At 58.3% G+C, this 113,321-nt stretch carries 113 protein-coding genes and 2 tRNA genes (2 of these 115 only partly in view); 58 read left to right on the top strand and 57 right to left on the bottom strand.

Annotated elements, in window-relative coordinates:
• From INR77_RS06830 to INR77_RS06855, 6 genes are all read left to right on the top strand, one after another.
• A protein-coding gene (locus INR77_RS06830; RefSeq protein ID WP_223073140.1) for a phosphoserine transaminase crosses the window boundary here: on the top strand, nt 1-621 show its 3' portion. Its footprint begins 558 nt before the window's first position; the window shows 621 of its 1,179 coding nt (coding positions 559-1,179); its start codon lies off the left edge, out of view; the stop codon is at nt 619-621.
• A gap of 104 nt (nt 622-725) precedes the next feature.
• Nucleotides 726-2,309 (top strand): phosphoglycerate dehydrogenase, encoded by a 1,584-nt coding sequence (gene serA, locus INR77_RS06835; protein ID WP_223073141.1) that lies wholly within the window; start codon nt 726-728, stop codon nt 2,307-2,309.
• Between the two features lie 176 nt (nt 2,310-2,485).
• Complete coding sequence (locus INR77_RS06840; RefSeq protein WP_223073142.1) at nt 2,486-3,604, top strand: ATP phosphoribosyltransferase regulatory subunit; 1,119 nt, start codon at nt 2,486-2,488, stop codon at nt 3,602-3,604.
• Nucleotides 3,605-3,707: 103 nt separating this feature from the next.
• Nucleotides 3,708-5,414 carry a hypothetical protein gene (locus INR77_RS06845; protein ID WP_223073143.1) on the top strand — a complete coding sequence of 569 codons (1,707 nt, stop codon included), beginning with the start codon at nt 3,708-3,710 and terminating at the stop codon, nt 5,412-5,414.
• Between the two features lie 106 nt (nt 5,415-5,520).
• Nucleotides 5,521-6,810, top strand: coding sequence for an adenylosuccinate synthase (locus tag INR77_RS06850; protein ID WP_223073144.1), 1,290 nt, complete (start codon nt 5,521-5,523; stop codon nt 6,808-6,810).
• Nucleotides 6,811-6,904: 94 nt separating this feature from the next.
• Nucleotides 6,905-7,471, top strand: coding sequence for a murein L,D-transpeptidase family protein (locus INR77_RS06855; protein ID WP_223073145.1), 567 nt, complete (start codon nt 6,905-6,907; stop codon nt 7,469-7,471).
• Here INR77_RS06855 and INR77_RS06860 read toward each other — a convergent pair.
• Entirely contained in the window at nt 7,468-7,848 is a 381-nt protein-coding gene (locus tag INR77_RS06860) for a DUF6768 family protein (RefSeq protein WP_223073146.1), read from the bottom strand. The genes INR77_RS06855 and INR77_RS06860 overlap by 4 nt on opposite strands.
• A 13-nt stretch (nt 7,849-7,861) precedes the next feature.
• Nucleotides 7,862-8,470 (bottom strand): RNA polymerase sigma factor, encoded by a 609-nt coding sequence (locus INR77_RS06865; RefSeq protein WP_223073147.1) that lies wholly within the window; start codon nt 8,468-8,470, stop codon nt 7,862-7,864.
• A 93-nt stretch (nt 8,471-8,563) separates the two neighbouring features.
• Here INR77_RS06865 and INR77_RS06870 point away from each other — a divergent pair, with 93 nt between their 5' ends.
• A complete protein-coding gene (locus INR77_RS06870; protein ID WP_223073148.1) occupies nt 8,564-9,592 on the top strand; it encodes a MarR family transcriptional regulator in 1,029 nt (342 codons plus the stop codon).
• A gap of 97 nt (nt 9,593-9,689) precedes the next feature.
• Here INR77_RS06870 and INR77_RS06875 read toward each other — a convergent pair whose 3' ends face one another.
• The 4 genes from INR77_RS06875 to argH are packed head-to-tail and all read right to left on the bottom strand — an operon-like array spanning nt 9,690 to nt 13,426.
• Nucleotides 9,690-10,508, bottom strand: a complete 819-nt coding sequence (locus INR77_RS06875) for a bifunctional precorrin-2 dehydrogenase/sirohydrochlorin ferrochelatase (protein WP_223073149.1) — start codon at nt 10,506-10,508, stop codon at nt 9,690-9,692.
• Nucleotides 10,509-10,517: 9 nt separating this feature from the next.
• Nucleotides 10,518-11,777 (bottom strand): diaminopimelate decarboxylase, encoded by a 1,260-nt coding sequence (gene lysA, locus INR77_RS06880; RefSeq protein ID WP_223073150.1) that lies wholly within the window; start codon nt 11,775-11,777, stop codon nt 10,518-10,520.
• 15 nt (nt 11,778-11,792) lie between these two features.
• Nucleotides 11,793-12,050, bottom strand: coding sequence for a hypothetical protein (locus tag INR77_RS06885; protein WP_223073151.1), 258 nt, complete (start codon nt 12,048-12,050; stop codon nt 11,793-11,795).
• Nucleotides 12,050-13,426 (bottom strand): argininosuccinate lyase, encoded by a 1,377-nt coding sequence (gene argH / locus INR77_RS06890; RefSeq protein WP_223073443.1) that lies wholly within the window; start codon nt 13,424-13,426, stop codon nt 12,050-12,052. Before argH ends, INR77_RS06885 begins: the two co-directional genes overlap by 1 nt.
• A gap of 46 nt (nt 13,427-13,472) precedes the next feature.
• Here argH and INR77_RS06895 point away from each other — a divergent pair, with 46 nt between their 5' ends.
• Nucleotides 13,473-14,048, top strand: coding sequence for a TlpA disulfide reductase family protein (locus INR77_RS06895; protein WP_223073152.1), 576 nt, complete (start codon nt 13,473-13,475; stop codon nt 14,046-14,048).
• A gap of 120 nt (nt 14,049-14,168) precedes the next feature.
• Nucleotides 14,169-14,417 carry a hypothetical protein gene (locus tag INR77_RS06900; RefSeq protein ID WP_223073153.1) on the top strand — a complete coding sequence of 83 codons (249 nt, stop codon included), beginning with the start codon at nt 14,169-14,171 and terminating at the stop codon, nt 14,415-14,417.
• 107 nt (nt 14,418-14,524) lie between these two features.
• On the opposite strand, the gene INR77_RS06905 is transcribed toward INR77_RS06900, so the two are convergent.
• A tRNA-Val gene (locus tag INR77_RS06905) sits at nt 14,525-14,600 on the bottom strand.
• 108 nt (nt 14,601-14,708) lie between these two features.
• Complete coding sequence (locus tag INR77_RS06910; protein WP_223073154.1) at nt 14,709-16,904, bottom strand: S46 family peptidase; 2,196 nt, start codon at nt 16,902-16,904, stop codon at nt 14,709-14,711.
• A 190-nt stretch (nt 16,905-17,094) separates the two neighbouring features.
• Here INR77_RS06910 and INR77_RS06915 point away from each other — a divergent pair, with 190 nt between their 5' ends.
• A complete protein-coding gene (locus tag INR77_RS06915; RefSeq protein WP_223073155.1) occupies nt 17,095-18,222 on the top strand; it encodes an iron-containing alcohol dehydrogenase in 1,128 nt (375 codons plus the stop codon).
• Between the two features lie 3 nt (nt 18,223-18,225).
• On the opposite strand, the gene INR77_RS06920 is transcribed toward INR77_RS06915, so the two are convergent.
• Entirely contained in the window at nt 18,226-19,590 is a 1,365-nt protein-coding gene (locus INR77_RS06920; protein WP_223073156.1) for an alkaline phosphatase PhoX, read from the bottom strand.
• 202 nt (nt 19,591-19,792) lie between these two features.
• Between INR77_RS06920 and INR77_RS06925 the strand changes: the two genes are divergently transcribed.
• Nucleotides 19,793-20,149, top strand: coding sequence for a MerC domain-containing protein (locus INR77_RS06925; RefSeq protein ID WP_223073157.1), 357 nt, complete (start codon nt 19,793-19,795; stop codon nt 20,147-20,149).
• The gene (locus INR77_RS06930; protein WP_223073158.1) at nt 20,146-21,138 is read left to right on the top strand and encodes an asparaginase; all 993 of its coding nucleotides are present in this window, start codon (nt 20,146-20,148) and stop codon (nt 21,136-21,138) included. Before INR77_RS06925 ends, INR77_RS06930 begins: the two co-directional genes overlap by 4 nt.
• A gap of 110 nt (nt 21,139-21,248) precedes the next feature.
• On the opposite strand, the gene INR77_RS06935 is transcribed toward INR77_RS06930, so the two are convergent.
• The 3 genes from INR77_RS06935 to fmt form a co-directional block, all read right to left on the bottom strand.
• Nucleotides 21,249-22,358 carry a zinc-binding dehydrogenase gene (locus tag INR77_RS06935; protein ID WP_223073159.1) on the bottom strand — a complete coding sequence of 370 codons (1,110 nt, stop codon included), beginning with the start codon at nt 22,356-22,358 and terminating at the stop codon, nt 21,249-21,251.
• A 61-nt stretch (nt 22,359-22,419) separates the two neighbouring features.
• The gene (truA, locus tag INR77_RS06940) at nt 22,420-23,166 is read right to left on the bottom strand and encodes a tRNA pseudouridine(38-40) synthase TruA (RefSeq protein WP_223073160.1); all 747 of its coding nucleotides are present in this window, start codon (nt 23,164-23,166) and stop codon (nt 22,420-22,422) included.
• A complete protein-coding gene (gene fmt / locus INR77_RS06945; protein WP_223073161.1) occupies nt 23,163-24,134 on the bottom strand; it encodes a methionyl-tRNA formyltransferase in 972 nt (323 codons plus the stop codon). The genes truA and fmt overlap by 4 nt, the downstream gene beginning before the upstream one ends.
• Nucleotides 24,135-24,187: 53 nt before the next feature.
• Between fmt and recR the strand changes: the two genes are divergently transcribed.
• The 4 genes from recR (at nt 24,188) to INR77_RS06965 (ending at nt 27,832) form a co-directional block, all read left to right on the top strand.
• Entirely contained in the window at nt 24,188-24,784 is a 597-nt protein-coding gene (recR, locus tag INR77_RS06950) for a recombination mediator RecR (protein ID WP_223073444.1), read from the top strand.
• 144 nt (nt 24,785-24,928) lie between these two features.
• Nucleotides 24,929-25,501, top strand: coding sequence for a peptide deformylase (locus tag INR77_RS06955; protein ID WP_223073162.1), 573 nt, complete (start codon nt 24,929-24,931; stop codon nt 25,499-25,501).
• A gap of 223 nt (nt 25,502-25,724) precedes the next feature.
• A complete protein-coding gene (gene rmuC / locus INR77_RS06960; protein ID WP_223073163.1) occupies nt 25,725-27,182 on the top strand; it encodes a DNA recombination protein RmuC in 1,458 nt (485 codons plus the stop codon).
• The gene (locus INR77_RS06965) at nt 27,179-27,832 is read left to right on the top strand and encodes a hypothetical protein (RefSeq protein WP_223073164.1); all 654 of its coding nucleotides are present in this window, start codon (nt 27,179-27,181) and stop codon (nt 27,830-27,832) included. The genes rmuC and INR77_RS06965 overlap by 4 nt, the downstream gene beginning before the upstream one ends.
• Here the strand turns inward: INR77_RS06965 and INR77_RS06970 are convergent, their stop codons facing one another.
• From INR77_RS06970 to INR77_RS07000, 7 genes are all read right to left on the bottom strand, one after another.
• Entirely contained in the window at nt 27,833-28,648 is an 816-nt protein-coding gene (locus INR77_RS06970) for an RNA methyltransferase (RefSeq protein ID WP_223073445.1), read from the bottom strand.
• A gap of 13 nt (nt 28,649-28,661) precedes the next feature.
• Entirely contained in the window at nt 28,662-28,940 is a 279-nt protein-coding gene (locus tag INR77_RS06975) for an HPr family phosphocarrier protein (RefSeq protein ID WP_223073165.1), read from the bottom strand.
• Between the two features lie 10 nt (nt 28,941-28,950).
• The gene (locus INR77_RS06980) at nt 28,951-29,382 is read right to left on the bottom strand and encodes a PTS sugar transporter subunit IIA (RefSeq protein WP_223073446.1); all 432 of its coding nucleotides are present in this window, start codon (nt 29,380-29,382) and stop codon (nt 28,951-28,953) included.
• Nucleotides 29,383-29,489: 107 nt separating this feature from the next.
• Nucleotides 29,490-30,449, bottom strand: coding sequence for an RNase adapter RapZ (gene rapZ, locus INR77_RS06985; protein ID WP_223073166.1), 960 nt, complete (start codon nt 30,447-30,449; stop codon nt 29,490-29,492).
• Nucleotides 30,450-30,495: 46 nt separating this feature from the next.
• Complete coding sequence (locus INR77_RS06990) at nt 30,496-30,963, bottom strand: HPr kinase/phosphorylase (protein WP_255573975.1); 468 nt, start codon at nt 30,961-30,963, stop codon at nt 30,496-30,498.
• A 2-nt stretch (nt 30,964-30,965) separates the two neighbouring features.
• On the bottom strand, nt 30,966-32,600 hold the full coding sequence (locus INR77_RS06995; RefSeq protein ID WP_255573976.1) for an ATP-binding protein: 1,635 nt from the start codon (nt 32,598-32,600) through the stop codon (nt 30,966-30,968).
• Complete coding sequence (locus tag INR77_RS07000; RefSeq protein ID WP_223073449.1) at nt 32,569-33,327, bottom strand: response regulator transcription factor; 759 nt, start codon at nt 33,325-33,327, stop codon at nt 32,569-32,571. The genes INR77_RS06995 and INR77_RS07000 overlap by 32 nt, the downstream gene beginning before the upstream one ends.
• Before the next feature lie 378 nt (nt 33,328-33,705).
• On the opposite strand from INR77_RS07000, the gene INR77_RS07005 reads away from it, so the two are divergent.
• Entirely contained in the window at nt 33,706-35,403 is a 1,698-nt protein-coding gene (locus INR77_RS07005) for a phosphoenolpyruvate carboxykinase (RefSeq protein WP_255573977.1), read from the top strand.
• Nucleotides 35,404-35,479: 76 nt separating this feature from the next.
• On the opposite strand, the gene INR77_RS07010 is transcribed toward INR77_RS07005, so the two are convergent.
• Entirely contained in the window at nt 35,480-36,463 is a 984-nt protein-coding gene (locus tag INR77_RS07010) for an endonuclease/exonuclease/phosphatase family protein (protein WP_223073167.1), read from the bottom strand.
• A gap of 114 nt (nt 36,464-36,577) precedes the next feature.
• Between INR77_RS07010 and INR77_RS07015 the strand changes: the two genes are divergently transcribed.
• A complete protein-coding gene (locus tag INR77_RS07015; RefSeq protein ID WP_223073168.1) occupies nt 36,578-36,934 on the top strand; it encodes a hypothetical protein in 357 nt (118 codons plus the stop codon).
• A 39-nt stretch (nt 36,935-36,973) separates the two neighbouring features.
• A complete protein-coding gene (locus INR77_RS07020) occupies nt 36,974-37,519 on the top strand; it encodes a DUF937 domain-containing protein (RefSeq protein ID WP_223073169.1) in 546 nt (181 codons plus the stop codon).
• Nucleotides 37,520-37,598: 79 nt separating this feature from the next.
• On the opposite strand, the gene INR77_RS07025 is transcribed toward INR77_RS07020, so the two are convergent.
• The gene (locus tag INR77_RS07025) at nt 37,599-37,979 is read right to left on the bottom strand and encodes a DUF3597 family protein (RefSeq protein WP_223073170.1); all 381 of its coding nucleotides are present in this window, start codon (nt 37,977-37,979) and stop codon (nt 37,599-37,601) included.
• A 98-nt stretch (nt 37,980-38,077) separates the two neighbouring features.
• Here INR77_RS07025 and INR77_RS07030 point away from each other — a divergent pair, with 98 nt between their 5' ends.
• Entirely contained in the window at nt 38,078-38,290 is a 213-nt protein-coding gene (locus tag INR77_RS07030) for a hypothetical protein (RefSeq protein WP_223073171.1), read from the top strand.
• A gap of 22 nt (nt 38,291-38,312) precedes the next feature.
• On the opposite strand, the gene INR77_RS07035 is transcribed toward INR77_RS07030, so the two are convergent.
• Together INR77_RS07035 and INR77_RS07040 are read right to left on the bottom strand one after the other, a co-directional pair.
• Nucleotides 38,313-38,996 carry an energy transducer TonB gene (locus INR77_RS07035; protein WP_223073172.1) on the bottom strand — a complete coding sequence of 228 codons (684 nt, stop codon included), beginning with the start codon at nt 38,994-38,996 and terminating at the stop codon, nt 38,313-38,315.
• 359 nt (nt 38,997-39,355) lie between these two features.
• Nucleotides 39,356-40,012: an alpha/beta hydrolase gene (locus INR77_RS07040; RefSeq protein WP_223073173.1), complete on the bottom strand. Its 657-nt coding sequence runs from the start codon at nt 40,010-40,012 to the stop codon at nt 39,356-39,358.
• A 122-nt stretch (nt 40,013-40,134) separates the two neighbouring features.
• Here INR77_RS07040 and INR77_RS07045 point away from each other — a divergent pair, with 122 nt between their 5' ends.
• The 3 genes from INR77_RS07045 to INR77_RS07055 are packed head-to-tail and all read left to right on the top strand — an operon-like array spanning nt 40,135 to nt 42,543.
• Complete coding sequence (locus tag INR77_RS07045; RefSeq protein ID WP_223073174.1) at nt 40,135-41,124, top strand: cysteine desulfurase family protein; 990 nt, start codon at nt 40,135-40,137, stop codon at nt 41,122-41,124.
• Entirely contained in the window at nt 41,121-42,203 is a 1,083-nt protein-coding gene (locus tag INR77_RS07050; RefSeq protein ID WP_223073175.1) for a cysteine desulfurase family protein, read from the top strand. The genes INR77_RS07045 and INR77_RS07050 overlap by 4 nt, the downstream gene beginning before the upstream one ends.
• A gap of 4 nt (nt 42,204-42,207) precedes the next feature.
• Nucleotides 42,208-42,543, top strand: coding sequence for a 2Fe-2S iron-sulfur cluster-binding protein (locus INR77_RS07055; RefSeq protein ID WP_223073176.1), 336 nt, complete (start codon nt 42,208-42,210; stop codon nt 42,541-42,543).
• Nucleotides 42,544-42,605: 62 nt separating this feature from the next.
• Here INR77_RS07055 and INR77_RS07060 read toward each other — a convergent pair whose 3' ends face one another.
• Nucleotides 42,606-43,154, bottom strand: coding sequence for a type 1 glutamine amidotransferase domain-containing protein (locus INR77_RS07060; RefSeq protein WP_223073177.1), 549 nt, complete (start codon nt 43,152-43,154; stop codon nt 42,606-42,608).
• A gap of 282 nt (nt 43,155-43,436) precedes the next feature.
• Here INR77_RS07060 and INR77_RS07065 point away from each other — a divergent pair, with 282 nt between their 5' ends.
• From INR77_RS07065 to parC, 5 genes are all read left to right on the top strand, one after another.
• Nucleotides 43,437-43,544, top strand: a complete 108-nt coding sequence (locus INR77_RS07065) for an enoyl-CoA hydratase (protein WP_223073178.1) — start codon at nt 43,437-43,439, stop codon at nt 43,542-43,544.
• A 41-nt stretch (nt 43,545-43,585) separates the two neighbouring features.
• Nucleotides 43,586-43,693 (top strand): enoyl-CoA hydratase, encoded by a 108-nt coding sequence (locus INR77_RS07070; RefSeq protein WP_223073179.1) that lies wholly within the window; start codon nt 43,586-43,588, stop codon nt 43,691-43,693.
• A gap of 48 nt (nt 43,694-43,741) precedes the next feature.
• Nucleotides 43,742-43,846 (top strand): enoyl-CoA hydratase, encoded by a 105-nt coding sequence (locus INR77_RS07075; protein WP_223073180.1) that lies wholly within the window; start codon nt 43,742-43,744, stop codon nt 43,844-43,846.
• Nucleotides 43,847-44,001: 155 nt separating this feature from the next.
• Nucleotides 44,002-45,780 carry a caspase family protein gene (locus tag INR77_RS07080; protein WP_223073181.1) on the top strand — a complete coding sequence of 593 codons (1,779 nt, stop codon included), beginning with the start codon at nt 44,002-44,004 and terminating at the stop codon, nt 45,778-45,780.
• Nucleotides 45,781-45,851: 71 nt separating this feature from the next.
• Nucleotides 45,852-48,155, top strand: a complete 2,304-nt coding sequence (gene parC, locus INR77_RS07085; protein WP_223073182.1) for a DNA topoisomerase IV subunit A — start codon at nt 45,852-45,854, stop codon at nt 48,153-48,155.
• Between the two features lie 230 nt (nt 48,156-48,385).
• Here the strand turns inward: parC and INR77_RS07090 are convergent, their stop codons facing one another.
• From INR77_RS07090 to INR77_RS07115, 6 genes are all read right to left on the bottom strand, one after another.
• Nucleotides 48,386-48,925, bottom strand: coding sequence for a hypothetical protein (locus tag INR77_RS07090; protein ID WP_223073183.1), 540 nt, complete (start codon nt 48,923-48,925; stop codon nt 48,386-48,388).
• Between the two features lie 248 nt (nt 48,926-49,173).
• A complete protein-coding gene (locus INR77_RS07095) occupies nt 49,174-50,352 on the bottom strand; it encodes a CCA tRNA nucleotidyltransferase (RefSeq protein WP_223073184.1) in 1,179 nt (392 codons plus the stop codon).
• A gap of 50 nt (nt 50,353-50,402) precedes the next feature.
• Nucleotides 50,403-50,999 (bottom strand): CoA pyrophosphatase, encoded by a 597-nt coding sequence (locus INR77_RS07100; RefSeq protein ID WP_223073185.1) that lies wholly within the window; start codon nt 50,997-50,999, stop codon nt 50,403-50,405.
• A 3-nt stretch (nt 51,000-51,002) separates the two neighbouring features.
• Entirely contained in the window at nt 51,003-51,551 is a 549-nt protein-coding gene (locus tag INR77_RS07105) for a DUF1285 domain-containing protein (protein ID WP_223073186.1), read from the bottom strand.
• Between the two features lie 45 nt (nt 51,552-51,596).
• Nucleotides 51,597-52,154: a GNAT family N-acetyltransferase gene (locus tag INR77_RS07110; protein ID WP_223073187.1), complete on the bottom strand. Its 558-nt coding sequence runs from the start codon at nt 52,152-52,154 to the stop codon at nt 51,597-51,599.
• Nucleotides 52,155-52,209: 55 nt separating this feature from the next.
• Nucleotides 52,210-53,370 (bottom strand): PQQ-dependent sugar dehydrogenase, encoded by a 1,161-nt coding sequence (locus INR77_RS07115; RefSeq protein ID WP_223073451.1) that lies wholly within the window; start codon nt 53,368-53,370, stop codon nt 52,210-52,212.
• A 41-nt stretch (nt 53,371-53,411) separates the two neighbouring features.
• On the opposite strand from INR77_RS07115, the gene INR77_RS07120 reads away from it, so the two are divergent.
• The 5 genes from INR77_RS07120 to INR77_RS07140 all read left to right on the top strand — a co-directional run bounded on the left by INR77_RS07120 (nt 53,412) and on the right by INR77_RS07140 (nt 57,723).
• Nucleotides 53,412-54,005, top strand: a complete 594-nt coding sequence (locus tag INR77_RS07120; RefSeq protein ID WP_255573978.1) for a ribonuclease HII — start codon at nt 53,412-53,414, stop codon at nt 54,003-54,005.
• A 42-nt stretch (nt 54,006-54,047) separates the two neighbouring features.
• On the top strand, nt 54,048-54,971 hold the full coding sequence (locus INR77_RS07125) for a calcium/sodium antiporter (RefSeq protein ID WP_223073188.1): 924 nt from the start codon (nt 54,048-54,050) through the stop codon (nt 54,969-54,971).
• Nucleotides 54,971-55,423, top strand: a complete 453-nt coding sequence (locus tag INR77_RS07130) for a RimK/LysX family protein (protein WP_223073189.1) — start codon at nt 54,971-54,973, stop codon at nt 55,421-55,423. The genes INR77_RS07125 and INR77_RS07130 overlap by 1 nt, the downstream gene beginning before the upstream one ends.
• Nucleotides 55,420-56,325, top strand: a complete 906-nt coding sequence (gene rimK / locus INR77_RS07135; RefSeq protein ID WP_223073190.1) for a 30S ribosomal protein S6--L-glutamate ligase — start codon at nt 55,420-55,422, stop codon at nt 56,323-56,325. Before INR77_RS07130 ends, rimK begins: the two co-directional genes overlap by 4 nt.
• A 243-nt stretch (nt 56,326-56,568) precedes the next feature.
• Entirely contained in the window at nt 56,569-57,723 is a 1,155-nt protein-coding gene (locus tag INR77_RS07140; protein WP_223073191.1) for a site-specific DNA-methyltransferase, read from the top strand.
• 31 nt (nt 57,724-57,754) lie between these two features.
• On the opposite strand, the gene INR77_RS07145 is transcribed toward INR77_RS07140, so the two are convergent.
• Complete coding sequence (locus INR77_RS07145; protein WP_223073192.1) at nt 57,755-58,159, bottom strand: hypothetical protein; 405 nt, start codon at nt 58,157-58,159, stop codon at nt 57,755-57,757.
• Nucleotides 58,160-58,491: 332 nt separating this feature from the next.
• Here INR77_RS07145 and folP point away from each other — a divergent pair, with 332 nt between their 5' ends.
• Complete coding sequence (folP, locus tag INR77_RS07150) at nt 58,492-59,631, top strand: dihydropteroate synthase (protein ID WP_223073193.1); 1,140 nt, start codon at nt 58,492-58,494, stop codon at nt 59,629-59,631.
• Between the two features lie 6 nt (nt 59,632-59,637).
• On the opposite strand, the gene INR77_RS07155 is transcribed toward folP, so the two are convergent.
• Nucleotides 59,638-60,408 carry an SDR family NAD(P)-dependent oxidoreductase gene (locus INR77_RS07155; protein WP_223073194.1) on the bottom strand — a complete coding sequence of 257 codons (771 nt, stop codon included), beginning with the start codon at nt 60,406-60,408 and terminating at the stop codon, nt 59,638-59,640.
• Nucleotides 60,409-60,439: 31 nt separating this feature from the next.
• Nucleotides 60,440-61,846: a sigma-54 dependent transcriptional regulator gene (locus INR77_RS07160; RefSeq protein WP_223073453.1), complete on the bottom strand. Its 1,407-nt coding sequence runs from the start codon at nt 61,844-61,846 to the stop codon at nt 60,440-60,442.
• A gap of 429 nt (nt 61,847-62,275) precedes the next feature.
• On the opposite strand from INR77_RS07160, the gene INR77_RS07165 reads away from it, so the two are divergent.
• The 14 genes from INR77_RS07165 (at nt 62,276) to INR77_RS07230 (ending at nt 74,901) form a co-directional block, all read left to right on the top strand.
• The gene (locus INR77_RS07165; RefSeq protein ID WP_223073195.1) at nt 62,276-62,398 is read left to right on the top strand and encodes an aa3-type cytochrome c oxidase subunit IV; all 123 of its coding nucleotides are present in this window, start codon (nt 62,276-62,278) and stop codon (nt 62,396-62,398) included.
• A 12-nt stretch (nt 62,399-62,410) separates the two neighbouring features.
• Complete coding sequence (locus tag INR77_RS07170) at nt 62,411-63,535, top strand: NAD(P) transhydrogenase subunit alpha (protein ID WP_223073196.1); 1,125 nt, start codon at nt 62,411-62,413, stop codon at nt 63,533-63,535.
• 4 nt (nt 63,536-63,539) lie between these two features.
• Nucleotides 63,540-63,824, top strand: coding sequence for an NAD(P) transhydrogenase subunit alpha (locus INR77_RS07175; RefSeq protein WP_223073197.1), 285 nt, complete (start codon nt 63,540-63,542; stop codon nt 63,822-63,824).
• The gene (locus INR77_RS07180; RefSeq protein WP_370632308.1) at nt 63,824-65,281 is read left to right on the top strand and encodes an NAD(P)(+) transhydrogenase (Re/Si-specific) subunit beta; all 1,458 of its coding nucleotides are present in this window, start codon (nt 63,824-63,826) and stop codon (nt 65,279-65,281) included. The genes INR77_RS07175 and INR77_RS07180 overlap by 1 nt, the downstream gene beginning before the upstream one ends.
• 1 nt (nt 65,282) lies before the next feature.
• Nucleotides 65,283-65,648, top strand: coding sequence for a hypothetical protein (locus tag INR77_RS07185; protein WP_223073198.1), 366 nt, complete (start codon nt 65,283-65,285; stop codon nt 65,646-65,648).
• A 66-nt stretch (nt 65,649-65,714) separates the two neighbouring features.
• Nucleotides 65,715-66,920 (top strand): parallel beta-helix domain-containing protein, encoded by a 1,206-nt coding sequence (locus tag INR77_RS07190; RefSeq protein WP_223073199.1) that lies wholly within the window; start codon nt 65,715-65,717, stop codon nt 66,918-66,920.
• The gene (locus INR77_RS07195; RefSeq protein WP_223073200.1) at nt 66,917-67,993 is read left to right on the top strand and encodes an SO2930 family diheme c-type cytochrome; all 1,077 of its coding nucleotides are present in this window, start codon (nt 66,917-66,919) and stop codon (nt 67,991-67,993) included. Before INR77_RS07190 ends, INR77_RS07195 begins: the two co-directional genes overlap by 4 nt.
• A complete protein-coding gene (locus INR77_RS07200; protein WP_223073201.1) occupies nt 67,990-68,994 on the top strand; it encodes an alpha/beta fold hydrolase in 1,005 nt (334 codons plus the stop codon). The genes INR77_RS07195 and INR77_RS07200 overlap by 4 nt, the downstream gene beginning before the upstream one ends.
• Nucleotides 68,995-69,150: 156 nt before the next feature.
• Nucleotides 69,151-69,828, top strand: coding sequence for an aspartate/glutamate racemase family protein (locus INR77_RS07205; RefSeq protein WP_223073202.1), 678 nt, complete (start codon nt 69,151-69,153; stop codon nt 69,826-69,828).
• 331 nt (nt 69,829-70,159) lie between these two features.
• The gene (locus INR77_RS07210) at nt 70,160-71,365 is read left to right on the top strand and encodes a deoxyguanosinetriphosphate triphosphohydrolase (RefSeq protein ID WP_255573979.1); all 1,206 of its coding nucleotides are present in this window, start codon (nt 70,160-70,162) and stop codon (nt 71,363-71,365) included.
• Nucleotides 71,358-72,083: an NAD(P)H-binding protein gene (locus tag INR77_RS07215; RefSeq protein WP_223073203.1), complete on the top strand. Its 726-nt coding sequence runs from the start codon at nt 71,358-71,360 to the stop codon at nt 72,081-72,083. The genes INR77_RS07210 and INR77_RS07215 overlap by 8 nt, the downstream gene beginning before the upstream one ends.
• A gap of 15 nt (nt 72,084-72,098) precedes the next feature.
• Entirely contained in the window at nt 72,099-72,551 is a 453-nt protein-coding gene (locus tag INR77_RS07220) for an ABA4-like family protein (RefSeq protein ID WP_223073204.1), read from the top strand.
• A 110-nt stretch (nt 72,552-72,661) separates the two neighbouring features.
• Complete coding sequence (locus INR77_RS07225) at nt 72,662-74,224, top strand: long-chain-fatty-acid--CoA ligase (RefSeq protein ID WP_223073205.1); 1,563 nt, start codon at nt 72,662-72,664, stop codon at nt 74,222-74,224.
• 38 nt (nt 74,225-74,262) lie between these two features.
• A complete protein-coding gene (locus INR77_RS07230; protein ID WP_255573980.1) occupies nt 74,263-74,901 on the top strand; it encodes a DUF938 domain-containing protein in 639 nt (212 codons plus the stop codon).
• Nucleotides 74,902-75,003: 102 nt separating this feature from the next.
• Here INR77_RS07230 and INR77_RS07235 read toward each other — a convergent pair whose 3' ends face one another.
• The 3 genes from INR77_RS07235 to INR77_RS07240 form a co-directional block, all read right to left on the bottom strand.
• A complete protein-coding gene (locus INR77_RS07235; protein ID WP_223073207.1) occupies nt 75,004-75,153 on the bottom strand; it encodes an entericidin A/B family lipoprotein in 150 nt (49 codons plus the stop codon).
• 111 nt (nt 75,154-75,264) lie between these two features.
• On the bottom strand, nt 75,265-75,393 hold the full coding sequence (locus INR77_RS15890) for a hypothetical protein (RefSeq protein ID WP_255573981.1): 129 nt from the start codon (nt 75,391-75,393) through the stop codon (nt 75,265-75,267).
• 45 nt (nt 75,394-75,438) lie between these two features.
• A complete protein-coding gene (locus tag INR77_RS07240; RefSeq protein ID WP_223073208.1) occupies nt 75,439-76,377 on the bottom strand; it encodes a DMT family transporter in 939 nt (312 codons plus the stop codon).
• A gap of 90 nt (nt 76,378-76,467) precedes the next feature.
• Here INR77_RS07240 and INR77_RS07245 point away from each other — a divergent pair, with 90 nt between their 5' ends.
• Complete coding sequence (locus tag INR77_RS07245) at nt 76,468-76,719, top strand: hypothetical protein (protein WP_255573982.1); 252 nt, start codon at nt 76,468-76,470, stop codon at nt 76,717-76,719.
• Between the two features lie 200 nt (nt 76,720-76,919).
• Here the strand turns inward: INR77_RS07245 and INR77_RS07250 are convergent, their stop codons facing one another.
• Nucleotides 76,920-78,467: a CpaF family protein gene (locus INR77_RS07250; RefSeq protein ID WP_223073209.1), complete on the bottom strand. Its 1,548-nt coding sequence runs from the start codon at nt 78,465-78,467 to the stop codon at nt 76,920-76,922.
• A 273-nt stretch (nt 78,468-78,740) separates the two neighbouring features.
• Here INR77_RS07250 and INR77_RS07255 point away from each other — a divergent pair, with 273 nt between their 5' ends.
• Nucleotides 78,741-80,030: a lipopolysaccharide biosynthesis protein gene (locus INR77_RS07255; RefSeq protein WP_223073210.1), complete on the top strand. Its 1,290-nt coding sequence runs from the start codon at nt 78,741-78,743 to the stop codon at nt 80,028-80,030.
• On the opposite strand, the gene INR77_RS07260 is transcribed toward INR77_RS07255, so the two are convergent.
• Nucleotides 80,031-80,765 (bottom strand): class I SAM-dependent methyltransferase, encoded by a 735-nt coding sequence (locus INR77_RS07260; RefSeq protein WP_223073211.1) that lies wholly within the window; start codon nt 80,763-80,765, stop codon nt 80,031-80,033. It lies immediately after the preceding gene.
• 130 nt (nt 80,766-80,895) lie between these two features.
• Here INR77_RS07260 and INR77_RS07265 point away from each other — a divergent pair, with 130 nt between their 5' ends.
• Both INR77_RS07265 and INR77_RS07270 read left to right on the top strand, forming a co-directional pair.
• Nucleotides 80,896-82,158: a hypothetical protein gene (locus tag INR77_RS07265; protein WP_223073212.1), complete on the top strand. Its 1,263-nt coding sequence runs from the start codon at nt 80,896-80,898 to the stop codon at nt 82,156-82,158.
• Complete coding sequence (locus INR77_RS07270; RefSeq protein ID WP_223073213.1) at nt 82,158-83,198, top strand: glycosyltransferase; 1,041 nt, start codon at nt 82,158-82,160, stop codon at nt 83,196-83,198. The genes INR77_RS07265 and INR77_RS07270 overlap by 1 nt, the downstream gene beginning before the upstream one ends.
• Here INR77_RS07270 and INR77_RS07275 read toward each other — a convergent pair.
• The 3 genes from INR77_RS07275 to INR77_RS07285 are packed head-to-tail and all read right to left on the bottom strand — an operon-like array spanning nt 83,195 to nt 86,975.
• Nucleotides 83,195-84,292, bottom strand: a complete 1,098-nt coding sequence (locus INR77_RS07275; RefSeq protein WP_223073214.1) for a glycosyltransferase family 4 protein — start codon at nt 84,290-84,292, stop codon at nt 83,195-83,197. The two genes, INR77_RS07270 and INR77_RS07275, sit on opposite strands and share 4 nt — an antisense overlap.
• The gene (locus INR77_RS07280; protein ID WP_223073215.1) at nt 84,292-85,968 is read right to left on the bottom strand and encodes a hypothetical protein; all 1,677 of its coding nucleotides are present in this window, start codon (nt 85,966-85,968) and stop codon (nt 84,292-84,294) included. Before INR77_RS07280 ends, INR77_RS07275 begins: the two co-directional genes overlap by 1 nt.
• Entirely contained in the window at nt 85,965-86,975 is a 1,011-nt protein-coding gene (locus INR77_RS07285; RefSeq protein ID WP_223073216.1) for a glycosyltransferase family 2 protein, read from the bottom strand. Before INR77_RS07285 ends, INR77_RS07280 begins: the two co-directional genes overlap by 4 nt.
• Before the next feature lie 256 nt (nt 86,976-87,231).
• Here INR77_RS07285 and glmS point away from each other — a divergent pair, with 256 nt between their 5' ends.
• Both glmS and INR77_RS07295 read left to right on the top strand, forming a co-directional pair.
• Nucleotides 87,232-89,055, top strand: a complete 1,824-nt coding sequence (gene glmS / locus INR77_RS07290) for a glutamine--fructose-6-phosphate transaminase (isomerizing) (protein WP_223073217.1) — start codon at nt 87,232-87,234, stop codon at nt 89,053-89,055.
• Nucleotides 89,056-89,161: 106 nt separating this feature from the next.
• Nucleotides 89,162-91,555 carry a bifunctional diguanylate cyclase/phosphodiesterase gene (locus INR77_RS07295; protein WP_223073218.1) on the top strand — a complete coding sequence of 798 codons (2,394 nt, stop codon included), beginning with the start codon at nt 89,162-89,164 and terminating at the stop codon, nt 91,553-91,555.
• A 21-nt stretch (nt 91,556-91,576) separates the two neighbouring features.
• Here INR77_RS07295 and purQ read toward each other — a convergent pair whose 3' ends face one another.
• The 9 genes from purQ to infA all read right to left on the bottom strand — a co-directional run bounded on the left by purQ (nt 91,577) and on the right by infA (nt 98,962).
• Nucleotides 91,577-92,266 carry a phosphoribosylformylglycinamidine synthase subunit PurQ gene (gene purQ, locus INR77_RS07300; protein WP_223073219.1) on the bottom strand — a complete coding sequence of 230 codons (690 nt, stop codon included), beginning with the start codon at nt 92,264-92,266 and terminating at the stop codon, nt 91,577-91,579.
• Nucleotides 92,266-92,517 carry a phosphoribosylformylglycinamidine synthase subunit PurS gene (purS, locus tag INR77_RS07305; RefSeq protein ID WP_223073220.1) on the bottom strand — a complete coding sequence of 84 codons (252 nt, stop codon included), beginning with the start codon at nt 92,515-92,517 and terminating at the stop codon, nt 92,266-92,268. Before purS ends, purQ begins: the two co-directional genes overlap by 1 nt.
• Nucleotides 92,518-92,762: 245 nt before the next feature.
• On the bottom strand, nt 92,763-95,645 hold the full coding sequence (locus INR77_RS07310; RefSeq protein WP_255573983.1) for a pitrilysin family protein: 2,883 nt from the start codon (nt 95,643-95,645) through the stop codon (nt 92,763-92,765).
• Nucleotides 95,646-95,723: 78 nt separating this feature from the next.
• The gene (gene purC, locus INR77_RS07315; RefSeq protein ID WP_223073221.1) at nt 95,724-96,527 is read right to left on the bottom strand and encodes a phosphoribosylaminoimidazolesuccinocarboxamide synthase; all 804 of its coding nucleotides are present in this window, start codon (nt 96,525-96,527) and stop codon (nt 95,724-95,726) included.
• Between the two features lie 28 nt (nt 96,528-96,555).
• A tRNA-Phe gene (locus INR77_RS07320) sits at nt 96,556-96,630 on the bottom strand.
• A 115-nt stretch (nt 96,631-96,745) separates the two neighbouring features.
• On the bottom strand, nt 96,746-96,922 hold the full coding sequence (locus INR77_RS07325; RefSeq protein ID WP_223073222.1) for a DNA gyrase inhibitor YacG: 177 nt from the start codon (nt 96,920-96,922) through the stop codon (nt 96,746-96,748).
• Nucleotides 96,923-97,019: 97 nt separating this feature from the next.
• Nucleotides 97,020-97,973 (bottom strand): ribonuclease, encoded by a 954-nt coding sequence (locus INR77_RS07330; protein ID WP_223073223.1) that lies wholly within the window; start codon nt 97,971-97,973, stop codon nt 97,020-97,022.
• Nucleotides 97,974-98,126: 153 nt separating this feature from the next.
• Complete coding sequence (locus tag INR77_RS07335; protein WP_223073224.1) at nt 98,127-98,699, bottom strand: nucleoside triphosphate pyrophosphatase; 573 nt, start codon at nt 98,697-98,699, stop codon at nt 98,127-98,129.
• A 17-nt stretch (nt 98,700-98,716) separates the two neighbouring features.
• Complete coding sequence (gene infA, locus INR77_RS07340; RefSeq protein ID WP_007163491.1) at nt 98,717-98,962, bottom strand: translation initiation factor IF-1; 246 nt, start codon at nt 98,960-98,962, stop codon at nt 98,717-98,719.
• Nucleotides 98,963-99,200: 238 nt separating this feature from the next.
• On the opposite strand from infA, the gene INR77_RS07345 reads away from it, so the two are divergent.
• Entirely contained in the window at nt 99,201-102,041 is a 2,841-nt protein-coding gene (locus INR77_RS07345; RefSeq protein WP_223073225.1) for a hypothetical protein, read from the top strand.
• Between the two features lie 9 nt (nt 102,042-102,050).
• Here the strand turns inward: INR77_RS07345 and INR77_RS07350 are convergent, their stop codons facing one another.
• From INR77_RS07350 to INR77_RS07365, 4 genes are all read right to left on the bottom strand, one after another.
• Nucleotides 102,051-102,917: a triacylglycerol lipase gene (locus tag INR77_RS07350; RefSeq protein ID WP_255573984.1), complete on the bottom strand. Its 867-nt coding sequence runs from the start codon at nt 102,915-102,917 to the stop codon at nt 102,051-102,053.
• Nucleotides 102,917-104,566: a wax ester/triacylglycerol synthase family O-acyltransferase gene (locus INR77_RS07355; RefSeq protein ID WP_223073226.1), complete on the bottom strand. Its 1,650-nt coding sequence runs from the start codon at nt 104,564-104,566 to the stop codon at nt 102,917-102,919. Before INR77_RS07355 ends, INR77_RS07350 begins: the two co-directional genes overlap by 1 nt.
• Before the next feature lie 138 nt (nt 104,567-104,704).
• Nucleotides 104,705-105,898, bottom strand: coding sequence for an NAD(P)/FAD-dependent oxidoreductase (locus tag INR77_RS07360; protein ID WP_223073227.1), 1,194 nt, complete (start codon nt 105,896-105,898; stop codon nt 104,705-104,707).
• 138 nt (nt 105,899-106,036) lie between these two features.
• A complete protein-coding gene (locus tag INR77_RS07365; RefSeq protein WP_255573985.1) occupies nt 106,037-107,512 on the bottom strand; it encodes a heme peroxidase family protein in 1,476 nt (491 codons plus the stop codon).
• A gap of 204 nt (nt 107,513-107,716) precedes the next feature.
• On the opposite strand from INR77_RS07365, the gene uvrC reads away from it, so the two are divergent.
• Nucleotides 107,717-109,660 carry an excinuclease ABC subunit UvrC gene (gene uvrC, locus INR77_RS07370; RefSeq protein ID WP_223073228.1) on the top strand — a complete coding sequence of 648 codons (1,944 nt, stop codon included), beginning with the start codon at nt 107,717-107,719 and terminating at the stop codon, nt 109,658-109,660.
• Between the two features lie 10 nt (nt 109,661-109,670).
• The gene (locus INR77_RS07375) at nt 109,671-110,354 is read left to right on the top strand and encodes a DUF6445 family protein (RefSeq protein WP_223073229.1); all 684 of its coding nucleotides are present in this window, start codon (nt 109,671-109,673) and stop codon (nt 110,352-110,354) included.
• A gap of 10 nt (nt 110,355-110,364) precedes the next feature.
• Here the strand turns inward: INR77_RS07375 and INR77_RS07380 are convergent, their stop codons facing one another.
• Both INR77_RS07380 and INR77_RS07385 read right to left on the bottom strand, forming a co-directional pair.
• Nucleotides 110,365-111,948, bottom strand: a complete 1,584-nt coding sequence (locus INR77_RS07380) for an MFS transporter (RefSeq protein ID WP_255573988.1) — start codon at nt 111,946-111,948, stop codon at nt 110,365-110,367.
• Between the two features lie 187 nt (nt 111,949-112,135).
• Nucleotides 112,136-112,753, bottom strand: a complete 618-nt coding sequence (locus tag INR77_RS07385; protein ID WP_223073230.1) for a superoxide dismutase — start codon at nt 112,751-112,753, stop codon at nt 112,136-112,138.
• 174 nt (nt 112,754-112,927) lie between these two features.
• On the opposite strand from INR77_RS07385, the gene INR77_RS07390 reads away from it, so the two are divergent.
• A complete protein-coding gene (locus INR77_RS07390) occupies nt 112,928-113,209 on the top strand; it encodes a S24/S26 family peptidase (protein WP_255573989.1) in 282 nt (93 codons plus the stop codon).
• Nucleotides 113,210-113,214: 5 nt separating this feature from the next.
• Here INR77_RS07390 and INR77_RS07395 read toward each other — a convergent pair whose 3' ends face one another.
• Nucleotides 113,215-113,321, bottom strand: the end of a protein-coding gene (locus INR77_RS07395; RefSeq protein ID WP_223073232.1) for a carotenoid oxygenase family protein. 1,423 nt of this gene lie beyond the right edge of the window; the window shows 107 of its 1,530 coding nt (coding positions 1,424-1,530); the start codon falls outside the window, past its right edge; its stop codon occupies nt 113,215-113,217.

Here is a 113,321-nt window from a genome sequence, read left to right on the forward strand (position 1 = left end):
GATTGGGCCAAGCTCGATGCAACGACATTCTCGTGGCAGAAGATCATGGGCTCTGAGGCTCAGCACGGTATGCTTATCCTCTCGCCCAAAGCGGTTGCGCGGATCGAAAGCTATGATCCGCCATGGCCGCTACCAAAGCTTTTCCGCATGAAGAAAGGCGACAAGATCAACCGCGCGATTTTTGAAGGCGCAACGATCAACACGCCTTCGCTGCTGGCAACGGAAGATTACATCGCTGCTCTTGAATGGGCAAAGTCGATTGGCGGGCGTGCAGCGCTCTTTGAGCGCGCGACCACCAATGCGGACATCGTCAAGGACTGGATTGAGCGCACACCGTGGCTCAAGAATATGGTCGCCGATCCTGCAAAGCGCACCAATACCGGCGTGTGTATGCAGTTCACTGGCGATTGGTACGATGGCCTGTCTGCCGAAGATCAGGCAGCAGTGCCCAAGAAAATCGTATCCATGCTCGAAGAGCGCGCCGTTGGTTACGATTTCAACGGCTACCGCGATGCACCGCCATCACTTCGCATTTGGTGCGGCGGTACGGTCGAGGCAGAAGACATCAAGCGTCTCCTGCCGTGGATTGAGTGGGCCTACGAATCCGTCAAGAACGGTTGATCGGCCAGTCGTGTGCTCCTGCCAAAGCAGGAGCACACCCACCCGAATAAGCACCTTATTTGCTCGGCCCCTGTTGTTGACAGGAGCGCCCGAAGGAATTTCCCATGACGAAACCCAAAGTACTTATTTCCGATAAGATGGACCCCAATGCAGCGCGCATTTTTGAAGAGCGCGGCTGCGATGTGGATGTGATCACCGGCGAAACGCCCGAAGAATTGAAGGCGCGCATTGGCGAATATCACGGCCTTGCGATCCGTTCTTCGACCACTGTGACCAAGGAAATCCTTGATGCTGCCACCAATCTGAAAGTGATTGGCCGCGCAGGGATCGGCGTCGACAATGTCGATATTCCTTATGCGTCGAGCAAAGGCGTGGTCGTGATGAACACGCCGTTCGGCAATTCGATCACCACCGCTGAACACGCGATTGCGATGATGATGGCGCTGGCTCGCCAAATCCCTGCCGCCAACACTGGCACGCAGGCTGGCGAATGGCCCAAGAAGGACTTCATGGGTGTCGAAGTCACTGGCAAGACCTTTGGCCTCATTGGCGCTGGCAACATCGGTTCCATTGCAGCGAGCCGTGCTCAGGGTCTCAAGATGAAAGTGATCGCTTACGATCCGTTCTTGACCGAAGACCGCGCGGTTGAACTTGGCATTGAGAAGGTTGACCTCGACACACTTCTCCAGCGCGCTGATTTCGTCTCGCTGCACACGCCTCTGACCGATGAAACGCGCAATATTCTGAGCCGTGAACGCCTCGAAGGGGCGCGTCCAGGTATTCGCATCATCAACTGCGCGCGCGGCGGCCTCATCGACGAGGCGGCCCTTCGTGATTGTCTGGAAAGCGGCCATGTGGCTGGCGCGGCGCTCGACGTGTTTGCGCAAGAACCCGCGAAGGACAACGTGCTGTTCGGTGCGCCGAACTTCATTTGTACCCCGCACTTGGGGGCCAGCACTACCGAGGCTCAGGTCAACGTCGCGCTGCAAGTGGCTGAGCAACTTTCCGACTATCTCGTGAATGGCGGCGTGACCAACGCGCTCAATATGCCATCGCTGAGCGCTGAGGAAGCGCCAAAACTCAAGCCTTACATGGCTTTGGCCGAAGGTTTGGGCTCGCTCGTCGGGCAGCTCGCTCACGGCAATCTCACCAAGATCAGCATCGAGCGCGAAGGCGCGGCGTCTGAATTGAACGGGAAGCCGATCACGGGCGCGGTTTTGGCCGGGTTTATGCGCCGGTATTCCGACACTGTGAACATGGTCAACGCCCCGTTCCTCGCCAAAGAGCGCGGTCTTGAGGTCAGCGAAATCCGCCAAAACCGGGATGGCGCCTTCAATACGCTTATCCGCGTTTCGGTAGAAACCGATCAGGGCACACGCTCGGTTGCTGGCACGTTGTTCGGTAATGAAGCGCCGCGCCTTGTCGAGATTTTCGGCATCGGGATCGAGGCGGAGCTTAAGGGCCATATGCTCTACGTCGTCAATGACGATAAGCCGGGCTTCATCGGCCGTATCGGGACGCTGCTTGGCAATCACGGCATCAACATCGGCACCTTCAACCTTGGTCGCCGCGATGCAGGGGGCGAAGCGGTTCTGCTGCTAAGCCTTGACGATGCGCTGCCTGCTGAGGTGCTTGAAGAAGCGAGCAACCTTGAAGGCGTAAAGATGGCGATGGGGCTGTCTTTCTGACGACTTGCGAAGGCCCACCCCGCTGCGACTAGCAAGCGAGCTTGCAAGGCTCGCTCCCCTCCCGCAGGCGGGAGGGGCAATGAAACTTAGTGAAGCCCGAACTCGCTTCGGGCTGAGCTTAGCTGCAATGGGGTGGGCATTGCGCACCGTTCAAACATAGCTTAGCGGGCACACCCATGACCAACACCACCGACCTCCTGCCCGAAGGCCTCGAAGACCGCCTCCCACAGAGCGCTGCGCGCATCACTGCCGCCATGCGCAGCTGTCTGGATGCGCTCGATGCTCACGGGTATGACAGAGTGCGTCCGCCGTTGCTTGAGTTTGAAAGCTCTCTTGGCGCGCGCATGAAGGGGATGCAGACCCGCGCCATGTTCCGCCTGACAGACCCGGTGAGCCTTCGCACATTGGCCTTGAGGAGCGACATCACTCCACAAATCGGGCGAATTGCTGCGACCAGCATGAAAGATGCGCCACGCCCGCTTCGTCTCGCTTACTGCGGGGAGACGGCGCTGATCAAAGCAAGCCAATTGAACCCTGCGCGCGGGCGTTTGCAATTGGGCGCCGAACTGATCGGGTCGGATACGCTTCAGGCCGCGATTGAAAGCGTCACCACCGCGATTGCAGCGCTTGAGGCGGCAGGGATTACCGGCATCTCAGTTGATTTCACGATGCCCGATCTTGTTGATACTCTTGCCGCGCAAATGCGCGAGCTTGATAGCGAGATAATCGAAGCCATTCGCCGCGAGCTCGACACCAAGGATGCTGGCGGATTGAAAGCCGCTGGCGGCGAGGCGTTCCTTCCACTGCTTTATGCGACCGGCCCGATTGACGACGCGCTCACAAAACTGCGTGACTTCGACAAGGGTGGGGCACTGACGCAGCAACTCGATAATCTGGGCAAGATTCTGGGCAAGATTGCCGAGCAGATCGGGACCCGCGCGCGCGTTACCCTCGATCCGACAGAGCGGCACGGTTTTGAATATCAAAGCTGGTTCGGCTTTACGCTCTATGCCGAGGGATTGCGCGCAGCCATCGGGCGCGGGGGCACCTATCGCATTGGCGGGACCGATGAACCGGCGACCGGGTTTACGCTGTATCTCAACGCTCTGGCTGAAATCGCGCCCGAACCCGAAGCGCGGCCTCTGGTGTACCTCACTGAAGGACACGATAACACCAAGGCAGCAGACCTTCGCGCCAATGGCTGGCGCACCAAAGCGCAATTGAGCGAGGGCGAAGACGCGCGCGCGCTTGGCTGCAGTCATGTCCTCCAGGGTTCTTCACTCGAAGAACTTTAAGAGCGATCAGCCCGATTGCAGGCGATCAAGCTGTCATTCAGGCCCTAAAATCTATAGGGTAAGGCCTCTGGTAACTTTTTGTCCCGCAGATTGGCGCCTGATTATGATGTATCGTGCTTCTCTCATGGCCTGCGTTGGCCTTTTCGCCCTTTCTGCCACTTCCGCCCATGCTGCGGTCGATGAATATACGGTAGAACCGTCTCAACGGCTCGACATCGCCCTTGATGTGTGTTCGGCCGAAACCCAATTGGCGGTGCGCGGGACGGGCGAAACCGACCTTGATTTCGAAGTGACATCGCCGAGCGGGGAAAACCTCGTCTCGGACGCTGGTATTGATGATTACATCAGCCTGGTGCTCACCAATGAAAGCGAAGGATGCGCGCAGTTCAGCCTGTCGGTTTCCAACCTTGGTGAACAAGAGAACGACTTCACCCTCGTGCTTGAACCCATTGTGCCAAGCTCGACCCGCGTCAAAAAGTACATCGTGCAAGGCAATGCGACCGAAAAACACAAATTTCGCGCCTGCGGCACAGCGGCCAAGGTCGATATCAGGGGAGACGGCGATACCGATCTCGACTTTGTAATTCGCAATTCCGACGGTGGCATCGTGCATGAGGATGATCGCGAAAGCGATGAAACCAGCGTCAAGCTGGAAGGGCTGCTGTCTGACTGCGAAACCTTCGAGCTTGAAGTCACCAATATTGGCGCCGTGTACAATGCGATGATGGTGGTGATTGAGCCACAGGGCGCTGATCCTGCTCCCTTTGCTGGCACAGCGCCTTCCACCTCTCTTGCCGCGACGGCTGCTATCACCAATGCTCAAGGGGAGGTCGCGACGGTAGCCGCTGATAGCGAAGGGCCGGGCGAATACACCGCGCCCGCCAACACGCGGCTGACGCTTGACCTGCCGGTATGCGAGGCCAGCCGGCTGGAAGTGCGCGGCAATGGCGCAAGCGATTTGGACTTTATCCTGACGGATGGTGAAGGAGACGAAATCCACTCCGACACCGATCTTAGCGATGTGACCTTCAAATCGCTTACCCCCAAGGGCGGCTGCGAGACATTTGGTCTTGCGGTCACAAATCTTGGCGAGGCGCAAAACATATTCCGGGTCACACTGATCGACCCGGCATCGCGGGTGGGAGACATTGGCGCTGGTGAATACACAATCGGTGCCCAAGCCGCGACCAAAGTGCCATTGCAGATATGCGAGGCAACCAAGGTAAGCGCGCGCGGGCGCGGGGACACTGATCTTGATTTCGACGTGACCGATGCGTCGGGTAGCTCGATCCATTCGGACTACGGCCTGACAGATGCAACAGAGTTTACCCTCGACCCGCAAGGCAAGTGTCAGGATTATCAGATCAGCGTCAATAATCTTGGCACTGATAAAAACGTGCTCACCATCGCCTTTGGCGAAGAGGGGGATGCGCTTGGTCCGCGCAAGCGTTCAGGACCCTTTGTCGCAGGGCCAACGCGCCCCAATAACGCTATGGCCCGGCCCGGCCAGATCGTCGGTTTTCGCAAAGGCGAAGAGTTCGGCAATGGCGAGCTCAATCGCAACATCTCGCTGCTCAACCGCACGGGCGAGGCGCTCACCAGCCTTTTCTGGTCAAACTCGGCCACGATTGGCTGGGGCAAGGATATGCTCACCGGAAGCGCACTTGCGCGCGGGCAACAATGGAACATCGAAGTCACCGACGGCTCGGCCGCTTGCCTGTTCGATTTCCGCGCGATCACTGAAAGCGAGCGTGAAATTGAGGTCGCGCAGGTGAACGTTTGCGAAGACAGCATAGTGGCGTTTGAATAAAGCCCCTTCTTTCTCGCGCCTCAAGCTTGCTCTTGCGCCCCCAAGCGCTTAGGCGGGCGCGCGCAAGAAAGACTCAGTTTCCCAAGCACAGAAAGCAAGATTGCACATGGCCAACGTCACCGTGATTGGCGCCCAGTGGGGCGACGAGGGTAAAGGCAAGATCGTCGATTGGCTCGCCAGCCGCGCCGATGCGGTTGTCCGCTTTCAGGGCGGCCATAATGCAGGCCATACGCTTGTTATTGATGGCGAGGTTTACAAGCTTTCGCTGCTCCCTTCAGGGATCGTGTCAGGCACGATGAGCATGATCGGCAATGGCGTTGTGCTGGACCCATGGGCTTTGCGCGATGAAGTCGCCAAGCTTGAGGGGCAAGGGGTCGAAATCACCGCCGACAACCTCGCTGTGGCTGACAATTGCCCGCTGATCCTTCCGCTCCACCGCGACCTTGATGGACTTCGCGAAACCGCGGCTGGTAAGGGCAAAATTGGCACGACGGGCCGCGGTATCGGCCCTGCGTATGAGGATAAGGTTGGCAGGCGTGCAATCCGTGTTTGCGATCTGGCGCACCTCGACGATCTTGAACCGCAGCTTGACCGCCTCTGCGCCCATCACGATGCGCTGCGCGCTGGCTTTGATCAGCCGCCCGTTGACCGGGCAAAACTGCTTGAGGAACTGCGCGAGGTTGCACCGTTTGTCCTGCGCTTCGCTCAGCCGGTTTGGAAGCGGCTGAAGAAAGTGCGCAAAGCAGGGGCAAAGATCCTGTTCGAAGGCGCGCAAGGCGTTCTGCTTGACGTTGATCACGGCACCTATCCCTTCGTCACCAGCTCAAACACTGTCAGCGGCACAGCGGCGAGCGGCAGCGGGCTTGGGCCTAACTCAACCGGGTTTGTTCTCGGCATCGTGAAGGCGTACACCACGCGCGTTGGCAGCGGTCCTTTCCCTACCGAACTCAACGATGAGATTGGACAAGGCATTGGCGAGCGCGGCCATGAATTTGGCACCGTTACGGGGCGCCAACGCCGCGTTGGATGGTTCGATGCTGTGATTGTGCGTCAATCCTGCGCCGTTTCTGGCGTCACGGGCGTTGCACTTACCAAGATTGACGTTCTTGATGGGCTCAAGACGGTCAAAATCTGCACTGGCTATCGTTTGAACGGCAATGTCTATGACTACCTGCCGAGCCACGCCGCCGATCAGGCCAATGTTGTGCCGATCTATGAAGAGATGGAAGGCTGGAGCGAAAGCACCGTTGGTGCGCGCTCCTATGCCGATCTTCCGGCGAATGCGATCAAATATATCCAACGCGTGCAAGAGTTGATTGAGTGTCCGGTGTCGCTTGTCTCAACCAGCCCGGAGCGCGAGGATACGATCCTTATCCGCGATCCGTTTGAGGATTAAAGGCTACGTCGTATCGCGCGGTTTCTGTCCCACGCAGAGACCACAGGGCGTCAGGTAATTGTTGGATTAGCCACTTGGCGCTATTCTGACTGCGATGAAACAGCTCGCCGCTCTTTTATTTGCTCTTTTGATCGCCTCTTGCACCAGCGCGCCCGAACGGGTGGCGACGGCGGGCGGCGATCCCATGCGTCCCGCTGGCAGCTATGCCATGCGCAACATCCCTGCGCCGCAAAAGACCATTCCGCTTGCCGATTATCTGATCGTCGACAAAACGAAGCGGATGCTTGTTGCTTATAGCGGGGGCAAACCCATCCGCGCTTATCGCGGCTTGCAATTTGGCGACGCGCCTAAGGGGCACAAGCGTTTTCAAGGCGATGAGCGCACGCCTGAAGGGGTGTACCGCATCGATTGGCGCAATCCGCAAAGCCGGTTTCACCTGTCCTTGCGTATCTCCTATCCTAATGAGCGCGACCGCGCTTATGCCTCGCAATATGGCCTTTCGCCTGGCGGAGACATCTTCATCCACGGCCAGCCCAACGGCCTTGACTATGGCCGGATGAGCGGGGATTGGACCGATGGGTGCATCGCGCTCTCCAACGAAGAGATCGAAGAGCTCTGGCAAATCGTGCCCAACGGCACACCCATCGAAATCCGACCTTAGTCAGCGTTCTTTTCTTCCGATAAAAGAGCCACTTGCACCTGCAGGCGCTTAATCTCGCGCAGGATGGTGAGCATATTCATGCGCGCAAACATCCATTCCTTGGCAAAACCGATAATCACGAGCAACGCGACACCGGAAATCGCCCACATGGCATGAGCCATCGGATGGCTGGTGTGCACGACCTGCCACACAACGAAGAGGAACAGCATCCCAAGCGCAAAGGTAAAGCCAAAGATGAGCTTCGCCCAGCCGCCGAGCGGGCCGTGCCAACTGTCACCAATTTGCTGGAACAACCCGCGATCCCCTTCAAGCTTTGTCAGAAACGCATAGTCATCATCATCAAGCGCTTCGGCGATTTTACGGTCAGTATCGGACATAAGTCATTCTCCTTCATGGATCGGGTTTAAGCGCGGCCTTCAAAGCCTTTCGCGCGTTGAAAATTCGGCTTTTCGCCGTGCCTTCAGGGATCGATTGGGCGTGCGCGATTTCACGCAAAGTAAGCCCTTCGACGAAAAACAGATGGGCCGCGATGCGTTGTTCGCGTGGCAATTTCGCGAACCCTTGCGCAATGGCAGCGCGCTCACTCGCATCACTATGCGGGGTGTCGGCGCTCTCTTCACGGTGCTGCTCCACGGCGCTGCGTTCGCGCAAGGATGTGCGAATGTGGTCTGCGCCCCTGCGATGCAGCACGGCAAATGCGTAAGAACGAAATCGCCGAGGGTCTTCCAATCTTCCTATGCCTTTGAGGATTGCGACCCAACATTCCTGCGCCAGATCAAGCGCCGCCTCATCCCCGATGCCGTAACGCCTCGCAGCTCGCGCAAGCCGTGGGTTCCAACGCCGGAACAGCATCGCTGCCGCCTGCCTATCGCCCCCTTGCGCCATCATAACGAGCCATTCGTCGTAAAGCGCCGAGGCGGCAGGAGGCGTTGTTTGTTCAGAGGCAGCCGAATTGCTCATCGTGTCTGTGTAGTCGCGCAAATGCCCGAAAAGGTTCAAATATTTTGAGCCAAAACGGCGAAGTCTTGCTCCAGTCTTGACATGATCACTCTTTGTTCTATTCTTGTTCTATTCAAGAAAAGGGGCGATTCGATGTTCAATACCGACACTTCGACTGCAGATTTCTCCTATGACTGCGCGCAAGATGCATCCGGCTTGCCTGCACGCGTTGCGATTTATTCTGACCGCGCCTGGGTTCGCGAAGAGATTGGCGATGATCTGTCGGGTGCTGGGTTTCGCTGTGTTGAGGGCGGGGCGCTCACCGCTTTGATTGATGGCCCGATCAGCCTGCTTGGTGATGTCGTCATGGTCGACTGTCCTCAGGTGGATGCGGGCAATCTGGCGGCTTTGGCGCGGCTTGATATGCGTGTGGGCGCAGCTGGTGCCCATCTGATTGTCACCACGTCTTTGGATGCGCTGGAAAGTGTGTTTGCGGCTCTTGATCAATCAAAGCCTCAAATCTTGGTGGAGCCCAGCCGTGCTGAACGTCTGGTGGCGGTTGGCCGGACCTTGTCGCAGATCGGCAATGCGAGGGTGCGCGAAATGACAGAAGAAGACCGCTTGAGCCTGCTTTATCTCTCGCGCCAGGTTGACGCGATTGCGCATGAATTGGACAAACTTTCCGGGCCGCGCGGTCATTCACGCGAAAGCTCGCAAGAAACGCTGTCGGACTTCAAGCGTGAATTTCGCGGACCTGAGGAGAACAGGCTCTTCAATTCTGTCGCTAAAGACAGGCTTGTTCTTGGGTCAGATCTAAAGACGCAGCTTCCCGACCCGCAAATGGTGCGGGCTATGATCGCCCGGCGTCAGGCACGTGCCAAATTCTTTGATGGCGATCTTTTCGCAGACCCGGCGTGGGATATGCTCCTCGACCTCACAGCGGCAGAGGGAGAGCAAAAGAACGTCTCAGTCACGAGCCTGTGTATCGCGGCTATGGTTCCTGCGACCACGGCGCTTCGCTGGATCAAACAATTGGTCGACAGCGGCGTGTTTGAGAGAAAGTCTGACCCCGGCGACAAACGCCGCGCGTTTATTGCTTTAAGCGATCGATCACGGCTGGCGATGGCGCGCTATTTCAAAGAAGTGCACGGGCCAGAGGTCGAGGCCGCTGAGGCGGCCTAGAATATTGCGGTCCCCCGGTGCGGGCCCGGACTCACCCTCAAGCCATAAAGGCTCGCACCAACTGTTTGGCGTCCTGTTTGGTGGGGGTTTGTTTGATTCAGTCAGGGCACCGGATGATGACGGTGAGCCCGTCCGGAGCGGCGTAGGGACACTGATCTTGCCTGCACGCAGGCTCTTTGGCGCACACGACCCGAACTGCGTCGGCCCTCGCGCGGGCAAGGATTTCGGGCGGTGTTCCGGCTTCTGAGCAAACCACATCGGCCTCTCCCAACGCTCGCGCCTGTCGCAGCGTCAGCTCTTCCGGATCATCGCCGATAAGCTTTATCGCAAGGGTATCAGCGCTCTTCGTGGTTGCACCATTATCAAGCCATGCCCCGACCTTCTCGCTGGACCGTTCGTCAAGCGCATCGAGCGCGCCGCCTTCGCGAAGCGCCCCATCCAGAGCGCGGCGTCGTTCGGCCGCATTTGGAAAACGTTGGCGCAGCTTCGGCCGGGCATCGTAAAGCGCACGGGCAAGCGCGCCCAAAGAGCTTGGTAAAATCCGCTCCAGCCTCAGCCGCAGATGCTTGGCAAGGCCCGCTGATGCGCCGCCCGTTCCGACCGCAATCAAAACCGGATTGCGATCCAGAATACTCGGCGTTGTGAAATCGCACAGTTCAGGGCGGTCAACGACGTTCACTAACATCCCGGCACAGCGAAGGTTTATCGCCGAAACCTCGCACGCCTTTGCATCTTCATAAGCGACAAAGGCGATACGCACGCCTTCATCGATGGCGCGTTGCTGATCGTCTTCGATGATCGCGCCTGCGCGCTCCACCAAGCGTCGCTTGGGTTCTGCTGCCTCGCCTTCGCCCAGTACCAGAACTTTCTGGCCTTTCAGATTGTGAAACAGGGGAAGGCTTTGCAATTCGCTCACGTCAATAAATCAAGCTAGCCATTCGGGAACGCGCTCTGCATCCATGATCGAGCTTGCATCAATCCGGTCTGCGACGACGGCATATTTATCGCCATCGACCAACACCTCGGCGACGAACCCGCGCGAATTGTATGACGATGCCATCGTCGCACCATAAGCGCCAGCAGTGCGGAACACGGCCAAATCGCCCGCTTCAAGATGATCGCACAAGCGGCCCATCGCAAAGGTGTCGCCGGTTTCACAAATGGGCCCGACGATATTGGCTGTCATGTCGCGCCCATTTGGCTCCACGGCGGTGAAATCGTGATATGCACCATAAAGCGCCGGTCGCGCGAGATCATTCATCGCCGCATCGACGATCACGAAAGGGTCCTTGATCCCGCGCTTCACCCGCACCACACGGGTCAGCAGAACGCCCGCATTGCCCGCAATCACGCGGCCCGGTTCAAAGATCAGTTTAACGCCCCAATCCTTCGTCAGCCGCGCAACCATTGCACCGTATTCGGCAGGGGAGGGGAGGTTTTCGCCTTGTTTGTAAGGCACGCCAAGCCCACCGCCGAGGTCAACATGGGTGATCGTGTGACCGGCTCCACGCAGCGCGCTGACAAGCTCGCCAATTTTGGCAAAGGCATTTTCAAGCGGAGCCAAATCGCCAAGCTGGCTGCCGATGTGAACGGCAACGCCCCGCAAGTTCACGCCGCCTTCGCTCGCCAGTTTGCCGAAGATCTGTCCAGCCTGGCTTATGGGAACGCCAAACTTATTGTCGGCTTTCCCGGTAGAGATTTTGTCATGGGTGCCAGCGTCCACATCGGGGTTGATGCGAAGCGTGCACTGCGCCTCAAGCCCCAATTCGCGAGCAACCTCGGCAAGCTCAATGCCTTCTTCTTCGCTTTCGATGTTGAATTGGCCGATCCCTGCTTCAAGCCCAGCGATCAATTCGGCGCGGGTTTTCCCGACCCCCGAAAACACCACCTTCTCCGGCGCAATCCCCGCCGCAAGTGCCCGGCGCATTTCACCCACCGAAACAACGTCAGCGCCGTAACCTTGACGTTGCAACACCTTCAGGACGGCCAGGTTCGGATTGGCTTTGACCGCGAAAGCGATAAGCTTGTCGGGCACATCTTTCAGGCCATCACGAAACACCTGCGCATGACGCTCCAGCGTGGCGCGTGAGTATACATACACGGGCGTGCCCACTTCCTCAGCGATGCGCGGCAGCGGCACGTCCTCGGCGTGCATTACGCCGTTTTGAATCGAAAAATGGTCCATGGGTGAGGGAGGTCTTTAATCAGGTGGAAGGTCAAAAGGATCGTCTTCGCGCTCCTCTGACCGGCGGCGCAGTTCTACGCTGCGTTCAGGAGCGGCGAGTGTCGGCAGTTCGAGCAATTGCTCGGCATCGGGCTTGTCCACTTCGCCGTAAGGGGCAACGGGACGCTCATTGCTGGCAAGCGGTTGCAAGGGGGCCTGCGCACCGCACGAGGCAAGCGCGAGCCCAAGGCCCGACACGCCGAGAACCAGAAAAGGTTTGATAGATGTCGCCATCAGTCCTCCATCCCAAGCGAAGCGCGCGCCCGCTTGACTTGCAAACGTACCTGTTCCGGTGCGGTTCCGCCATAGCTCTTTCGCGCGGCGACCGAAGCATCGACCGACAGCGCGGCAAAGACGCGCTCGTCAATCCGGTCATCAATTGTTTTGAGGTCGGCCAGTGGCAGCGCGTCCAAGGCAATCCCTCGGCTCTCTGCCATTTTGACCGCAGCGCCAGTGATGTGGTGCGCCTCGCGAAACGGGATGTCGGCTTGTGTCACCAGCCAATCGGCAAGGTCGGTCGCGGTGGCATAGCCAAGTTCAGCCGCCTCGCGCATCCGGTCAGTGTGGAACGTCGTCTCCGCGATCATTCCGGTCATCGCAGCGATGCACAGATCAAGCAGGCCCGCCGCCTCGAACACGGGGGGCTTATCGTTTTGCATATCCTTGGAATAGGCGAGCGGCAGACCCTTCATCGAAATCATCAGCGACGTCACGCATCCCACGATCCGCCCGGCATGGCCGCGGACCAGCTCAGCGGCGTCGGGGTTTTTCTTTTGCGGCATGATCGAGCTACCGGTGGAAAGTGCATCCGGCATCCGCACAAAGCCATAAGGTTGGCTCGCCCAAATGATTAGCTCCTCGGCCAAACGCGAAAGATGCAGAGAGCATTGGCTGGCCGCCATGAGGTAATCGAGGGCAAAATCACGATCAGATACAGCATCAAGGCTGTTGTGCGTTGGCCCATCAAAGCCAAGTGCCTGAGCCGTCATTTCGCGGTCAATCGGAAAGCCCGTGCCGGCGAGAGCCGCGCTTCCCAGAGGGCACAGCGCCAGGCGCCGCCGCGCATCGGCAAAACGATCACGATCGCGCGCGATCATTTCGTAATAGGCCATGAGATGGTGGCCAAGGGTCACTGGCTGCGCGGTTTGCAAATGGGTGAAGCCCGGCATGATCGAGCCCGCGTTTTCATCAGCGCGGGTGACGAGCGCCACCTGGAGCGCTTTGAGCCCCGCGTCGACACGGTCTATCGCATCGCGCACCCAGAGCTTGAAGTCGGTTGCCACTTGATCGTTGCGGCTGCGCGCGGTGTGCAGGCGTCCTGCGGCTGGCCCGATCAATTCGGCAAGCCGCGCCTCGGTTGTCATGTGGATGTCTTCAAGGTCCCAGTCTTCCGGCACCCCGTTGGCTTCATATTCGGCCGCAACCCGGTCGAGGCCATCGGAGATGGTTTTTGCGTCCTCGCTGCTCACGATATTTTGCGCGGCCAACATGGCTACATGGGCTTTTGAGGCGGCGATGTCTTGACGCCAAAGCGCCTTGTCGAAGGGAATCGAAGCATTGATTTCGCGCATAATCGCGCTAGGTCCATCAGCGAAACGCCCGCCCCACATCGTATTTGACTGGGTGGTGGGTTGATCGCCGTTTGTGGAGTTGCTCATGGTCCGCTCTATCGCTTTTATCAGTCTTGCCGCTCTGGCGCTTGCAGGGTGCGATAGTGGCGCTCAGCCCGCCGCGCAAGAAAGCGCTGCTACTTCGGGTGAAAATGCCGCTCCACCGCAATTGCCAGGGCAAATGGTGCGCGCTTTCGCCGGGACCGAGCTTCCAGCGCTCAAATTCAATGACCCAGAGGGCAATACGCTTGACCTTGGTGAGCTGGATCAGCCCGTGCTGGTTAATCTGTGGGCGACGTGGTGCGTGCCGTGCGTGGTGGAAATGCCCGCACTCGATCAATTGGCGGCAGAGATGGAGGGCGAGGTGAGGGTGCTCACCATTTCGCAGGACAATCGCGGTGCGGACGTTGTGGTGCCGTTCTTTGAAAGCCGCAATTTCCGCCATCTGGAACAGTGGCTCGACCCGCAAAATGATCTGGCGGTCGAGTTTTCGGATGGCGGTTTGCTTCCGGTAACGGTGCTGTTCGATGCCGATGGTAAAGAGGTTCTGCGCGTTGCAGGTGGTTATGAATGGGACAGCGAAGAAGCGATTGCTCAGGTGAAGGAAGCGATCTCGCAATGATATGAATTTGTTAAGTCGCCCAGAATATCGCACTCTCTGGAGGTGTTTGCGATGATTGGTGTGGGTGACTTGGTGGTTTGCATTGATGCGAAGCCGAAAAAGGGATTTATTCTCCCGTTGGTGCCCATTGATCATTTGCTTCGTGAAGGTCAGACTTATCGCGTAACTGCCATCAGCCACTCGACCAATCGCTATGATCTTTTCGGAAATGAGGAGCTGGTTTTTCTCGCTGAGGGCACGCTAGCGCTCGCAGGGATTGAATTACCGCCTCCAATGAAGGGTTTTGCCGCTTACCGTTTCCGCAAGGTCGAAGATGACGAGCTTTCTGAGCCAGCGCACCAGACTGAGGTAGAGCCTGTCGGGGCTTGAGAGAAGCTCTGGATTGAGGTGCGCGCTTACTGCGCCACACCCCTTCGCTTTGCTCGGGAGTTTCCCGACCAAAATCATCCCCCGGATGATTTTGTGTCACGGGAAACTGGTGGGCGATGACAGGCTCGAACTGCCGACCCTCTCGGTGTAAACGAGATGCTCTACCAACTGAGCTAATCGCCCCAACCAGTGTTCACGTATCAGCCAATTCGCCGGTCGGAGCGCGCCAACTAAGGTGCAGGCGCGCCCCGGTCAAGTGTCAAAAGCGCCGAAGCGAAGAAATGGCGCGTTTTAGCGAACCACATCCATTTCTTCGATGAGGTTTTCTGCACCGTCGATCTTTTCCATCACCCACAGCATATAGCGCGAATCGACGTGGATCGAACGCGTGGTGCGTGGGTCGAAATCCCAGTCGGAATTGACGCTTTCAAAGGTGCCATCGAACAAAAGGCCGACAAGCTCGCCTTGTGCGTTCAGGGTTGCAGAGCCGCTGTTCCCGCCGGTGACATCAAGGTCCGACATGAAATTGACCGGCACAGAACCAATCGATTCAAGCTCATAGCCCGCATATTCCTTGGCTTCGATTGCGTCCAATTGGCTTTGCGGCGAATTGAACGGCTCGATCCCGGTATCTTTTTGGGTGATCCCTTCCAATGTGGTGAAGGGGAGGTAGGCCATCCCATCAAATGGCGACCCGCCCATGACGTTGCCAAATGTGATCCGCAGGGTTGAGTTCGCATCGGGGTAAGGCAGGCGACCTTCCTCGCGCTGCCATGCGGTGATCGCTTCCATGTAAGCAGGGCGAAGCGCCAGCGCGCGGCCTTCGCGTTCCTTGCTCTCGTCCTCAAGTCCGCGTTCGTAATCATAAAGCGCAACAGCAAGCTTCACGAAGGGATCATCGCTCGCCTCGAAGGCTGCCGCATCCGCTTCCATCAACGCAAGGCGTGTCTCGCCATCGCCAAGCCCGGTGTCTTCGTAAAAGGGCGCAAGAAGGGTAGGCAGATCTTCAGCCGTCGTCTCGTCGGTGAGGCCAAGCGCCTCGTCAAACACTGCAACGCGCTCTTCGGCGGGCTGGGCGAGATAGCCGGTCAGGAACAGCTCCCATTCTGCCATGTCCACCGCTGGATCATAACGCCGGTCGAGCGCCTGCAAACCTTGGCGGAAGAAGGTCATGTCGCGTTCCTGATAGCCGGGCTCGCGCTCGGCATCGGGAAGCTCGCGCTCTTTGGACAGGCGATAAAGGCGCTGTGCCGCTGACAAAAGCGCAGGGCGCGTGGCGTTGTTGTACCAGAAGTTGGTGCGATCTGCCGTGGCGCTTTCCACTGAAAGCTCAGTCAACGCTTCGATAGCGGGAGCGTAGTCGGCGCGCGTTTCATCGGCTGCAATCCATTCGGCCAGCGCCGCTTCACGCTCGCGGCGGCGTTCGACCAGGCCCACCCGGCGCGCACCGTCGATTTGCCCGCGAAGGTTTTTCTCGTAATTGTTGAGGCCCGCAAGGCGGCTTTCATACTTCACCCGCGCATCGGAGCCTTCTGGTGCGGCGTTTTCGATTGTCTCGATCCAGCTGGTAAGAAGCCCCTGGAACGTCGGATAGGTCCAGCCAAAGGTGTTCTCAACCTCGGCCAGAAGTGTGTAGCGGTTTGTCGAACCGGGGTAGCCTGCGACCATAACGAAATCACCGTCATCCAGCCCGCCGTTCTCAGCGCTCGCGGCGTTCACTTTAAGGTGGTGTTCGGGCGCATAAGGCACGTTTTCGTCGCTGTAGTCAGCTGCCGAACCATCGGGCGCGACATAGGCGCGGTAGAAGGAAAAATCGCCCGTGTGGCGCGGCCACTGCCAGTTATCGATGTCGCCGCCATATTTCCCGATTGAGTCGGCGGGCGCGTAAACAAGGCGCACATCGCGCACTTCGAGACGTTTGATTAAAGTGTATTCCGCGCCGCCATAAAAGCTTGCGACGAGACAGCGGAAGCCAGGCTCGCTTTCACATTCAGCGGTGATGTCTTTGCGACGCTGCTCAATCGCTTGGTAACGCTCGGTCGGTTCCATTTCGAGCGTGCCTTCGCGCACGCGATCCGTCACGTCGGTGAGCTCTGTCGTCACATAGATGCGGCTGCCGGGCGCGGCGGGAAGTTCGGCGCCTTTCGTCTCTGCTAGAAAGCCGTTTTCAAGATAGTTGTTCTCAGCCGTCGAATTGTATTGCACTGAGCCGCGCGCGCAGTGGTGATTGGTGACCACCAATCCTTCAGGCGACACGAAACTTGCCGAGCACCCGCCCAGCGAAACAACCGCGCCCATCGGAAAGCCGGTGAGGTCAGTCAGATCATCGGGATCGAGCTCAAGCCCGGCTTCTTCCAACTGATCGGCGATGTCGGGGAGCTGTGCAGGGGTGAACATCCCTTCTTTCGCAGCGGCAGGCGCTGCAGCAAACGGAGCAAGCGCGCTGCCTAGAAGAAGCGTTGCGGCAAAGAGTTTGGTGGCTTTCATCAAGGTTCCTCATCTCGGAGAGGGGGTGGATGGGCGTTTGAGTAGAACCGCTTGGTTGCACTTGCAACCGGTCTGATGCAGCCGCCATCCTGCTGTGTTAACAGGTCGTCACAAAAAGCCGCCAAAACCGGCTTGCAAAGGCGGGCGCGAACCCTCAAGAACCGCCGCGACGAGAATAGAGGGATTTTTCATGAGCATCGCCACACTCACATATCTGACCACCACGCAATTCGGCTTTGGCGCGCTTGAGCTGTTGCCCAAGGAAATGGCGAAGGCTGGCATCACCAAGCCTTTTATCGCAACCGACGCCGGCCTTGTAAAAGTTGGCATTGTCGACACGGTTAAAACGGCAATGGGCGGCGATGCGGTCGTGTTCGATGAAACGCCCGGCAACCCGACCGAAGAAGCCGTGAAAAAAGCGCTGGCGCTTTTCGAATCCGAAGGGTGCGACGGGATTATCGCGCTTGGCGGCGGGTCTTCGATGGACCTTGGCAAAGCGGTTGGCCTTCTTGCAGCAAGCGGCGGCCCGCTTGAGCAATATGACCCGCTTCAAGGCGGCGCGCGCAACATCAAGGGCATGACCCCGCTTATCGCTGTTCCCACCACTTCTGGCACGGGTAGCGAGGTTTCTGTCGGATTTGTGATCATCCTCGAAGACGGGCGCAAAATGACTTTCGCAAGCCCTCTGTTCATCCCGAAGGCGGCGATTTGCGATCCTGAGTTGACCATGGGCTTGCCTCCGATGATGACCGCGGCGACCGGCATGGATGCGATCACCCACTGCATCGAGGCGTTTCTGACGCCTAACGTTAATCCGCCCGCCGAAGGTGTCGCCTTGGATGGCCTGTGGCGCGGGATGCAATATCTGCCGCGCGCAGTAAAAGATGGGTCTGACCGTGATGCGCGCTGGCATATGATGATGTGTTCAACCGAGGGCGCTTTTGCATTCGTGAAAGGCCTTGGCGCGGTTCACGCGATGAGCCACGCGGCCGGTCGCATCAAGCGCGTCAATCCGCACCACGGCACGCTGAATGCAATTTTCCTGCCCGAAGTGCTGCGCTTTAACCAAGGTGAGTGCGAGGAAAAATACGTCCGCCTGCGTCAAGCCATGGGGCTTGAGCCGGGTGCCGATATCGCTCAGGCCATCGCCGATCTCAACGCCGAAATCGGTATCCCATCAGGGCTTGGCGAGATGGGCATCGTTGAAGACGACATTGCCGAAATGGTGCAATATTCGCTCGCCGATCTTGCAGCGCGCGGCAACCCACGCCGCGCCTCTGCCGAAGACTTCGAAGCTATGATCAGAGCATCGATGTAAGTACTAGGCTTCGACCCAGGGCCCCGTAATTGCGAGGGTCCGGGTCGGCGCATAGGCGTTTACAAACATCGTCTTGCCATCAGGCGCAAAGCACGCGCCTGCAAGCTCGGTCTGCACATTCAGGCGGCCAAGGTCATAGGCCCGGCCATCAGGCGTAATCCCGCGCAGATGGTTATCGACCACATCGGTGTATTGGTCCTCGCAAACAACGAGGTGCCCGTTTGGCGCAACGCACAGATTGTCGCCATAGTTGAACTGCTCCTTGCTCTCGCTTTCGAAGAACAGTTCGAAGCGGTCTGGCGTGCTTCCACCGCCGAGCGACAAGCGGAATATCTGGCCCAGTCCTTTTGCACCGCCGCTGGTCGAACAGATGTACAGCTCACCTTCACCCATATGCAGCCCTTCGCCGCGCGCGATCACCGCTGCACCTTTCGCCGCGGCTCTCGTGCGAAGATCGTCCTTGGGCGCTTCAACATCGTCAAGGTCGATCCAGCTCACATTGAACGGCTGGCCAAGCGGCATGGTGGAGCCGGACCAATTGCGCGTGTCGGCAGGGCCGTTTTCAATGACCATCGCTTGAAGCTTGCCGCCTTTGGAAAGCTCGCCGGGGACATTGGGGATGAAGCGGTAAAAGACACTGTCGTCGCGGTCTTCGCTTTGGAAGACAAAGCGCGTGACCGGATCGACACAGGCAGCTTCGTGGTTGAAACGGCCCATGGCTTTCAAGGGTACGGGGTCGACAAGGCCAGTCGCATCGCCGGGCACTTCAAAGGTCCAGCCGTGATTGAGCGCGAGCCCATCGCCATAGCGTTGGCCCGGACCCGTTGGCGCTTCCTCGCAGGTGAGCCATGATCCCCAGGGTGTTACGCCGCCAGAACAATTGCGGATCGTCCCGCCGAGCGTGCGGAACTGGCGTTTGACCTTCAACGTCTCCGCATCGAGCACGATATTGGTCGTCCCGCCGGGAACGATTTCGCCGTTGCGCGTGCCGTATCCTTTCGCAATCGGGCCGCCAGCATCATCGGTCGGGACAAGTTCGTGGTTGCGGACCAGAACAATCTCACCATTTCCGATGTCGAGACAGCCCATGCCGTCCGCTTTATCAGGCACGGTGCCTCCATCATCCATCGCATCGCCAAGGCTGGAGATTACGCGATAGGAAAACCTTTCCGGTAGATCGAGCAATCCATTGGGGTCTTTCACCAAGGGGCCATAGCCGGAAAAACCCGAGGCAGGAGAAGCGGGCGCGGCAGTTGCGAGCCCCGCGCCTCGCGTCGTGCATCCGCTTGCCACGAGCGCTGCAAAAGCGCTGCTGGTGGCGGCGAGGAACTGGCGGCGGTTGGCAGCGGAGAACTGTGCTGATGGCATGACGGAAATCCCTTGTTGGTATCTTTTCAATATAAGAGCACCGGATGACATTTTCACTGCTTCATTCAATGTAATTGCCAAGACTTGCTTTGCCGGGGCCCGGACACAGAAATCGGCTAAGACAAGTCGCGCGGCCTTAAGCATTGACGCAAGGGACCATCACGCCTATCTGCAGCGCATAGCAGAGGCGATATATTATATCATGAACTCCACAACCAAAAGCGATCATGCGGCAACAGCCCTGAGCGGGTTGTGCATTTTCCATTGCCTCGCGCTTCCTGTGATCGCAAGCGCTGCGCCGTTTCTGGCTGCGATGGCCGATGCGGAGTGGGTTCACATCTTCTTTGCAAGCCTTGCGACAGTGATTTCAGCCAGCGTGCCGTTTCGTGATGTCGGTGCGCGCGGGCTGTCCTTCGTCGCACCAGCGGGGCTTGGTATTGCCTTTCTGGTCGCCGGTGTCTTCGCCCCTGAATTTGGCGCGGATGAGACGCTTCTCACCGTTGTCGGCGGCGTGTTGCTGGCTGCGGCGCATATCCCGCGTATGGTCCCCTTCCGTTGACCGCTAAGCGTCCAAGGCTCCTTGTCCTTGGCACTGGCGGCACGATAGCAGGAAGCGCGTCCAGCGCGACCGACGGGTCTTACGCCGCAGGTGAGCTTGCCCTCGAAGATATGCTTAAAGGTTTAGCCGGGCTTGGGCTTGAGGCTGAGCTTATTGCTAAACCAATCGCGCAAATCGGGTCACAGGATATGGGCTGGCCGGTATGGGACGCGCTTCATCGCGAGATCGTCGCGGCGCAGAACGATGCCACAATCGAAGGCATTCTCATCACTCATGGCACCGATACGGCGGAAGAAACCGCCTATTTGTTCGACCTCACATTGGCGGCGGGCAAGCCTTTGGTTCTGGTCGGAGCGATGCGTCCTGCGGGCGCGGTTGGCGCAGATGGGATGCGCAACTTTGCTAACGCTGTTCGCGTCGCGAGCGATACGGACGCGAGCGGGCGGGGGCCTTTACTCGTCATGGGCGACACGGTGTTTGCCGCCAAGGATGTGCGCAAGGCGGCGACATCCAACATCGACGCCTTCAAAGGGTATCCAAGGGGACCAATCGCGCGGGTAACGCCATCCAGCCTCGACTGGTTTGGCGGTGCGACACGGGTGGGAGAGCCAGCACGCTACGCCTGGCCAAAGGCGCTTCCGCGCGTTGCTATCCTCACCGCTGGCGCGGGCATGGATGCAAAGCCTGTCGAGGCGCTTCTCGGCATTGGCTGCTCTGGAATTGTGCTTGCTGGCATGGGGCAGGGTAATGCCCCCGGCTGCGTGCTCGATGCGTTAGGTGCAGCGGTCAAAGACGGTGCCCCGGTGGTCCGTTCATCGCGGGTGGATGAGGGGTTGGTCGACCGCAATGTCGAGGTGGACGATGACGCTTACGGCTTCATTGCCGCTCGCGCTCAAGGCCCTGCTAAGGCGCGTATCTTGCTGATGGTGCTTATCGCCAATGGGATCACGGACGCGGCCTCCATTCAGGCAGCGTTTGATCGGGGTTAGAGTGCCGGAAGGCCCACCCCGCTGCGACTAGGCCTCACCTACAGTTCGGCAAGTCTTGCACCCCTCCCGCGGGCGGGAGGGGTTGGGGGTGGGCCTCAAACCGCGCTACCTTACGCCCAAGGCGTGACGAGATACTTCTCGCCAGTTTTCATCCGGCGATAATCTAGGATCGCCTCTTTGGTCAGCATCTCGTGCAAATTCACTTTCGCCTTATAGCTTGAGGCAAAAGTGTTCGTGAGATTGTCGAGCACACGCTGGCGCATACGACCAACCGTTTCCATCCCGGCTTTTTGAAGGAACGGGGTGAGAAGCCAGCCCGAAAGCGTCCAGCCAAAGCCATAAGACGGGGTCAGCATTGTTGGGCTCATATCGAGGCGGCCGTAAATGAACATCCGCTTTTCCTGATTGGAGCCATAGCGTGAATATTCGGTCATTTTGGATACGGCGACCTGCTCCATCGCCTTGAAAACGGTGTCCGTCGCCTTGCCGCCGCCGATGGGATCAAAGCCATAGAACGCATCGGTTGCATCAATTGCAGAGCGCAGTTGATCCATGAAATCATCGTCGGAAGAGTTGACGACATATTTCGCGCCAAGACCTTTGAGCATTTCGACGTGTTCGGACTTGCGCACAATATTGACCAGCTCAATGCCGTCTTCTGCGCAGATTTTGATGAGCATCTGACCAAGGTTCGACGCAGCCGCCGTGTGCACAATCGCCTTTTGCCCGTCCATCTTGGCATTCTCAACAAAACCAAGCGCGGTCATGGGGTTAACAAAAGAACTTGCCCCGTCTTCGCAAGAGTGGTCGCCAAGCGGCAAGCACATCATCGCATCGGCAATCGCATATTGGCTGAACGCATTGCCGGGTACACAAGCGACGCGCTTACCCATAAGCGCTTTGGCCATATCGCTGTCGCCAGTGGCAACGACGGTGCCTGCGCCCTCGTTTCCTGCTGGCAGGCGTTGGTCAAAGCGCGCCTTCTGGCCGGAAAGGAAGGGTTCGGGCATGGCAGCTACGACTTTGCCATCGGAATATTCCGCATTCTCGAAATCCGCTGCGCTGGTGAGGATGGCAAGGTCCGATGGATTGATGGGTGCTGCTTCCATCTTGACCAGAACCTGATTGCCTTTGGGCTCTGCGAAGCTTTCCTCGCTCACCTCAAGGGTCAATTTGCCATCGCTCGAAAGCGTCGTGAAAAGCTGTTTGCCGGTGGTCATAAATGTCCTCTTTCCATTGAATTTTTGTTTTTAGCCTCAGGCCGTTTGTCGCATAATTGGACTAACCGTCGGGATAAATCGCCTCAACAAAGTAGAGCCCATGAGGCGGTGCGTTAAGCCCTAATTCGCGGCGGTCTTTTGCCGCTAGGGCATGGCCGATCTGCGCTTCGTCCCATGTCCCTTGCCCCACCAATTTAAGGCATCCGACCATGGATCGGACCTGATGATGCAAGAAGCTCCGAGCCTCAGCATAGATTCGCAGTTCGTCGCCATCTCGCTCGACATCGAGGCGGTCCAATGTCTTGACCGGGTCTTTCGATTGGCACTGCACAGAACGGAAAGTGGTGAAGTCATGGCGTCCCACAAGGCTTTGCGCAGCGCGGTGCATGGCTTCGTCGTCAAGCGGCTTTGCCACGTGCCACACCTGCTTCTTGGCAAAGGTCAAGGGCGCGCGCCGGTTGCAGATGCGATAGACATAGCGGCGCTCAATACATGAAAACCGCGCGTGCCAGTCGTCGGGCACGATTTGAGCGTCGAGGATCGCGATGGGCTCTGGGCGAAGATGCGCATTAAGCGCTTCGGACAAGCGAAACGGGTCCATTTCCTTTGCAAGATCGACATGGGAGCGCATCCCCAGCGCATGAACGCCTGCATCGGTGCGCCCTGCTGAATGAAGCACGACCTCTTCGCCGGTAATGCGATGAAGCGCCTCTTCGATAGACTGCTGGACGCTTGGGCCCTGCTTTTGCCGCTGAAGCCCGTAGAACGGCGTCCCGTCAAATTCTATGGTCAGCGCGTAACGGGTCACTTGAGAACAGTCCCTGGCTCAATTGGTCGCCCGCGCAAGAAATCCTCGCGGCTCATCGCTGGCTTGCCCGCGCGTTGGAGTTTCAATGGGCGGATCGCGCCTTCACCGCACGCAATGGTGAAGTCATCGTCCAATACCGTGCCAGCATCCGCTCCCCCGCGAAGGCGGGGGCCCAGGGCGTCCGAAGTGCTTGTCTCTGCTGGATCCCCGCCTTCGCGGGGAAGCGCTACTTCTTCAGCCAGAAGCAGCTTCACCCGCTCGTCACCAAGCTCAAACCAGGCGCCGGGGAAGGGCGCGAGCCCTGCAATATGGCGAACCAGTTCACCTGCAGGCCGCGACCAGTCAATCCGCGCTTCGGCCTTGTCGATCTTGGCGGCGTGCGTCGCTTGGGCATCATCCTGAACCACAGGCGGAAAAGCATCAAGGTCGTTCAATACCTCAACCATTGCCTCTGCGCCCATCGCGCCAAGCTCTTCAAACATCTCGCCAGTGGTCTTCGCCCCAATCGGCGTCCTCACGATATGCCGCATGGGTCCGGTATCGAGCCCTGCCTCCATCTGCATGATGGTAACGCCCGTCTCCTCATCGCCCGCCATGATCGCGCGGTGGATCGGCGCAGCGCCCCGCCAGCGCGGCAGGAGTGAGGCGTGGATGTTGAGACAGCCATGCGTCGGCGCATCAAGCACCGCTTGCGGCAGGATCAGGCCATAGGCTGCAACCACCGCAATATCGGCACCAAGCGCGGCAAACTCGGACCTAGCCTCATCACTTCGCAGCGATTTGGGATGGCGCACCTCAAACCCCAGCTCCTCGGCTTTTGCCTGAACCGGAGAGGGACGCAGCTTCTTGCCCCGGCCCGAACGGCTTGGCGGCTGGGTGTAGACGCAGGCGATTTCGTGACCTGCCTCGTGGAGAGCCTCCAGTGCAGGCACCGCAAAATCGGGCGTTCCCATAAAAACAATGCGCATAAGAGCGTCAGCAAACCTTTGTGAATTTCGCTGCACGCCCTATCTCTCCCCACATGGCATCGCAAGAGATCGAAGCACTATCCAGCGTATTGGCGCGCCTTCCGGGCCTTGGTCCACGCAGCGCGCGGAGAGCTGTGCTGTGGCTGGTCAAGAACCGAGAGCGCGCTTTGCCAGACTTGCTGGAGGCGCTCGACAGCGTTTCCCAATCGCTCGTCGAATGCGAGGTTTGCGGGAACGTGGACACGACAAACCCTTGCGGGATATGTGCCGATCCTCGCCGCGATGCAAAGGCGCTGTGCGTTGTGGAGGATGTGGCCGACGTTTGGGCATTGGACCGCGCGCGGCTGTTTCAGGGGCGCTATCATGTGCTTGGCGGCAAACTTTCAGCGCTCGATGGCATTGGTCCGGAAGACCTCAACATTCCATCGCTGATTGACCGGGTGGCGACTGGCGAGGTGGACGAAGTCGTGCTTGCGATGAATGCAACGTTAGAGGGACAAACCACTGCCCACTACCTTGCTGAGCGGCTCGAGGAGCATCAGGTCCGCATTACGCAGCTTGCTCACGGCCTGCCTGTGGGCGGGGAGCTCGATTACCTCGACGAGGGCACTTTGGCTCAGGCACTCCGGGCACGGCGGCCAGTGGGTTAGGGCCCACCCCAACCCCTCCCGCAAGCGGGAGGGGAGCGAGACTTGCCAGCTTGCTGGCTTAGTCGCAGCGGGGTGGGCAATTTCGATCACTATGATCGAACGCTTGCGCTTGCCCCGCACGACTTCACTCACTAAATCGCCCTCATGGCTATACGCGAAATCATTGAAGTGCCGGATCCCCGGCTCAAACTTGTGTCTGAACCCGTCAAACCGGAAGAGTTCAACGACGAGCTTAAAACACTTGTCGAAGATATGTTTGAGACGATGTACGATGCCCCCGGCATTGGGCTTGCAGCGATCCAGGTCGCTGTGCCCAAACGCGTTCTCGTCATCGACTTGCAGCCAGAAGACCCGGACGGCGAGCCTGTCGAATGCGAGCATGACGGGCACAAGCACACCCATCCCGCGACGAAGAAAGAGCCACGTGTCTTCATAAATCCGGTGATCACGCCTGAAACAGAGGAAATGAGCACCTTTCAGGAAGGTTGCCTCTCGCTCCCCGAAATATACGCCGATGTGGATCGCCCGGCGTCTTGCACGGTCGAGTATCAGGATTTGGACGGCAACCACCACAAGGAGCATCTGACGGGCCTTATGGCGACCTGCCTCCAGCACGAGATGGATCACTTGGAAGGCATCGTCTTCATCGACCATCTCTCACGCCTCAAGCGAAATATGATGCTGAAGAAGCTGAAGAAAATACGTCAGGCCGCATAGTTTGTTTTGCGAAGACGCATCCGCGCCTTCGTCCTCGGTGCTGTTCCCTTCGCTTCGCTCCGGGCCACCTGCGGGCGCACGGTCGTGCTTGCGGTCCTGTGAACCGTTCTGGCGCATACCTCTCCATTACCGTCATCCCCGCGCAGGCGGGGATCCAGCTTCTTTGCCGGGGATATCCAACAAAGCACTAGTGTTCCGTATTTGTTCCGTGCTATAAAGAAGCATGGAAAATCCGATTCTTCTCATCATCGCTTTGCTTGTTGGGCTTCTATTCGGGGGCGGGGGGGCTTTGTTCTTTGCCTCGCGCACAGCTGCTGATCTCAAGGAGCGCCTTGCATCGAGCGAGGGCCAATCGCGCGAGCTTGAGGTGAGCCTTGGCGATACGAAGTCTCGGCTTGCCGCCGTTGAGGTAAGGGCAGGGCAGGCGGAAGCGCTTGAACGAGAGCTAGGCGAAGAGCGCACCAAACGCATGGCTCTGTCCGAACGCTATTCTCAGCTTGATGCGACCGCGAAGGAGCGGGAAAAAGCGTTTGAAGAGCAAAAGCGCCTTTTGAGCGAGGCGCGCGAGGAGCTCACCAATCAATTCAAAGCAGCTGGCGCCGAAGTGCTCCGCGAAAATCAGGAAGCGTTCCTGCGCCGCGCCGAAGAACGCTTCCGCCAATCCGAGGAAGCGGGCGAGGCGAAGATCAAGGCGTTGCTCAATCCAGTTGGCGAAAGGCTCGCGTCTTATGAAAAGCAGGTCAGCGAGCTGGAGGCCAAGCGTACCGATGCTTTCGGACAACTCCATGGGCTTATTCAATCCATGCGCGAGGGGCAGGAAGAGGTCCGGCGCGAGGCGCAGCGGCTTGGCAATTCACTGACCAATGCGCCAAAGGCGCGCGGGCGTTGGGGGGAGCGGGCTTTGCAAAACCTGCTCGAACAATGCGGGCTGGCCGAGCACACCGATTTTATGATGGAGCATTCGGTTGACACCGATGAGGGAAGGCTTCGTCCCGATGCGATCATCAATGTGCCGGGGCAAAAGAAGCTCGTGATCGATTCCAAAGTGTCGCTCAACGCCTATCAGGCAGCCTTCGAGGCCGATGACGACGAGACGCGCAAACGCGAGCTGGACGCGCACGCGAAATCCATGCGTAACCACGTGCAAACATTGGGCGCGAAAAGCTATCAGAGCCAATTCGAAGAAGCGCCCGATTACGTCATCATGTTCATTCCCGGCGAACATTTTGTGACCGCCGCTTTGGACGCTGACCCGACTTTGTGGGACTTTGCTTTCGAACGCCGGGTTTTGCTTGCAACGCCCACCAACCTCGTCGCCATCGCGCGCACCGTCGCGCAGGTCTGGCGGCAGGACGGCCTTGCCAAAGAGGCACAGGAAATCGGGCGCATGGGGGCAGAGCTCTACGGTCGCCTGGAAACCGCAGCCTCGCACCTCAAGCGCGTTGGCGGGGGGCTTGAGACAGCGGTCAACAATTACAACAAATTTGTAGGCAGCTTTGAACGCAATGTCCTTTCTTCAGGCAAGCGTCTCGCAGAAAAAGGCGTCGAAATCGGCAAGCGCGAGATCGAAGAAGTGCCACTTGTCGAAAGCACCCCGCGCTATAATGCGGCGGATGCGAAGGCGGTCGACGATGAGGACGAGGGTTTCATGCTTGAGAGCAAGCAGGACGCGGCCGAATGACATTTATGACACGCGTGATCACGATCGTCTTGGCCGCGTTTGCGCTGAGCGCGCCCGTTCAAGCCGAACATCTGGCACCGCGCAACGAATGCGCGAAGTTGACGGGCGCGAGTGATTTTGTGCGCACTCTCACAACGGCTGTCGCCAATCGCAACGCAGAGATGCTTCGCGGAATTGTCGATGAGAATATCGTGCTTGATTTCGGTGGGGGATCAGGCTGGAACGAAATGCAGGGGCGTTTATTGTCGCCTGATTACAACCTGTGGGCAGAATTGGATGCAGTGCTGCGGCTGGGTTGCGGGGCCTATGATGATGGTTCGATCGCCATGCCGCTTTACTGGGTGAAACCAATGCCAGACGGTTATGAGTCCTATGGAACATATATCGTCACGGGCTCTAAGGTTCCGCTCTATTCGGCGCAGACAGCAGGCGCTGTCTTTACCCATCTCGATTGGGAGGCAGTGGAGCTCGTTGCTTATCTTGAGAGCGTAGAATTGGGAGAAGACCCAGCGCTCGTTGAAATTCGCCGTGCTGACGGAACACGCGGCTTTGCTGACAGGGCCCTGCTTCGCTCGCTCGTCGATTATCGTTTGCTTGCCGCCGCTGAAGATGGCGCATGGCGCATCACGCATTTTATCGCTGGTGATTGATCAAGCGTCCAATTTGTCGAGCACTTCATAGGCCAAAACCGCACCCGCAACGGCAGCATTCAGCGAGTCCGCGCGGCCTTTCATCGGCATGGTGACGCGAAGGTCGCACTCGGCCTCATACGCTTCTGGCAGGCCTTGCGATTCGTTGCCTACCATGATGAAACAGGGCGCCTGATAATCGGCTCCACGATAGGGCACGGCATCGCGCAGGCTTGCCGCTACCAATTGACCGGAGCCGCCCCTGGTTTCGCCGCCTCTCAACCAAGGCACAAAATCGTCCCATCGCGCCCGCGCTAACTTTTGCGTGAACAGAGCGCCCATGCTCGCCCGCACCGCTTCGGCGCTGAACGGGTCGGCGCAGTCGTCTATCAAGATGAGCCCACCTGCTCCCACCGCATCGCCTGTGCGCAGCATGGTGCCAAGATTGCCCGGATCGCGCAGGTCCTGTGCGACCAGCCAGATTTTCGCGCCACTCCTGTCCACCGCGCCGAGCGAAGTATCGAATTCATCGAATACACCGACGACGCTTTGCGCGTTAGACTTGCCTGTGATCTTCGAAAGGATGTCGGGCGTGGTGGTGATCACTTCGCCGCCCGCGCCTGCAACCTCGCGCTCCAACCCCTCAATCAGAGGGTGAGGATCGCGCCCTTCGGCCATCACCAGAGTGCGCGGCACATAGCCGCTGACCCGCGCATCTTCGAGCAGGCGCAGACCCTCGACGAGGAATTGACCGGCGCGCTTGCGCAGTTTCTTCTCCCGCAGTGAGCGCAGATATTTGACCGTAGGATTAGAAAAACCGGAGATATGCTTGCGCATGGGAACGCCGCGCTCAGTCTTCGCCAAAGCCGTCTTCAACCAGCGCCACCAGCTCAGCCAGAACGGCCTCGCTGTTGGTACCATCGGTGATGATCTCGATCGTGTCGCCTTTGGCAGCGCCAAGCATCATCAGCCCCAGGATCGAGCCGCCGGCCGCTTCATTGCCGTCTTTAGCAACTTTGACAACCGCGCCTTCAGGTAGTGCGGCGACAGCACCCACGAATTTCGCACTCGCCCGTGCATGAAGGCCGCGTTGGTTGACGATGGTGACGGTTTGGCGCTGTTCCCCCATGGCGTGCCCTTTAGTTCCCGCCGCTCGCCGCGCGCGCGGTGTTGTCTGCGCCCAAGAGTTCGCTTGCAACCGTGATGTAATTGCGCCCTGCAGTTTGAGCGGCTTCGACCGCATCGACAACGCTCAAATTCTTGCGTGCCCCCGCGAGGCGGATGAGCATCGGCAAGTTTATCCCAGCGATCACTTCGACCTTGCCTGCATCCAGCAAAGAGATCGCCAGATTGGACGGCGTGCCTCCGAAAAGGTCGGTAAGGATGATGACGCCGCGCCCGGTGTCCACGGTTTCAATCGCCTGCGCAATGTCATTGCGGCGTTGTTCCATGTCATCATTGGGGCCAATGCACACGGTTTCCACCGCCGATTGCTCACCGACAACGTGTTCCATTGCTTCGACAAACTGGTCCGCCAGACGGCCATGCGTAACGAGGATCAAACCGATCATATCTTCGACTTTAGTCCGCTTGTACCCATTGGCCGTTGAAGAAATGTGCGACCCTGCCATCGGATCGCCGCGTCGCTAACCCTAACACTGCCATGCAATGCAAGTCCTTAATCCGTGTCACGGCCAAGTCCCTTATCCGCTGTGCCATCGATCCTCGTGGCGGGTTCCTCAACCGCATCAGCGGCCCGCGTGCTTAAATTGCGGTGGCGGACAGTGGGCGAAAAGCCTTCATCGCGCAAGGCCTTTGCCATGGCCTGCGCAGTAAAGACCGAACGGTGTTTACCCCCGGTGCAGCCGAAAGCGACGTGAACATAGGCTTTTCCTTGTGCGCCATATCGCGGCAGCACGGTTAAAAGCAGCGATTTTATCTGTTCAAAAACACTGCCAAAGGCGGGGTCTTTTTCGATATGCTCGCCCACTTGAGGGTCAAGGCCGGTCTTGTCGCGCAGATCCTCAACCCAATGCGGATTGTCGAGAAAGCGCATATCGAAGACAAGATCGGCAAGCGGAGGCATACCGCGCGCAAACCCGAAGCTGGAAATGGTGAGACTTGGCTCTGCCTTATGGTCTTTGCCAAACAGCTCGCGGATACGCGTTTGCAGATCGTTCGAGGTAAGCTCGCTTGTATCGACCATGACTTCGGCCCAGCGGCGCAGCGGTTCAAGCAGTTCACGTTCGGCCGCAATCCCTTCCTGCACCGTGCGATCCTGCGCCATCGGATGGCGTCGGCGCGTCTCGTTATAGCGCCGCTCAAGCTCGCTGGTTTTGCAGTCGATAAACAGGAAGGTGAGGTCAAGGTCATCGCGCAGCGCGAGTTGTTTGATGAGAGTGATGATTTCGTGTGGGACAAATCCGCGCGTTCGTGAGTCGAAGCCGATTGCCAGGGGTGCACCCCCATGGCCGGGTTCCCCAACCAGACGGTCGAGCATCCGCACGGGAAAATTGTCGATCGTCTCCCAGCCAAGATCTTCGAGCACATCAAGCGCAGTTGATTTGCCAGCCCCGGCAAGCCCGGTGACCAGCAGAAGCCTCTGGCGTGTATCAGTGGATGGTGACGGTTCAGCCATAATCTAAGCGCCCTATTCGCGCTTTTCTAACCGAAAGGGAAGAGGGCTAAGTGTGTGGCGGCCCCTGACGGGACAGATCGGCGCCGCTTCGCCCGAAGCGTTCAAGCGCCATCTCAGCCCGCACGGCTGGCGCTATCGTACCGGGGTAAAAGGTGAGTGCGGGCACATCCACGCCCAAAATCGTACGTGCAGGAGCATTTTCAGGCAGTCGTTCGCCGCCAAGGCCCAATGAAAGCACAAGCGCGAGCGGGCGAGGGGGGCTCAAAGGCATTTCGAAAAGGCCAACGCCGCGCACCTCCAAAAGCCCCTCAATATTCGGGGGAGGGCAGGCTAAAAGGTGATCACTCTCAAACTTAAGACGCACGGCATCATCGCCGATCAGAAGCGCGCCCCGGTCAATCAGAGCAAGCGCGAGCGATGATTTGCCGCTCCCCGGCGGACCTTCGATGGCAAGAGCGACATCCCCGATGGCAACGGCGCTCGCAGCAAAGATCGTCTCGCTGTCCAAGGGCAAACCTATTTCATTGGGGGGAGTTCAAGGTGGAGACACGCGCCTTGCTCGCCATCGGGCCGCCCTCGCGCGGTGAGGGAACCATCGTGTGCCTCCGCGATCGCTCTTGCGATGGCGAGGCCAAGCCCTGAGTGGTTGCCGAAATCCTCACCCTCGGGACGGACGGAATGGAACCGCTGGAACACTTTCTCGCGTTGTTCCAATGGTATGCCTGGCCCATGATCGCATACGGTCAAGCTCACGCAATTGCCGTCATTGTCGATCATCACCTCAATCGGGGCATCAGGCGGGGAGAAGGACACAGCGTTGTCGAGCAGGTTTTCGATCACCCGCTCAAGGCGCGCGCCCACACCAAGCACGACAGGAGCAAACCCGCGCGTTTCAAGCTCAATGCGATGGTCGTCATTTTCAAAGCGGTTTGCGCGGCTGCCAATGATTGCGCTGACAAGGGCGGCCAAGTCAATCCGCTCCAGCGTCGCGCGACTCATTTCAGCATCAATCCGGCTTGCATCGGAAATTTCGGTCACAAGCCGGTCAATCCGGCGCACATCATGGGTGGCGATCTGCTCCAGTTCCCGGCGAGTGTCCGGGTCGGTGACTTTGGGCAGCGATTCGACCGCGCTGCGCAAAGAAGCGAGCGGGTTCTTGATCTCATGCGCGACATCGGCGGCAAAGCTGTCGACCGCATCAATTCTTTGACGCAAGGCAAGCGTCATGTCTGAAACAGAGCGTGCAAGTTGGCCGATTTCGTCCTTGCGTTCTGGAAGTCGGGGAACTTCGACATCGCGCTCGCGCCCAAGGCGCACCTTTTGTGCAGAGCTTGCCAGCAATTGCAGAGGTGAGACGATGGTGCGCGCAAGGTACAATGAGAGCAGGGCAGAGGCACCCAGCACCAAGAGCACCGATGTAAGGAGCGCCGTGCGCGCGGCCCGCACGCTTTCGGTGATATCTACCGCATTGCGCACGGTGAGCAGCGTTGCACCATTAAGGCCCACCGGCGCTGCTGCGGTGATAACAGGCGTTCCATCGACCCAGTCGTAAAGGCGCACCTGACTAAGCCCTTCCTCGCGCGCTTGCTTTAGCTCTGGCCACGCATCGGCGGTCTGGCCCTCTGGCTCGACATAATCGGTCACGGCAGGAGCGCTGACGATGGTATCGACAGTGCGGTCAAGCCAGCGCGCGAGGCGCTGTTCCCAACTGTCATCGCTCACGTCTTCAAATTCAAAGGCCGGCTCTGCAAGCGCAAAGCTGTCCGCCCAAAGCCGCCCTTCGGCATCGAACATCCGCATCCGCATCCGCTGTTCCAGCCCGATCTGGACCAACAAGGCTTCCTGCCGTTCGCGGGTGACACCGGCAAGTGCTTCGGCGGTGATCTGCGCCTCGATCCGGGCAAGCTTAAAGCGTTCATCAATCAGCTGTGTGCGATAGGTGTCGAGATAGAACAGTCCGCCGGAAAGCAGCGCCAGCGGAAGGATATTTACCGCAAGAATACGCGCGGTGAGGGAGAAACGCGCAAAAAGGTTTGGCCGCTCCGCCGTTTGAATGACGCTTTGCAGGAAGGGTTCGGATTTCTTGCCTGTCGCTGGCTTAGCGGTTTCTTGCTGCGCACTAGCCATCGGTAAAGCTGTAGCCTGCGCCATAGAGGGTATCGATTGCGCTGAACGTGTCATCGACGACGCGGAATTTGCGCCGCATTCGTTTGATGTGACTGTCTACGGTGCGGTCATCGACAAACACATCGTCGGGGTAGGCGGCATCCATCAATTGATTGCGGCTTTTGATCACACCGGGCCGTGCGGCGAGCGCTTCTAGGATAAGGAATTCGGTGACGGTGAGGCTGACAGGCTTGTCGTCCCAGCGCACGTGATGGCGCGCCGGGTCCATGAAAAGCCGTCCACGGGTGAGGCTGGCATGGCCCGTCTCGCTTGGCAGCGCCTCTTCACCCGGTACCCGTTCAACCGGCTCCTTACGACGCAGAATGGCACGGATGCGGGCGATGAGAAGCCGCAGGGAAAATGGTTTGGCGATGTAATCATCCGCGCCCAGTTCAAGACCAGCCTCTTCATCGGCCTCATCATCTTTACTGGTAAGGAAAATCACCGGAAGATCGGACTGCGCGCGCACCCGGCTTAACAATTCCATCCCGTCCATCTTGGGCATCTTGATGTCGAAAACGGCAAGGTCCGGCGGGTTTTGCAGAAGCGCTTTCAACGCGGTCTCTCCATCGGAATAAAGCCGGGTGACAAAGCCTTCCGCCTGAAGCGCAATAGAGACGGTGGTGAGGATATTGCGATCATCATCGACCAGGGCGATCTCCTTCCCTTGGGGCTTACTATCGCCGTTCGGGCTCTCGCTTGTCATGCTCATATGCTCTTTATTGTGCAGATCGCCTGCCATGCGTGAGCTGTCCTTTTTTAAATCGTCCCGCACGAGATAGCGCTAACGTCGGCCCGAAACAATCAGCGAGAGTGTCGTGGCGGCGCCCTGCTCAACAAAAGATGTGGAATTGAATTGCGCCTGTTCGTGGCGATTTGTGAGAGCTCTGCCTTGAATTTGCGCGACTTGGTGCAGGTGCGAAACGCGAGTGCATTATAATGCTGCATTGCGGTGTAAAATGGCGGGGTTTGACGAGGCGAATACTCGGCTTTATGCGCTATTCAGCTTTCGGGATCAGGTGGCTACGGACGAATCGCTAGCGCAGTTTGGCGCGGGCCATCCAAACACCCATCTCGACGGTGCATACGTATGCGCGATCTACGCTTTTTCGCGCACCATATCGACGCCCCTCGCGAAGACGTCCTAGGAGAATACACGTTGATCCCCGCTGCTACCCCTCTGGCCCAGCCACTTTCCTCACAAGGCATTGAAACGTCGGCAACCATCCACCCCAATCTGGGCACATCCGCGCTTGTCGAAGCAGCGATTGCTCGCGGTGAGGGGCAGCTTTCGAAGCATGGCGCGCTGGTGGTGAAAACTGGCGCGAAAACCGGGCGCAGCGCGAAGGACAAATTCATCGTACGCGATGAAACGACCGAGGACACCGTATGGTGGGGCAAGGTCAATGCGAGCATGACGCCAGAGCATTTTGCCAACCTCAAGGAAGATTTCCTCAGCGAGCTTGCTGGCAAAGACACGCTCTATGTCGCTGACCTGTTCGGCGGCTCACAACCAGAGCACCGCGTCAATGTGCGCGTGATCAACGAGCTTGCCTGGCACAATCTGTTTATCCGCACGATGTTGGTGCGTCCCACACCTGAGGAACTCGGCGATTTCGCGCCCGAATACACCATCATCGACCTGCCGACGTTCAAGGCAGACCCCGCGCGCCACGGCACCAATTCGGAAACCGTGATCGCGGTGAACCTTACCGAGAAGCTGATCCTGATCGGTGGCACGCGTTATGCAGGCGAGATGAAGAAGTCGGTGTTCGGTATCCTCAATTACCTGCTGCCGACCAAGGGCGTGATGCCGATGCACTGCTCAGCCAATATCAGCGCCGATGGCAAGACCGCCGTCTTCTTTGGTCTTTCGGGCACGGGCAAGACGACGCTTTCTGCTGATGCGTCGCGCACACTTATTGGCGATGACGAGCACGGCTGGTCCGACACGGCTGTCTTCAACTTCGAAGGTGGCTGTTATGCCAAGATGATCCGCCTTTCCGAAGAGGCTGAGCCGGAAATCTACGCCACCACCAAGATGTTCGGCACCGTGCTTGAAAACGTGGTCATGGATGAAAAGACCCGCGAGCTTGATTTCGACGATGCGACCCTCGCTGAAAACACGCGCGGCGCTTACCCGATCGACTTTATCCCGAACACGTCTGAGAAGAACCTTGGCCCTGCGCCAAGCAATGTCGTGATGCTCACCGCCGATGCGTTCGGCGTTCTGCCTCCGATTGCGCGTCTCACACCAGATCAGGCAATGTATCACTTCCTGTCGGGCTACACCGCGAAAGTGGCAGGCACCGAAATCGGCGTGACTGAGCCGGAGGCGACCTTCTCGACCTGTTTTGGCGCGCCCTTCATGCCGCGCCACCCATCGGTTTACGGCAACCTTTTGAAAGAGCGCATCGCCAAGGGCGGCGTGCAGTGCTGGCTGCTCAACACCGGCTGGACCGGCGGCAAATATGGCGTTGGCAGTCGGATGCCGATCAAGGCGACCCGCGCGCTTTTGAATGCGGCGCTCGATGGCGATCTTGATAGCGTTGAATTCCGCAAGGATCCAAACTTTGGCTTTGACGTGCCTGTGCACGTGCCGGTTCTGGCAGAGGCCGGGATCGATCAAACCATCCTCGATCCGCGCAGCACATGGCCCAATGCGGATGAGTACGATGCGACGGCGCAAAAGCTGGTGCAATTGTTCATCGACAATTTTGCCGAGTTTGAGCCTCACGTGGATGAAGGCGTGCGCAACGCAGCCCCATCGAGCGCGGTGGCGGCCTAGGCTTTAATCCACATCACGAGCTGGAGAGGGGGGCCTCGTCTGGTGCATTTCTAACGAAGTGTGTCAGGCGGGGCTTTTATTTGGCTCGAACGATAGCTTGATCGAGGCACATCTCGCCCAAGACAGCGCGGTGGTCTGACCCGTTCGCGTCCAGAACTTCAAAACGGCGCACTTTAATTTCGCCCCTCACCATAATTTGATCCAGTGGCCAGCCCAGCGCAGGGGCGAAGGCGGGGAATGTGGCAAAAGTGCCTCTGCCAATGCGTGGATCTTTCCAATCACCCATTTCGCGAAAATCAGTGGTGGTGGACGACCAGGGAACATCGTTAAAATCGCCCATGGCAATCGCGCCTGAAATGTCCGCCATCGTGCGGTCAGCGGCGCGCTTGATGCTTTCGTCGCGTTGCCCCGTGCTTTGTGCCGGCAAAGGCGCCTTTGGATGCAGACCGACGAACTGGACTTTGGTGTCTGGCATCGGCTGCAGGACCGCGAAAATGCTCGGTGTATTTTCATCTGCCCTTTCAAGAATATCAGCATCGACCACAGGCAATCGGCTGGCAAAGACTTTGCCAAAGGTGTTCGATTGAGGATGGGTGAGGGTATATGGATATTCGCTCAGCATGGGCTCAAGCGCTTCAGCCCATCCTTCGTCAACTTCGGTCAGAAACACGATGTCAGGCTGCAAGCTTTCGATCTGCTCGATCAGCCGATCATACTGCGTGTTCTTCATTTTGACATTGGCGGAAAAAGCGGTGAAGCACTGGCCTTGTGGATGGTCAGAAGCGAGATCAATCTGGGTCGGCGCCAACGCGGTATACGGCCAGATGGTCATGAAATTGATCGCAACCGCGGCCAAAAACATACCCTCTGCAATCAGGCGATGACGTTTGACGAACAGCGCCACTACAATCGCCAGCACAATGAAGAGATAGCTTGCAGGTTCCCGGACGAAACCGGTCGCCCGAATGGCCCAAAAATCGGTGGGGAATAGCGGCAGAATGGCAGAAGCAAGGGCAAGCCCGCCAGCAGCCAGCGCGATGATAGATCGTTTGGTCATCATTTTGCCGTCTCAATCACTGTGCATACCCCTGAATTTGGCCAGATATTTCTTTACTTTCCCAATCCCTGACATGGGTTTAGGTTCCAAAATGACTCGCGACAAAGGAGAAGCGACATGAGTTTGCTTGATGGAATTCTGAAAAATATCGGTGGTGCGCCTGACGATGTTGTCAATCTGGCCGAGAAGGTCGGGATTGATCCGAAGATGGCAGAGAAAGCCATCGCGGTTCTGGGGCAAACGCACCAGATGGAAGGCGATACGGTCGAACTGGCTTCTGCGAAGACCGGTCTTGATACAGGCGTGCTCAGCCAATTGGTCGAACAGATCGGCGGCGAAGGCTCGCTCACCCATTTTGCCGAGGCGATCAAGAACGATCCCTCCTCGCTCATGGGACTGCTCGACCGCGATGGCGACGGCAATCCACTGGACGACATCGCCGATATCGCAAGCGGCCTGTTCGGCAAAAAATAATCGCGCCGTTTAGGCGGCATAGGATTGGGGGGAAGTGCATTGAGCCTTGCAGCCATGCTTCAACAAACGGGCGCGATTTCATCGATGGCGCGCGAACTTGGAATTGACGAAAGAACCGCGCAAACCGCTGCGGGGGCACTTTTGCCGGCGATCGTTGCTGGCATGGGCCGCAGCGCCACAGGCGGCAATTCAACGCCTGATCCATTGGGCGGGCTCGGAGGCCTTGCGGGCGCTTTGCTCGGTGGCAGCAGTGCGCAAGGCGGCGCGGCTGGTGGATTGGGCGGATTGATCGGAGGCGGGCTGCTCGATGCGGTTCTCGGCTCTGCCCCGACACCCACGCAGCCGGGAAACGATATTCTTGGAAACATTTTTGGCACCAAGGATGTGAGCCGCTCGGTCGCTGGCGAAGTGGCCGGGATCACGGGCATTGATGAGGGGCTTTTGAAAAAGATGCTTCCCATCCTCGCCATGGCGGTCGCAGGCTATATGGCCAAACAGGCGAGCGCCGGTGGTGGCCAACAGCAGAGCGGCGGCGGCCTTGGCGGGATTCTTGGCTCAATCGTCGGCGGAATGATGCAGCGATAACCAAGCCGGATTCAAACGAAAAACGCCGCGTGAGCCAATTGGCCCACGCGGCGTTTTAGTTTGGTGTTTGCCGAAGTGATCAGTCTTTCAGATGGGCTGGCACAATGCCGCCCGCTGCCGCCATTTGCGCAAGCACCGCTTTATGCAGCGCAATGTTGTCTTCAGCGGTGCCGGAATAATCAGTGTTACCCATCTCAATCGCGAGCGCCTTGCGGTTTTCATAGCTTGGGTCAATCCGCACCAGCTTCATCAGATCGACAATCGAGGTTTGCCAGTTGAGCTTGTCTGAACCGGGAATGCTGGCGATGCGCGCTTCCACATCCTCAGCGCTGATCGCGGCGCGTTTTGGCGGGGTGGCGGGCGCTGCGGCAGGAGCGGCTGCGGGCGCTTTTTCTGCTGGCTTTGCCTCGTCTTCGTCATCACCAAAGATAGCGTTAGAAATCGAACTGAAAATTCCCATGTTTCCCTCCTGAATTGGTACAGGCATAAGGCTACCCACGCGTGGGCAATAATTCCAGCGCATTTACAACTGATGACAAAAGGGAAAGTGACGCGGTGATGACCGATCTGGTGTTCTCAATCGTGATACTTGCGGCCATTCTGCTGATCCTGGGCGCGTTTGCCTATTGGCGGCGGACGGGGGCGGTGAAGCAGCCTGTGCTGATGGTCGTCCTTGCCCTGATTGCCATTGGTAACGTGCTGATCTGGACGATCCCGACGAGCGATGGCACCGCCCCGGTTGACAAAATCGAAGCGGCCGAGGCGGATTAGCGCCCCGACCGCTGGTCTTGGCCTATTCAGGGATCCGCCAGTTTACGACGCTTGAATAAGTGCCAGCGACAGAGGCGCCTCTTTCATCCTTGGCCGGATTGAAGACGGCGCGTGAGCTGATCAACTGGCACGTCGCCCGGTCGAGAGCCTCATAGCCAGTGGAGCCTGTCACCGTGCAATCGGTGACCTTGCCGCTCGCATTGACCTTGAGGGTGAAGCGCGCATTGCCTTCATATCCGCGCCTGATCCAGCTGGTGCGATAGTCCGAGGTGGAAATCCAGTTGCGGGGATTGCCGCGCGGGGATGCAGCCACGGGGTCAAAAATTGGCGCGGGCGCAAAGACTTCGGGAAGTTCGACAGCGTCGAGGCCAGTGCCCCAATCCTCAGTCAGCGTGCCGCCGGTTGTGAGGGGGCCTGAGCCTGTAAAGGTAACGGCCGGATCGGGGGCAGGGGCTGGTCGCGGTGTGTCGGGACGCGGCGCAGGGTTGGTCCGGGGATTGATTTCGTCAGTCTTTTCAACCTCGAAGATTTCCGGCGTTATTACCACATCGGGCACGTCGGTCGCCTTGGGATTTGGCACAGGCGGCGCGATGACGATCTTGACGGCGAGGCCAGCGACAAGGATGGCACCAACGGTTGCGGGGACGCCCAAAGCGCCGACAACGGCGAGGGGGTTGGGGCGGTTCGCGGTGGTCGCGTAATTCATGATTCTTCTCCTCTCATGATGTGCGATGAGTGGAGCCTCTCACGAGTTGTTGCGAGTGCCAAGCAATATCGAGTTGCAATTGGCGACGGGTCGCGGGATGCAACCTTTTGTTTTTGCGCACGCCCATCCGGGCGCGCGTCCTCGCTAGATGGGCAGGCAAGCTGCCCCCGCTGCGGGCGGGCGGTCGCCCTTGCGACGCCTGCGGCGTCGTTCTGGCAAAGTTTGGCTGGAGCATCGCGGAGCACGGTCGCGGCAGCGACCGCAAGCACGACCGTGCGCCCGCAGCGGGGCCGGAGCAAAGCGGAGGCCGTCTAGCGAGGATGAGGGCGCGGATGCGCCCTCGCAAAGCAAAAAAACTCTTATTTAATCGGACAATCCGGCGACAGGCGGAAGTCGAGGTAGTTGTCGACGCTCGCCATCATGTCTTCCATTTCATTCTCAAAGAAATGGTTGGCGCGCGGGATTTCGTCATGGTGGATCGTGATGTGCTTTTGCGTGCGCAGCTTATCGACGAGCTTTTGCACAGCGCTTGGCTGAACCACAGTGTCAGCGGCGCCTTGCACGAAAATGCCAGAGGCAGGGCAAGGAGCAAGGAAACTGAAGTCGTACATATTCGCGGGCGGCGCAACCGAGATAAAGCCGCGCACTTCGGGGCGACGCATAAGCAGCTGCATCCCGATCAGCGCTCCGAAGGAATAGCCCGCAACCCAGGTTTGTTGTGCTTCGGGGTGGATTGACTGAACCCAGTCCAGCGCGGAGGCTGCATCGGATAGCTCGCCAATGCCATTGTCGAACGAGCCTTGCGAGCGGCCAACCCCGCGAAAGTTGAAACGAAGCGTTGCAAAACCGCGATCCACGAAGGTTTTGTAAAGTCGCTGAACGACCCGGTCATTCATTGTGCCGCCGCCCTCAGGGTGCGGATGCAGGATCATGGCAACAGGTGCGCGCGGGCGCGGTGGAGGTGAAAAACGACCTTCAAGACGGCCCTCTGGACCGGGAAAGATGACGGATGGCATCAAATGACCTTTGTGAAATGAGTTGCGCTGTAACACCGGCTGGTGCCAGCGGGTGAGCACCCTATATAAGCACTTGTGAGAAAGCGCAATTTGTTAAGAATCGTTCGCATTAAGGCCTGTTTTTGATCGACCGAATATATCTAGACCATGCCGCTACTACGCCGCTGCGCCCGGAAGCGCGCGCCGCGATGGCGGAAGGGTTTTCGCTTTGGGCGAATCCATCCAGCCCGCACGCAGAAGGCCGCCGCGCGAAGAATGCGCTCGAAGATGCACGGGCACGGATCAAGGCGGCGTGCGATTGGGATGGCGAAGTGATCTTCACCAGCGGGGCGAGCGAGGCTCTGTGGATTGCTCTCAACCGCGCCAAAGCCACGCGCCGCATCGTGAGTGCGGTCGAGCATGATGCAGTGTTTCGCGCCGCGCCCGATGCGAAAGTGTCGGATGATGAAAGCACGTTCGATGCGTCGACCATCCTCGCGGTCCAGCACGTCAATTCGGAAACCGGCGTGATCAATCCGGTCGGCGCTATGGCTGAAACACTGGCACCAACCGGAGCGGTGCTTCTGTCCGATTGCTCGCAGTCGGCGGGTAAACTTGCACTGCCCAAGGCCGATATGCTGGTGGTATCGGCGCATAAGCTTGGCGGACCTATCGGCATTGGCGCATTGTTGGTGCGCGACTGGAACCTGCTTGAGCCAACAGGCGGGCATGAGCGCGGCTATCGTCAGGGAACCGAGAATATGCCGGGCTCGCTCGGCTTTGCTGCTGCGCTTGAGGCAGGCGAGTGGGCGACCACGCCCGATGATCGCGCGGGGTTCGCAAAAGAGCTTGGCGAAGACGTACTCACCTTCGGTGATCAGACTGACTACATCTTTGCGCTCGCTCATCCGACCATGAGTGCACAGGCTCTTCTGATCCGCCTCGATGCAATGGGTATTGCCGTGTCGGCAGGAAGCGCGTGTTCCTCGGGGACGCTTAAGAAGAGCCGTGTGCTCGATGCTTTTGGCGTGAGCGATGAAGTCGCCGCGCGCACCATCCGCGTGAGCCTTGGTTGGAATACCACCACGGCGGAATTGGACCGGTTTTTGGAGGCATGGAAGTCGCTCACATGATCTATCTCGACAACCAGGCCACCACGCCGCTCGCACCCGAAGCGCGCGATGCGATGATCCGTTGGCTCGATGGGCCGGATGGCATGGGCTTTGGCAATCCGCACAGCCCGCACAAGCTTGGCCGCCAAGCTGCTGCTGCGGTTGAGGCCGCGCGCGATCATGTGGCGGCGCTCTTTCCGGCTGGCGGCAAAGTCATCTTCACAAGCGGCGCGACCGAGGCGCTGAACCTCGCCATTCGAGGGACCAGCGGGAAGGGCAGCGTTGTTTTCTCCGCCATTGAACACTCCGCCGTTGGAGACACGGCGCGCGATGCGGGGCTTTCCAAAATGCTTGAAGTGGACGCGCGCGGGATCTGCGATCCTTCACAGGATATTGGTGCGGGCGCACGGCTGATCGCTGTGATGCAGGTCAACAATGAGATCGGCACGATCCAGCCCACGCGTGACTGGCACGAACGCGCCAAGCGGGAAAACGCGCTGTTCCTCGTCGACGCGGTACAGGCTTATGGCAAGATGCCGGTTGCGGGCGCGGATATGCTTGCGGTGTCAGCCCACAAATTGAACGGTCCCAAGGGCGTTGGCGCCCTGTGGGTGCGCGATGGCGTGGAGCTTCAGCAAGTGCAAACCGGCGGCGGGCAAGAGCATGGCCTTCGCTCCGGCACATTGTCGCCGGCGCTCATCGCCGGATTTGGCGCGGCGGCCAAGCTTGCCAAAGAACGGATGGAGCAGGACGCTGCTCACGCAGAGGCGCTATGGAACCGCGCGCGGGAGCATTTTGCGGGCTGGACCCTCAACGGCAGCGACACATCGCGCTGGTATGGCAATATGAATATCCGAAAGGATGGCCTCGACGTGGCGCGCCTCATGTCGGATTGCCGCAATGTGATGTTCAGCGCCGGGAGTGCCTGCGCCAGCGGGTCGGGCCGGCCCAGCCACGTGCTGAAAGCCATCGGTCTTAGCGATGCTGAAGCGAAAAGCTCTATCCGCCTGGGGTGGGGGCGCTACACCACGCTTGACGATATTGACGAAGCGGCCAAAACCATCCTTGCAGCGGCCAAAGATCAGGAGCTTTGGGGGTAATCCTATGACGATCACAGTGAATTTCATCGACCCCAAGGGCAATCCAGTCACGGCCAAGGGTGAGGTTGGCGACAACCTTTTGAAAGTCGGACAGGCAGCGGGGCTCCCGCTTGAGGGCACGTGCGAGGGGCAGATGGCTTGCTCAACCTGCCACGTAATCGTCGCGGGCGAATGGTTCGAAAAACTGGATGATGCTTCCGAAGAGGAAGAAGATATGCTCGATTTCGCCGCAGGAGTGCGCCGCACCTCGCGATTGTCTTGTCAGATCGATCTGACCGAAGAACTGGATGGTCTTACCGTCACCGTTCCGGGCGAAAGCCACGACGCGCGCGGACTTTAGATACAAAAAGCCCCGCCACACTGGTTGAGCGGGCGGGGCTTTTTAGCTGGTTTTCAGCCCGGTTAGATGTGTTCAACGACATTTTCGGCGGGAATTTTCACCGCGTCGATCAGCGCCTCTGTAAAGGCTGGAATGTCGTCCGGGTTGCGGCTGGTGATGAGATTTCCATCGACCGCGACCTTGCGATCAATCACATCGCCGCCTGCGTTCTTGAGGTCGGTGCGCACTGATGGCCATGCGGTGACGACTTTACCATCGACGAGGCCCGCTTCGATCAGCAGCCAAGGTGCGTGACAGATCGCCGCGATCGGCTTGTCCTGTTTGTCGAACGATTTGATCAGGTCGATGACTGTATCGTTCAGGCGCAGAACGTCGGGGTTGATTTGACCACCGGGCAGCAGCAGGCCGTCAAAATCATCGGCGCTCACTTTGTCTACGGTCGTTTCGACCTGGACATCGCTGCCCCAGTCGCCGTCTTCCCAGCCTTTGATCGTGCCGGTTTCAAGGCTTGCCACGACCGTCTCGGCTCCGGCTTCTTCAAGCAGCTTTTTGGGTTGTTCCAGCTCTGATTGTTCAAAGCCGTCGGTTGCGATGATGAGAATGCGTTTCATGTCTCGTGTGCTCCTTTTCATTCGTGTCTTCATCCCTGCTTAGGGATGAGCTGCCGGTTCGTTCCAAATTGCGCAAAAGGACGCCCCAAACCGCTTTCCCAACAATTGGGAATATGAACCAATGTTCAGGATTGTCACGAATTGAAAACGGGCGGGAGCTGCAGAAAAATCGCGGATTTCTGCGGTTTTTCGAGTTTGGCACGGCCCCTGCAAAGTAGTTGGCATACAGCGGAAACAACCCGCAAACAGCTTAAGTAACCTTTTCAAACGGAGACACGAACCATGACTACAATCGCCAACAACTTCGCAGCAGCCGCTTTCTCGGTTCTGATTTCGGCAAGCCTCTTCGCTTACGCAATCGTGCCAGCAAGCCCGCTCGCATTCGCATAAATCCAACCCGACACACCGAACTCATTCAAAGGAATTTCAACATGACCATCGCCGCCAATAACTTCGTTGCCGCAGCTTTCAGCCTCGTCGTTTCAGCTGCTCTTTTCTCTTACGCGATCCTCCCTGCCAGCCCACAGCTTCTCGCCTAAGCTGGCCGGTCCGGAGGCAGACGCGACCACCCTCAAAGGACCCATATCATGACCCGCACGAACAACCTTTTTGCATTCGCCCTTTCGATTATCACCAGCACCACGCTTTTCGCCTACGCTATTCTCCCCGCAAGCCCCGGCATAATTGCGTGACACCCCGCTAGCCACCGTCCCCTTTTCCAAGGCTAGCACCCGCCCAAGGGCGCATCGGCTCCTTCCCCTAACGGTCCGATGCGCCCTTTTTGCGTGTTGTGAAGAGCGGGCAAACGCGGTTCCACTCAGGCGGAAAACCGTGTTAAGCTAGGGCCATGTTTACACAGATCAAGAAATGGGCGCTTTGTGCAGCGCTCGCTGTTTTCGCCCTCTTCCCCGCAGCAGCCAATGCGGGAGGCAAATACGCGCTTCTCATCGGCAATTCCGATTATGAGCAGCAAGGCGAAGGCAAATCCTGGACCAAGCTTCCCAACCCTGCGAATGATATTGCCCTGGTCGGCAGATCGCTGAACGCTATCGGTTTCGAGGTCACCAGCCTTACCAATGGCGATTGGCGCGAAATGCGCGATACCATCCGCGATTTCAGCAACTCCATCGGTGATGCAGATATTGTGGTGTTCTATTTCGCCGGGCACGGCTTTGAATATGGACGGCGCAATTACCTTGTCCCGGTTGATGCCAGCCTTGAGGCGAGCGCTGATGACATCGACAAAACCTTTATCGAATTCGAGGATTTGGCAGAGCGCCTTTATAACGAAGGCACGACCATCTTTATGCTCGATGCCTGCCGCACGGGCGGTGAGATCACGCAAACGGGCGAGAATGGCGGCGCTGTCACGAGAAGTGCGCCTGCGCCTGTCATCATAGAACCGGCCACCCGTCAGGCCGCGTCCGGCGGGATGCGCGAATTTGATTTTGAGCCCGGAGCGCGCGTTGGGGTTCTCTATTCCACCGGACGGGGCGTGCCCGCTTATGATTCTGCACCGCCGCCCGAAAATGTGAGCCCGTTTGCCGTTGAGGTCGCCGAAAAAGTCACCGTCCCGCGCATGGATGTGAGCATTGTTTTCAACGCCATTCGCGACGGCGTTTTGCAGCGCACCGAGGGGTTTTGGCCTGTGCAAGTGCCGTTCACTTATAACTCTTTGTCGCCAAACACGTTCTTCACGATGGAACCTGCGGTTTTCAATGACGATCCAACGCTTGGCTTTAAATCGGTGAAGCCTCCGAAAAGGCTTCGACCGATCAACCTTTCGCTTGAAGAGCTTGGCCGTATAGATGAGCCGATCCTTGTCATGCGCGTGCTGTCGCAGCATAGCGTTGATGATGTGAAAACACTGGTCGCTATGGGCGATCCGCTCGCGACTTACATTCTGGGCTATATGCAGCATTTCGGGCTCGGCGTTCCCAAAGACCTTACCGCCGCACGTGCGACACTCGAACAGGCGGCGTCTTACGGAACGCCATATGGCCAGCTTGAGCTTGCCTATTTTCTGCGCGTGAATGCCAAGGATGAGGCTGACCGGGCGCGCTCGCTTGCACTCTACAAGGCCGCCGCGCAGCAGGATTACGCCAAGGCGCGCGGCCATTATTCGCGCGTTCTGATCGGCGCGGCGGCGCACACCGGAACGCCCGAATATGTCGAAGGCGTGCGCCAACAACGCCTCGCAGCTGAAGCGGGCTATGCCTATGCCTATTACGGCCTGTTCTATGCCGTGCCGGAGGAGCGCGACGAGCTTATCGCTGCGCTCGAAGCGATGGCGGAAAAAGGGCGCAGCGATGCCGATCAGCAATTGTGCAATATCTTTATGCGCGAAAAGCAGTACGCCGATGCGATGCCCCATTGCGAAGTTGCAGCGAGGGCGGGTTATCCCGATGCCTTTGCTCATCTCGCTCTGGCAGCGGAGCGGGGGTGGACGGCCCCGCGATCGATCGAGGATGCGCGGTTCTGGATGCGACAAGCCTTGTCGCGCGGCGATCTGGAGGCGGGGCTGTGCGGACAGATGATGTCGATGCAGATTGCGCTGGAAAATGAGACGGGGACTAAGGGTGTAGCCCGTATAGAGAACTGCAACCGCTCCGCATCCGCTCTTTAACGGCCAGAATTTCGCTTTTCCCTGTGGAAACGCCTCTCCCCGTCACCCGCGTGCCTTGCTAAACATGGAGCATGGCAGACCCCACGACCCCAATAGCTTCTGGTGACGACACCGACCCGTTCGACGCGATTGTCGATGCACCTTTTGATGCCGCTCTGTCCGAGCGCTATCTCGTCTATGCGCTTTCAACGATCACCGCGCGCTCGCTTCCTGATCTACGCGATGGGTTGAAGCCCGTGCACCGACGCCTTTTATGGACGATGCGCCAGCTCAAATTGTCGCCCGACAGCACGTACAAGAAAAGCGCCCGCGTCGTGGGTGAGGTGATCGGTAAATACCACCCCCATGGCGACACGGCTGCGTATGATGCGATGGTGCGCTTGGCGCAGGACTTTTCGCTGCGCTATCCGCTGGTTGAGGGGCAGGGCAACTTCGGCAATATCGACGGCGATAATGCCGCTGCCTATCGCTACACCGAAGCGCGCCTGACCAAGACCGCTATGCAGCTAATGGAAGGGCTGGATGCAGGGACAGTCGACTTCATCCCGACCTATAACGGCGAGGAGGAAGAACCGGAGCTTATGCCGGGTCTGTTTCCCAATCTGCTGGCCAACGGGGCAAGCGGGATTGCGGTGGGCATGGCGACCAACATCCCTTCGCACAATGTTGCTGAGGTGATCGATGCGACGCTTGAGCTGATCGACAATCCTCATGTTGAGCACGAGCGCTTGATGGAGCTGATGCAGGGGCCGGATTTTGCGACCGGTGGGCAGTTGGTGGACAGCGCCAGCGTGATTTCCGAGGCCTATCGCACCGGGCGCGGTTCCTTCCGTTTGCGGGGTGTGTTCCATGCGCCCGAAGCGGAGAATGCAGACGACCAGTCCGCCGGGATCGAGCGACTTGGCGGGGGGCAATGGCAACTCGTCATTACCGAAATCCCCTATCAGGTGCAAAAGGGCAAGCTGATCGAACAGATCGCGCAGGCGATTGCCGATAAAAAGCTGCCGATTTTGGATGATGTGCGCGACGAAAGTGACGAGAGCATTCGCATCGTCCTCGTACCACGCACGCGCAACGTCGATCCTGAACTGCTGAAAGAAAGCATATTCAAGCTGACGGATATGGAAACGCGTTTCGGGCTCAATATGAACGTGCTCGATGCGACACGCACGCCGATGGTGATGGGGCTGAAAGAGCTCCTGCAAAATTGGACCGCATCGCAGATTGAGATTCTGCAACGCCGGACCCAGCACCGGCTGGATCAAATCGCCCGGCGCCTGGAACTGGTGGAAGGTTACATCACCGCCTTCCTCAATCTTGATCGCGTGATCGAGATTATCCGATATGAGGATGAGCCCAAGCAAGTGATGATGGCTGAGTTCAACCTCACCGACCGTCAGGCAGAGGCGATCCTCAATATGCGGCTTCGCTCCTTGCGCAAGCTTGAGGAGATGGAGCTGCGCACCGAGAAGGATAACCTTCTTAAAGAGCAGGACGAGCTTACCAAGCTTCTTGAAAGCCCCGCGCGCCAGCGTACGCGTTTGAAGAAAGATCTGCGCACACTGCGCAAGGATTATGCCGAAGACACCGCTCTTGGCGCTCGCCGGACGCGTATCGAAGAGGCTGCTCCTGCGGTTGAATTCTCGATGGATGCAATGATCGAGAAAGAGCCGGTAACGGTGATCTTATCGCAAAAAGGGTGGATCCGCGCGGCCAAAGGCCACGTCGATCTGGACCAGGAATTCAAATATAAAGAAGGCGATGCGCTTGCCTTCATCCTCCATGCGCAGACGACCGACAAACTACTGATCGCGGGCTCAGATGGGCGGTTTTATACTCTTGGTTGCGATAAGCTCCCCGGCGCACGCGGTTTTGGTGAGCCGGTGCGCACCATGATCGACCTGCCGGCGGAAACCAACGTTGCTGCCATGCTGGTTCATAAACCCGGTGGTCGCCTGCTGCTCGCGTCAAGCAACGGCAAAGGCTTCATCGCCGAAACAAAAGAGCTGATAGCAGAGACGAAGAAGGGCAAGCAGGTGGTGAACCTTAAGGGTTCTTCCAAGCTTCAGGTAATCCGCGAAATTCCAGAGGGCCACGATCATGTCGCGGCGGTGGGGGACAACCGCAAGCTTATCGTCTTCAACATGGAAGAGATGCCGGTGATGGCGCGTGGGCAGGGCGTGATGCTGCAACGCTACCGCGACGGCGGGCTTAGCGATGCGACGACCTTCAAGCTGGAAGACGGCCTTAGCTGGCAAATGGGCGGATCGGGTGAACGCACGCGGACCGAGAACGAAATCTGGCAATGGAAAGTCGCACGCGGCGCAGCCGGACGTTTGCCGCCGCAGGGTTTTCCGAAGGATAATCGGTTTTGAGGGATTGGCCCACTCCCAAGCGCCGTTGAGAGCGGGTACGGAACACTGTGATTACCACTCCCGCAAGCGGGAGGGGAGCGAGACTTGCCGAACCGCAGGTGAGGCTTAGTCGCAGCGGGGTGGGCCTACTCTACCGCAAACCCCAAACAAAAACCGCGGCCACCATCCCCGGTGACCGCGGCCCTGTATGAAGACCCTCGCAAGGGAGGGACTTACAATCTCAATCTGGCTTAACCGCCTTGAACGGCTGCCATAATGTCAGCAAGGTTTGCGCGCGCGACGAGTTCATCGTTCGCATCAAGCGCAAAGAAATCGCGCGGCAGAGTCACAAGGCCAACTTCGTCATTCTCGACGACAACGTTGGAATCCATAAGCTCGCTGATCGTGCCAAGTGGTTGTGCGTCGGCAGTGATGACAGGGGTGCCAACGGCAATTGCTGCGTCCAGTTTCGCAGCAGCTTCTGCTTCGGCTGCGGCTTGTGCTTTTGCAGCAGCTTCGGCTTGCGCCACTTGCTGGTCCATCATGCCGTCGATCTGCGCTTTGGTCGCGTTGACAGTCCATTTGCCTTCGCGTTCAGCCAGAAGGTTGGCGGGCAGAGGGGCTTCGTGCTTGCCGGTGTCGACCACGGCGGTCGTACCATCATTGCTGAGCACGGTGCCGATGGGGGCATCGTCATTGCCGTATACAGTGGTGCCAACGTCTTGCGCGTTTGCGGCGATTGGGGTTGCTGCGAAAACGGTGGCCAGAAGGGCCATCTTTGCAAACTTCATAACTCAAATGTCTCCATTGTCTTCCAGTTGAGAGGGGCCACCACCGCGACAAGAGGCAGCGTACGCTGAGACGAGAACGCGACCGCGTGGCAAGCACATGGTCGCAAATCAACAGCATCGAGGCGTGCACCTGATACCAATGCCTCGTTTGCGAGGGAGTTCCCTAAAAGGGGAGGGTTTATGTTACAACCCGGTGGCTCGGCACCCTATGTAGTTCGCCGCGCGTGAAGCTCGCCTTAACGTGAACGTCAGCTTTTTTTGAGGATGGCATCCAAGATGGCGGTAACCCTGGATTGCGGTGGAAAGCCTTCGGCCACCCACTGGCGTTCGGCGGTTTGCAGGATGCGGGCGACTTCTGGTCCGGCCTGAACACCGCGTGCGACAATCTCTCCGCCTTTCAGCGGGAATTCGGGCGGGTTCCAATCGGTGAGAGCCTCTACGCTTGACCCTAAAAGCAAAAGGCGATCCACGGCAAAGGGTGATGTAATCCGGTAAGCGAGCGCTTTGGGATCATCCGCATCGCTCGCCGTTCGTTCGGCAGCCGATACTAACCGCGCGCGCTGAGCCTTGGAAAGCCTGAGGCGCGCTGCGACCGCTTCTGCGACATCGGGCGAAGGGGGCAGCAGGCTTGCTAGGCGTCGCACCGGATCGGGCGCAATCGTTTGCTCAGCTTCTTGTACAATAAGCGATTTTAGCGCCTCGACGTGAACGGCGCAGGCTTCGGGCAAAATCACGCGCAGAACACCGCGTTCGAACATCCGTGCAACCGTTGGCCCTGGGTCCGGTAGGGCAAGCAGGCGCAAAAGCTCATCGGCAACGCGCTCCCGGCTCAGACCCTTGAGGCTCGCGGCCATATCGGCGCACGCTTCCTCGGCCTCCGCGTCCAATTCGGCGCCAAAGCGCGCTTGGAAACGGTAATATCGAAGGATGCGCAGATGGTCCTCCGCGATGCGTTCGCGTGCTTCGCCGATAAACCGCACGCACCGTGCCTCAAGGTCGGCAAGCCCGCCGAAATAGTCGCTGATCTCCAGCGTTTCGGGATGGGCATAAAGCGCGTTGATAGTGAAATCGCGGCGCGCGGCATCGTCTCGCCAATCGGTCGCAAAGGCTACCGTGGCGCGTCTTCCATCGGTGGCGACATCAAGGCGCAGCGTGGTGACTTCGACCGGGCCATCGTCCAGAACAGCGGTCACTGTGCCATGATCAATTCCGGTGGGGACGGTGCGAATACCGGCGCTCGCGCATCGGTCAATTACGACATCCGGGGTCAGCGTAGTGGCGCAATCGATGTCATGCACCTCCGCTTCCAGAAGCGCGTCGCGCACTGCGCCGCCGACCCAGCGGATATTATCCGCGCCCAAAGTCTGGGTAAGCAGTTTAAGGCCTTCGCGATGGGGCCAGTCAGCGGTTTTCAATGCGTTGTTCACAGCGTCATGTCGCTAAACAGAAAAGCATTAATTGGACAAGCTTCGCGTGATCAGGACGCGTCCCATCCGATGCGTTTCGCCAGATTGGCGATGATTGCGGCAGTCACCCCCCAAATGCGAAAGCCCTCATACTCAAGCTCAAGATAGCTTCGCATCTGACCTTTCCAGAAAATCTCTTGCTTGGTCCAAACATTGGGATCGAGCAGCAGCGACAATGGCGCTTCGAACCATGCCTCAACTTCGCCGGGGCTGGGGATCAGGGGCAGGTCAGGCGGTATCACGGCCAGAACCGGGGTCACATCGAACCCGGTGCCCGTCGTATAAAGATCGCCAGTCCCGATAACCCGAACCTGATCGCGGGGAAGGGCAAGCTCTTCTTCTGCTTCGCGTAAAGCCGCCGTGATGGCATCTTCGCCCGGATCACATTTGCCGCCGGGAAATGCGACTTGGCCGGGATGATCGCGCATATCGCGCGGGCGCTGGGTCAGGATGACACCTGGTTCCGGCCTGTCCGTCACCGCAATCAGAACAGCGGCAGGGGTGAGCCGCTTGTCGCCTGCCAGATTGGCATCGTTGAGCAACTGACCGGACAGGTCTTTGGCATGACCCTCTTCGAAGAGGTCGCTGAGTTTCTGGAAGAGGTCCAAACCCTATCCCAGCAGCGAGAACAGCGCGCCCTGGCTCGACACGATCCAATCATCGCCGCCTGTTTCAATCGCGATTTCGGCAAGCTGGTTATAAGTCGAGCGGTTCAGCCGCGCCTCACACCCGCGCCGCACATGGAGGTAAATCGCAGGCGTTTCCGGATCACCCGCCACGCGAAGAGCGTTGTCAGGGCCAGCGATAACCAGTTCATCTGTATTGATGCGAAATGCAAGGTCGCCATCCTTCGACACGCAATCGACCGCGATAAAAGCCGCGTCCTCAACCTCGATGGATTGTTTTTCAAACGGGGTGACAAGCCAGTGTTGCCCATCATCATCGCGGGTCAAAAGCCCGGCAAAGGCTCGCACCATCGCAGGGCGGCGAATGGGATCACCTTTGTGATACCAGGTGCCATCCTCAGCAATGCGCATGAAGCTGTCGCCGGAGGATTGAGGATCCCATTGCTCCACAGGAGGAAGTTTGCGCTGCTCCACGGCTTGCGCGATTTCAGCGAGGGAAAGTTCAGCGAGATAGGGCGGGGGTTCGTAAGGCATATCAGGCAATTCGATGCCAGATACGACCACAGTAGTGAAGAGGTTTTACCCCTCCCACGGGCCCAGAATACCTTCGGCTGGCATTTGCGAAAGGGCAGGGCCGCGCGCAAGAAGGCGCGACTGATCGTATGGGCCCGGGCATTCCCACCCGCCGGTTGCTGCCGCGCTAAAGCCCCAGCGCCCGTAATAAGGCTCATCTCCGATCAGCACTTGCGGGAAGACGGGCGATCCTTGAGCTGCCATGCGCGCTTCGGCATCCAGCATGGCCGCCATCAGCCCTTGGCCAAAGCCTTCGCCCTGTCGTTCCGGAACAACTGCAACAGGCCCAACCATGATGAGGGGCACGCGGCGCGCTTCTGCTTGGCCATCCTTCTTGGGAAGCAGGCCGATGGGATAGCATTGGATCGTACCGACCAGCATTTCATCGCTATCGACCGCTGCAAAGGACAGCGCATCGAGCCAGTCCATCCCTTCGCGTATGCGATAGGCGGTGCGCGCGGCGCGGTCTTCGCCAAAGCTGCGGTCGAGCAATTGCTCGATCATCTCTGGCGGGACCGCAGAAAGCGGGATCAGACTTGCTGTATCGGGCGAGTTATCTGCCATAGCGCCCCGCGCGCTAGGCGCTTAACGCGGATTTGCCAAGCTCACAAAGTCACGATCACATCGAAAGGCGCAGCACCTTGCCTTCATCGGTGGCAAGCCAGATGCTGCCATCGGGCGCGACATCGATCGAGCGTACGCGACCATCAATGGGATAGCGCGCGGCTTCGGAAGCGTTTTCGCCGTCGATTTCAACCCGGATAAGCGCGCGTGTTTTAAGCCCCGTGATCAGAGCGTCGCCTTGCCAATCGGCGAACATATCGCCTGAATAAAACTGCATATCGCCCGGTGCGATAACCGGGGTCCACCAGATTGCGGGCTTTTCAAAGCCGTCGTCGGGCGAGTGATCGGTGATCGGGTCGCCATCATAGTGCTTGCCGTTTGAACGCTCAGGCCAACCGTAATTTGCACCGCGCTCCACCAAATTGAGTTCATCGCCGCCGGCCGGGCCATGCTCGACATCCCAAAGCCGGCCTTGCGCGTCCCAATCCATTCCCAGAATATTGCGGTGGCCATAGGACCAGATTTCAGCCGTCACGCCGCCTTCATCCGCAAACGGATTTCCGTCGGCTGGCGTCCCGTCAAGGTTGAGGCGCACGATTGAACCCAAGGTGTTCGACGTGTCTTGAGCGGGGGTCAATTTCTGACGATCACCGCTGGCGATATACATATGGTTTTCATCGGGGGAGAAGGTGATGCGGTGCGAATAGTGACCCCGCCCTTCGACCTTAGGCGTTTGCCGCCAGATCACTTCGAGCCCTTCAAGTGCGCAATTGTCCATGGATGGGCAGGCAAGCGTGCCTTTGCCAACGGCTGCGCCGCGCGTCTCGCCATCTTCGCCAAATTCGGCCCAGCTGAGGTAAACGGTGCGGCCATCAATGCTGGCGCCCGCTTCGCTTGGCAGAAAGGCGATGTCGCCAAGCCCGCCCTGGCCGCCGAACGCCACATCGGGCGCGCCCGCTACCGTTGCGGAGGTGCCGCTGGCGGTGTCCATCACTTTGAGGACGCCTTCTTTCTCGGTCACGAACAGCATATTTGTGCCCGGCGCAAACTCAATCGCCCACGGCGTGTCGAATTCGCCCATCTGCGTGATGGTGAGTTCGTTCAAAGGCGCGCTTGCGCTGGTTTCTGTGCTTTCCCCGGTTTCTGCGGTGGCGCAGCTTGCGAGTGCGAGAAATGGGAGGGATGAAAGGGCGGACAGTTTCGTAAAAGTGTTCATGTCCATGCTAACTCCTGAAATGCGAATTGGTGCCAAATTTTGTGACTAATCCCGTTATCATAGGCGTCGATGAGGCGGGGCGCGGCCCTTTGGCTGGGCCAGTGGTGGCCGCTGCGGTGGTTCTGGGCGAAGTGATACCGGGGGGCATCACCGATTCCAAGAAGTTATCCGCCAAGCGCCGGGGCAGCCTTGATCTGGAGCTTCGCGGGTGTTGCCAATGGGCGGTTGCGGTGGTGGAGCCCGAAGAAATTGACGCTGTGAACATCTTTCAGGCGACCATGCTGGCGATGAGCCGCTGTGTGCGCGATCTGGTGACAAAGCTTGATGCGCCGCCCGAAACGGTTCTGATCGATGGCAATATGACACCTCATGGGCGCTGTGAGGAATGGTGCTGGCCTGCGCGCGCAATTGTCAAAGGTGATGCGAAGGAGCCGGTCATTGGCGCTGCCTCGATCATAGCCAAGGAATGGCGCGACCGACTGATGCTGGAGGCGGCTGTGTCGCACCCTGAGTATGGGTGGGAACGCAACAAGGGGTATGGAACCAAAGAGCACCTGGATGCTTTGCAAGCCCATGGACCAACCCCGCTTCACCGACAGAGCTTTGCGCCTGTCGCGCAGGCGAGGTTGTTGTGACCACTCTTGCTTTAATAACCTGAAGCCTTAGGCGAATATCCCATGTTACAAGCGATCCTTTTAAGTCTGGCTGGCCTTGTGGGCCTTGCCATTGGCGGTGAACTTCTGGTGCGCGGCGCGGTGGGCATTGCGCAAAAGCTGGGTGTTTCGACGCTGTTTACAGGCCTCGTGATTGTCGGCTTTGCGACATCCATGCCTGAAATGGTCGCCAGCGTTCAGGCAAGCCTTGCCGGATCGCCTGAAATAGCATGGGGCAATATAGTCGGCTCAAACCTTGCCAATACGCTGCTTATCCTGGGGGCATCGGCTCTGGTTGCACCGATCATGCTCACAGGAACAGGGCGGCGCGATGCGGTGGTTGCTTTGGCGGCGACGCTTTTATTGTGGGGGCTTGCGCTGTCGGGCATTGGCGCGCGGTGGATTGGGGTTCTGCTGCTTGTCCTTATCGTTGTCTATATCGTGTGGCGGTATCGCCATCCGGGCGCAGCGATGCAGGAAGAAGAGAGCGAAGACGGACCGCAAAACGGGGTGATTGCAACCGCGCTTTTTGTCGTTGGACTGGGCATCCTAGTGTTGGGTGGTGATGCTCTTGTGACCGGCGCGATTGAGCTGGCGACGATTTTCAGGGTGCCGGAAACCGTGATCGGCCTGACCGTGGTGGCGGTGGGCACTTCGCTCCCCGAACTCGCCGCTTCAATCGCCGCGGCCCTTCGCGGGAAATCGGCGCTTGCGCTGGGCAATGTGGTGGGCTCCAATATCTACAACATCCTGCTGATCGGCGGGGCCACTATGAGCATAGCGCCCTTCGCGCTTCCGGCAGAGCTTGCGGGCTTGCAAATGGGTCTTTTGACGGCAAGCGCTGCGGCGCTTCTCGCGCTTTTATGGACAGCCAAGAAAATTGGCCGCGCGCTTGGCGCTCTCTTGCTTGCAGCCTTTATCGGCAACGTCGTTTTGGTTTTCGCGTGATGAGCAATACGGACAAAGAGATCCTCGGCTGGCGCGAAATGGTTGGATTGCCAGAGCTTGGGCTTGATGAAATCCCGGCCAAGATCGACACCGGCGCGCGCACATCATCACTTCATGCCGAAGTGCTCGAAGAGATTGAGCGCGAGGATGGCCGCTATGTCCGTTTTGCTGTTGATTGGGACGGCGTTCGTCACGAAGGCGTTGCCATCCATGTCGATGTGCGCGGCATCACCAGCTCCAATGGCGAAACGCAAAAACGCTACGTCATCAAGACGCCTCTCAAGATTGGCAGTCAGCTTTTCAAAGCCGAGATCAGCCTTGCTGACCGGTCTGATATGAAATTTCCAATGCTGATCGGGCGCACGGCACTTCGCCGCCGGTTCCTGGTTGATAGTGGCAACTCATGGCTTACATCGAGCAGGCGCAGAGGCGCGAAAGGGACAAAACCATGAAAATTGCCATGCTGGCGCGCAACGCCAATCTGTATTCACATCAGCGCTTGAAAGAGGCGGCTGAGACGCGCGGCTATGAGCTTGATATTCTCAACACCACGCGCTGCAATGTGAATATCGCCAGCCATCGTCCCACGCTCACGTACAATGGCGATAAACTCGACGGCTATGATGCGGTAATTCCGCGCATCGGTGCGTCGATCACGAACTACGGTCTTGCTGTGCTGCGCCAGTTTGAAATGCAGGGCGTGTGGCCTTTGAACGAAAGCGTCGCGATCGGCCGCAGCCGGGATAAGCTGCGCTCGATGCAGATCCTTGCGAAATACGGGCTTGGTCTACCGCTTACCGCATATGCCAACGATCCCAAGGCAGCCGAAGAGATTATCAAGGCGGTGAAGGGCCCTCCGGTGGTCATCAAACTGCTTGAGGGCACGCAAGGCATCGGTGTGGTTCTGGCCGAAACGATGTCGAGCGCGAAGTCCGTAATCGAGGCGTTTCGCGGGGCGAACGTCAATATTCTGGTGCAGGAATTCATCGCCGAAGCAGGCGGCACAGACATCCGCGCTCTGGTCGTGGGCGGGAAAGTCGTTGCTGCAATGAAGCGCACAGGCGCCGCCGACGATTTTCGCAGCAACCTCCACCGCGGCGGCAGCGCTCAGCTTATCAAGATCACGCCGGAAGAACGCTCGACCGCCGTGCGCGCGGCAAAGCACATGGGGCTGAACGTGTGCGGGGTTGATATGCTGCGGTCCAACCACGGCCCGGTGATTATGGAGGTCAATTCCTCCCCCGGTCTTGAAGGGATCGAAAAAGCCAGCGGCAAGGATGTTGCAGGCACAATCATCGACTTCATCGCCCAAAACGCCAAGGCAGGCAGGACCAAAACCAAAGGTCGCGGTTAAGCGCTCAAAAAATTTACGCTACGCCAAAATCTGAGTCCTCAACGCAACACCCCCCATATCTGGAGTCCCGCGTTTGATGAGGGACTCAATATGGTGTGGGGCCCCGATTTGTTCCGCCCGACACTTGGGGGTGTTTACTAAGCATTAACCATAAGGCCCCAGAAACTAAGCGCTTGACGCAGGAAGCCTGAGGACTCATCCCCTGTGGATAAGTTTGGCGAATAGTGACCTCTGGGGCGAAATATGGGCGTGATCGAAACAACAAAACAGCGTGTAAAACGGGGCGCAAAGTCCCCGAAAACGCTTAGTGCGCAGGAGACGCGTGCGCTGCTGCCATTGGGGCAAATCCTTGATGGCGATTGCATCGAAGCGATGCGTTCGATCCCAGACAATTCCATCGATCTCGTGTTCGCCGACCCACCGTACAACCTGCAACTTGGCGGCGACCTCAATCGCCCTGATGGCAGCGAAGTCGATGCGGTTACCGACCACTGGGACCAGTTTGAAAGCTTTCGCGCTTATGATGAATTTACAAAAGCTTGGCTGATGGAGGCGAAGCGAATTCTGAAGCCGGACGGCGCGCTTTGGGTGATTGGTAGCTACCATAATATCTACCGCGTTGGCGCCATCCTTCAGGATATTGGCTTTTGGATTTTGAACGACATCGTGTGGCGCAAAACCAATCCCATGCCCAATTTCAAAGGCACGCGGTTCACCAACGCACATGAAACTTTGCTGTGGGCGAGCCAGGGTGAAAAGTCGCGCTACCATTTCAACTACCGCGCGATGAAGACACTGAATGACGAGCTGCAAATGCGCTCTGACTGGGTCCTGCCGATTTGTTCGGGAAATGAGCGCCTCAAAGAAAACGGGTCGAAGGTTCACCCGACGCAAAAGCCGGAAAGCCTGCTTTATCGCGTTCTTTTGGCGACGACCGAAAAAGGCGACGTGGTGCTTGATCCGTTCTTTGGAACGGGCACAACCGGCGCGGTTGCCAAGCGTTTGGGCCGCGAATGGATTGGCTGTGAGCGTGAGGGCACTTATCGCCAGGCAGCGCTTAAACGCATCGAGAAAGAATTGCCGCTCGACGAAAGCGCGCTCACCACGATGCAATCGAAGAAGACCGCCCCACGCGTTGCCTTTGGTGCAGTGGTCGAAAGCGGGCTGATCAAGCCGGGCAGCCAGGTGTTCGACAAAAAACGTCGCTGGTTTGCAACTGTGCGCGCGGATGGATCACTTGAATGTGAAGGTAAAGTCGGCTCGATCCATGGTGTCGGCAAAGACCTTCAGGGCGCGCCTTCATGCAATGGCTGGACCTTCTGGTATTATCAGGACGGCGATGAAATGAAGCCCGTCGATGCCGCGCGTGAGCTTTATCGCCTTGCCAATGAAGATTAAGGCGCAAGCGATCTTAATCAGGCCCTCTAGCTCAGCGGCGGGCAGACCTTAGCCCGTTTTCCTTGCGACGCCGACCAAGGGCGATACTCACAAGAGCCAAGCCGAGCAGCGTGAGAACGCCGGGCGCTGGAACTTCGCTGCCCGTACTGGCGCCGGAACCGCCTGAGCCGCCAGAGGTCGAACTGCTCGACGAAGAGCCTGAACTGTTCGTTGAAGTCGAGGTGATCACCGTTTGAGACGAGCCGGTCCCGGTGGATTGCGTCATTGCACCTTTGGCGTTCTGGCCGCCGAAGGTGAAGGTTTTGGGCTTGTCCGATGCGGTAGTGGCGGAGGCGGTGTTGTCGCCATCCGTTTTATCGCCCAGAAATTGCAAGGCTGAGACAGGAGACGCCGCCAGTAGGGCAGCCGCGCTAAGGATAAGTACGGGTTTGTTCATTTCCTAAAGCCACCTGGGTAAATCCACTCAATGCTGATTAAGCAGTAAGCGTGCCAAAGTGCGCAAACAGCGATGATCTGCGGTTTTTATGGTTAACGAAAAGGATGTTTGCGTATCAGCTGTAAAAATCTCCGACGCGATTTTGGTAAAGCGTGAGGGGCAAACTAGCCTGTGAAATGTCGACCTGTCCTACAATCTTAGCTGTTGCTAATGCTGGAAATTATGCAAAGCTTTCGCACATCAACGACCGCCTTTTGCGCAGGTCTTGGCGGCGAAGAATTTTCTGCCTTTGAACAGTGTCTCAAGTGTCTCAAACCGGACCCGATCACCCTATGACCGCTAGCATTTACCTCCACCCCATTGGCCTATCAAACTCGCCGCAGGCCGAAAGCACTGGCGATGGACCGGGCGCGATCCGCTTGGCGGGGAGCATGGTTTATGCCAGCCGCTTTGCGCTTGTGGTGCGCGAAGGCGGGAAGGTGGTGCACCGCCGAATATTCGCGCTTGCCGAGGCTGAAGGCGCTTTGGCGGAACCCGGCGGTACACTTGCGGCAGAGGCGACACGCCAATGGGCCAACCTTCAAAAAGTGCACGCGCCCCTGCAATTGGGAGAGCGCACCATACGCCTCGACCAGCCACAGATTATGGGTGTGCTTAACGTCACGCCCGACAGCTTTAGTGATGGCGGCGAGTGGCTGGAAAAACCCGATGCGGGCCGCGCTCATGCTGCCTCCATGCTCGAAGCGGGCGCGGCGATCATCGACATTGGCGGGGAGAGCACGCGTCCCGGCGGCGCTGCGACTTTTGAAGGCGATGAGATCGAGCGTGTGGTGCCAGCGGTCGAATATTGCGCGGCCATGGGCGCAGCGATCAGCGTCGATACACGGCGTGCTGGCGTGCTGGAAGCCGCGCTCTCCAAGGGCGCGCATATGGCAAACGATGTGTCGGCCATGCGGTATGACCCGCGCATGGTGGAGCTGGTGGCGAGCGCGGGCTGTCCCGTCATTCTGATGCACGCACCGGGAACGGGCGAGGATTTGCACTCGAAAGATGGCCTTTCGGGTGGCGATTATACTGATGTGGTGAGCGATGTGTTCGATACGCTCAAGCACAGCCGCGAAAAAGCGATTGCAAGCGGGATTGCTGAGGATCGCATAATGATCGACCCCGGCATCGGCTTTGGCAAAACGCTGGGTGAGAATTTGGCGCTTATCAATGCGCTGCCGTTATTTCACTCCCTTGGAAGCCCGCTGCTGCTGGGGATGAGCCGCAAGCGGATGATTGGGGCGCTAAGCCGCGAGGAGGGCGCGCATGAACGGCTAGGCGGCTCGATTGCGCTGGCTATGGCGGCGATGAATGCGGGCGCGCATATGCTGCGTGTGCATGATGTCGCAGAGACGGTGCAGGCGCGGAATGTGTGGCGCGGAATGCGCGATGCGGCGCTCACCGATTTTAGCACCTTGCCACAGTGATGCTGGTTACAGGGTGAATCCGCCGTCGCTCACCAGCACGTGCCCTGTGATGTTCGATCCCGCATCGCTCAGCAGATAAAGGATCGACCCCGCAATTTCCTCAGACGTGGCAAAGCGGCCATTGGGAGTGGTTTTGGACATCCGCTTGATCGTTTCCTCGCGGCCGATTGCTTTGACGCTGGCGTTAAAGTCCTCGCCCGTCTCCCAAATGGCGGTATCGACACCGCCCGGTGCGATCGCGTTGACGCGGATGTTCGCGCCAGCATTCTCCATCGCAGCGATACGCGCCATATGAGAAACCGCCGCCTTCGCAGCGCCATAAGGACCAATGCCAGGAACAGGCTTCACCCCGGTGGAAGAGCTCGTGATGACCGCGCTGCCGCCCGTATCCTTGCCGTTTGCCTTGATCGCACGAAGGCCAGCACGAAGGGTCAGGAAAGCGCCATCCAGGTTGATCGCCATAACCCGGCGCCATTCTTCAAAGGAGAGAGCATCAATGGTGCCATACCCGCCAACACCCGCATTGACGATGACATGGTCGAGGCCTTGGAGCTTTGGCTCAATCGCATCCCAGAGAGCTTCGTCGGCAACGCTACCAGTGACGCATTCGACCTCGCAATCAAGGTCGAGCGCGGCCATGCCTTCGGCGTCAACGTCGACAAGGATAAGCTTGGCTGCACCGCGATCAGCCAAAAGCGTCGCACAAGCAGCGCCAATTCCGGAAGCTGCGCCCGTGACAAGGGCAGTGCGCCCTGCGAAATCATTGAGAGTAGTCATGCGCCACCGCTACGGGTGAGAACGCCAGAGTTCAAGCGGCGTTGTCGATGCCGAGGTCCGAAAGCTTGCGGTAAAGCGTCGAGCGACCAATGCCGAGGCGGCGGGCGACCTCTGTCATACGGCCCCGGTAATGGCCGATTGCCAAGCGGATCACATCGGCTTCAATCTCTTCCAAGGGGCGCAAATTGCCGTCTTCGGTATAAAGCATAACGCCCACACCCTCTTGCTGAGCCGACAGGCCAGTGCTTTCGAGTTCGCCGATCATTTCGGAGAGCTGCGGGAAGCTGTCAGAGCTAAGCGTATCGCTCTCGCAATAGACAGCTGCGCGGAACAAGACCGATTGCAACTGACGCACATTGCCCGGCCAATCATAGGCCGCAAGCAGCTGAAGCGCGCTGTCGGAGATGGACAGGTGGGTAAGCCCCGGCTGCTCGCCAATGCGGGCGAGAAAATGGCGGGTGAGGGCGGGAATATCGCCGGTGCGTTCCCTCAGCGGTGGGAGCTTCACCCGCGTCGCGCCGAGCTTCTGCGCGAGGCTTGCATCGAAGACGCCGCCTTCGATCAGTGGCTCCAACGCCATATTGCTGGCAGACAAAATGCGCACGTCCACGCGGAAGCCATGGGCTGCACCAACGGGGCGAACGATGCCCGTTTCAAGCGCGTCATTGATGCGGGTTTGCACGGCGATCGAAAGGCGGTCGATCTCGTCGAGAACCAGAGTGCCGCCATCGCAATGCTGAAGCGCGCCGATCTGGCGGTCGAAGGCTCCGGGAAAGGCGTTGGGCTCATGCCCGAAAAGCACCGATTCTACCGAATTGGGCGGAACACTTGCGATATTGATGATGCGCAGCGGTTCTTTTGCGCGCGGCGAAGCTGCGTGCATGGCGCGCATGAGCATCTCTTTACCCGTGCCGCTTTCCCCTTGGATCAGCGCATGAGCATGGCCGCGCGCAGCCTTTGCCGCTTGCGCAAGAGCGGTGCGAAAGGTGGGCGCTGTGCCAATCATAGCATCGAAATCGAGGCTCGCCGACATCTTCTCGGTTAGCGGGGCAAGCTCGTCGCGCGGCGCTTCTTTCGTAGTTACAGCGCGCAGGGCTTCCATCAGGCGGTCAGGCGATACGGGCTTGACCAGATAATCGCTCGCGCCTGCGCGCATGGCTTCGACCGCGAGCAGCGGCGAGGCGCTGGTGGTAAGCATCAAAATCGGAAGCGCGGGGCGGCGTTCCTTAAGCTCGGCGATAAGCGAGCAGGCATCATCGCCGGGCACCCATTGGTCGAGCAGAATCGCAGAAAGCTGCATCCCTTCGCGCGTGCCAAGCATGGCAATCGCGGTTTCTGCGTCGCTTGCGACCACTGTCCGCCATCCGTCTCGCGCAGCAATTGCGGAAATCAGACGACTTTGCGCAGGCTCATCATCAATCAGCATGACAATGCGCATTTCGCTGTGCGATTCGCACGCATCGCCAGATTCGAGATCTGAAATAGCAAGCGCGCCGGTATCAAGATCGCCAACACAAAGGCCGTCAACCGCCTCAGAAACAGGCAAAATGTCAGCGTTTTTGTCGCTTTGCGCCATAGATGTCGGCCCTGGTTGTTCCATGCCCCGGCAAACGTCCCGGGGTAAGACGAGAGCTTGGGCATAAAGGAGCCGGGTAAAGACAGAATTAAGGCTGTTGCGATTGGCGCGTGCCGGTGCAATGTCATCGCGCTTCGAGCCGCGCGGGAACCGCTGGCTGCCTTGATGGGTTGAGCTAGCGCAGTACCTTCGATACGGGGTTCGGGGAATGACACAAACCTAGCACCTTGCACTGGTGACAAAACCATCCGGTTGGCTCAGGCGAGGGCAGTAGTTGAAGGGATTGAGAAAATGGCCGCGAATGACATCGACAAGGCGCGTTCCACTTACGAGAGTTTCATGGGCACACTTAAATGGACCGTGCCACTCATTGCGATCATCGCGTTTGTCGTCGTTGTGATGATCGCGCCATAGGGGCGTTACTGAATGAAAATTGCTGTTCTGAAAGAGCGTAGTCCGGGGGAGACGCGCGTTGCGGCCACTCCTGAGACAGTCAAAAAGTTTATCGGGCTTGGTACTGAATTCGCGGTGGAGAAAGGGGCGGGTTTGACCGCTTCGATCACCGATGAAGCGTACGCACAAGCCGGGGCCAGCGTTGGCACGGCTGCGGCGACGGTCAAAGGCGCTGACATTGTCCTTAGTGTGCAGGCGCCTGACGTGACTAAGCTTAAGGGAGCCAATGCAGGGGCAATGGTCGCTGCGCTGTTCGACCCCTTTCAGAACGGCGATGTACTCGATGCCTACGCGAAAGCAGGCTTTGAGGCGCTTTCGATGGAATTCATGCCGCGCATCACCCGGGCGCAGTCGATGGACGTGCTTTCGAGCCAATCCAACCTCGCTGGCTATAAGGCCGTGATCGCAGCGGCAGATACATATGGCCGCGCTTTCCCGATGATGATGACGGCAGCGGGCACGGTTCAGGCGGCCAAATGCTTTATCATGGGCGTTGGCGTTGCGGGTCTTCAGGCGATTGCAACCGCGCGGCGTTTGGGCGCTCAGGTGTCCGCAACCGACGTTCGTTCAGCGACCAAGGAACAGATCGAAAGCCTTGGCGCAAAAGCGATTTTCGTAACCGAGGTCGAAGGCATCGAGGGCGAAGGCGCTGGTGGTTACGCAACTGAAATGAGCGATGAGTACAAGGCTGCGCAAGCCAAGCTTGTGTCCGAACACATCGCCAAGCAGGACATTGTGATTACCACCGCATTGATCCCTGGACGCGCCGCGCCTGTGCTCATCACTGATGAGCAGATCGCGACGATGAAGCCGGGTAGCGTGATTTTCGACCTTGCCGTTGCGCAAGGCGGCAATGTCGAAGGCTCAAAAGCCGATGAGGTCGTGGAAAAGCACGGCGTCAAAATCATCGGCTATGCCAACACACCGGCGCACCTCGCAGCAGACGCCTCGGCGCTGTTTTCGCGCAATCACTTCAACTTCCTTTCCGCCTTCTGGGATAAGGAAGCGGGCGCACCGATGCTCGACGAAGAAATCGGCGATGCGATCCGCCTGACCAAAGGTGGTGAGATCGTGAATGAACGGCTGAAGGGGGCCTGATCACATGGATTTCATCAGCATTCTATCGATCTTCGTGCTGGCGTGTTTCGTCGGCTATTATGTGGTCTGGTCGGTGACGCCTGCGCTGCACACGCCGCTTATGGCTGTGACCAACGCGATTTCTAGCGTCATCATCGTGGGCGCTTTGATCGCAGCAGCAGAGGCGACCAGCCCGCTTGCGAAGTACCTTGGCCTTGCGGGGGTTGTGATGGCCTCAATCAACATTTTCGGCGGCTTTGCCGTGACCGAGCGTATGCTCGCCATGTATAAGAAGAAGGAGAAGAAATAATGAGCTTCGACCTTCTTGCAGCCGCCGCTGACGCAGCGGGCGGTACTCCTGCATGGGCCATGCTTGCATATCTTGCAGCTGGCGTATTCTTTATCCTCGCGCTTCGCGGACTTTCTTCGCCTGCGTCCAGCCGTGCGGGCAACCGCAATGGCATGATCGGAATGGCGATTGCGTTGGTGACGACGCTTGTCACCCATGACATTGCCAATATCGTCGAGATCGGCATTGCAATCTTCATCGGCGCGATTGTCGGCGTGACCATTGCGCGCAAAATCGCGATGACCGCGATGCCTGAGCTGGTGGCCGGATTTCACAGTCTTGTGGGTCTTGCTGCCGTGGTCGTGGGTCTTGCCGCATGGCTTAACCCCGGCGCTTTCGGAATTCTTGATGCAGCGGGTCAAATCCTGATCGTCAGCCGGATTGAACTCGGCCTTGGTATCGCAATCGGTGCGATCACTTTCTCTGGCTCGGTTATCGCCTTCTTGAAGCTGTCTGGCCGGATGAGCGGTTCGCCGATCCTTCTGCCAGCACGCCACATCATCAACCTCGGCACGCTTGCGGCGATCCTTGGCCTTATCGCGACTTACGCGATGAGCGGTGCTGGTGGGCCGGGTGAAGGGATGTTGATCGTCTGGATCACCATTCTCGCTTTCATCATCGGCTTCCTGCTTATCATCCCGATTGGCGGGGCCGATATGCCGGTGGTCGTGTCGATGCTGAACTCCTATTCGGGTTGGGCCGCAGCAGCGATGGGTTTCACCCTCGGCAACAGCGCTATGATCATCACTGGTGCGCTTGTGGGCTCTTCTGGTGCGATTCTGTCTTACATCATGTGCCGCGCGATGAACCGCAGCTTCATCAGCGTGATTGCTGGTGGTTTTGGTGCTGACGCGGGTGCGGGCGGTGGCGGCGAAGCGCGCGAGCAGCGTCCTTACAAGCAAGGCTCTGCTGACGATGCGGCCTTCATGCTGGAACAGGCAGAGAAGGTTATCATCATCCCCGGATACGGCATGGCGGTAGCACAGGCTCAACACGTGCTGCGTGAAATGGCCGATGCGCTTAAAGAGAAGGGCGTTGAGGTTAAATATGCGATCCACCCGGTCGCAGGGCGGATGCCGGGCCACATGAACGTGCTCCTTGCTGAGGCCAATGTGCCTTATGATGAGGTGTTCGAGCTTGAAGACATCAACTCGGAATTCGCGCAGACCGATGTCGCCTTTATCATCGGCGCAAACGACGTGGTGAACCCGGCGGCGAAGACCGACAAATCCTCGCCCATTTACGGGATGCCGGTGTTCGATGTGGACAAGGCAAAGCAGGTCTTCTTCATCAAGCGTTCGATGGGCGGTGTGGGTTATGCAGGCGTTGATAACGACGTGTTTTACATGAACCAGACTGTCATGCTCCTCTCGGATGCGAAGAAGATGGTCGAGGAAATCGTGAAGGCCCTCGACTGATATGGGCCTTCGTCTCCTCGCCATTCTGGTCGCCATCGCTCTTATCGGGGTGGGCGTTTGGGCCTTCACTCGCGATGGCGGCGTACTCCAGAATGTCACCGAGGAGCGGGTCGAGGGCGCATTGCTTGCCAATGGTATGCCGCTTCCCATGGCCGAGTGTATGGCGCCGCGCCTGACCGAGCGGCTTTCGGTTGAGCAGTTGCAAAAGCTGGAGAAGCTCGGCCCTCAAGGCGGCGAGACGGTGATACCCGGCTCGCGCTCGGAGGCGATTGAACGCCTGCGCCGGGTTGAAGACAGCGAGGCCGTTTCGGCGCTGATTGGCACGGCGACTTCGTGCGGGATAGAGCTCATCGGCGAGAACTTCTAAGCGCGAAGGCCTTGCAATCTCTCCCTCGCTTGGCAAACTGTGCTGCGGACGAGAGGGAGACACCACATGATGAGATTGACCGCTACTGCATTGCTTCTGGCAAGCGCTGCACCTGTATGGGCAGAGACGCATACGATCAGCCCGGGTGAGGGCGCGCAGGAGCGGTTGCAAGAGGCGCTGATCCTGGCTGAGCCCGGTGATGAGATCGTGCTCGAAGCGGGTCGCTACACGCTGACCGATGGGTTGTCGCTCGACGTAGACGGGGTCACCGTGCGCGGCGCCGGGATGGATGGAACCGTGCTCGATTTTACCGCCCAAGAGGGTTCAGGCGAGGGGCTGCTGGTTACATCCGACAACGTCACGCTTCGCGACTTCGCGCTGGAAAACCCCAAGGGTGACGGGATCAAGTCCAAGGGCGCAGACAACATCGTCTACTATCGCATCCGCGTGACATGGACCGGCGGTCCCAAGCCGACAAATGGCGCTTATGGCATCTATCCGGTGGAAAGCACGGGCGTTTTGGTCAGCCATTCAGAAGTCTCAGGCGCTTCTGATGCGGGCATCTATGTCGGTCAATCGTCCAAAATTACCGTGCGTCACTCGATCGCTTCCGACAATGTCGCCGGCATTGAGATCGAAAACAGCCGTGACGCGGTGGTCAGCCAGAATTTCGTTACTCGTAATACCGGGGGCATTCTGGTGTTCGATTTGCCAGGTCTTCCGGTGATGGGCGGCGGCAATGTGATGATTGTGAACAATCTGGTGGTCGACAATGACACCGAAAATTTCGCTCCTCCCGGCAATATCGTTGCAGGGGTAAGGCGCGGCACGGGCATCATGGTGATGGCCAACGAGAATGTCTGGATTGAGAACAATATCGTCCAGCGCAATGTCACCGCGCCCTTTATGGTGATCGCTTACACGCAGCCGTACGAGGATGAACGTTACAACCCTTATCCTCGCGAGGTTTCCATCTCGCACAACATCACTGACATTGGCGGGACCAACCCCGATTTTGAGGGCGGGGAGATGCTGATGGCGGCCTTTGGCGGCGCCTTGCCGCCGATCCTTTGGGATGGCCTGTCTCAAGACGAAAACACAGTGGCGCTGCGCACGATTGGCGATGTTCCGGGGTGGTCGCTCAATCTTGAGCGGCAGGGTCAATCGCTCAGCGAAGCGCGGCCCGGTCCACTTGATGTGCCAGCACCCATAAGCCTGACTGAAGCCGATGACTGGGGCGCGCCCGCAGAGCTTGAGGCGCGGATCGGGTGAGGCGCGGCATTGCTCTGTTAGCGGCAGGAGCGCTTGCGCTTAGCGTGTCGATTGCGACGAGCAATGATGCAAGCGCGCTTCCCCCGCCGCGTATCAATGACGAGGCGATCCTTGGCATTGAACAACTCGACGGTGAGGTGCGCGAAATGCCGCGCACGCTTGCCGAATACGGCTTCTTCCTCGATGCCGCGGCGCGCAGTCCGGCACCGGGCCTCATCCCATATGAGCTCAACACACCTCTGTGGTCCGATGGCGCGGATAAGCTGCGCTATATCTATCTGCCCGAAGGCGAGATGCTGGACACCGATGGCGACCTAGACAATCCGGGCTTGCTGCAATTCCCTGTCGGCTCTGCGATTATCAAGACATTCGCTTTCGGGGAGCGTTACGTTGAAACGCGCGTTCTGGTGCACCGCGCCGATGGGTGGGTCGCGTTACCCTATCGCTGGAACCAGGAGCAGACCGAGGCGCGACTTGCGCTGGCGGGGGCGCGGATCCCCATCACTACGCCTTCGGGTGAGGAAATCAGCTATCGCATCCCGAACAAGAACCAGTGCAAGTCCTGCCACTCCAAGGACGGAGAGATCGTGCCTATCGGACCCAAGGTTCGCAACCTTTCATTCAGGTGGCTCACTCGCATGGCGCTTGACGGTCACATCAAGAACATTCTGGTAAAAGATCCGATTGAGGGACCTCTCCCGGTTGGCGGTTCAAGAATGCCAGAATGGAACGATGAGGACGCATCAACCGAAGTCCTCGCCCGCGCCTATCTTGATGTGAATTGCGCCCATTGCCACCAACCGGGCGGTGGGGCGTCCAATTCAGGGCTGGATCTAAGATGGGAGCAGAGCGACCGATTCGCCATTGGTGTCAATAAGCCGCCGGTCGCAGCTGGTAGAGGGGCGGGGGGCCTCCTTGTCTCAATTGAGCCGGGCGCGCCTGAGAGGTCGATCCTCGTCCACCGCATGGACTCTAATGACCCCGGTGTGGCCATGCCGGAACTGGGGCGTTCGACCATCGATAGGAAGGCCGTTGCCCTCATGCGCAAATGGATTTCGGAGATGGGTGAATGAAGTGGGCGCTGCGCATCCTAGGCGTGATTGTGCTGATCGTAGCCGTAGCATTTGCAATATTTCGCACTCCTGACACCGACGCGCAGGCGATGCGCGCAAAATATGGTAGCGAACCATCGCAATTCGTTGAAATCGATGGTGGAACCGTCATTCATCTGCGTGATGAGGGACCAGAGGATGGCGACGCACAAGGGCTTCCCATTATCCTCCTTCACGGCTCCAACGCAGACCTCCACACTTGGGAGCCCTGGGCAAAAGAGCTTGCCAAAACCCGCCGCGTTATCCGCTTCGATCAAGTGTCCCACGGTCTAACCGGGCCTGACCCGGACGGCGATTATTCACGCGAAAACTTCACCAGCGATGTGATCGAAGTAGCGGACGCGCTCGGCGTCGAGCGTTTCATCCTCGGCGGCAATTCCATGGGCGGCAAACACGCGCTTGGTGTTGCCAGCCTTTATCCCTCCCGCGTCGCAGGGCTTATCCTCGTCGACGGCAGCGGCGCGCCTCAGGACGAGGTGGAGGCCATGATGGACCCGGCTAAAGTGGAAGAAGACGATGGCGGAAACATCGGCTTCGCAATCGCCCGAATGCCCGGCGTGAACCTTCTGGCACAGCACATCACGCCGCGCTCACTCATCAAACAGAGCCTTGAACAAAGTGTTTCAAACCAAGCAGTTGTCACACAGGAGGCGGTGGATCGCTATTGGGAACTCTTGCGCTATCCAGGCAACCGCGCCGCCACAATGGAGCGGTTTGCAACCGAGTATGAGCCGCTAACCAAGGATCAAATCGCCGCCATTGCAGTGCCGACGCTCATCCTGTGGGGTGAAGAGGACCGCCTGATCCCGGTGGAGGCAGGGGAATGGCTGAACCAGGCAATGCCGAACAGCGAGCTGGTAATTTATCCAGCCATTGGACATCTGCCGCATGAAGAGGCGGTCGATGCAACCCTAAGCGACGTGCAGCGCTGGCTCGATAGCATGGAGAAGCCCGCGTCGTAATTTGCGCGTTCACCATTCAAGCACCTACACACAAAAACAATTTTTGACCCTATGGACGAGGGACGCTCTGCCTCGCTAAGCTTCGATTTTACGTGACATTCCATTAAAGATTCGAAGGTACAGCTGTTTTGCGCAAACTTGGCATGATCGGGCGGGATGAGCTGGGTCTCAACCGGGATTTATTACGACCGGATCAACCGCATCGTGCAACGCCGCGCGGCACCTATGGCATCAGCGCCGCTGTTGATCGAAAGCCTCGATTTTTGTGAGCTTTATGCCCTTCGCGAAGAGAAGGATTGGCAACGCGCGGCCCAAATCCTGAGCGAGAGCGCCAAACGCCTCGAAGGGGCGGGGGCAGGGGCGCTTATTATCAACGCCAATTCCATGCATAAAGTGTATGATGATGTGGCCCAAAGCGTTGGTATCCCCATCCTTCACATCGCCGATTGTGTCGGTAAGGCCTTGAAGGATGCAGGATGCGAAAGCGCAGCATTGCTCGGCACGCGCAATGTGATGACCGAAAGCTTCTATCGCAAACGGCTTGTCGCGCACGGTGTGGATCTTCTGCCGCCCAATATGACCAATGTCGATACCATGGACTCGATCATCTATGATGAGCTGATGGTGGGTAAAGTCACCCGCGATGCAGAGCGCAAGATGAAGACAATCATCACCAATAAATCGCAAGAGGGCGCGCAGGCGATTGTGCTTGCCTGTACCGAGCTCGACCTGATCGTTGATGTCGATGCCAATGTGTTGCCGGTTTTCGATTCAACCCGCATCCATTGCCAAGCGGCCGCAAACTGGATCCTCGACGACGAACTTGAAGATTAGCACTCAGTCTGTCGCTACAGAAGAACGCTTCATCGCTTGCGCGATCTTTACGGGGTGGCTTTTTACACTTGTGTGACTACTCGCGCCTTAGTTCTTGCCGACATAGAAATGAGCAAGACGCGGGTCTCGGGTCGCGCCGATGACCCAAGAGCGGTAACGCTCTTGGGACCGCCTACCACCCCCCATTGCACCCGGTAGGCGGTCCCATTTTTTCCCAATTCGCATTTATGGAACATCGCCTTCCCAGCGCGCGAGGCTGTCCACGATAATCATATCACGTTGCCGATCTGTTCCCGTTGAGCCGCGCTTTGCGCTCGCTTAAGCGGGGTTCGTGCCGAACGAAGCGATTTCCAGAGCGCCTTTTGCTGCCGATCCCTTTGCCCATGGGGGGCGTGAGTTTGCCCGTCTTGCGGAAAACGGGCCCCCGGAACCTGTAACAGCATCAGAGCAACGCGGGCCGCGCACCGATTTTCAGCGCGACCGGGACCGTATCATCCACTCGATGAGCTTTCGCCGTCTCAAATCAAAGACACAGGTATTCATCGCTCCCGATGGGGACCACTATCGCACAAGGCTCACTCACAGTGTTGAGGTGGCTCAGATCGGACGAGTTCTGGCTCGCGCTTTGAGAGTGGACGAAGACCTGACCGAAGCCTTGTGTCTGGCGCATGATCTTGGCCACCCGCCTTTTGGTCATGCAGGCGAAGACGCATTGGCGGAGGCGATGGCGGATCATGGCGGGTTTTGCCACAATGCCCAAACACTGCGCACGGTCATGCGCCTTGAGAGCCCTTATCCTTCCCACGAGGGATTGAACCTGACGTGGGATTTGCTTGAGGGTCTGGCCAAGCACAATGGCCCGGTGAGCGAACCAAACTGGGCGCTTGCCGAATTGAACGACGCATTTGCGCTTGACCTTGGCTCTTATGCTTCGATTGAGGCTCAAATTGCGGCGGTCGCTGACGACATTGCCTATGACAATCACGACATCGACGATGGCCTTCGCGCAGGCTTCTTGACGCTTGACGACCTGATGGAACTCGATTTCCTCGCAGATCAATGGCGCACGGTCGAAAAACGCTTTCCCAGCGCGCCCCAGGACCGCTTACTGCGCGAACTTATTCGGGATCAGATTGGGTTGATGGTGAACGATGTGCTGGAGCACACTAGGACGCAAACGAATGGCTTTGAAAGCGTCGCCGAGGTGCGCGCGGCGGGGCGTCAATTGGCGGGGTTTTCGCCCGACATGGCAAAGCAGGAGCGCGAACTGAAAGCCTTTATGTACGAAAAGCTGTATTATCACCCAGAACAAGTATCCGCCGCCGACCATGCCCGCGATGTGATAGCGCGTTTGTTCGATGCCTATTCCAATGATCCAAAGCTTATGCCCGCCGATTGGCAGGCGCGCTTGAGCGAGAATGAACCCCAACACTCGCGCACGATCACCGATTTTATCGCCGGGATGAGCGACCGTTTCGCCATGCGAGAGCTTTCGCGCATCAGCGGCGATGTCCCGCAAGGGCTTATCAATGTCTGATGCCTCCGCCCGTCCCAGCGGGCCCATCCGTATCGGTCTTGTCGGTGCAACAGGGCTCATCGGTCGCCGCTTAATTGCGCTTTCAAGCGCTGGCGATGAGGTGCGCATGGTTGGCGTTGCCCGGCGCGAGGCGAGCTTGCCGAAAGGTGCCAAGGTCGAGATGTTCGTCGCCGATCCTGATAAATGGGGCGAGGTGCTTGAGGCGGTCAAACCCGCTGCACTCATTTGCGCGCTTGGCACCACATGGAAGAAGGCTGGCCGCGATGAAGCCGCCTTTCGCGCTGTTGATTATGATCTGATCGTCAACACGGCGAAGGCTGCGCACAAGGTCGGCATACCCAACTTTGTCATGGTCAGTTCGTCGGGCGCTGATGCAAGGTCGAAAAGCTTTTATATGCGCACCAAGGGCGAGGCAGAGGATGCGGTATCGCGGATCGGCCTCAAGCGTGTCGATATTCTACGCCCAGGCCTTCTCAAAGGTTCGCGCATTGACGATCTGCGACCGCTCGAAGCCATAGCCCAGATCGCAAGTCCCGTGCTTGATCCGCTTTTGCCGAGCAAATGGTCGGGCTATCGTTCCATCGACGCAGACATTGTATGCGAGGCAGCGATGGGGCTGGCTTTGCGCAAAGCGTCAGGACGCTTTACCCACGATAACGACGCAATCAAACGCGCCGCGCGTGAATGGCGCGCGAAAACTTCGCCGCAAGACGAGTAACGAGGGGAGCCAGAGATGGATTGGAGTACCATTTTTTCAGCCGCCAATGTTTTGGCGATGATCGCTTGGGGCGTGCTTATATTCCTTCCGCGCCATCCGACTGCCTTGGCCGGCGTCCTGTATCTTGGCGTGGGGCTTTTGTGCATGGTTTATGCCGTGGCGCTTGGCGGAGTGCTTTCAGGTGTTATCCCGGCTGGCGAGGGCGGCTCTGGTGCGAACTTCACATCTATCGAAGGTGTGCGCGACATTTTCGCAAGCGACGGCGGCGTGACAATCGGCTGGGTGCATTATCTCGCCTTTGACCTGTTCGTCGGCCTTTGGATTGCGCGCGATGCCGATGCAAAGTTTGTCTCACGCTTTATTCAGGCCCCGGTCTTGGCTCTAACATTCATCGCCGGACCGGCTGGATTATTCCTATGGCTCATCATCCGCGAACCTCGTGCCCGTGCCAAAGGGCGCTGGAATTAGATTTCGGTTGCAAGGATGCAACTTTACGCAAATCTCCTCAGTAAAAATATGGACGGGCTCAGGATATTTGCCTAGCTTCTCCCGCGAGAGAACTTTGGGGAGAGCAAGGAATGGCGACTGGAGCCACCGCTGACTATCTGTCGTTTGATGAATTTTTGAAGCACTGGGGCGAAGTTGCGCCTGACCGTACCGCGCTTGAGATGGACGGGCGGATCACAACTTACGGCGAAGCTGAGAAACTGACGCGGCAACTGATTGCGTTCTTTGCCGAAAACTCAGTTGGACGCGGTGACAGGATCGCGTGGCTGGGCAAGAATTCGGACCGTTATTTCCTTCTCCTCTATGCCGCAGCCCGTATTGGGGCCGCAATGGCACCGGTGGGTTGGCGTCTCGCTCCGCCTGAAATCGCCTATATCCTTAAGGACACTGGTGCAAAGCTGTTGTTCGTTGAGGAAGGCTTCATCGATACGGCAAGCGAAGTTACAGGCGCGATGGACCCCCCCCCGCGCGTGTTTGAGGCTGAAGCAGCATTTCGTGCTGCTGAGGGGATGGAGCCAGCAAGCTATGAGCCTGCTGATTTGGATGATGCCATCCTGCAACTTTACACATCGGGCACGACTGGCAATCCGAAGGGTGTAGGTCTTTCCAACCGCAATATGTTCTCCCTGCGAAAGCCCAGCGTTGAGGAGGATCAACCTTGGCAGCAATATGAAGAGACAGATTGTATTCTTGCCGCCATGCCATGCGCGCATATTGGTGGGACTGGGCTCGCTGCGATTGCGATGTCCAATGGCGTCCGGGCGCAGGTTCTTCCCGAATTCACGCCTGACGGTGTCCTTCGCGCCATCCAGAACGGGGCGACGCATATGTTCCTCGTGCCTGCCGCTATCCAGTTTGTGATCCAGCACCCGCTCGCGAAAGAAACCGATTTTTCAGGCCTTCGCTATCTCATGTATGGCGCAGCGCCCATGCCATTGGAGCTGTTGAAGCAAACCGTTGCCACTATGCCGGGCGCTGGGCTCTTGCAGGTTTACGGTATGACTGAAACCTGCGGCACGGTGACGATGTTGCCGCCCGATGATCACTCGCTTGAAGGCAATGAGCGGATGCGTTCGGCGGGTAAGGCTGTTCCCGGCGTAGAAATTCAGATCCGCGGCGAAGACAACAAAGAGGTTGAGCGCGGCGAAATCGGTGAGATTTGCATCAAATCCCCGTCCAATACTGCCGGCTATTGGAAGCTTCCTGAAGCCACGTCGAGCACGATTGATGCCGATGGCTGGCTGCACACCGGTGATGCCGGGATCATGGATGCAGATGGCTATGTCTACATTCAAGACCGGATCAAGGACATGATCATCTCAGGCGGCGAGAATGTCTATCCCGCTGAGGTCGAGAGTGCGATTTATGGCCACCCGGCGGTCGCCGAAGTCGCAGTGATCGGCATTCCATCCGAGCAATGGGGCGAAGAGGTGAAGGCGTGCTGTGTGCCAAAGCCGGGAATGGAGATCGATGCAGGCGATGTGATCGCCTATGCGCGCGAGAGGATCGCCGCATTCAAAGCACCCAAGAGCATTGATGTGATCCCGGAAATGCCGCGCAATGCTTCTGGCAAAATCCTGCGCCGCCAATTGCGCGCGCCTTATTGGGAAGGGCAGGACAGGCAGGTCAGCTAGGCTAAGTTGAGCGCGCTACTATGCCAAGCCCAACCAGCATGGACGATATCAGCGAGCATGGAGCCAAGCGCCATGCGCCAGCGACTTTGCGCAATCGCGAGGCTATTGCGCGCGTCCTCTCCGCAGAACTCCCTAAAAAAGGGACGGTGCTGGAAGTCGCCAGCGGTTCTGGAGAACACGTAGTCTTTTTTGCGAAAACCTTCCCGCACCTCGATTGGCTGCCCAGCGACCCGGATTTGGATGCCCAAAATTCGATCAGGGCTTATACTAAGGAGTATGAGGGAACCAACTTAAGGGACGTTACGGGTATCGATGCAAGCGTGCCTAAGGCGTGGGCAATACCCCATAAAATTGCCGCTACCGTGTGCATCAACATGATTCACATCAGTGCCTACGCTTCGTGCACTGGTCTATTCGCAGGCAGTGCGCGGCTCGCTGAACAAAGCTCCGGCGGCTCAGGGTTTCCCCTGATCCTCTATGGTCCGTTTTTTGAGCATGGGGTGGCACCAGCGGAATCGAACCTTGCCTTCGATTTGAGCTTGAAAGCTCGAAATCCGAATTGGGGCATTCGTGATGCTGAAAAAGTGGACGCGACCGCACGCGCGCACGGTTTCGAGCGAGCAGCTCGATATGAGATGCCCGCGAACAATTTGATGCTGATTTATCGTAAAGCTTAAGTCAGCTTGAGGCTGAAGCTAAAGCGAGCTTGAGGCTCAAGCTAAAGCGAGATTGAGGGGGAGAATGTCGACTTCAAGCCAGCTTTAAGGGAAGGGTGAAGCTCAATTGCCCTTGATGACATCTTCCCCGGCCTGTCCCACAGATTCAATGTCGCGGCCAACGCCCTTGACTGTGTTGCACGCAGCGGTCGTGATTGTGACTGCACCAAGGACAATCGCAAGGACGGCTTTTTGAGTGGTCGAACGGTTCATTTGGTAGCTCCTTATCCCGATCACATTATCCGAAACTTCCTGTGTACCCTACATTAAAAAAGGGCCCACCGTTCAGGCGAGCCCTCTTTCGGGTCAGTTTACCCCTCAACTTCAAGTCTCTTCGTCAACCGCATCAGCGGCGGATTTGAGATCGTCGCCAGCGCCGCGAACGGTGTTGCAGGCTGCGGCGCTAAGGGTCATTGCGCCAAGCGCGATTGCGATCATTGTCTTGCGGATCATCGGTGGTTCTCCTGTGAAGTACGTCGGTACGATCAGGCTACCCACTCACCGTGCGATGCGTTCCAATTCTTGCCGTTTTATCCGGCGCTCGGCTGCGAGGCGACGTTCGCGCCATGCGATAAGGGCGCCTGCTGCAACGATGAGAGGTGCGCCAAACCACAAGCTTGATGGAGGTGTGCGTTCAAAGACGCTCCATCCATAAAAGGTCGCCCACAAGAGCCCGGTGTAATCCATCAGTAAGATCACGCCCGCAGAGCCAAAGCGCAAACTCGCGGTCAAAAGCATTTGCGCAAGCGCGCCGCACAGTCCCATCGCCAGAATAAGTCCCCAGGTCACTGGATCGTGCGGGACGAAAACGAAAGGCAGGGCAAGCGCCATCAAAGGCGTGGTGAAGGCAGTGAACCAGAAGACGATGCTCCACGGGCTTTCGGTTTTATTGAGATCCTGAATTTGCATACTGATGATCGCAACCCAAAGCGCCGCAAACAAGCCGACGGCCGCGCCAAGCGGATCGATCCCGGTGCCTGCGCCAAGGCCAAAGGCGGGCTGGGTCAGGACAAGAACCCCTGCAAAACCAAGCGCCACCGCGCCCCAGCGATATTTGCCCGGCTTCTCTTTGAACAAGATTACGCCGAGTAACACGGCGAAGAGCGGCGAGGTAAACCCAAGCGCGCTCGCCTCAGCCAGTGGAAGCAGAACGACCGCGCCATATACGAGGAACATTCCGGTGATCCCCATAATCGCACGGTTACCGTGGGCACGCAGACGTTTTGTCTTGAGATCGGAAAGCCTGCCCCAAGCGGCTAGCAATCCGGTGATGCAAACCAATGTGATGAGCTGTCGCCAAAACACCAGCTCTGTTAGAGATGCGCCGCGCGCCTCTGTCACTTTGACCAGCATGGACATGGTCGCAAGCGTGGCTGCAGCCGCCAGTCTGATACCAAGCGCTAGAAAGGGGCGGGGTCGGGCGACTGATCCATCCATTGCTTAAACGCTTTAGGGCGCTTGGACAATTGCGCAATCTTTCCGTTACAAACTTGCCTGCGAACTTGCGTGGTTTGCAACGCTGCCTAAATGGGCGCGATGGAATTGCTGCACGTCTTGACTTTTGCCAGTGATGCCGCGCTGCTTGCCGTGGCGGGCGCGGTGTGCTGGTCATTGGCAGTGGTGTGCCTCATCATGGACCGCCTGCGCGAAAAGCGCCGCTCGGTGGATCGCTTGGAGCGCGTGGGGTTCGTGCCTTGGACGGGGCTGTTCCTTGGCCTAGCCATTATCGGTGGCGGGTGCCTCGCGATGAGCCTGCCGGTTGTGTTGGGGAATTTATAAAAGCGTGCGCTCCTGCGAAGGCAGGAGCCCATCTTGGACCCTTGGAAGCTGGAATCCTGCTTGCGCAGGAGATCACAGGCTGAGAAACACGTTTCCAGATTCGCGAGCAGAAAGCGAGTGCAAGCGCGACAGCGCAAGCCAGTTAGGCCGTAGCCAAGCGAGCCGGATGGCTCGCGCCCGGCGCCTGAGGGCGGCCTGCCTTAAAGGCAGGCTTCTAGGTAAGCCTGGTCAAACCCGAATTGGCGCGCTTTCTCAAGCGTATAGGGACGCAGACCGCTTGAGCGGAATTCGCCCATGATCTTGCCGTCTTCGCTCTCGTCGAGATATTCAAACTTGAACAGCTCTTGGGTCACGATCACGTCGCCTTCCATCCCAATCACCTCGGTGATGTTGGTGGTGCGGCGTGAGCCGTCGCGCAGACGCTTTACCTGAACGATCAGGTCAACCGATTCTGCGATCTGACGCGAAATCGCTTCCTTAGGGATCTTGATGTCGCCCATCAGGATCATGTTCTCCATCCGGCCCAAACACTCGCGCGGGGAGTTGGCGTGGAGCGTACACATGGAGCCATCGTGGCCCGTGTTCATAGCGGCGAGAAGGTCGAAACATTCAGCGCCACGAATCTCACCAAGGATGATCCGGTCAGGACGCATACGCAGGGCGTTTTTCACAAGGTCGCCGATGGTAATCGCGCCTTGGCCCTCAAGGTTAGGCGGGCGCGTTTCGAGCGGCAGCCAGTGCGGCTGTTGCAAGCGAAGTTCGGCGGCGTCCTCGATCGTCAGAACGCGCTCACCCGGGTCGATCATCTTCGACAGCGCGTTGAGCATGGTCGTTTTACCCGAACCCGTACCGCCTGAGATAACGATATTCATCCGGCACGCGCCCGCGATTTTCAATGCAGTACACATCTTCTCCGACATCGAGCCAAATTCCTTGAGCATATCCAAGGTGATCGGTTTCTCGGAGAATTTACGAATTGAGATCGCTGTGCCGCGCAAGCTCAGCGGCGGAACGATGACGTTCACACGAGAGCCGTCTTTCAAACGGGCGTCAGCAAGCGGGGTGGTCTGGTCAACGCGGCGGCCAACCTGGTTCACGATGCGCTGTGCGATCTGGAAAAGGTGCTGCTCATCGCGGAAGCGAATGGGCGCGATAACAAGCTTACCCTTTTTCTCGATATAAGTCTGGTCGGGACCGTTGACCATAATATCGGAAACGTCCGGGTCATTCAGAAGCTCTTCCAATGGACCAAAGCCCAAAAGCTCGTCGATCAGAACTTTTTCGAGAGCAAATTGCTCGCGGCGGTTCAACGTGACCTTCAGCTCGGCCAGCACTTCCATGATGATCGGGCGGAATTCTTCCGACAGCTCTTCTTTGGTAAGTGTCGCGGCCGCTTCAGGATCGACACGCTCGAGAAGGCGCGGGAGAACCTGTTCTTTAATCTTGTGAACGCTGGCCTCAAAACCACCTGCCTCTGCTTCGGCAGCGTTGGTTGCGTTCATGCGTTCCTGCAGGCGATCCATCGCACTTGCGGTCGCATTGCCAGACGAAGGACTGTGCGGGGGAGGGGCGCTTGGTTTTGGAGCTTCAGCGTTGCCGCCCGCTCCAGGCAATGGCGGGAATTGCTCACCACCTTTTGTTTCCTCTGATGCAGGGCTTCCACCCTTCATCGGTCGTGCAACGCCAAAGGCAGGTTTTGCGCCGGGCCTCATGCCGCCTGCGCCACCTTTTTTGCCGAATGCGCTCATTAACTTAGCCCCCAGGCTCAAACTTATTCATCAATTGCTTCTTCGCGAATATCACGAACAGCGTCTCTCGAAATGTGGTGAATAATTCGGAAACCTTAATTTTTCGCCAAGGCCATGCGGTTTGCCTTTCCCGTGCAAATCAAGGGGGTTCCTATCGCTTCAACGGGGGCAGTTGGGCTAGGGCACCTTAGCGCAAATTGAAACGAAGCCTCCTCGTATAAACACCTGTGGCGGTGGCTTGGCGACGAGCGATAGATGAAAGCATCTGGTCCCATGAATAAGTTGCTCATTGCATGGAGCAAATTGGTAAGCGGGAACGCCGCCAATGGCGTCTTGCAATTGGCAATCTTTGCCGTTGCGGCGCAAGCTCTCGAATTGGCGGCATTGGGGCTTTTGATCGTCGTTCAAGCCTATGTCCGCTTTGTTGATGGAATTGTTAATTTCCAATCGGTGAATGTCCTCACTAATTTCATGGCCGGGGCACAGGAAAAGGGCGATGAGCCTCGCCTTCGCGGCCTTGTGAAAGCAGGGCTTTGCGTTGATTTTGGAACAGCGTTTCTTGCGACCTTGGTGGCGATCCTCGCTTTGCCTCTCGCCGCAGATTGGCTCGGTATTACAGGCGACTGGCTATGGTATGCGGGCGCTTATGCGCTGGTAATTTCGACCAGGGCATTTGGTGCAATAGAGGCGGCACTTCGGTGCTTTGATCGCTTCGGCGCGATTTCTCTGCGCCCGGCGTGTTCGTCCCTTGTAATCCTTGCAGGGTCATTGGCCGCTTGGGCCATGAATGCGGGCGCTCAGACATTTTTGCTGATTTGGCTCGTGGGTGAGGCGCTCGCCAATCTGATTTATCTCGGCTGGTCGATGCTGCTGTTGCGCCGTCTTGGAATGGAAAACTTGAGCAGCGCCGATGCGCGCGGCGCGATTGCACAGTCACCGGGCTTCTGGCCGATGATGTGGCAAACCAATGCGACCTTCGGCATCCGGATGTTGAGCCAGGAGGCGGACGTCCTTCTTGCAGGGGCAGTGCTGGGGCCAGCAGCAGCTGGACTTTTACGCGCGGCTAAGAACCTTGCCAATCTGGTCGGGCAGTTAGGCAGGCCTCTGCAACAAATCGCCAGCGCCCCAATTGCGCGCTTTGTTGAGGTTGGCGAACGACAGGCGGCACTTCGTTACGGCGCGAGGATCGCTGGCTTTGCCTTTGCCGCTGGGCTTATCCTTGCAGGCGTGATGTACGTCTTTGCAGAGCCCATCTTGATGATTGGCTTTGGCGCGGACTTTGCCGCAGCCGCCACAATCACGGTGTTGCTTTTCGCAGCGCGTGGGCTCTATCTTTCAGGTGTGACGCTGATGCCCCTGCTCCTTGCGCTCGGGCAAAGCGGCCGTTTTCTAGGCTCGGTTATCGCTGGAACGGTGGCGTTTTTCGCAGTTCTTGTGTGGACTATTCAGCCGCTTGGCCTTGTCGGGATTGGAGCGGCTCACATCGCTTTCGAGCTGGTGTGGGCAGCCTATGGCTGGTGGGTCGCCAGAAACGCTGTGCGTGACACCGCCAAGGCCACCTAATCAGGCCTTTCCAAAGACCTGCTTCACCTTGCGGCTGATCGCGCGCGCGGGCTGTGCGGCCTCTGCGTGGAGATATTGGTCCGGATGCACCAAGTCGAGCATGGCGGACTCTGCGAACCCTTGCGCCTGCAATTTAGCCTCGGCCTCGGAGCCTTGCCGCGCAAAAACCAGCATATTCTGGCGATACCAGAAGGCGATCTCGCTATTCTGCCAGATCAGCGGGCGCACCGGGTCAAACGCGGTGTAGCCGTGGGCTGCAAAATGCTCGGCCCAATAGCTTTGCCATTGTTCGTTCACATGGCCCGTGCCCCCTTGCATCGGGATCGCAGCGGAAAAAAGCACGCAGTCTCCAAGCGCGCAAAGATCACCGACAAAGCTCTTAGCCCGGCTCTCGGCAAGGTGCTCTGCAACCTCCAGCGAGATCACAAGATCAAAGCGCTCCTTGCAGGTCACGCTCTCTTCAAGGTTCATGAAGCTAACCTGCGCCTCATCAAGCACCAGATTGGCCGTCTTTGCCCAGGGCCCTTCAAATCCGTGCACCTTATCAATCCCGAGCTCCTCAGCCACGGCAAGCCATGTGCCGACACCGCATCCGACATCGCTCACGCTCTTGGGTGCGATCCAGCGTTGGACATGGCCCAGGATCAGGCGCGCAGCCGCTCGCGTACGCGCATCGCGGTCAGCGTGAAAGCTGCTGTCGTAAAGGTTGCCCGGAGAAGGAGCTGCGCTCGCCATGGTGTGTGCTCTTTTATCTGCGCCGGTGAAGGCGGTTTGGGAAAACTCGCAGGCCGCTTGTAAGGCGAAACCGGAATTTATGCCTAAGGGGTAAGAAATCTTAGTAACTGACAGGTTAATGCGCGTCCCCATGAGTCGCAAAATTATCTCTTCACTTGCAATGGCCGTGCCGCGTCCGGTGCGCCGGGCGCTGAAAACGCAAGTTTTGCCGCCTGTTTTGCGAAGCCTGCGCCGCGTTCAGGGGCGCGTGCCCGCTGAGCCGCGCGCGCGTGAATACCGCGTTGCAGGGCATGAAACCTTTGCAGGCTATTACGAGGTTCAGCCCATGTCCGCCGACGGGGGTGCGGTTTTGGCCCATGCGGCAAAGGCGGCACGCACGGCTGTAACGGGGCGCGAGGCAGCGCAAGTGGGATGGTTCGATGTGGCATCAGGCAAGTGGCATCCGGTCGCCGAGACGCAGCTTTGGTGCTGGCAAATGGGCGCGCGCCTGCGCTGGTGGGACAGCGCGGGCCCGCGAACGCTGGCGTTTAACGCCGTGGTGGACGGCGCGCCTGTGCATTGCATCGCTGAAGAGGGAAGCGCTGCGCGAAAGCACTGCGATGTGCCTTTGTTCGACGTGAATGAGGAAGCGGGCGTGGGCCTTTCGCTCAATTTTGCGCGGCTTGCCAAATGTCGCCCCGGCTACGGCTATCCGCTTCTGGATGACCCCTTTGCCGCACAGAATATGCCAGAGGGCGACGGGGTGACATTGGTCGACCTTGCAAGCGGCAAGGCTGAACTTGCCTATTCGCTGCCCGATTTCGCGCAGCTCGTGCCCGGTGCTGGCCCGCATGAATATCACTACCTCAATGCAGCGCTTTTGAGCCCTGAGGGGAGCCGATTCACTGTGCTCTACAAACGGCTTCCCAATCCTGAGGATGTGCACGGATGGACGGTCGATGCGGTGATCGGCAATTGCAATGGGTCGGGGCTCACCCACGTAAAGCTGCCGGGCCGCGCCTCCCATTATTGGTGGCTCGACGAAGACCGCATTGTCTACACCTCAAATTCCGGCATAACCTCGCAATATCTGGTGTTTGACTGCCGCGATGGGTCTTTGAAGCCGCTGTCTGCGGCTACTCCAGGCGTGGATGGACACCCAAGCCAGCACGCGCAAAGCGGGGCATGGGTAACCGACACCTATCCCGACCTCTTTGGCGAGCAGACGTTGTTCGTCCTCGACGATCACGCAAGCGCGCGGCGCGAGTTGGGGCGGCTTTGGGCTGACAAGCGCTATCAGGATGAGTGGCGCTGCGACCTCCACCCGCGCTGGTCGCGCGACGGGGGCACGATTGTGGTTGATTCGACCCATAAGGGCTACCGCGCGCTCTATCTGGTGGATGCGCGTCTGTAATGCCGGCGGTCAGTGTCTTGATGGGAGTGCACAATGGCGAGGCGTTTCTGGCCGAGACGCTGGCGAGCGTGGCTGCGCAGGACTTTACCGACTACGAATTTGTGATCGTCGATGATGCGTCAAGCGATGGGACAGCAGCAATGCTGGCTGAGGCGGCGGCGCGCGACCCGCGCATTCGTGTGCTTACGAATGAGACGAATAGGGGCCTGACCCGCTCGCTCAATCGCGGGCTCGAAGAGGCGAGCGGAGAGTTTATCGCGCGCATTGATGCTGATGACATCTGCCTGCCCAATAGGCTCTCAATTCAACACGCGCATATGATCGCCCACCCGCAAGAGGTTGGTATCGTTGCCAATTTCGAGATGATCGACGCTGAGGGCCGCGTGCTTAGCCGGGGCAGCGAGCCGCTTGATGACTGGCAGGTGCGCTGGCTGCTTGGTTGGAACCCGCCTGCACCGCACCCCACCTTTTTCTTCCGCCGGTGCCCCGATGGGACGACGCCAATGCTCTATGATGAGCGCTTCAAAACCGCGCAGGATTTTGACTTGTGGGCAAGGCTCGCCGCGATTGGGCCCACGCGAAGGCTTGCCGATTGCCTTATCCAATATCGCCGCCACGAAGGCGCGATCACCCATGCCAAGCGCCACGAACAGGCACAGAACTGTGCTGCGATCGGGCGAGCCAATCTGCGGACGCGATTGACGGGCGAGATTGTGTCAGGGCTCGAGCCGCTGATGGCGCTGTTTTCCTACAATGCAGTGGCAACGCCTGATGTGATCCGAAAGGCGGTCGCAGGCGTGGATGCGATGGTGGCGCATGACTGCGCGGCCGCTCCCACCAAAGCGCATCAGCGCTGGGTCAGGCGGATGAGCGCGGGGCTGCTCGCCGATGCAATTTTGTCGCGGGGCAAAGGGCTTTCCTCGCCTGCGTGCCTCGCCGCTTTCATGTGGCACGCGCGTGCGCATCTGCCGCATCTGGCGCGCGCGGTGTTGAGCGATCCGGGGACCGCCTTGAAATCTTTGCGCAATCGCGGGCGTTAGCGCGCGTAAACTGCCGCGGTTTCCTTCGCCACGCGTTCCCAGGCGTAGTGGGATTGTGCAACCTCTTGAGAACTGGCGATAAATTGGCGGCGCGTTGCCGCCTCCCAATCCAAAACTTCGGCGATTTTGGCGGCCCAAGCTTGACGGTTGCCAGCCTCGACCAAGAACCCTGTTTCGCCTTCGCGCACCGCATCGGTGAGCCCGCCGCTGGCGCTTGCAATGACGACGCCGCCAGCACTCGCCGCTTCGGGAGCGATCAGGCCAAAGCCTTCATATTCACCGTTTTCCGGCTCTATATTGGGCACTATGACGCAGGCCGCCTCTGCGAAACGCCTGGCAAGATCGGCTTGAGGCATTCCGCCATGAAAATCGACTTGAGGATGTTCCAACGCGCTTTCTTCGGAGGCGTCCCAGCGCGTGCCGATGACGCTTAGCCGCACATCTCGCGGCAGCAGAGGCAGGACTTCGCGCACGAACCAGCCGAGCCCTTTTCGTGTTACCAGACGGCCTGCGAAGAGCAGTGTTTTTGGGTTGTAGTCCGTGGTCGCGTCGCTGCGAAGATCGGTCGCAAGCGGCACTACTGCACTGCAATTCCAGCCGATTTTCTGAAGGCGGGCCTTAGTCGCACGAGAATTTGCGATAACGCTCGCCCGGCGTAAGAGGCGTGAACCGATGCGAAGGTATTGGCTGTAAAGGCTCCCCTTTAGCCCGCCACGCGCACCATAAGCGACATCGGTTCCATGCGCCGACAGCACCAACTGAGCGCTTGGGAAAAAGGCGAGCGCAAGCAGTCCGAGCGGCCAAATTGCCATATCTCCAAGGTGAACGACTGATGGGCGTTGACGGGTACTGAAAAGCACCCAAAGCACACTGAAAGGAAAAAAGAGCAGCGAAAAAGCGCTTGGCGGCGAGCCATTAGCGCGGCCTTTCAGCGCCACCACATCGACCGGTGCAAGCTTCGCCAATTCTTCGGTCAAGCGTTCGCAATAGGTTTCCATCCCACCAATCGCCGGGCCCCATTTGCGGGTGATGAAAAGAACGCGCGACACCTTGGTTTTGGCATTCGCCGTTGATGAGAGCGTGTTCGCCTCCATCAAAATCCGCCCCAATAATCGCTCGGAGGAGTCATTTCGGGAGGCGCGATATTATCGCCCCAAATGATGTGAGCGGGTTTGTTCGAAAGATTAGCGATTGAGGCATTGCCGCGAGACAGCTCAACCGTTTCGCCGCCTTCGAACCGCTCGCCATTGATCAGCAATGCGCTCGACGCGGTGTAGGTGCCGGGGACGAGAACCTCCCATTCGATTTCCTCGCCCGCGTCCAAATTGCGGCCTGCGAGATAAAGGTCACCCCAGAATTGTCGATATGTGCCGCGCAAGGCTGCTTCGTCGTCAGGGTGAAAGAATGTGGGATTGTCGCTCTCAAACAGAGGCGCAAACATCTGCTCATTATCGAACAGGAGCGGGACGGGCTGCTGCGCCATTGTGTCCGCGAATTTTGGCACGCCGGCGGTGCGGTATCCTTCGATTCCCCACGGGGTCATAAAGCCATTTGCTTTTGGAAAGCGTCCGATCATGCCGCAACAATCGAAATAAGCGACGGGCGCTTCGAAGGTATCGTGCACGGCGGAAAGCAACGCGTTCTGGCGTTCGGTCACGGGGTCTTCATTGGTTATCCAAGCCATGACTGCGAATAGAGAAATTGCGCCCGCGATCATCGCTGCGCCATATCGCTTGGCAAGAAGGGCGAAGGAGACAGAGGCCGCCATGGCGACCGGCGGTAGGATGAAAACGTAGAAATAAGGCGCTGAATTATGGTAGAAAAGCGGGGTCAGTACCGGAAACCACAAAAGCGCCAATGTGGCCCGTTTTACTGCGCTGCGTTGGTCCTTGGCGATCAGCACGGGGACCAACACCGCGCCAAGCGCGAGTGGCGCGCTCACTAGTGCTGCGTGCTGCATCAGATAAAGATAGGGCGAGTGGAACAGGCCGAACATTTTGCTCGCCGAACCGCTAGCATAATCGGCCGTGCTCATCGCGGCCTGACCCGCTTGCGCGGCTGTTGAATGCCACAGGTAAAGAACAGCACCGAAAACCGCAGCGGCCAAGCCAGCGGCCATCCAGCGCGCGGCGTAACGCCAGTCGAAGCCTTCCTCTTCCCAGCGCCACAAGGCAACGCCAAGGAAAGCGGGAAACCACAGAACGAACTTGATCGTGACCATGGCTGACACAGCGATAAGCGCGCCAAGCGCAAGGATTGCGGGCGCGCGCAGCCTCGTGCACATTGCCACCGCGAGCGCTGTTCCAAGCGTTGCCGCCGCAATCGCATCGACGCGAAATGATGTCGCGTGGTTGAGGACGAAACCGCCGCCCAAATAAGCCGCGACCGCAAGGATAGCAGCCTTCTTATCGGTGAGTTTGCGCGCCACGATAAAGATCGCCGCGCCCGCAATCGCGGTAAAGCCCAGCATCGCCCAGCGCGCGACGAGAATGTGCTCTACCTCTGTCCCGCCAAGCTGCGGCAACCACCATGCAAACATCTGTGTGTGTAAGGTTTGAAGTGGTTGGAGGTAGCGGCCAGCTGCTAGGCTTTCGACTTGCGAATAGAACCAGAATTCGTCCCAATTGATCGAGCGGGTAAGCCCCAGATGACAATGCAGCGCCCCCATGAGGATGAGCAGCGCAGTAGGCCAATATTTCGAAACCAAATGAGTCAGAGCGCTCGCGGCCCCGCTGGGCTCTTGCGGGCGCTCCAAGGTCGCCGTCGTCATGCTCGCCGCCTTACCTCTGACGCCTTTGGCGTTTCGTCCGTTTGCAGGTCAACCTTCTCGCCGCGATCAAGCCGCTCTTCAATCCGGCGAAGCTTGAGCATATTGGCTTCCAGAAGCTTGCGATTGGTGGCGATCAGATCAGCCAGAATACCAAGCACGCTCACCAGAACGCCGATGATGAGCAAAGCGCCGCCAATGACGAGTGACTGAACGTGCCCTTCGCCATCACCATTGGCGTAAAACCAAAGGAAACGCGCAATCGGCAGAAGGCCAAGAACGGTCGCCAATGCGCCCAAGCCCACGAACACTCGCAGTGCATTGAACGTCGTGTAAGCGCGCAGGATCGTCACACCCGTTTGCTGAATAAAGCGCGGGATCGACTTGAACAGGCGCGAGGGGCGCGTTGCGGCATGGGTGCGCACCGGCACGCTGGTGATCGACAGGCGCTTACGCCCGGCCTGAATCAGCATATCGGTGGTGTAGCTGAAATCGGTGGTGATATTGATGCGCTGGGCAGCATCGCGGCTGATTGCGCGAAACCCGCTCACCGCATCGGTAATGTCGGTCGCAGACAAAGTGCGCACCACATAAGAGCCCAGCCGTTGAAGCAGGCGCTTGAACGGGCCGAAATGCGCATTGTTGCCAACCGAGCGGTCGCCAATGCAAATGTCCGCCTCGCCTGCCACCACGGGCGCGACGATCTTGGCGATGTCGGCGCCTTCATATTGGCCATCAGCATCGGTGTTGACGATGATGTCTGCGCCTTCAGCCAAGCATTTGTCGATGCCGCTGCGAAACGCCTCGGCAAGCCCGCGATTGCCTCGATGGCGCACGATATGATGCACGCCCCAACGCTTCGCTACGCCGCTGGTGTCGTCACTGCTGCCATCGTCGATGATGCAATATTCTATGCAATCGACACCCGGCAAAGAGCGCGGCAGCTTTGCCAGCGTTTCTGGCAGCACTTGGGCCTCGTTGAGGCAGGGTATCTGAATGATGAGCTTCATAAGTCTGGTTTCGCCCCCTTACGCGGCGACGCAAAACGCGTGCGCGCCCGGTGTTTCCAACCGTGCTAGCGAGGGGGGCTTAAGCAATCGTAAACCATGATCGCCCCGGATTTTGCACGCGGCCAGAATTTTTGCGCGAAATCACGGGTTTCTCTTCAACTTCTATTCAAGCTTTGCCACTAAGAGGCGCAATCATGACATCGGGGTAAGCGCCAGCGCATCGACTGGCCCAATTTTCAGGGAATTTAAGACAGATATGTGCGGCATTATCGGCATCGTGAGTGCAGACGCGGTTCAAGATCGGCTGGTCGATGGCCTGAGGCGGATGGAATACCGCGGCTATGACAGCGCCGGGATTTGCACGCTTGATGGTGGCCAGATGGTGCGCCGCCGCGCGGAAGGGAAACTCCTGAACCTTGCTGGCGTTCTTGAAAACGAACCGGCGCCCGGCACAACCGGGATTGCACACACCCGCTGGGCCACTCACGGCGCGCCAACGGCGGCCAATGCGCACCCTCACGCAACGGACGAAGTCGCAATCGTCCACAATGGGATTATCGAGAACTTCAAAGAGCTGAGGGCCGAACTGGCCGGGGCTGGGCGGACATTCGAAAGCGAAACCGATAGCGAGGTTGTCGCCCATTTGATCTCCGCTCAGATCGAAGCAGGAGCAAGCCCCGAAGATGCGGTGCGCGCTGTTTTGCCGCGGCTTCGCGGTGCTTTTGCACTGGCGATTACTTTCCGCGCGCATCCCGACCTTTTGATCGGTGCACGCCTCGGTTCCCCATTGGTGGTGGGCTATGGCGAGAATGAGATGTTCTTGGGCTCTGATGCCCTAGCGCTTGCCCCGCTCACCCAAAAGATTACCTATCTCGAAGAAGGTGATTGGGTCGTCGTTCGCCAAGACGGCGCGCAGATTTTTGATGGCGATGGCAATGCGGTAACACGCGCCATTCAGGCATCAGGCGCGTCAGCCGCGGCGGTAGAGAAGGGCAATTATCGCCACTTCATGCAAAAAGAGATTTGGGAGCAGCCAACCGTCGTTGCGCAAACGCTCTCCTCTTATTTGCGGCGAGAAGATGTGTCGGTTGCCTTGCCTCAGTTCGACTTTGATATTTCCGCCATTCGCCGCCTCACGATCGTTGCTTGCGGCACGTCGTATTACGCCGGGCTTGTTGCGAAGTACTGGTTCGAACAATTCGCCCGTGTGCCCGTCGATATCGATGTGGCCTCTGAATTTCGCTACCGCGATCCCGTGCTCGAAGAGGGAGGGCTAGCGCTCTTTATCTCGCAAAGCGGGGAGACAGCCGACACGCTGGCTGCGCTTCGCCATTGCAAGGAAAACGGTCAGGTGATTGCGGTGGTGGTCAATGTGCCCACCAGTTCAATGGCGCGCGAGGCGGATCTTCTGCTGCCAACCCACGCAGGGCCAGAGATCGGCGTCGCCTCGACAAAAGCATTCACTTGCCAGCTTGCCGTTCTGGCAGCTCTAGCCGCGCATATGGCCGTGAAAAAAGGCCGTATGAGCCGCGAGGAAGAGCGCGAGGTCGTCACTCACCTCTTGGAAGCGCCTGCTGCTCTCAACGCCGCGCTTTCTCATGACGATGACATCGCCGCGATGGCGCACCACTTTTCGCAGACGCGCGATGTGCTCTATCTGGGGCGTGGTCAGGATTACCCCTTGGCGCTCGAAGGGGCGCTAAAGCTTAAGGAAATCAGCTACATTCATGCCGAAGGTTATGCCTCGGGTGAAATGAAGCACGGACCGATTGCACTGATTGACGATGATGTGCCTGTTGTAGTGATCGCGCCGTCTGGTCCTTTGTTCGAAAAAACCGTCTCCAATATGGAGGAAGTTCGCGCGCGCGGAGGCAAGGTGGTTTTGATCTCCGATGCGCAAGGAATAGAGCAAGCGGGTGAGGGGTGCCTGGCCACGATTGAGATGCCGGTTGTGCACCCACTTATCGCGCCATTGGTTTACGCCATCCCCGTACAATTACTGGCTTATCACGTAGCCGTGGTTAAGGGGACAGATGTCGATCAACCGCGCAATCTGGCAAAATCGGTGACCGTCGAATAAGCGCCGGCCCTATGGGTCAATACTTAGCGCCGTTTTGGTGAAAAAAAGCCTTTCAAAGCCGCAGCGCTTTACCGCCTCATAACCTTTGCGCATTAACCAAGCCGGGGTGAGCGACCAACATTCCCTTCCGACCCCGCCGATTGAGCAGGAGTTGCCCGTTTCGGCTGTCCTTGGTCTGTCCGAAAAAGGGCAGGCCGACTGGCCCCGTCTTCGCGGGCTCGAAACGCAAGAACTAAGCCGGCTCACTTTTCACAGACTTTACGTGCACGCGATCGTTGGGCTGTTTGTCGCTCATATGTACATGGCCGTGGTCGGACCCGTGTGGGTTGGCCTGTGGCTTTTAACATTGGCTATCGTGCAGATAACCGGAATGCAGGCCGACAAGCGGCACCATGCGCGCGCGTCAGGAACCGGGGCGATTTCCAGAGCTCGCACTGGCAAGCTTGCCAAATCGAACCACCATTCTTTGACAGCGATTGCATCTGCTGTCTTGTGGGCCGTGCCACTCGCCGTTTTTGCGCCATTTGGATCAGTCGAGAGCGCGGTCACTCTCATGGTGATTATCGCTACACTTATGGCGGCGCGTGTTTTCTTCTACACGACAACGCCGCTTAATATGGTGATCGCCTCGCTCATCAATGGCGCGGCGGGCTGTGTGCCGTTTGTGATTATGAGCCAGTGGGAGATCGTAACCGGAGTTGTTCTCTTCACCATTTGCACCATGCTTGGCGCGATTGAGGTGGGCCGGGCCCACATGGAAGCGCGCATCGCGGAAAACGCAATCATCGAAAAAGAGGAAGTCGTCTCGCTGCTGCTGCGCGAGTTTGAAGAGAACGAGGCGGATTGGCTGTGGGAGATCGACACCCGTCGCCGTCTGCAATCGGTATCGCCACGCTTTGCCTTTGCGCTGGATGCGACTGATAAAGAAGTCGAAGGCAAGCCTCTTCTGGCGCTTATCGCTGGCGATAAATGGGAAAGCGGAGACTTTCCGCCAAGCCTGCATGAACTTGCCGAAAAGCTGCGCAATCGCGAGAATTTTTCGAACCTCACCGTGCAGGTTTCGATCAAGGGCGAAGAGCGCTGGTGGGAGCTGTCAGGCACGCCCATCCGCGATGAACGCGGTAAGTTTACAGGGTTCAGAGGCGTGGGCTCCGATGTCACCGAACAACGCCAGTCTTCTGAAAAAATCAAATATCTGGCGCGCTATGACACGCTCACATCCTTGCCAAACCGCCTGATGCTGACAGAAGCCTTAGGCGATGCGCTTGAGTATGCCCAGCATTGGCGCACGCGCTGCGCTTTGATGATGATCGATCTTGATCGCTTTAAGGCGGTGAACGATTCGCTAGGGCACATTACCGGCGATAAACTGCTGGCTCAGGTGTCTTCGCGCTTGCAGGCCTTGACCGGAGAAAACGCCGTCGTTGGGCGGCTTGGCGGGGATGAATTCGCCGTTGTCATCCGCGATGCGAGCAACCTTAATTATCTGCGCGGGCTCGCATCGCGCGTGATCGAAACCCTGTCCGAACCCTATCACGTGGACAACCACACGCTTTATGTCGGCGCCAGCGTCGGCTCGGCGATTGGTCCGCGTGACGGGCGTACGGTCGAAGAACTGATGCGCAACGCAGACCTTGCCCTGTACCGCGCCAAAGATGCAGGCGGAGGCGAGCATTGCCGCTTTGAACCCGTCCTTCACGCGTCAGCTGAAGAACGCCGCCAGCTTGAATCGTCATTGCGTAAAGCCTTGGGGCTGGATGAATTTGTGCTGCACTATCAACCAGTTGTGGACGCGCGCAGCGAGGCTATCGTCAGTTTTGAGGCGCTGGTCCGCTGGAACAGTTCAGAGCATGGTTTTGTCAGCCCCGGCAAATTCATCCCGCTTGCCGAAGACACGCGCCTGATTGTTCCGATTGGCCAATGGGTCTTGCGCCAGGCGTGTTTTGAAGCGCGCACCTGGCCCGACCATGTAAAGGTCAATGTCAACGTCTCGCCTGAACAATTGCTTGAGCCCAATTTCCATCAGGAAGTGGTTGATACGCTCGCGGCGAGCGGTCTTCGTCCTGAACGGCTTGAAATCGAGGTCACGGAAAGCATCTTCCTGCGCGATGCCTCGGTTGCCCGCAATGCGCTGGAACAGGTGATGGCGCTTGGCTGCTCAATCGCGCTTGACGATTTTGGCACTGGCTATTCCTCGCTTGGCTACCTTCGCAAACTGCGGTTCTCGACGATCAAGGTCGATCGCACCTTCGTTCAAGGCGCATCGCAAGGTGCAAACGAGAGCCTGGCGATCATCAATGCGGTTGTCGCCATGGCCAAGAGCCTCGACATGACCACCACCGCAGAAGGGGTGGAAAGCGCCGAGGAAGCTGAATTGATCCGCAACCTTGGCTGCGACAAGATTCAGGGTTTTTACTTTGGCCGCCCGATGGCGAGCGAGGACGCGCGTGGGCTTTTTACAAGAGACGGCCTGCCCGATCCACGCCGCTTGCGGGCATAGGTCCGCAATCGTGGTGCGCGCTTAAGCCGCGACCAGCGCCTTTACTACATTCTCAAACAGAGCGCGCCCGTCTTCTCCGCCAAGCGAGGGGTGGGCAGCCGGTTCAATCGCGCGTTCAGGGTGCGGCATCATGCCCAGAACCCGGCCATTGGCGCTCAGAATCCCAGCAATATTGCGGCGCGAGCCATTGACGTTGTCCGAGTAGCGAAAAGCCACGCGGTCCTCACCCTCAAGCCTGTCGAGAGTCGCCTCATCAGCGAAGTAATTGCCGTCGTGATGGGCGACCGGAATGCGCAAGGTTTGTCCCGGCTCAAAGCCGGTGGTGTAGATCGAGCTTGTGTTGACCACTTCGAGATCGGCGGTGCGGCATACGAAAGTCTGTCCCGCATTGCGCATCAAAGCGCCCGGGAGCAGTCCGCTTTCGGTGAGGACTTGAAACCCATTGCACACGCCGAGCACAGGAACGCCACGCTCGGCTGCCTTGACCACGGCTTTCAAGATCGGGCTGCGCGCTGCCATTGCGCCGGAACGCAGGTAATCGCCGTAGGAAAATCCGCCGGGCAGAGCGATAAAGTCAAGGCCGTCTGGCAAATCCGCATCGCCGTGCCAGATCCGCACAGCAGGTGCGCCAGTGACGGCTTCCAAAGCCACCGCCATATCGCGGTCGCAATTGGAGCCGGGGAAGGTGACAACGCCCGCTTTAAAGCCCATCAGGCGGGCTCCTTCTGATCATCGAGCCGCTCAATCGCGTAATCTTCGATCACCATATTGGCGAGCAATTGCTCACACATTTTGGTCAGCGTTTCATCGCTGGTGCCGTCTGCCACATCCATTTCGATCATGCGACCGATGCGCACATCATTGACGCCTTCAAAGCCAAGGCCGTCCAGTGAATGGTGCACCGCGCGCCCTTGCGGATCGAGCACTCCGGGTTTCAGGCGGACGAGGATGCGAACTTTCATGGGGCATATCCTGAGCAAGAATTTCGTGTGATGGCAGCGCCACTGTGCGTGTCCTCGCCCTATAGCGTCTCGCGCGCGCGGCGCAATCGCGCAAAGGCCCCAATCACCCGCCGGATTAGGACAGGCTTGTCGATTAGCTTTCTGCGGGGGTTGTAAAAGATGCAATAAAGAGTAGCGCAAAACTTCTGGGGGTTTGAAAACAGCACCCAAAGAAGGCTGGCAGGAGGCGACCTGTCAGCCTTTTTTCATGGTTTGTCGCTGGCCTGTGTGGAGGAATTGTCTTCCTTGGGTAGAACCACAAATTCCACCGCGTTTTCAACGGCCAGATAAGTTTGCGCGGCGCGCCCCAAATCCTCCGGCGTGATTGCCTTGAGGGTATCGGGCCCTTCGAACCAGCGTTCGAGCCGTTCTTCCTCGCTTTGCGCACGGTCAGCAAGTTGCAGCCACCCGCCAAGCGATTTAAGCGCATTGTCATAAGCTTCGAGCATGGGTTGGCGTGCGCGCTTGATACGATCGGGATCAATCGGCTTTTCGCGCAGGTCAGCGATCAGTTCGGCGATTGCTTCGCGCGCGGCATCAACCTCGGCCACATCAACCGAGGCGGTGATGGAAAACACGCCATAGCCGGGGTAAATCTTGCTCATGGAACTTGCCGCATTGGGCGAATAGGCCTGGCCCAATTCTTCGCGCAGGCGTTCGGTAAGCTCAATGCGCACCAGCCTTGCGAGAAGGGCCATCTGCATTTCTTCGACAAAGTCACTGTCATCATTGGTTGGCCAGACAAGGCGGACAAGCGCCTGATCCGCCTCGCCTTCATGGGTGAGGTAGTGAAGGGTGCGATTGTCGGTAAATTGGCGGGTGCGCGCCTCGCTTCGCGGCTGAAACTCCGCCTCGCGCACGGGCAAAGCGCCAAGGGTCGCGGCGACCGCTTCAATCGCGGCCCCTTCGTCAAAATCTCCTACAATCGAAAGCTCTATTGCGCCTGATTGCAAGCGGTCCGAAATGGCGCTTTCAAGCCCTTCGTAATCGAGGGCAAAATAGGCCTCCTTCGGGGCAAGGCTGAAGCGTGGATCATTGTCGGAAAGGATGGCGCCAGCAGCGTTGCTATAGGCACGCAAAGGCGTTGAATTGAGGCGCGCGAAGAAATTGTCGATGCCGCGGCGGAATTGCTCGATCCCTTCGCTGCGATAGCCCGGATCGGTGATGGCTGCGGTGAGCACCTGCATCTGCAACGTCAGATCGCGCGGCGTGGTGGAGCCGGTAAAGCTGAACGCGTCGGCGGTGTTTGAGGCGTTGAAGCCGACGCTTCGCCCGGCAAGGATCGTCTGCAATTCATCGCGGCTGTGTTCGCCCAGACCACCAGCAGAGAGCAAGCTCATCAAATAGACCCGCAAGGGGTCTTCCTTCGTGTTCATCAAAGTACCACCGTCGAGAAGTAAGCGGTACGCCACCCGGTCTTCGCGCACATTGGTTGTCTTCAACGTCAGACGCACATTGTTGGCGAAGGTAAGGGTCCGAAAGCCCAAGCGTTCATCGCGCGTGTCTTTGACGACTTCCCCCGGTGTCCCGAAGTAGGTGTAGGCAAAAGCCTTGGCACTCCCTTCAAGGGGCGGGGAAATGGGAAGGGCCATCGCCTCTGCAAAAGCCTCGCGAAGCGCCTCTTCGCCGCCCTCTGGCGCGGTGCGGCCTTGGAACCGGATCAGCGGTTCGTCGAACGCAATCACCCTTTCGCGAAGCGCCGCCAGGGCCGTTTCAGGCGTGATGCTGGCTTCCAATTCTTCGAACAATTCCAATTGAAAAGCGGGCGTTGTGGGCACGGTTTCATCGGAAACAACGTTCAACGCGCGGGCAGCGTAAAAGCTGTTGGGCCGTGTCCCTGCGCCTGCCACCCGGTTCTCCAGGCTCGTACGGATATTGGCGAGCTGTTCGGCTATCTCGGCTTTTGTGAAGCCGTGGACGAGTGCTTCATTCACGGTTTGAACGGCGGCCATCACCCCTTCGCGCCACTTGCCGTCTTCGGTCGCTATACTCAGCGTGTTGGTGCGCGCGTCTTCGAAGATGGTCCCTTGCGAAAAGCGCGCGGCTCTGAATGGCGCATTGGGTGAGCGAGCAAGGCGCGATAGACGCCTGCGGATGATGCGACTTGCGACCGAGCGAAGCACGCTTTGCTTGCGTTCGGCAATCGTGTCTGGCTCGTCGATATATGGGGCCAGCATGGTGAGTGTGACGGTTTCGGATAGCGCAGGGTCGAGGAATATGTCCGTCTCGCCCTTGCGAGTGAGGTCGACCGGGCCAGTGACGGGCTCGGCCGGAGGCGGCGAGGCCTCCCAATCGGCGAAATATTTGAGGATCGCGGCTTCCATCATTGCGGTGGGCAGATCGCCAACCACCACAAGGACTGTGTTCGCGGGCGTATAGGTGCGCTCATAAAGCGCGCGAATGTCGTCAGCGCTTGCGGTTTCAAGCACCTCCAGCGTGCCAATGGGGAGCCGCTTGGTATAGCGAGCGCCCGGGGCGATAAACTCAAACCCGTCCTCGCGCGCCCGCTGTGCATAGCCGCGCCGGTCCCGCCGCTCAGCCAATATAACCCCGCGCTCGCGCTCAACCGCTTCCGGCTCAATAGTGAGCTCACTCGCAGTCTCGCGCATCAGCATCATCGCTGTGCCAAGCAGGTCTTCGTCATTGCGCGGCAGGTCGAGCATATAGGTGATCGCCTCAAAGCCGGTCGACGCGTTGGTATCCGCGCCAAAGGCCAAGCCTTCGCGTTCGAGCAGAGGGATCATCTCGCCTTCGGGGATATTGGTCGAACCGTTAAAGGCCATATGCTCAAGAAAATGCGCAAGACCGCGTTCATGCTCTTGTTCGGACAAGGAACCAGAACCAATCCGCATCCGCACCAGAACCGTGCCCTCAGGCGTCGCATTTTCGCGCAGGATATAGCGCATCCCATTGGGAAGCGTGCCGAACACGAAAGCCGGATCGACGGGCAGATCGCTGCTCTCAACCGGCCAGCTTTGCTGTGCTTGCTCTTGCGCGCTTGTCGCCTCGCTGTTTTCAGCGGCAAGCGGCGCGCCAAGCGAAAACACCAGCAGACCAGCGGTAAGGCTGCGAAATGCGTATCTAATCAACGGTATGTGTCTCTCATGCTCTCGTTTGGAGAGCAGCCTAACCGTTGAAAGATGTATGTCAGCTTATTTTTTGGCCGCCTATTTTTTCGGAGGAGGGTTTCCCCGCAGACGCGTCCGGTGGCTCGACAGGTCAAGCACTTCGCCGGGGCCTGTGTCCTCATTCTGCAAGAGGCCAAGGCGGCGCGCCACTTCGCGATAGGCCTCTTCTTCCCCGCCAAGATCGCGGCGGAAGCGGTCCTTATCGAGCTTTTCGCCGCTCACCATATCCCAAAGACGGCAGCCATCCGGGCTGATTTCATCGGCAAGGATCACACGGCTGTAATCGCCATCGAAAAGCCGACCAAATTCAAGTTTGAAGTCGACCAGACGAATGTCGATGGCCGCGAACATCCCACAAAGGAAATCATTGATGCGGATCGCCATGGAAGAAATGTCCTGCATCTCCTCCTGGCTCGCCCAGTTGAAACACGCGATGTGCTCTTCACTGACGAGCGGGTCGCCCAGCGCGTCGTCCTTGTAATAATATTCGATCAGCGTGTGGGGGAGGGGCTCGCCCTCTTCCAGACCCAGCCGCTTGCAAATCGATCCCGCTGCGACATTGCGCAAAACCACTTCGATCGGGACGATCTCAACCTGCCGCACAAGCTGCTCGCGCATATTGAGGCGGCGGATGAAATGGGTCGGGATGCCGATGTGCGACAGGCGGGTAAAAACGTGCTCGCTGATGCGATTGTTGATCACGCCTTTGCCGTTGATTGTGCCCTTTTTCTCCGCGTTAAAGGCGGTCGCATCATCTTTGAAATACTGGATGAGCGTGCCGGGTTCTGGACCCTCATAAAGGATCTTGGCTTTGCCTTCGTAAATTTTGGAGCGGCGGGACATAAGCGGGTCAGTTCCCTTTTCTAGCGAATGGTGCCCGGGGGCGGAATCGAACCACCGACACGCGGATTTTCAATCCGCTGCTCTACCCCTGAGCTACCCGGGCATTCGCTGCATCGTGCGGGGGCTGAGTAGCGCCCCGGCGAGCAAATGAAGCGGCGCTATGGCGCGGCTTTGCGCGAATGGCAAGAGGGAAAAGCGGGTATTTTACCGCCTTTTGTCTATTCCTTGGTTTCCCAATCGCTTTGCGTGAGCGATTCAGGGTCTACCGGCTCTCCCGGAACCGAATATCCATCGCCGAACCACTGCGCGAGATCGCGGTCCTTGCAGCGCTGCGAGCAGAAGGGGGTGTGCTCTTCGCTGCGAGGTTTCTTGCAGATGGGGCAGGGTTTGGTCATTGGGTTCTTATTCGCTTTGCCTTCAATTCGTGTGCTCCTGCGAAAGCACGAGCCCAACTTTCAACCTTTGGTGACGGACTCCTGCGTTCGCAGGAGATCACGCGTCAGAAATGATCTGGGCCTGAGGCACCTCAAGCGCAAGGGCAGGGTTGACCTCTATTCGCACTTCGAGGCCCGTGCGCACGCCCAGTTCTTCGAGCCATTCCGGTTTGAGTTTGGCTTTGAGGGCAGGGTGCACGATGAGGAGCAGAACGGGGCCATTGCCCTCGACACGCTCAGCCACCCGCAAGGCATAGCGTGCGCACATTCCCACCCGCGAAGTCGCGAATCGGTGCAAGAGCGATGGCCCTTCAAGCCGCGCGATTATCTGTACAAAGCCAAAGCCGTTCATTGCGGTGCGTTCATGCGGCCAATCGCTGAGCGCTTCAGCCATTGCATCGTCCACTGCGCGGCGGTCGGCCTTCGCTTCCAATGAGGGAAAGTCGATGCCGATATTGCCGCCTAGGTCGAACCAGCGAAGCGCCTTGGCGATAGCCGGAACAGCTGCGAGAGCCAATTCGCGTGGGGAAAGGGCGCCGTCCACGTCGATCACCGTCATGCCAGGGGTCACGGCGCAAAGGATTTCGCCGCCAACAAAGGCAATGCTGCCAGTGGAGGCGGCGTGCCAGACCTCTTCCCATGCGCCCGCCTCGAATCGATGAGTCGCAATGCCCTCATGCGGAGCAGCGTCATCCGCGCCGCCACTGATCCAGCGCGCTTGTGGCAGTTTCAACCGTCCCCGCTCCGCAATGCTGGCCCTCGTGATCCGCACTTGGCCTCGGAGCCCTTCGGTGGCCTCGCGCGGCAGGTGATCGACCAGAGCCTCGCGCCCGTTTTCGAGCGTTACCGTCCCGCGCCGCGCGCCGCCAGCCTTGCGGGTGAGCCGGGCTGTGTGGATCTCGCCTGCGGTAAGCTCGCCGGGCCATTGGAGTGAGGCTGCCACCACTTCGCCCCCTTCGATGAGGAGCTTGCGGGTTTCGCCGATGCCATGTTCGATGAGCCAGGTCACCACATCCTCCCCGGCACGGGGAGGGGGACCAGCGAAGCTGGTGGAGGGGGCATGAGCGCTACAAAAAAGTGGTTGAAGAACGAACGAAGTCGCTTGCCCCTCCACCATCCTGCGGATGGTCCCCCTCCCCAGAATGGGGAGGATTTTTCGTTGGCCTCAACCAATGGCAAACCCCGCCGCCTTTAACAGCGCGCGCGTTTCATAGAGCGGCAGGCCCATTACGCCTGAATGGCTGCCTCTCATCCATTGGATCAGCGCTTCGGCCTGCCCTTGAATTGCATAACCGCCCGCTTTGCCGCGCCACTCATCGCTCGCGATATAAGCGTCGATCTCTTCAGCGCTAAGGTCCTTGAAGCGCACCACATTTTCATTCAGCCGCTCGCGAAGGGTGCCATCGGGCGCGCGCAAGACGACGCTGCTCAAAACCACGTGCCGCCGTCCCGATAGAAGATTGAGGCAATCGCGTGCCTCACTTTCTTCTTCGGTCTTAGGCAAAATACGCCTGCCAGCGGCTACCACTGTATCGCCAGCCAGAACAAAGCCATCGGCCTTTACCGCCAAAGCCTTCTCGCGGCCCATGCGCAGCGCATAATCGCGCGGGCGCTCGTCTTTCAGAGGCGTTTCATCAATATCAGCGGGCGTCACGGTATCAGGCGTCACCCCAAGACGCGCCAAAAGGTCGCGCCGGCGGGGCGATGCAGACGCTAGGGTGAGATGAGGTGAGCCCACTAAAAGGCCCCTTGGGTCTACTGTGGGCCGGGACCGCCACGGCCCGGCATAAAGCGATAGGTGATGCGCGCTTTAGTAAGATCGTACGGTGTCAACTCGCACAATACCTCGTCACCTACGAGAACGCGGATGCGGTTCTTGCGCATTTTGCCAGCCGTGTGACCCAGCACTTCGTGGCCGTTTTCAAGCTCTACCCGGAACATCGCATTGGGCAGCAGCTCGACGACGCGCCCGCGCATTTCGAGAAGTTCTTCCTTGGCCATGTAAGTCCTTTTGTGTTGTTCAATCGGGAACGTCGTTTGTCGTCCCCCCGTTCATCGAATTACGCGCGCCATTTAGCGATGGTGAGAACAAAAGTGAAGCCTCGTGCGTTAATGGGCGCAAATCGCAGCAGTTTGGGCGCAAAGATGATCCGGGTGAATCGGGCAAAGCGGTCGGCTGATGCAAATTGATACAATCGCGTGCTTTCAATAATGGCTCGCAATAACGCAAAAGGCCCACATGAACCTCTCCAGCCTTTCCCGCACCGTCTTAATGACGGGTGCTGCCACTTTCGCTCTTTGCTCCGGTGCCATGGCCACAGCGCAAGAGCAAACCGCCCAAGCGCAAAGCGAACCGACCGTCATTGAGGACGACGACGAGGATGATGTCGGTGGCATCATCGTATCGGCGCGGCGTCTTCGCGGTCAGCTTGACGTGGGACAAGCGCCCATTCTTGAACTGAGTGAAGAACAGATTGCAGCCGAGGGCGTTGCCTCAATCGGCGATCTGGTCACTCAAATCAGCGCGCAAACAGGCTCTTCGCGTGGGCGCGGTGGGGGGCGGCCAATCATCCTTGTCAATGGTATTCGCCCCGGCTCTTTTCGCGAGCTGTTCCAATATCCGCCCGAAGCCTTGGCAAAAACCGAAGTCTTCCCTGAAGAAGTCGCCCAGCGTTTCGGATTTCCGCCAGACCGCCGGGTTATCAACCTGATCCTTAAGGATAATTACCGAAACGCCGAGGTCGAATTCGAGTTTGAAGGCCCCTCGCGCGGTGGGAATTACACACGCGAACAAGAGCTTGGATTTCTACAGATCAAAGACGGTGCGCGGATCAACATCAATCTGGAGGCGAACGATACCTCTTTCCTGACCGAGGATGAGCGCGATATTATCCAGACGGAAAATTCGACCAGCGATGTCGCTGGCGACCCCGATCAGGCCCCGTTCCGTTCGCTCGTCTCCGATAGCCGCAGCCTTGAGGCCAATATCAGCTGGGCCAAGGCATTTCAGGACAGCGGGACAGCGGTAACAGCCAACGCCAATTATGTGCGCAGCGATGCGCGCAGACTTCAAGGGTTGAACACGGTACTGCTTTCAGACGGGCCGGAAGATGATCCGGCGACGACTAGTGTTCTCAGAACCTTCGGCGCAGACAGCCCGATCGAACAGGTCGTTGCCTCGGACACATTCTCCGTATCGGGATCGGTCAACACGCCGGTCAATTCGTTCCGACTGACAACCACATTGGACGGCAGCGTGAGCGAGCAGGAGACACGGTTCGACCAAGAGTTCGACACCAGCGATTTGATCGCTGCGGCAAGGGCAGGGGAGCTTGCGCTTGATGCAGCCCTTCCTACGCGGCTCGAAACAGGGTTTGATGTGGCCTCAAGTCGAACGATCACGGCGGAAACCTTGACCACATTGCGCGGGCCGCTCGCCTATCTTCCCGGCGGTGAGCTGATTGCGACCTTTGACCTTGGCCTTGATTGGGACCGGATCGAAAGCGATGACACGCGCACCAATCTGCCGTCGGAGTTGACACGCAGACGCCTTTCAACGGGCGCGAATTTGAACATTCCGATCACTAGCAGGCGCGAGGGGTTTGCCGATGCGCTGGGCAGCTTCACGCTCAATCTTCAAGCAGGGTTTGAGGACTTGTCCGACTTTGGCCTCTTGGGCGATTATACCGCTGGCCTCACCTGGGCGCCTTTTGATAATCTCGACCTTACCGCGACTTATATATACCGCGAAGTCGCCCCGACTTTAAGTGCGCTTGGCGACCCGCAAGTCGTCAATTTCAACCTGCAAGTGTTTGATTTCGTCAACAATGAGACGGTGCTGGCTGATGTCACCACGGGCGGCAATCCCGACCTCGTGGCCGAGACACAACGCGATTGGAAATTTGCCGCCAATTGGGAGCTTCCGTTCTGGGAAGGCACGCGTTTTCAGGTCGAATATATCCGCAATCGATCCGATGATGTGGTGAGCTCTTTCCCGCAAATCACGCCAGAAATCGAAGCCGCTTTTCCGGGCCGTATTACGCGCGATGCAGACGGCACTTTGATCGCGCTGGATCGGCGGCAGGTGAGCTTTGCCGAGACAAAGGCGGACAGGCTGAACTTCTCGCTGAACCTGCGCGGTTCATTTGGTGGTTCAAGCGAACGCGGCGGCGACCGAGGTGGCCCACCGCAAGGCGCTTCTCGCCCCGCCAATGCAGCGCCAGCAGGTGCGCCTTCGGACGGTCCCCCAGCAGGGCCCCCAGCAGGACCAATGCGCGAAGGTTTCGCCGCTTTTCGTAGCATTATCTGCGCTGATGATGGCGCGGACCGTATCAAAGCTCTGATCGCGCGGATTGAGGCGGGGGAGGATGTTTCGGACACCATCCCCGGCTTTGACCCTGCAATGGCGCAAATGATGCTTTCGCGTCTGCGCTCCGACAATGGCGAGATTTCTGATGAGCGCCTGTCCACCATCCGTGAGCGTATGTGCAGCGCGGAGGCTGGTGCGTCTGGCTCTGGCTCGCAAAATAGCCAAACGGCAGGCGGGCGCGCACGCGGCGGGCCTCCCGGCGGGTTCAACCCGCTGGCGCGCAACGGCTTTTCCGGTTTCCGTTATTTCGTCTCACTCAACCACACGATTGAACTCGCCAATGAAATCACGATTGCGCCGGGCCTTGCTCCGCTCGACCAGCTTGATGGGCAATCGACCAATTTCCTCGGCCTGCCGCGCCATACCTCGCGGCTTGAGGCTGGCATATTTGGCAAAGGGATCGGGACGCGCCTGTCTGGCCGTTACACGGGCAAAGCGAGGCTTGATGGCTCCACTCAGACCACGACAAACACAATCTTTATCGACGATCTTGTGACCTTCGATCTGCGTGTGTTTGCGAATTTGGACCAACTCACCGGGGGCAGCAGCCCAGCGCTCAAAAATGTGCGCGTTTCCTTGCGCGCTGACAATATCTTTGATGCTCAGCAAAAAGTGGTCGATGAGACGGGCGAAACGCCGCTGACTTATCAACCGTTCCTGATTGATCCGGTGGGCCGCTTTATCGGAATTGATATTCGCAAACTGTTCTAGACTTGAGGATTAGCCCCAAGCCGTCTCAAGCTTGGGAAACATCCAGCTTTGGAATGGATTGGGCTCAAATGGTTTCCACTCGCCTTCAGCCTGAGCGAGGCGATCAGCCATGGCGATCATCACGCTTGGGTTGACGCCGAGCCCCAGATGGCTGGCAAAAACGCGAATGTTTTCAGTGGGCGCACCGGATGCCTTTTCGGGATCCTGAACACTCCCGCGCCAGTGCACCACGCCATCGGTCTTTGTCAGGATCGAGGTTGTGGGGACGGGCGGTGCAACATCAAGCCCATTGAACTGACCATCACGGATTTCCTCAGGCTCGCTGCCGTTGAAAAATTCGAACAATCGCGAAGCATTGGTGTGCGCGCGGTCATCGGTGATCGGGCTGCCGAGGCTCATCACAAGGCGCACTTTGTCAGGGCGAAGCTTGGCGAGTTCGCGCGCCAGAACGCCGCCAAGGCTCCACCCGATGAGCGAGATTTTGCGACCGCTAGCCTCAAACAACCGGTCCACCTGATCTTCCAGCTTGGTGATAAGCTCTTCATTGACGCGGATGTTGCGGCCTGAATCCCAGCCATGCGCGTCATAGCCAAGGCTTTTGAGAAGGTTGCGCATCGGCACGGTTGAATTGTTGGTCGCCATAAAGCCGGGGAGCGTCATCACGCTATGCCCATCGCCTTTGGGCAGGGTCGCAAGATATGCGCGCGAGGCGAAGAATGCGCCGAATTCAAATACGGCGCGGCCTTCAGACAGCGCCCAGAAGGGATGGGGCGCGCGCGGCTCGACCGGAACCTCTCCACGCGATTTTTTTTCATCATCGACTATGATGCTGCCCGGCATGGGGGGCAGATCGCGATATGTGGGTAGGCTGGCCATTATTTGCTCTCCTCAGCGATACGCGCAGCCGATGCCTTGGTTGGCTTGCGCTTGCCCGGTTTGGGCGCGGTTTTGCTAACCGCTTTGCTCGCATTCCTGTTCGCCGCTTTGCGGGGCGCTTTCGTAGCGCTGCTTTTTCTAGCGGACGAGGGTTTCTTTGCGGTTTGTCTTGTCTGCGAAGCTTTACGAGTGGCGCTCTTGTCAGTTCCCGCCCCTTTCGCTGCAGGTTTTTGCGGCGCTGTCCCTTTTGCAGCCGTCACCATTTCTTCAAAACTTTCACGCAGGCATTGTGAGTAGAATTCGGGATCAGGCATAATATCGCGGCAGGCGGTAAAGCTGATATAGGCTTCATCGCAATACGATTGCACCACGTGCGCAAGCGCCAATCCATCAGTCAGGCAGATGAGTGACAAGGCCATGCTTTCAAGCTTTGCCCCTGCCGAATAAATCGGGATGGGCGGGCCGGGCACGTTGGTCACAACGGTGTTGAATGGCATTGCAACGCTGTGCGCGATGCTGACCCGATTAAACAATTGCGCGCCCAAAGCCATGTAAAGCAGCGGGTTCACCTTGCTCACTTCAGTCATGGTGCGCGCGCCAATGGCATTGGTGATCGCTTTGGAGTTGCTGGTGCGGGCAAAGACAAAGGCAAGCCGCTCACCGGGGTCTGCAGTATGGGTGCCAAGCGGCGCAATCATGGCCGCAACCTGATTGCCCATATCGCTTTTCTCATCGGCAGAGCGCACTGAAATCGGGGCCATGGCGGTCATGGTCGCTTTAGGCAGGTCATCCTTGGCTGTCAGATATTTGTGTAATGCGCCCCCGATAATCGCGAGTGCGACGTCGTTGACCTTGGTTTTAAGGTCGGGCGCGAGCGCGCGAATGGCCTTCATATCTTCGAGCGGGAAACGCTGGCCCTCAACTACACGGTGGGGCGAGATCGATGTGTTAAAGCGCGTGCGCGGCGGGACATAGTCGCTGGTGAGTTTGAAATCGCGGGTGATCAGCCCTTTGATCGCATTAGCAACGCCGGGCACGGCCTGCGCTGCGACGCGTGCCTGTTTCAGGGGATTTACAAGAGCATTGACGTAGGATTTGCCGAGCAGCTCAACCGGGCCCGGAACCTTTTCCGGTTTCCAGCTGTCCGGTTTGCTGGGCGGGGGCGCATCGGGGGTAAGCGTGTGGATCGCTTCCATCAGGTCAATCCCGCTCATCCCGTCAATCGCGGCATGATGCACCTTTGTAACGAATGCAAAGCACCCCGGCGGATAGCCCGGTACATTGTCGAGGCCTTCGACTACGGTAAATTCCCATGGCGGGCGGTTCAAATCGAGGGGACGGGCATGAATGCGCGCGGTCTGGATGCACAATTGCCGCCAATCACCCGGCTTAGGCAGCGCAACGTGGCGCAAGTGATATTCAAGGTCGAAATCGGGGTCTTCAATCCAGTATGGATAATCGAGGTCAAACGGGACACGTACAAGACGCTGGCGCATGGTCTTGGAGAGTTGCAGACGGCTGCGGAAGAATTCGAGAATGTCTTTAAAGCGGACAAATCCGCCCGGTGCGCTCGCCGGATTGTAGATGAGCAGATTGCCAATATGCATGGGAGAATTGGGCGATTCCAGCGCCACAAATGACGAATCCATTCCCTGCAATTGCTGCAATCGTTTTCTCCTCAATCCCTGTTTGAAGGCCGCGTTATCCGTCCTTTCGAGAACGAGGCTAGGGCGCGTTGATGGAGGTGGCAAGCTGACGCGCACGTCAGGTGCCCTATCGTGAGTGCACTAGGATCCTGATCCAAGAGCATCGCCGCAGGCAACGCCGCTCGCCCATGCCCATTGGAAATTGTACCCCCCAAGCCAGCCTGTCACATCGACCGCCTCGCCAATTGCGTACAGGCCGGGCACGCGCTTTGCTTCCATGGTTTTGCTGGAAAGCTCATTGGTCGAAATCCCGCCGATGGTAACTTCGGCTTTGGCGAAACCTTCCGAACCGCTTGGGGTGAAGCGCCAGTTGGCAAGCTTTTGAGCCGCCGCTCTCAGCGCTTTGTCTGAGACATTGCCGAGCTCTGTATCAATGCCAAGCTTTTCCGCGAGCGCATCGGCGAGACGGTCTGGCAAATGCTCTCGCAGCGCCGATTTGATGTGGGCGCGCGGGCGATCGCGCTTCATTTCCAAGAGCCAGTCGGTATCCGCCTGAGGAAGGAAGGTGATCCCAACCTCTTCTCCGGGCCGCCAATAGGATGAGATTTGCAGGATAGCAGGGCCGGAGAGCCCCTTGTGCGTGAACAGCGCAGCTTCATCGAAACTGGCCTTGCGCTTCTTTGATCCAGCATGAGCGCGCACAGGGGCGGAAACGCCGGAAAGCTCGCGAAACAAAACGTCCTCTCCGCCCAGTGTGAGTGGCACGAGAGCAGGACGCGGCTCGACGACTTTCAGGCCAAATTGGCGGGCGAGATCATAAGCAAAGCCCGTTGCTCCCATCTTGGGGATCGAGGGGCCGCCAGTGGCGATGACGAGGTTGGGGGCGGCGAAATTCTGACCACTGGCGCCAACGGCGAACATATCGCCGTCTTTGACGACCGCGCTGACGAAAGCGTCGCACAGCACGTCCACCGTGTCCCCACATTCGTCGAGCAGCATTTGGACAATCTGGCTCGCAGATCCGTCGCAAAACAGCTGTCCCAGAGTTTTCTCATGCCAAGCAATGCCGTGTTTCTCGACTAAAGCGATGAAGTCCTTTGGCGTGTATCTGGCAAGCGCGGACTTGGCGAAATGCGGGTTGTCGGAAAGGTAATTGGCTGGCCCTGCGTCCACATTGGTGAAATTGCAGCGACCCCCGCCGGAAATGAGGATTTTCTTGCCCGGCCTCTCAGCCTTTTCGAGCATTAGGACGCGAAGGCCGCGTTTACCCGCCTGCGCTGCACACATCAGGCCAGCCGCGCCGGCTCCCAAAATTATCGCGTCATAGTGCTTCATCGTGCGGCCGATAGAGGTTGAACAGCCCGATGAAAAGCATTGTGCTTGCGGCCCTGATCGTGCCCATCGCCAGACAGAAAGCGCCCGCGTTCGGTGTTTCCCAAACGCAGGCGCTTAATGCGGTTTGAAATCTGATCCTTACACAGCAGGCAGGGTCGGATTTGTGATGGTCATGATCTTACCAATATCATCCCATTCTTCGCGCGGTGCCCAATTGCGGTTTGCGCCAAGGAAGGAACGATCATCCAATTCAAGGATGCCGATCATCACCTCTGCAACGATTGTTGCGCCCACTGGGCCCAAGGCCTCGCCCTTAGTGAAGGTGCCATTGGTTTCGGCACGGCCAATCACCTCGGCTTCCGCGAGGAGGTAGAGCCACAAGGGGATGCCATCGCTGCCAATATCAGGGTGCAGATCAGCGATCTTGGCGACCACCAGATCGATATCCGCTTGGTCAACGCCGATGGCTTTCGCGATTTTTTCACCGCCCGGCAGCAGGAAGGCGTTGCCCCGCAGCAAGTTGCGCGTGGCAAGCGATGCCTCGTCGCCCGCTCCGACAAACGGCAGTTTGAGCAAGTCGCCAGCGAGTTTCGTATCGAGCGTTTGGGTCTTTTCGACCGTGCGACCTTCGCTGGTTTCAAACAGTTCGTGCCAATCCACCACGGCGCGCGGGTGGCTGACCCGGTCAAAGCCGCGGCCAAGGAATTCGCCGAACAGTTCAAGCTTGCCCGTACCTTTGCGGGTTTGCAGCGACATGGGGATCATCGAGTGGCCAAAACGATATGCAGCGACTGAAAATTCAACCGGGATGAAAGGCGTGTCGGCACAGTAGAACTGGCGTCCACAGCCCAAAATCCGCTCCACCACGGGGGTGCCGCACATAGCGTTCAGAAAGTCATTCACCACCGCCCATTGATAGTGCCACGTGGTTTGCTGACGCGCTTCTTCATAAAGCTCATGGCCTTCCAATGTCTCTTCATTGGGGTTGTTTTTGCTTTCGTGATAAAGCGTATCGGCCACATGATTATGGAAGCGGATAATCGCGAGCTGCATCTGGCTCAAAATGCGGTTTTCATCATTGCGTGGATCGCCAATGACCGCGCGGTTGTTGGGCGAGCGCAGCAGGTCGTGATCGGCATATTCACCTTGCACCAGATCCCCATTGTCCAAACGATTATCATCGCCTGTCAGCAGTTTAACGCCATTAAATGGTGCCTCCTGGCTGAACAGATAAGGCTGAGCCTCTGGCCCAAGGCCGTAGATGCAATCGAGATCCAGCGTCGGCGTGCGCACATTGGCGACTTCGCTTGCATCATTGATGACAGATGAAAATGATGTGGACGCATCAAGTGTGATGTCATGGTCGATAAACTGACCGAAAAAGACCATGCCAACGGGCACCGACTTTGTGGGTGAGTTTTTGTTGCCGCCATCCATCGGGCCGCCATCTCGGCCAATTGCCTGCAAGATGTCGGGCCTTGTGTAAGCTGGTGGCAAGTTGCCAAACATCCGGCCAAAGCGATCTTCGCGTTGATGTTCGGAATAATGGCTGCGGCTGCAATAAGGGGCAAGACCGTCTAACGGTTTCATCCCGTGGTGTTCGTGGCTGCTCATCTCTTCGTCTCCCTGAATTGAAAAAATTCGGGCGACCCGGTCAAATTATGCTTACCCCTCCAATTGGTACCGCTTATGAATCGGGCAGCATTTCTTTTGCGTGAGCCTCGTAATGGGGATTGGTCTTGGCCCGCTGTGCAGTATTTCACAGGACATCGCGCAAGGGGGGGTTTTCGCGGTCAACTGATGGTCTATCTATGACCGATGGCTCAATCTCCTTCTGGCAGACCGCACAACCCCGACGGTGCAGAGCGCTTCAATGAGGCGCAGGCGGCGACCACAGTTGCGCGCGCTCAGCCCAATTTGGAGGCCGGCGTCAACGCCATTCGTGAGGTGGTGAAGACGTTGAAACCCATTCCGGGCGTCTATCGTATGCTCGATGCACGAGGCGATGTGCTGTATGTCGGCAAAGCGCGCAGTTTGAAGGCGCGGGTGGTCAATTATACGCAGGTCAACCAACTGACCAATCGCCTGCAACGCATGGTGTCGCAATGCCGCAGCATGGAAATCGTCACCACCAATTCCGAGGCCGAGGCGCTGCTTCTCGAAGCGCAGCTGATCAAGCGTTACCGCCCACCGTTCAATGTGCTCCTGCGCGATGATAAGAGCTTTCCCTTTATCCTGCTGCGCGCCGATCACGCGTTTCCGCGCATTCACAAGCATCGCGGCGCGCGGCGGGCGAAGGGGAACTATTATGGGCCGTTTGCCAGCGCTGGATCGGTCAACACCACGCTTAACGCGCTGGAGAAACTGTTCCTCCTAAGGTCTTGTACCGACAGCTTTTTCAACAATCGCGACAGGCCGTGCCTGCTCTATCAGATCAAGCGCTGTTCAGCGCCGTGCGTGGGGCGGATAAGCGAGGAGGATTACGCCGCGCTCGTCACACAGGCCAAGGATTTCCTTGCGGGCAAATCGGGCAAGGTGCAGGCCGATCTCGAACGCCAAATGGCGAAGGCCGCCGAAGAGCTGGACTTCGAAACGGCTGCGATCCTTCGCGACCGATTGCGCGCGGCGACCTTTATCCAAGGGTCGCAGGCGATCAACGCGAAGAATGTGGGCGATGCCGATGTCTTTGCTATCGCGGCCAAGGGCGGGCAGATGTGTGTGCAGGCCTTTTTCATCAGAGGCGGGCAAAATTGGGGTCACCGCGCCTTTTTCCCTTCTCACATCAAGGATGTCGAAGAGGCGCAGGTTCTCGCCAATGTCATGCTGCAATTCTACGAGGAAGTACCACCGCCGCCGACCGTACTGGTTGACCGCGAGCTGCCCGAAGGCGAGTTGATGGAAGCAGCGCTCAGCGAACTGGCCGAGAAGAAAGTCGCAATCTCCATCCCCCAACGCGGCGACCGTCGCAAGCTTATGGCGCAGGCTGAGCGCAATGCTGTGGAAGCGCTTGATCGCAGGCTCGCTGAGAGCGGGACCAAGGCGAAAGTCCACCGCGACCTGGCCGAATTTCTTGAACTTGATGAACCGCCCAGCCGCATCGAGGTCTACGACAACTCCCACATTCAAGGCGCAAAAGCCATTGGCGCAATGGTTGTCGCGTCACCCGAAGGCTTTGAAAAATCGCAATATCGCAAATTCAACATCAAGTCCGCGCAAACCAATGACGATTTCGCCATGATGCGCGAGGTGATGGAGCGGCGCTTTAGCCGCGCGATGAAGGATGACCCGGACCGTGAGCGGGAAGGCGTGTGGCCCGATCTCGTCCTCATCGACGGCGGTAAAGGCCAACTTTCCAGTGTGATGGAGGTGCTCGGCGAACTGGGCATCGAAGACCTGCCCGTTATCGGCATCGCCAAGGGCCCCCACCATGGTCGCGAGGGGCGCGAGGTTTTCCATTTTCCCGATGGGCGGGAAAAGACGCTGCCGACCAATTCACCCGTATTGTTCTATGCGCAAAACCTTCGCGATGAGGTCCACCGCTTCGTCATTGGCGCGCACCGGGCCAAGCGTTCCAAGGCGATCACGGCATCGCCCCTCGATGAAATCCCCGGCATCGGCCCTGCAAGAAAACGTGCGCTGCTGCTCCATTTCGGAACGGCGAGCAAGGTGCGCGCCGCCGCGTTGGAAGATCTGCGCCGCGCCCCCGGCGTCAGCGACGCGGTCGCGCGCGCGGTCTATGATTTCTATCACGCAAGGGGGTAAGCACGCGGCCATGATGCAAATTCCAGAGGCCACAGTCACCGTTCAGCGGATCGGCAAAGAGGGTGAACCTCTTGTCATTATCGATAATTTCACCGGCCAACCCGAACGCCTTCGCGAAATGGGCGAAGCGGCACGCTATTACCCTGCAGGCGTCGACTATCCCGGCATACGCGCTCCCGCAGACCCATCCTATCTCGACATCCGGCGCGAGTTGATGATGCGGGTCATGGGCGAGGTGTTTGGCCTTAGACGATCAATCCAGTGCGAAGTGGCGGCGTTCTCAGTCGTCTCGCTGAAGCCCGAAGACCTCTCACCGCGCCAACGCATTCCGCACCATGATCACTCCGATCCGGGCCGCGTTGCGATCATGCACTATCTCGACGACCCTAAAAGCGGCGGCACTGCATTTTACCGCCACCGGCGCACCGGCTTTGAAGCGATTACACCCGAGCGTGAGGGAGCCTATGCCATGGCTCTGAAAGAGGATGAACATGAATACGGCCCCCCGCCGGCTGGCTATCCTCAAGAAAGCGAGCGGTTTGAGCGTATTGGCATGGTTGAGGCGCGCGTGGACAGGCTTGCCCTCTATCGTGGACGCCAACTGCACTCCGGAATTATTCCGGACACCAAGGCGCTTAGCGATGACCCCAAAACGGGCCGTCTAACCGTCAATATGTTCCTCTACGGTCGCTAGTCGAGGGGGCTTACGCCTCCTTATACGCCACCATATCCTCTTGCAGCGTGCGGCCTGCGAGGAGGTAGTGCAGCGCTGCCCAGCCATAGCCGCAGCAGAAGATCACAATCGACCATTGCAAACCTCGCGCATCGGCATCCGCGCAAGCAGCAAGGTTTCTCGCCTCAACGCCGGTCAGAACATTCTTGGCTTCAGCGCTCAATCCGATCAGCGGCTTGCACGCTTCGAGCGTGAGGCCAAGGTCTGCGCCGGTAAGGAAAACCGATTTGAGATAGGTCGACAAAATGCCGATCAACAAGGGACCAAGGCCATAGCCCAAAAGGTTCACGACGAACAATGTGATCGCCACCGATGTCGCGCGCATCCGGCTGTCCACGACGCCGCCTGACACCGCATACATTGGCCCCAAATAGAAATAGTGGATCATCGCTGCGATCATCAGCGCAGGCATCGCCAGCCACAGGCTTTCTGCGATATAACCAAAAGCGTAGAGCGGCACTGATGCGCCCATGCCAATGGCTGGCAACCATGAAAGCGCCTTGGGATAGCGTTTCGAGAGGCGGTCAGACAGCCAGCCGGACGAGAACACGCCAATTGCTGCCATCACGCCAAGGATAATACCGAACAGGAGCGAGGCCTCCTGAATGGTAAGGCCGTGAGTGCGGATGAGGAAGCTTGTCGTGAACTGGCTCACTCCGTAACCCACGAAAGAGGCGAGCATCGCGCCAAAGACCACATGGCGATAAGCGGGCTTTTTCATCAGAACGCGCAAGGCCTCGCCAAAGCCGGCCCGCTCAAGGTTCTGGAGCGACGCGGGATCGGTGTAACCGCGCGGGGGCTCTTTGATGGTGCGCCAGACGAGAAAGCCGAGGATGAGGCCCGGAACACCCACAACGACGAAGGCAATGCGCCAGCCTTCGACCTGTGACCAGTCGAGGCCGCCGAACAACCCGCCAAGGCCGATGCTGGCGACCCATGCGCCAAAAGCGACGCTGTCGATCCCGGCAAGCTGACCGCCGAAGATTGAGGCAAACATTCCGCCAAGCGGCACGCCGAGTGCGTAGATCGACACCGCCGTCGCGCGCTTTGAGGGGGGATAATAGTCCGCGATCAGCGATTGTGCGGGCGGGGTGCATCCCGCCTCTCCAACGCTCACTCCTACGCGGAACAGGAACAGCATCAGGAACGAGGCTGCAAATCCGCACAGCGCGGTGAACAAGCTCCAGACGATGACGGCCGCAGCGATAATGATAACGCGGTTGAAGCGTTCTGCCCCCCGCGCAATCGGAATGCCGAGAAACGTATAGAGCACCGCGAATGCAGGCCCACCAAGCAGGCCCATTTGCCAATCCTCAAGCCCAAAGGAGAGCTTGATCGGTTCAGTCAAAATGTTGACGATGGTGCGGTCGATGAAATTGAAGATGTACACCGTCAGCAGCGCGGCGAGCACATAAGCGCGGTAGCCGGGAGTGCCAAATCCGGTATTCGGGCTGCTGGTCAGGGTTGCGGGCGCGGCCACGCTTGCGGCCTCAGCCGTTGAGCTTTGCGTCAAAACTGTCTCTCCCACCGGTGCCCATTCGTTTTGGCTTTGCAAGGGGCACCTGCTTCTCTCTTGCGCAGTCTTGACGAATTTGAGTGGGAGGTAAAGGCAGATGGCGGGCAAGGGGGCAAGGTTTTCGACCAACTGCTTGTGGTCGTTGCGCGCCTTTGGGGATTGCAAAAAAGAAAGGCCCGGCACCGCGAGAAAGCGGGCCGGGCCAGAATTTTTATCCTTACGCGGTTTAGGCGTTGGTCGGATATGTCCATGTGCTGCCACGCGCGAGGTTTTCGCTAGCGAAAGCAAAGTTCAGCTTTCCATCGACAACCGCGTCGAGATAGGCCGGGCGCGCATTCTGGTGATCGAGGTAGTAGGCGTGCTCCCACACATCAATCGTGAGAAGCGGGTTGAAATCGCTGTCTGCAAGCGTGTCGCCATCGTGCGTTTCTTCGATGGAAAGCTTGCCGTCTTTTTCAGCGAGCCAAACCCAGCCGCTGGCAAAGTGTCCTGCGCCGCGTGATTTAAGCTGCGATTTCAGCTCGTCCATTGAGCCGAAAGCTTCGTCAATCTTGGCTGCGAGTTCATCCGATGGTGCGGTTTCCGACCCCGCGAGCGAGTGCCAGTAAAAACCGTGGTTCCAGCTTTGCGCTGCGTTGTTAAACAGGCCCTGATTTGAGCCGCGTGCGTCAGCAACAACTGCTTCGAGAGCGGCGTTTTCATGGGCCGTGCCTTCGATGGCCGCGTTCATTTTGTCGACATAGGCCTTGTGGTGCTTGCCGTGGTGAAAGGAAAGCGTGTGCGCCGAGATTGCCGGGGCAAGCGCGTCGTCAGCGTAGGGAAGGTCGATGAGGTTAAAAGCCATCTTGAAAAGTCTCCTGCGTTGGAATTGGGGTTCCTCTAGCTAATGCGTGGACGCACGGAAAGTTGCAAATTGATGTTTCAGAATGTGACGTGCTGCAAAATCCGGACATAAAAGTGTAAAATATCCACCAGCTGGTCTTGGCTTGCGACTAACAGTTAGCCTAATGCATCAAACATGATCGGGTACAAGATCGCACGGGTGAGAGACAGAAGCATGGAACCGCGATTGCCAAAAGGCAGCGTGGTGCTTTTTAGTGCGAAAAAACGGCCAAAGCGCGGCGATACCGTGCTGGCTATTCATCCAGAAATTGGCAAAGTTGTACAAAAGGTTACAGCTGTTGGGCGCAAAGGCGGCGTTTACTTGAGCGTCGACAAAGCAAAAGGCCATGAGGCGCAATCTGTTGGTCGGGTTGATTTGAAAGATGTGCTGGGCGTAATGGTCCGCCGGATCGCCTGATCGCGTTAGGCCGCCTGCTGATTTTTGCGAAATTCGGCATCTCTCGAGAGCTGAGCGTGTTCGACCCACGTTGCGTGAACCCCGCTGGAGATTTTGTGGGGTAGAGCCGCGC

This window comes from Erythrobacter sp. SCSIO 43205, from assembly GCF_019904235.1.
In the GTDB taxonomy this organism is placed as follows: Bacteria; Pseudomonadota; Alphaproteobacteria; order Sphingomonadales; family Sphingomonadaceae; genus Erythrobacter.

Bases quoted from the DNA above. Each gene is read 5' to 3' on its own strand.
- serA (WP_223073141.1), top strand. From the start codon at position 726: ATGACGAAACCCAAAGTACTTATTTCCGATAAGATGGACCCCAATGCA.
- INR77_RS06840 (WP_223073142.1), top strand. From the start codon at position 2,486: ATGACCAACACCACCGACCTCCTGCCCGAAGGCCTCGAAGACCGCCTC.
- INR77_RS06845 (WP_223073143.1), top strand. From the start codon at position 3,708: ATGATGTATCGTGCTTCTCTCATGGCCTGCGTTGGCCTTTTCGCCCTT.
- INR77_RS06850 (WP_223073144.1), top strand. From the start codon at position 5,521: ATGGCCAACGTCACCGTGATTGGCGCCCAGTGGGGCGACGAGGGTAAA.
- INR77_RS06855 (WP_223073145.1), top strand. From the start codon at position 6,905: ATGAAACAGCTCGCCGCTCTTTTATTTGCTCTTTTGATCGCCTCTTGC.
- INR77_RS06860 (WP_223073146.1), bottom strand. From the start codon at position 7,848: ATGTCCGATACTGACCGTAAAATCGCCGAAGCGCTTGATGATGATGAC.
- INR77_RS06870 (WP_223073148.1), top strand. From the start codon at position 8,564: ATGTTCAATACCGACACTTCGACTGCAGATTTCTCCTATGACTGCGCG.
- lysA (WP_223073150.1), bottom strand. From the start codon at position 11,777: ATGGACCATTTTTCGATTCAAAACGGCGTAATGCACGCCGAGGACGTG.
- INR77_RS06885 (WP_223073151.1), bottom strand. From the start codon at position 12,050: ATGGCGACATCTATCAAACCTTTTCTGGTTCTCGGCGTGTCGGGCCTT.
- argH (WP_223073443.1), bottom strand. From the start codon at position 13,426: ATGTGGGGCGGGCGTTTCGCTGATGGACCTAGCGCGATTATGCGCGAA.
- INR77_RS06895 (WP_223073152.1), top strand. From the start codon at position 13,473: ATGGTCCGCTCTATCGCTTTTATCAGTCTTGCCGCTCTGGCGCTTGCA.
- INR77_RS06910 (WP_223073154.1), bottom strand. From the start codon at position 16,904: ATGAAAGCCACCAAACTCTTTGCCGCAACGCTTCTTCTAGGCAGCGCG.
- INR77_RS06915 (WP_223073155.1), top strand. From the start codon at position 17,095: ATGAGCATCGCCACACTCACATATCTGACCACCACGCAATTCGGCTTT.
- INR77_RS06920 (WP_223073156.1), bottom strand. From the start codon at position 19,590: ATGCCATCAGCACAGTTCTCCGCTGCCAACCGCCGCCAGTTCCTCGCC.
- INR77_RS06925 (WP_223073157.1), top strand. From the start codon at position 19,793: ATGAACTCCACAACCAAAAGCGATCATGCGGCAACAGCCCTGAGCGGG.
- INR77_RS06935 (WP_223073159.1), bottom strand. From the start codon at position 22,358: ATGACCACCGGCAAACAGCTTTTCACGACGCTTTCGAGCGATGGCAAA.
- fmt (WP_223073161.1), bottom strand. From the start codon at position 24,134: ATGCGCATTGTTTTTATGGGAACGCCCGATTTTGCGGTGCCTGCACTG.
- recR (WP_223073444.1), top strand. From the start codon at position 24,188: ATGGCATCGCAAGAGATCGAAGCACTATCCAGCGTATTGGCGCGCCTT.
- INR77_RS06955 (WP_223073162.1), top strand. From the start codon at position 24,929: ATGGCTATACGCGAAATCATTGAAGTGCCGGATCCCCGGCTCAAACTT.
- rmuC (WP_223073163.1), top strand. From the start codon at position 25,725: ATGGAAAATCCGATTCTTCTCATCATCGCTTTGCTTGTTGGGCTTCTA.
- INR77_RS06965 (WP_223073164.1), top strand. From the start codon at position 27,179: ATGACATTTATGACACGCGTGATCACGATCGTCTTGGCCGCGTTTGCG.
- INR77_RS06970 (WP_223073445.1), bottom strand. From the start codon at position 28,648: ATGCGCAAGCATATCTCCGGTTTTTCTAATCCTACGGTCAAATATCTG.
- INR77_RS06975 (WP_223073165.1), bottom strand. From the start codon at position 28,940: ATGGGGGAACAGCGCCAAACCGTCACCATCGTCAACCAACGCGGCCTT.
- INR77_RS06980 (WP_223073446.1), bottom strand. From the start codon at position 29,382: ATGATCGGTTTGATCCTCGTTACGCATGGCCGTCTGGCGGACCAGTTT.
- rapZ (WP_223073166.1), bottom strand. From the start codon at position 30,449: ATGGCTGAACCGTCACCATCCACTGATACACGCCAGAGGCTTCTGCTG.
- INR77_RS06995 (WP_255573976.1), bottom strand. From the start codon at position 32,600: ATGGCGCAGGCTACAGCTTTACCGATGGCTAGTGCGCAGCAAGAAACC.
- INR77_RS07000 (WP_223073449.1), bottom strand. From the start codon at position 33,327: ATGAGCATGACAAGCGAGAGCCCGAACGGCGATAGTAAGCCCCAAGGG.
- INR77_RS07005 (WP_255573977.1), top strand. From the start codon at position 33,706: ATGCGCGATCTACGCTTTTTCGCGCACCATATCGACGCCCCTCGCGAA.
- INR77_RS07010 (WP_223073167.1), bottom strand. From the start codon at position 36,463: ATGATGACCAAACGATCTATCATCGCGCTGGCTGCTGGCGGGCTTGCC.
- INR77_RS07015 (WP_223073168.1), top strand. From the start codon at position 36,578: ATGAGTTTGCTTGATGGAATTCTGAAAAATATCGGTGGTGCGCCTGAC.
- INR77_RS07025 (WP_223073170.1), bottom strand. From the start codon at position 37,979: ATGGGAATTTTCAGTTCGATTTCTAACGCTATCTTTGGTGATGACGAA.
- INR77_RS07030 (WP_223073171.1), top strand. From the start codon at position 38,078: ATGACCGATCTGGTGTTCTCAATCGTGATACTTGCGGCCATTCTGCTG.
- INR77_RS07035 (WP_223073172.1), bottom strand. From the start codon at position 38,996: ATGAATTACGCGACCACCGCGAACCGCCCCAACCCCCTCGCCGTTGTC.
- INR77_RS07040 (WP_223073173.1), bottom strand. From the start codon at position 40,012: ATGCCATCCGTCATCTTTCCCGGTCCAGAGGGCCGTCTTGAAGGTCGT.
- INR77_RS07050 (WP_223073175.1), top strand. From the start codon at position 41,121: ATGATCTATCTCGACAACCAGGCCACCACGCCGCTCGCACCCGAAGCG.
- INR77_RS07055 (WP_223073176.1), top strand. From the start codon at position 42,208: ATGACGATCACAGTGAATTTCATCGACCCCAAGGGCAATCCAGTCACG.
- INR77_RS07060 (WP_223073177.1), bottom strand. From the start codon at position 43,154: ATGAAACGCATTCTCATCATCGCAACCGACGGCTTTGAACAATCAGAG.
- INR77_RS07065 (WP_223073178.1), top strand. From the start codon at position 43,437: ATGACTACAATCGCCAACAACTTCGCAGCAGCCGCTTTCTCGGTTCTG.
- INR77_RS07070 (WP_223073179.1), top strand. From the start codon at position 43,586: ATGACCATCGCCGCCAATAACTTCGTTGCCGCAGCTTTCAGCCTCGTC.
- INR77_RS07075 (WP_223073180.1), top strand. From the start codon at position 43,742: ATGACCCGCACGAACAACCTTTTTGCATTCGCCCTTTCGATTATCACC.
- INR77_RS07080 (WP_223073181.1), top strand. From the start codon at position 44,002: ATGTTTACACAGATCAAGAAATGGGCGCTTTGTGCAGCGCTCGCTGTT.
- parC (WP_223073182.1), top strand. From the start codon at position 45,852: ATGGCAGACCCCACGACCCCAATAGCTTCTGGTGACGACACCGACCCG.
- INR77_RS07090 (WP_223073183.1), bottom strand. From the start codon at position 48,925: ATGAAGTTTGCAAAGATGGCCCTTCTGGCCACCGTTTTCGCAGCAACC.
- INR77_RS07105 (WP_223073186.1), bottom strand. From the start codon at position 51,551: ATGCCTTACGAACCCCCGCCCTATCTCGCTGAACTTTCCCTCGCTGAA.
- INR77_RS07110 (WP_223073187.1), bottom strand. From the start codon at position 52,154: ATGGCAGATAACTCGCCCGATACAGCAAGTCTGATCCCGCTTTCTGCG.
- INR77_RS07115 (WP_223073451.1), bottom strand. From the start codon at position 53,370: ATGAACACTTTTACGAAACTGTCCGCCCTTTCATCCCTCCCATTTCTC.
- INR77_RS07125 (WP_223073188.1), top strand. From the start codon at position 54,048: ATGTTACAAGCGATCCTTTTAAGTCTGGCTGGCCTTGTGGGCCTTGCC.
- INR77_RS07130 (WP_223073189.1), top strand. From the start codon at position 54,971: ATGAGCAATACGGACAAAGAGATCCTCGGCTGGCGCGAAATGGTTGGA.
- rimK (WP_223073190.1), top strand. From the start codon at position 55,420: ATGAAAATTGCCATGCTGGCGCGCAACGCCAATCTGTATTCACATCAG.
- INR77_RS07140 (WP_223073191.1), top strand. From the start codon at position 56,569: ATGGGCGTGATCGAAACAACAAAACAGCGTGTAAAACGGGGCGCAAAG.
- INR77_RS07145 (WP_223073192.1), bottom strand. From the start codon at position 58,159: ATGAACAAACCCGTACTTATCCTTAGCGCGGCTGCCCTACTGGCGGCG.
- folP (WP_223073193.1), top strand. From the start codon at position 58,492: ATGACCGCTAGCATTTACCTCCACCCCATTGGCCTATCAAACTCGCCG.
- INR77_RS07155 (WP_223073194.1), bottom strand. From the start codon at position 60,408: ATGACTACTCTCAATGATTTCGCAGGGCGCACTGCCCTTGTCACGGGC.
- INR77_RS07160 (WP_223073453.1), bottom strand. From the start codon at position 61,846: ATGCGCATTGTCATGCTGATTGATGATGAGCCTGCGCAAAGTCGTCTG.
- INR77_RS07165 (WP_223073195.1), top strand. From the start codon at position 62,276: ATGGCCGCGAATGACATCGACAAGGCGCGTTCCACTTACGAGAGTTTC.
- INR77_RS07170 (WP_223073196.1), top strand. From the start codon at position 62,411: ATGAAAATTGCTGTTCTGAAAGAGCGTAGTCCGGGGGAGACGCGCGTT.
- INR77_RS07175 (WP_223073197.1), top strand. From the start codon at position 63,540: ATGGATTTCATCAGCATTCTATCGATCTTCGTGCTGGCGTGTTTCGTC.
- INR77_RS07180 (WP_370632308.1), top strand. From the start codon at position 63,824: ATGAGCTTCGACCTTCTTGCAGCCGCCGCTGACGCAGCGGGCGGTACT.
- INR77_RS07185 (WP_223073198.1), top strand. From the start codon at position 65,283: ATGGGCCTTCGTCTCCTCGCCATTCTGGTCGCCATCGCTCTTATCGGG.
- INR77_RS07190 (WP_223073199.1), top strand. From the start codon at position 65,715: ATGATGAGATTGACCGCTACTGCATTGCTTCTGGCAAGCGCTGCACCT.
- INR77_RS07200 (WP_223073201.1), top strand. From the start codon at position 67,990: ATGAAGTGGGCGCTGCGCATCCTAGGCGTGATTGTGCTGATCGTAGCC.
- INR77_RS07205 (WP_223073202.1), top strand. From the start codon at position 69,151: ATGAGCTGGGTCTCAACCGGGATTTATTACGACCGGATCAACCGCATC.
- INR77_RS07215 (WP_223073203.1), top strand. From the start codon at position 71,358: ATGTCTGATGCCTCCGCCCGTCCCAGCGGGCCCATCCGTATCGGTCTT.
- INR77_RS07220 (WP_223073204.1), top strand. From the start codon at position 72,099: ATGGATTGGAGTACCATTTTTTCAGCCGCCAATGTTTTGGCGATGATC.
- INR77_RS07225 (WP_223073205.1), top strand. From the start codon at position 72,662: ATGGCGACTGGAGCCACCGCTGACTATCTGTCGTTTGATGAATTTTTG.
- INR77_RS07230 (WP_255573980.1), top strand. From the start codon at position 74,263: ATGGACGATATCAGCGAGCATGGAGCCAAGCGCCATGCGCCAGCGACT.
- INR77_RS07235 (WP_223073207.1), bottom strand. From the start codon at position 75,153: ATGAACCGTTCGACCACTCAAAAAGCCGTCCTTGCGATTGTCCTTGGT.
- INR77_RS15890 (WP_255573981.1), bottom strand. From the start codon at position 75,393: ATGATCCGCAAGACAATGATCGCAATCGCGCTTGGCGCAATGACCCTT.
- INR77_RS07240 (WP_223073208.1), bottom strand. From the start codon at position 76,377: ATGGATGGATCAGTCGCCCGACCCCGCCCCTTTCTAGCGCTTGGTATC.
- INR77_RS07245 (WP_255573982.1), top strand. From the start codon at position 76,468: ATGGGCGCGATGGAATTGCTGCACGTCTTGACTTTTGCCAGTGATGCC.
- INR77_RS07250 (WP_223073209.1), bottom strand. From the start codon at position 78,467: ATGAGCGCATTCGGCAAAAAAGGTGGCGCAGGCGGCATGAGGCCCGGC.
- INR77_RS07255 (WP_223073210.1), top strand. From the start codon at position 78,741: ATGAATAAGTTGCTCATTGCATGGAGCAAATTGGTAAGCGGGAACGCC.
- INR77_RS07260 (WP_223073211.1), bottom strand. From the start codon at position 80,765: ATGGCGAGCGCAGCTCCTTCTCCGGGCAACCTTTACGACAGCAGCTTT.
- INR77_RS07265 (WP_223073212.1), top strand. From the start codon at position 80,896: ATGAGTCGCAAAATTATCTCTTCACTTGCAATGGCCGTGCCGCGTCCG.
- INR77_RS07270 (WP_223073213.1), top strand. From the start codon at position 82,158: ATGCCGGCGGTCAGTGTCTTGATGGGAGTGCACAATGGCGAGGCGTTT.
- INR77_RS07275 (WP_223073214.1), bottom strand. From the start codon at position 84,292: ATGGAGGCGAACACGCTCTCATCAACGGCGAATGCCAAAACCAAGGTG.
- INR77_RS07280 (WP_223073215.1), bottom strand. From the start codon at position 85,968: ATGACGACGGCGACCTTGGAGCGCCCGCAAGAGCCCAGCGGGGCCGCG.
- INR77_RS07285 (WP_223073216.1), bottom strand. From the start codon at position 86,975: ATGAAGCTCATCATTCAGATACCCTGCCTCAACGAGGCCCAAGTGCTG.
- glmS (WP_223073217.1), top strand. From the start codon at position 87,232: ATGTGCGGCATTATCGGCATCGTGAGTGCAGACGCGGTTCAAGATCGG.
- purQ (WP_223073219.1), bottom strand. From the start codon at position 92,266: ATGGGCTTTAAAGCGGGCGTTGTCACCTTCCCCGGCTCCAATTGCGAC.
- purS (WP_223073220.1), bottom strand. From the start codon at position 92,517: ATGAAAGTTCGCATCCTCGTCCGCCTGAAACCCGGAGTGCTCGATCCG.
- purC (WP_223073221.1), bottom strand. From the start codon at position 96,527: ATGTCCCGCCGCTCCAAAATTTACGAAGGCAAAGCCAAGATCCTTTAT.
- INR77_RS07325 (WP_223073222.1), bottom strand. From the start codon at position 96,922: ATGACCAAACCCTGCCCCATCTGCAAGAAACCTCGCAGCGAAGAGCAC.
- infA (WP_007163491.1), bottom strand. From the start codon at position 98,962: ATGGCCAAGGAAGAACTTCTCGAAATGCGCGGGCGCGTCGTCGAGCTG.
- INR77_RS07345 (WP_223073225.1), top strand. From the start codon at position 99,201: ATGAACCTCTCCAGCCTTTCCCGCACCGTCTTAATGACGGGTGCTGCC.
- INR77_RS07350 (WP_255573984.1), bottom strand. From the start codon at position 102,917: ATGGCCAGCCTACCCACATATCGCGATCTGCCCCCCATGCCGGGCAGC.
- INR77_RS07355 (WP_223073226.1), bottom strand. From the start codon at position 104,566: ATGGATTCGTCATTTGTGGCGCTGGAATCGCCCAATTCTCCCATGCAT.
- INR77_RS07360 (WP_223073227.1), bottom strand. From the start codon at position 105,898: ATGAAGCACTATGACGCGATAATTTTGGGAGCCGGCGCGGCTGGCCTG.
- INR77_RS07365 (WP_255573985.1), bottom strand. From the start codon at position 107,512: ATGAGCAGCCACGAACACCACGGGATGAAACCGTTAGACGGTCTTGCC.
- uvrC (WP_223073228.1), top strand. From the start codon at position 107,717: ATGGCTCAATCTCCTTCTGGCAGACCGCACAACCCCGACGGTGCAGAG.
- INR77_RS07375 (WP_223073229.1), top strand. From the start codon at position 109,671: ATGATGCAAATTCCAGAGGCCACAGTCACCGTTCAGCGGATCGGCAAA.
- INR77_RS07385 (WP_223073230.1), bottom strand. From the start codon at position 112,753: ATGGCTTTTAACCTCATCGACCTTCCCTACGCTGACGACGCGCTTGCC.
- INR77_RS07390 (WP_255573989.1), top strand. From the start codon at position 112,928: ATGATCGGGTACAAGATCGCACGGGTGAGAGACAGAAGCATGGAACCG.